The organism is Novosphingobium sp. BL-S-24, assembly GCF_055521575.1.
This window is the reverse complement of record NZ_CM145487.1, coordinates 1,032,501-1,147,843: the sequence shown is the minus strand read 5'-3', so window position 1 is coordinate 1,147,843 and position 115,343 is coordinate 1,032,501. Positions and strand designations below refer to the sequence as shown.

Annotated in this window: 96 protein-coding genes (1 of these 96 only partly in view); 52 read left to right on the top strand and 44 right to left on the bottom strand. The window is 59.2% G+C overall.

Annotated elements, in window-relative coordinates; all coding sequences use genetic code 11:
- Positions 1–559: the beginning of a hypothetical protein gene (locus tag ACZ1JM_RS05080; RefSeq protein ID WP_465132036.1), read on the bottom strand. 677 nt of this gene lie to the left of the window's left edge; 559 of the gene's 1,236 nt are visible here — the first part of the coding sequence; it begins with the start codon at positions 557–559; its stop codon lies off the left edge, out of view.
- Complete coding sequence (locus ACZ1JM_RS05075; protein ID WP_465132035.1) at positions 540–1,184, bottom strand: polysaccharide biosynthesis/export family protein; 645 nt, start codon at positions 1,182–1,184, stop codon at positions 540–542. Before ACZ1JM_RS05075 ends, ACZ1JM_RS05080 begins: the two co-directional genes overlap by 20 nt.
- 280 nt (positions 1,185–1,464) lie before the next feature.
- Between ACZ1JM_RS05075 and ACZ1JM_RS05070 the strand changes: the two genes are divergently transcribed.
- Complete coding sequence (locus ACZ1JM_RS05070; protein WP_465132034.1) at positions 1,465–2,265, top strand: WecB/TagA/CpsF family glycosyltransferase; 801 nt, start codon at positions 1,465–1,467, stop codon at positions 2,263–2,265.
- On the opposite strand, the gene ACZ1JM_RS05065 is transcribed toward ACZ1JM_RS05070, so the two are convergent.
- Positions 2,262–4,244, bottom strand: coding sequence for a hypothetical protein (locus tag ACZ1JM_RS05065; protein WP_465132033.1), 1,983 nt, complete (start codon positions 4,242–4,244; stop codon positions 2,262–2,264). The genes ACZ1JM_RS05070 and ACZ1JM_RS05065 overlap by 4 nt on opposite strands.
- 322 nt (positions 4,245–4,566) lie before the next feature.
- Here ACZ1JM_RS05065 and ACZ1JM_RS05060 point away from each other — a divergent pair, with 322 nt between their 5' ends.
- On the top strand, positions 4,567–5,904 hold the full coding sequence (locus ACZ1JM_RS05060) for a glycosyltransferase family 4 protein (protein WP_465132032.1): 1,338 nt from the start codon (positions 4,567–4,569) through the stop codon (positions 5,902–5,904).
- Positions 5,905–5,906: 2 nt separating this feature from the next.
- On the top strand, positions 5,907–7,430 hold the full coding sequence (locus tag ACZ1JM_RS05055; RefSeq protein WP_465132031.1) for an O-antigen ligase family protein: 1,524 nt from the start codon (positions 5,907–5,909) through the stop codon (positions 7,428–7,430).
- Here the strand turns inward: ACZ1JM_RS05055 and ACZ1JM_RS05050 are convergent.
- The 3 genes from ACZ1JM_RS05050 to ACZ1JM_RS05040 are packed head-to-tail and all read right to left on the bottom strand — an operon-like array spanning position 7,403 to position 11,238.
- Positions 7,403–8,752 carry an oligosaccharide flippase family protein gene (locus ACZ1JM_RS05050; protein ID WP_465132030.1) on the bottom strand — a complete coding sequence of 450 codons (1,350 nt, stop codon included), beginning with the start codon at positions 8,750–8,752 and terminating at the stop codon, positions 7,403–7,405. The two genes, ACZ1JM_RS05055 and ACZ1JM_RS05050, sit on opposite strands and share 28 nt — an antisense overlap.
- A gap of 25 nt (positions 8,753–8,777) precedes the next feature.
- Positions 8,778–9,911, bottom strand: coding sequence for a glycosyltransferase (locus ACZ1JM_RS05045; protein WP_465132029.1), 1,134 nt, complete (start codon positions 9,909–9,911; stop codon positions 8,778–8,780).
- A 7-nt stretch (positions 9,912–9,918) separates the two neighbouring features.
- The gene (locus ACZ1JM_RS05040) at positions 9,919–11,238 is read right to left on the bottom strand and encodes a glycosyltransferase family 4 protein (RefSeq protein WP_465132028.1); all 1,320 of its coding nucleotides are present in this window, start codon (positions 11,236–11,238) and stop codon (positions 9,919–9,921) included.
- 309 nt (positions 11,239–11,547) lie between these two features.
- Here ACZ1JM_RS05040 and ACZ1JM_RS05035 point away from each other — a divergent pair, with 309 nt between their 5' ends.
- The 6 genes from ACZ1JM_RS05035 to ACZ1JM_RS05010 all read left to right on the top strand — a co-directional run bounded on the left by ACZ1JM_RS05035 (position 11,548) and on the right by ACZ1JM_RS05010 (position 27,111).
- On the top strand, positions 11,548–12,816 hold the full coding sequence (locus ACZ1JM_RS05035) for a glycosyltransferase (protein WP_465132027.1): 1,269 nt from the start codon (positions 11,548–11,550) through the stop codon (positions 12,814–12,816).
- A 5-nt stretch (positions 12,817–12,821) separates the two neighbouring features.
- Positions 12,822–13,982 carry a glycosyltransferase family 2 protein gene (locus ACZ1JM_RS05030; protein ID WP_465132026.1) on the top strand — a complete coding sequence of 387 codons (1,161 nt, stop codon included), beginning with the start codon at positions 12,822–12,824 and terminating at the stop codon, positions 13,980–13,982.
- Between the two features lie 199 nt (positions 13,983–14,181).
- Positions 14,182–18,870: a MupA/Atu3671 family FMN-dependent luciferase-like monooxygenase gene (locus ACZ1JM_RS05025; protein ID WP_465132025.1), complete on the top strand. Its 4,689-nt coding sequence runs from the start codon at positions 14,182–14,184 to the stop codon at positions 18,868–18,870.
- A gap of 15 nt (positions 18,871–18,885) precedes the next feature.
- Entirely contained in the window at positions 18,886–25,395 is a 6,510-nt protein-coding gene (locus ACZ1JM_RS05020; protein ID WP_465132024.1) for a type I polyketide synthase, read from the top strand.
- A 29-nt stretch (positions 25,396–25,424) separates the two neighbouring features.
- Complete coding sequence (locus tag ACZ1JM_RS05015) at positions 25,425–26,402, top strand: glycosyltransferase family 2 protein (RefSeq protein ID WP_465132023.1); 978 nt, start codon at positions 25,425–25,427, stop codon at positions 26,400–26,402.
- A 1-nt stretch (position 26,403) separates the two neighbouring features.
- Positions 26,404–27,111 (top strand): 4'-phosphopantetheinyl transferase family protein, encoded by a 708-nt coding sequence (locus ACZ1JM_RS05010; protein ID WP_465132022.1) that lies wholly within the window; start codon positions 26,404–26,406, stop codon positions 27,109–27,111.
- Positions 27,112–27,135: 24 nt separating this feature from the next.
- On the opposite strand, the gene ACZ1JM_RS05005 is transcribed toward ACZ1JM_RS05010, so the two are convergent.
- Together ACZ1JM_RS05005 and ACZ1JM_RS05000 are read right to left on the bottom strand one after the other, a co-directional pair.
- On the bottom strand, positions 27,136–27,429 hold the full coding sequence (locus ACZ1JM_RS05005) for a hypothetical protein (protein ID WP_465132021.1): 294 nt from the start codon (positions 27,427–27,429) through the stop codon (positions 27,136–27,138).
- On the bottom strand, positions 27,426–28,619 hold the full coding sequence (locus ACZ1JM_RS05000) for a class I SAM-dependent methyltransferase (RefSeq protein WP_465132020.1): 1,194 nt from the start codon (positions 28,617–28,619) through the stop codon (positions 27,426–27,428). The genes ACZ1JM_RS05005 and ACZ1JM_RS05000 overlap by 4 nt, the downstream gene beginning before the upstream one ends.
- Before the next feature lie 117 nt (positions 28,620–28,736).
- Here ACZ1JM_RS05000 and ACZ1JM_RS04995 point away from each other — a divergent pair, with 117 nt between their 5' ends.
- From ACZ1JM_RS04995 to ACZ1JM_RS04975, 5 genes are all read left to right on the top strand, one after another.
- Positions 28,737–29,690: a LysR family transcriptional regulator gene (locus tag ACZ1JM_RS04995; RefSeq protein WP_465132019.1), complete on the top strand. Its 954-nt coding sequence runs from the start codon at positions 28,737–28,739 to the stop codon at positions 29,688–29,690.
- A 20-nt stretch (positions 29,691–29,710) separates the two neighbouring features.
- A complete protein-coding gene (locus ACZ1JM_RS04990; RefSeq protein ID WP_465132018.1) occupies positions 29,711–30,547 on the top strand; it encodes a hypothetical protein in 837 nt (278 codons plus the stop codon).
- A gap of 103 nt (positions 30,548–30,650) precedes the next feature.
- The gene (locus ACZ1JM_RS04985) at positions 30,651–32,921 is read left to right on the top strand and encodes a TonB-dependent receptor (RefSeq protein WP_465132017.1); all 2,271 of its coding nucleotides are present in this window, start codon (positions 30,651–30,653) and stop codon (positions 32,919–32,921) included.
- 134 nt (positions 32,922–33,055) lie between these two features.
- Positions 33,056–35,104: a hydantoinase/oxoprolinase family protein gene (locus ACZ1JM_RS04980; RefSeq protein ID WP_465132016.1), complete on the top strand. Its 2,049-nt coding sequence runs from the start codon at positions 33,056–33,058 to the stop codon at positions 35,102–35,104.
- A gap of 17 nt (positions 35,105–35,121) precedes the next feature.
- Positions 35,122–37,008 carry a hydantoinase B/oxoprolinase family protein gene (locus ACZ1JM_RS04975; protein ID WP_465132015.1) on the top strand — a complete coding sequence of 629 codons (1,887 nt, stop codon included), beginning with the start codon at positions 35,122–35,124 and terminating at the stop codon, positions 37,006–37,008.
- Positions 37,009–37,020: 12 nt separating this feature from the next.
- Here the strand turns inward: ACZ1JM_RS04975 and ACZ1JM_RS04970 are convergent, their stop codons facing one another.
- The 8 genes from ACZ1JM_RS04970 to ACZ1JM_RS04935 all read right to left on the bottom strand — a co-directional run bounded on the left by ACZ1JM_RS04970 (position 37,021) and on the right by ACZ1JM_RS04935 (position 42,774).
- Positions 37,021–37,377, bottom strand: coding sequence for a hypothetical protein (locus ACZ1JM_RS04970; protein WP_465132014.1), 357 nt, complete (start codon positions 37,375–37,377; stop codon positions 37,021–37,023).
- A gap of 71 nt (positions 37,378–37,448) precedes the next feature.
- Entirely contained in the window at positions 37,449–37,805 is a 357-nt protein-coding gene (locus tag ACZ1JM_RS04965; protein ID WP_465132013.1) for a DUF2322 family protein, read from the bottom strand.
- A 76-nt stretch (positions 37,806–37,881) separates the two neighbouring features.
- A complete protein-coding gene (locus ACZ1JM_RS04960; protein ID WP_465132012.1) occupies positions 37,882–38,505 on the bottom strand; it encodes a YbhB/YbcL family Raf kinase inhibitor-like protein in 624 nt (207 codons plus the stop codon).
- A gap of 75 nt (positions 38,506–38,580) precedes the next feature.
- On the bottom strand, positions 38,581–39,144 hold the full coding sequence (ssb, locus tag ACZ1JM_RS04955; RefSeq protein ID WP_465132011.1) for a single-stranded DNA-binding protein: 564 nt from the start codon (positions 39,142–39,144) through the stop codon (positions 38,581–38,583).
- A 117-nt stretch (positions 39,145–39,261) separates the two neighbouring features.
- Positions 39,262–41,106, bottom strand: a complete 1,845-nt coding sequence (gene feoB, locus ACZ1JM_RS04950; RefSeq protein ID WP_465132010.1) for a ferrous iron transporter B — start codon at positions 41,104–41,106, stop codon at positions 39,262–39,264.
- Positions 41,103–41,357, bottom strand: a complete 255-nt coding sequence (locus ACZ1JM_RS04945) for a FeoA family protein (RefSeq protein WP_465132009.1) — start codon at positions 41,355–41,357, stop codon at positions 41,103–41,105. Before ACZ1JM_RS04945 ends, feoB begins: the two co-directional genes overlap by 4 nt.
- Before the next feature lie 120 nt (positions 41,358–41,477).
- Complete coding sequence (locus ACZ1JM_RS04940) at positions 41,478–42,131, bottom strand: COQ9 family protein (protein ID WP_465132008.1); 654 nt, start codon at positions 42,129–42,131, stop codon at positions 41,478–41,480.
- A gap of 10 nt (positions 42,132–42,141) precedes the next feature.
- Positions 42,142–42,774 (bottom strand): ankyrin repeat domain-containing protein, encoded by a 633-nt coding sequence (locus ACZ1JM_RS04935; protein WP_465132587.1) that lies wholly within the window; start codon positions 42,772–42,774, stop codon positions 42,142–42,144.
- 102 nt (positions 42,775–42,876) lie between these two features.
- Here ACZ1JM_RS04935 and ACZ1JM_RS04930 point away from each other — a divergent pair, with 102 nt between their 5' ends.
- From ACZ1JM_RS04930 to ACZ1JM_RS04905, 6 genes are read left to right on the top strand one after another with little or no spacing between them, the layout of a single operon-like run.
- On the top strand, positions 42,877–43,503 hold the full coding sequence (locus tag ACZ1JM_RS04930) for an SCO family protein (protein ID WP_465132007.1): 627 nt from the start codon (positions 42,877–42,879) through the stop codon (positions 43,501–43,503).
- Positions 43,491–44,018: a YcgN family cysteine cluster protein gene (locus ACZ1JM_RS04925; protein WP_465132006.1), complete on the top strand. Its 528-nt coding sequence runs from the start codon at positions 43,491–43,493 to the stop codon at positions 44,016–44,018. The genes ACZ1JM_RS04930 and ACZ1JM_RS04925 overlap by 13 nt, the downstream gene beginning before the upstream one ends.
- A gap of 5 nt (positions 44,019–44,023) precedes the next feature.
- Positions 44,024–44,749, top strand: coding sequence for a M48 family metallopeptidase (locus tag ACZ1JM_RS04920; RefSeq protein ID WP_465132005.1), 726 nt, complete (start codon positions 44,024–44,026; stop codon positions 44,747–44,749).
- A gap of 38 nt (positions 44,750–44,787) precedes the next feature.
- Complete coding sequence (locus tag ACZ1JM_RS04915; RefSeq protein WP_465132004.1) at positions 44,788–45,273, top strand: hypothetical protein; 486 nt, start codon at positions 44,788–44,790, stop codon at positions 45,271–45,273.
- Positions 45,274–45,281: 8 nt separating this feature from the next.
- Positions 45,282–46,253, top strand: coding sequence for a bifunctional diaminohydroxyphosphoribosylaminopyrimidine deaminase/5-amino-6-(5-phosphoribosylamino)uracil reductase RibD (gene ribD, locus ACZ1JM_RS04910; protein WP_465132586.1), 972 nt, complete (start codon positions 45,282–45,284; stop codon positions 46,251–46,253).
- Between the two features lie 4 nt (positions 46,254–46,257).
- A complete protein-coding gene (locus ACZ1JM_RS04905) occupies positions 46,258–46,875 on the top strand; it encodes a riboflavin synthase (RefSeq protein ID WP_465132003.1) in 618 nt (205 codons plus the stop codon).
- An 18-nt stretch (positions 46,876–46,893) separates the two neighbouring features.
- Here ACZ1JM_RS04905 and ACZ1JM_RS04900 read toward each other — a convergent pair whose 3' ends face one another.
- The 3 genes from ACZ1JM_RS04900 to fdhD form a co-directional block, all read right to left on the bottom strand.
- A complete protein-coding gene (locus ACZ1JM_RS04900; RefSeq protein ID WP_465132002.1) occupies positions 46,894–47,607 on the bottom strand; it encodes a hypothetical protein in 714 nt (237 codons plus the stop codon).
- 6 nt (positions 47,608–47,613) lie between these two features.
- Positions 47,614–48,837, bottom strand: a complete 1,224-nt coding sequence (locus ACZ1JM_RS04895; protein WP_465132001.1) for a toxic anion resistance protein — start codon at positions 48,835–48,837, stop codon at positions 47,614–47,616.
- Between the two features lie 91 nt (positions 48,838–48,928).
- A complete protein-coding gene (fdhD, locus tag ACZ1JM_RS04890; RefSeq protein ID WP_465132000.1) occupies positions 48,929–49,765 on the bottom strand; it encodes a formate dehydrogenase accessory sulfurtransferase FdhD in 837 nt (278 codons plus the stop codon).
- Between the two features lie 222 nt (positions 49,766–49,987).
- On the opposite strand from fdhD, the gene ACZ1JM_RS04885 reads away from it, so the two are divergent.
- The 13 genes from ACZ1JM_RS04885 to ACZ1JM_RS04825 all read left to right on the top strand — a co-directional run bounded on the left by ACZ1JM_RS04885 (position 49,988) and on the right by ACZ1JM_RS04825 (position 65,075).
- Positions 49,988–50,425, top strand: a complete 438-nt coding sequence (locus tag ACZ1JM_RS04885; protein ID WP_465131999.1) for a glycine zipper 2TM domain-containing protein — start codon at positions 49,988–49,990, stop codon at positions 50,423–50,425.
- A 190-nt stretch (positions 50,426–50,615) separates the two neighbouring features.
- Complete coding sequence (locus tag ACZ1JM_RS04880) at positions 50,616–50,945, top strand: glycine zipper 2TM domain-containing protein (RefSeq protein WP_465131998.1); 330 nt, start codon at positions 50,616–50,618, stop codon at positions 50,943–50,945.
- 138 nt (positions 50,946–51,083) lie between these two features.
- Positions 51,084–51,845, top strand: coding sequence for an SDR family oxidoreductase (locus tag ACZ1JM_RS04875; protein WP_465131997.1), 762 nt, complete (start codon positions 51,084–51,086; stop codon positions 51,843–51,845).
- 82 nt (positions 51,846–51,927) lie between these two features.
- Positions 51,928–53,175, top strand: coding sequence for a class I SAM-dependent methyltransferase (locus tag ACZ1JM_RS04870; RefSeq protein ID WP_465131996.1), 1,248 nt, complete (start codon positions 51,928–51,930; stop codon positions 53,173–53,175).
- A 94-nt stretch (positions 53,176–53,269) separates the two neighbouring features.
- The gene (locus tag ACZ1JM_RS04865) at positions 53,270–54,487 is read left to right on the top strand and encodes an argininosuccinate synthase (protein ID WP_465131995.1); all 1,218 of its coding nucleotides are present in this window, start codon (positions 53,270–53,272) and stop codon (positions 54,485–54,487) included.
- Between the two features lie 36 nt (positions 54,488–54,523).
- Positions 54,524–55,093, top strand: coding sequence for a septal ring lytic transglycosylase RlpA family protein (locus ACZ1JM_RS04860; RefSeq protein ID WP_465131994.1), 570 nt, complete (start codon positions 54,524–54,526; stop codon positions 55,091–55,093).
- A gap of 361 nt (positions 55,094–55,454) precedes the next feature.
- Positions 55,455–56,585 (top strand): glycoside hydrolase family 130 protein, encoded by a 1,131-nt coding sequence (locus ACZ1JM_RS04855; RefSeq protein WP_465131993.1) that lies wholly within the window; start codon positions 55,455–55,457, stop codon positions 56,583–56,585.
- 68 nt (positions 56,586–56,653) lie between these two features.
- Entirely contained in the window at positions 56,654–57,091 is a 438-nt protein-coding gene (locus ACZ1JM_RS04850) for a pyridoxamine 5'-phosphate oxidase family protein (RefSeq protein ID WP_465131992.1), read from the top strand.
- Between the two features lie 81 nt (positions 57,092–57,172).
- Complete coding sequence (locus ACZ1JM_RS04845) at positions 57,173–58,249, top strand: catalase family protein (RefSeq protein ID WP_465131991.1); 1,077 nt, start codon at positions 57,173–57,175, stop codon at positions 58,247–58,249.
- Positions 58,250–58,258: 9 nt separating this feature from the next.
- Complete coding sequence (locus ACZ1JM_RS04840) at positions 58,259–60,538, top strand: FdhF/YdeP family oxidoreductase (protein WP_465131990.1); 2,280 nt, start codon at positions 58,259–58,261, stop codon at positions 60,536–60,538.
- Between the two features lie 99 nt (positions 60,539–60,637).
- Entirely contained in the window at positions 60,638–62,206 is a 1,569-nt protein-coding gene (locus ACZ1JM_RS04835; RefSeq protein ID WP_465131989.1) for a phospholipase D-like domain-containing protein, read from the top strand.
- A gap of 2 nt (positions 62,207–62,208) precedes the next feature.
- Positions 62,209–64,341, top strand: a complete 2,133-nt coding sequence (locus ACZ1JM_RS04830; RefSeq protein ID WP_465131988.1) for a PA5441 family protein — start codon at positions 62,209–62,211, stop codon at positions 64,339–64,341.
- 224 nt (positions 64,342–64,565) lie between these two features.
- Positions 64,566–65,075 carry a DUF3142 domain-containing protein gene (locus ACZ1JM_RS04825; RefSeq protein WP_465131987.1) on the top strand — a complete coding sequence of 170 codons (510 nt, stop codon included), beginning with the start codon at positions 64,566–64,568 and terminating at the stop codon, positions 65,073–65,075.
- Here the strand turns inward: ACZ1JM_RS04825 and ACZ1JM_RS04820 are convergent.
- The 7 genes from ACZ1JM_RS04820 to ACZ1JM_RS04790 all read right to left on the bottom strand — a co-directional run bounded on the left by ACZ1JM_RS04820 (position 65,072) and on the right by ACZ1JM_RS04790 (position 73,291).
- Positions 65,072–65,365 carry a hypothetical protein gene (locus ACZ1JM_RS04820; protein ID WP_465131986.1) on the bottom strand — a complete coding sequence of 98 codons (294 nt, stop codon included), beginning with the start codon at positions 65,363–65,365 and terminating at the stop codon, positions 65,072–65,074. The two genes, ACZ1JM_RS04825 and ACZ1JM_RS04820, sit on opposite strands and share 4 nt — an antisense overlap.
- A gap of 111 nt (positions 65,366–65,476) precedes the next feature.
- Positions 65,477–66,922, bottom strand: a complete 1,446-nt coding sequence (locus ACZ1JM_RS04815) for a L,D-transpeptidase family protein (protein ID WP_465131985.1) — start codon at positions 66,920–66,922, stop codon at positions 65,477–65,479.
- A gap of 62 nt (positions 66,923–66,984) precedes the next feature.
- Complete coding sequence (locus ACZ1JM_RS04810; protein ID WP_465131984.1) at positions 66,985–67,689, bottom strand: murein L,D-transpeptidase catalytic domain family protein; 705 nt, start codon at positions 67,687–67,689, stop codon at positions 66,985–66,987.
- 164 nt (positions 67,690–67,853) lie between these two features.
- Positions 67,854–68,567: a DUF1838 family protein gene (locus ACZ1JM_RS04805; RefSeq protein WP_465131983.1), complete on the bottom strand. Its 714-nt coding sequence runs from the start codon at positions 68,565–68,567 to the stop codon at positions 67,854–67,856.
- A gap of 173 nt (positions 68,568–68,740) precedes the next feature.
- A complete protein-coding gene (locus ACZ1JM_RS04800) occupies positions 68,741–69,802 on the bottom strand; it encodes a DUF1838 family protein (RefSeq protein ID WP_465131982.1) in 1,062 nt (353 codons plus the stop codon).
- Positions 69,803–69,833: 31 nt separating this feature from the next.
- Entirely contained in the window at positions 69,834–72,524 is a 2,691-nt protein-coding gene (locus ACZ1JM_RS04795) for a TonB-dependent receptor (RefSeq protein WP_465131981.1), read from the bottom strand.
- 137 nt (positions 72,525–72,661) lie between these two features.
- Positions 72,662–73,291, bottom strand: coding sequence for a GntR family transcriptional regulator (locus ACZ1JM_RS04790; protein WP_465132585.1), 630 nt, complete (start codon positions 73,289–73,291; stop codon positions 72,662–72,664).
- Between the two features lie 373 nt (positions 73,292–73,664).
- Between ACZ1JM_RS04790 and ACZ1JM_RS04785 the strand changes: the two genes are divergently transcribed.
- The 3 genes from ACZ1JM_RS04785 to ACZ1JM_RS04775 are packed head-to-tail and all read left to right on the top strand — an operon-like array spanning position 73,665 to position 77,015.
- The gene (locus ACZ1JM_RS04785; protein WP_465131980.1) at positions 73,665–74,906 is read left to right on the top strand and encodes a serine hydrolase domain-containing protein; all 1,242 of its coding nucleotides are present in this window, start codon (positions 73,665–73,667) and stop codon (positions 74,904–74,906) included.
- A gap of 55 nt (positions 74,907–74,961) precedes the next feature.
- Positions 74,962–75,879 (top strand): DUF1838 family protein, encoded by a 918-nt coding sequence (locus ACZ1JM_RS04780; RefSeq protein WP_465131979.1) that lies wholly within the window; start codon positions 74,962–74,964, stop codon positions 75,877–75,879.
- A complete protein-coding gene (locus ACZ1JM_RS04775; protein ID WP_465131978.1) occupies positions 75,879–77,015 on the top strand; it encodes a DUF3089 domain-containing protein in 1,137 nt (378 codons plus the stop codon). Before ACZ1JM_RS04780 ends, ACZ1JM_RS04775 begins: the two co-directional genes overlap by 1 nt.
- Before the next feature lie 15 nt (positions 77,016–77,030).
- On the opposite strand, the gene ACZ1JM_RS04770 is transcribed toward ACZ1JM_RS04775, so the two are convergent.
- The gene (locus tag ACZ1JM_RS04770) at positions 77,031–79,280 is read right to left on the bottom strand and encodes a putative bifunctional diguanylate cyclase/phosphodiesterase (RefSeq protein ID WP_465131977.1); all 2,250 of its coding nucleotides are present in this window, start codon (positions 79,278–79,280) and stop codon (positions 77,031–77,033) included.
- A 71-nt stretch (positions 79,281–79,351) separates the two neighbouring features.
- A complete protein-coding gene (locus ACZ1JM_RS04765) occupies positions 79,352–79,975 on the bottom strand; it encodes a cupredoxin domain-containing protein (RefSeq protein WP_465131976.1) in 624 nt (207 codons plus the stop codon).
- A gap of 105 nt (positions 79,976–80,080) precedes the next feature.
- On the opposite strand from ACZ1JM_RS04765, the gene ACZ1JM_RS04760 reads away from it, so the two are divergent.
- Together ACZ1JM_RS04760 and ACZ1JM_RS04755 are read left to right on the top strand one after the other, a co-directional pair.
- Entirely contained in the window at positions 80,081–80,953 is an 873-nt protein-coding gene (locus ACZ1JM_RS04760; protein WP_465131975.1) for a DUF3034 family protein, read from the top strand.
- A 20-nt stretch (positions 80,954–80,973) separates the two neighbouring features.
- Positions 80,974–81,447, top strand: coding sequence for a group I truncated hemoglobin (locus tag ACZ1JM_RS04755; protein WP_465131974.1), 474 nt, complete (start codon positions 80,974–80,976; stop codon positions 81,445–81,447).
- Positions 81,448–81,458: 11 nt separating this feature from the next.
- Here ACZ1JM_RS04755 and ACZ1JM_RS04750 read toward each other — a convergent pair whose 3' ends face one another.
- Entirely contained in the window at positions 81,459–81,881 is a 423-nt protein-coding gene (locus ACZ1JM_RS04750; protein ID WP_465131973.1) for a MarR family winged helix-turn-helix transcriptional regulator, read from the bottom strand.
- Between the two features lie 167 nt (positions 81,882–82,048).
- Here ACZ1JM_RS04750 and hmgA point away from each other — a divergent pair, with 167 nt between their 5' ends.
- Positions 82,049–83,359, top strand: coding sequence for a homogentisate 1,2-dioxygenase (gene hmgA / locus ACZ1JM_RS04745; RefSeq protein ID WP_465131972.1), 1,311 nt, complete (start codon positions 82,049–82,051; stop codon positions 83,357–83,359).
- 1,436 nt (positions 83,360–84,795) lie between these two features.
- The gene (locus ACZ1JM_RS04740) at positions 84,796–85,797 is read left to right on the top strand and encodes a GlxA family transcriptional regulator (protein ID WP_465131971.1); all 1,002 of its coding nucleotides are present in this window, start codon (positions 84,796–84,798) and stop codon (positions 85,795–85,797) included.
- Positions 85,798–85,870: 73 nt separating this feature from the next.
- Here ACZ1JM_RS04740 and ACZ1JM_RS04735 read toward each other — a convergent pair whose 3' ends face one another.
- On the bottom strand, positions 85,871–86,440 hold the full coding sequence (locus ACZ1JM_RS04735; RefSeq protein ID WP_465131970.1) for a membrane dipeptidase: 570 nt from the start codon (positions 86,438–86,440) through the stop codon (positions 85,871–85,873).
- Between the two features lie 246 nt (positions 86,441–86,686).
- Here ACZ1JM_RS04735 and glyA point away from each other — a divergent pair, with 246 nt between their 5' ends.
- Genes glyA through ACZ1JM_RS04700 form a run of 7 tightly spaced genes read left to right on the top strand, consistent with a single transcriptional unit; the run spans position 86,687 to position 94,940 of the window.
- Positions 86,687–87,994 carry a serine hydroxymethyltransferase gene (glyA, locus tag ACZ1JM_RS04730; protein WP_465131969.1) on the top strand — a complete coding sequence of 436 codons (1,308 nt, stop codon included), beginning with the start codon at positions 86,687–86,689 and terminating at the stop codon, positions 87,992–87,994.
- 27 nt (positions 87,995–88,021) lie between these two features.
- Positions 88,022–89,275, top strand: a complete 1,254-nt coding sequence (locus ACZ1JM_RS04725) for a sarcosine oxidase subunit beta family protein (protein WP_465131968.1) — start codon at positions 88,022–88,024, stop codon at positions 89,273–89,275.
- An 11-nt stretch (positions 89,276–89,286) separates the two neighbouring features.
- On the top strand, positions 89,287–89,571 hold the full coding sequence (locus ACZ1JM_RS04720) for a sarcosine oxidase subunit delta (protein WP_465131967.1): 285 nt from the start codon (positions 89,287–89,289) through the stop codon (positions 89,569–89,571).
- Positions 89,568–92,546 carry a sarcosine oxidase subunit alpha family protein gene (locus ACZ1JM_RS04715; RefSeq protein WP_465131966.1) on the top strand — a complete coding sequence of 993 codons (2,979 nt, stop codon included), beginning with the start codon at positions 89,568–89,570 and terminating at the stop codon, positions 92,544–92,546. Before ACZ1JM_RS04720 ends, ACZ1JM_RS04715 begins: the two co-directional genes overlap by 4 nt.
- A gap of 28 nt (positions 92,547–92,574) precedes the next feature.
- Positions 92,575–93,081 (top strand): sarcosine oxidase subunit gamma, encoded by a 507-nt coding sequence (locus ACZ1JM_RS04710; protein ID WP_465132584.1) that lies wholly within the window; start codon positions 92,575–92,577, stop codon positions 93,079–93,081.
- 6 nt (positions 93,082–93,087) lie between these two features.
- Positions 93,088–94,446: an L-serine ammonia-lyase gene (locus tag ACZ1JM_RS04705; protein ID WP_465131965.1), complete on the top strand. Its 1,359-nt coding sequence runs from the start codon at positions 93,088–93,090 to the stop codon at positions 94,444–94,446.
- An 11-nt stretch (positions 94,447–94,457) separates the two neighbouring features.
- The gene (locus tag ACZ1JM_RS04700; protein WP_465131964.1) at positions 94,458–94,940 is read left to right on the top strand and encodes a prolyl-tRNA synthetase associated domain-containing protein; all 483 of its coding nucleotides are present in this window, start codon (positions 94,458–94,460) and stop codon (positions 94,938–94,940) included.
- 55 nt (positions 94,941–94,995) lie between these two features.
- On the opposite strand, the gene ACZ1JM_RS04695 is transcribed toward ACZ1JM_RS04700, so the two are convergent.
- The 5 genes from ACZ1JM_RS04695 to ACZ1JM_RS04675 form a co-directional block, all read right to left on the bottom strand.
- A complete protein-coding gene (locus ACZ1JM_RS04695; RefSeq protein ID WP_465132583.1) occupies positions 94,996–95,919 on the bottom strand; it encodes a histone deacetylase family protein in 924 nt (307 codons plus the stop codon).
- Positions 95,920–96,248: 329 nt separating this feature from the next.
- Entirely contained in the window at positions 96,249–96,431 is a 183-nt protein-coding gene (locus ACZ1JM_RS04690) for a hypothetical protein (protein ID WP_465131963.1), read from the bottom strand.
- A 140-nt stretch (positions 96,432–96,571) separates the two neighbouring features.
- Positions 96,572–97,027, bottom strand: coding sequence for a DUF4142 domain-containing protein (locus tag ACZ1JM_RS04685; RefSeq protein WP_465131962.1), 456 nt, complete (start codon positions 97,025–97,027; stop codon positions 96,572–96,574).
- A gap of 60 nt (positions 97,028–97,087) precedes the next feature.
- A complete protein-coding gene (locus ACZ1JM_RS04680) occupies positions 97,088–98,176 on the bottom strand; it encodes an alpha/beta hydrolase (protein WP_465131961.1) in 1,089 nt (362 codons plus the stop codon).
- A 768-nt stretch (positions 98,177–98,944) separates the two neighbouring features.
- Positions 98,945–99,343, bottom strand: a complete 399-nt coding sequence (locus tag ACZ1JM_RS04675; protein ID WP_465131960.1) for a VOC family protein — start codon at positions 99,341–99,343, stop codon at positions 98,945–98,947.
- A 444-nt stretch (positions 99,344–99,787) separates the two neighbouring features.
- Here ACZ1JM_RS04675 and ACZ1JM_RS04670 point away from each other — a divergent pair, with 444 nt between their 5' ends.
- Complete coding sequence (locus ACZ1JM_RS04670; RefSeq protein ID WP_465131959.1) at positions 99,788–100,702, top strand: hypothetical protein; 915 nt, start codon at positions 99,788–99,790, stop codon at positions 100,700–100,702.
- A gap of 680 nt (positions 100,703–101,382) precedes the next feature.
- Here the strand turns inward: ACZ1JM_RS04670 and ACZ1JM_RS04665 are convergent.
- Positions 101,383–101,676 (bottom strand): hypothetical protein, encoded by a 294-nt coding sequence (locus ACZ1JM_RS04665; protein ID WP_465131958.1) that lies wholly within the window; start codon positions 101,674–101,676, stop codon positions 101,383–101,385.
- A 334-nt stretch (positions 101,677–102,010) separates the two neighbouring features.
- Between ACZ1JM_RS04665 and ACZ1JM_RS04660 the strand changes: the two genes are divergently transcribed.
- Positions 102,011–102,307, top strand: a complete 297-nt coding sequence (locus tag ACZ1JM_RS04660) for a hypothetical protein (protein ID WP_465131957.1) — start codon at positions 102,011–102,013, stop codon at positions 102,305–102,307.
- Positions 102,308–102,798: 491 nt separating this feature from the next.
- On the opposite strand, the gene ACZ1JM_RS04655 is transcribed toward ACZ1JM_RS04660, so the two are convergent.
- The 5 genes from ACZ1JM_RS04655 to ACZ1JM_RS04635 all read right to left on the bottom strand — a co-directional run bounded on the left by ACZ1JM_RS04655 (position 102,799) and on the right by ACZ1JM_RS04635 (position 108,931).
- Positions 102,799–103,602 (bottom strand): SDR family NAD(P)-dependent oxidoreductase, encoded by an 804-nt coding sequence (locus tag ACZ1JM_RS04655; RefSeq protein WP_465131956.1) that lies wholly within the window; start codon positions 103,600–103,602, stop codon positions 102,799–102,801.
- 10 nt (positions 103,603–103,612) lie between these two features.
- Positions 103,613–104,812 carry a zinc-dependent alcohol dehydrogenase gene (locus tag ACZ1JM_RS04650; protein ID WP_465131955.1) on the bottom strand — a complete coding sequence of 400 codons (1,200 nt, stop codon included), beginning with the start codon at positions 104,810–104,812 and terminating at the stop codon, positions 103,613–103,615.
- Positions 104,812–105,387: an SRPBCC family protein gene (locus tag ACZ1JM_RS04645; RefSeq protein WP_465131954.1), complete on the bottom strand. Its 576-nt coding sequence runs from the start codon at positions 105,385–105,387 to the stop codon at positions 104,812–104,814. Before ACZ1JM_RS04645 ends, ACZ1JM_RS04650 begins: the two co-directional genes overlap by 1 nt.
- 994 nt (positions 105,388–106,381) lie before the next feature.
- Positions 106,382–107,326 (bottom strand): alpha/beta fold hydrolase, encoded by a 945-nt coding sequence (locus ACZ1JM_RS04640; RefSeq protein ID WP_465131953.1) that lies wholly within the window; start codon positions 107,324–107,326, stop codon positions 106,382–106,384.
- Positions 107,327–108,550: 1,224 nt separating this feature from the next.
- Complete coding sequence (locus ACZ1JM_RS04635; protein WP_465131952.1) at positions 108,551–108,931, bottom strand: winged helix-turn-helix transcriptional regulator; 381 nt, start codon at positions 108,929–108,931, stop codon at positions 108,551–108,553.
- Between the two features lie 104 nt (positions 108,932–109,035).
- Between ACZ1JM_RS04635 and ACZ1JM_RS04630 the strand changes: the two genes are divergently transcribed.
- A complete protein-coding gene (locus tag ACZ1JM_RS04630; RefSeq protein ID WP_465132582.1) occupies positions 109,036–110,097 on the top strand; it encodes an SDR family oxidoreductase in 1,062 nt (353 codons plus the stop codon).
- A gap of 134 nt (positions 110,098–110,231) precedes the next feature.
- Here the strand turns inward: ACZ1JM_RS04630 and ACZ1JM_RS04625 are convergent, their stop codons facing one another.
- Positions 110,232–110,465, bottom strand: coding sequence for a PepSY domain-containing protein (locus ACZ1JM_RS04625; protein ID WP_465131951.1), 234 nt, complete (start codon positions 110,463–110,465; stop codon positions 110,232–110,234).
- Positions 110,466–110,793: 328 nt separating this feature from the next.
- Between ACZ1JM_RS04625 and ACZ1JM_RS04620 the strand changes: the two genes are divergently transcribed.
- Both ACZ1JM_RS04620 and ACZ1JM_RS04615 read left to right on the top strand, forming a co-directional pair.
- Positions 110,794–111,240, top strand: a complete 447-nt coding sequence (locus ACZ1JM_RS04620) for a ferritin-like domain-containing protein (protein WP_465131950.1) — start codon at positions 110,794–110,796, stop codon at positions 111,238–111,240.
- A 347-nt stretch (positions 111,241–111,587) separates the two neighbouring features.
- Complete coding sequence (locus tag ACZ1JM_RS04615; RefSeq protein ID WP_465131949.1) at positions 111,588–112,808, top strand: multidrug effflux MFS transporter; 1,221 nt, start codon at positions 111,588–111,590, stop codon at positions 112,806–112,808.
- A 355-nt stretch (positions 112,809–113,163) separates the two neighbouring features.
- Here ACZ1JM_RS04615 and glsA read toward each other — a convergent pair whose 3' ends face one another.
- Positions 113,164–114,129 (bottom strand): glutaminase A, encoded by a 966-nt coding sequence (gene glsA, locus ACZ1JM_RS04610; RefSeq protein ID WP_465131948.1) that lies wholly within the window; start codon positions 114,127–114,129, stop codon positions 113,164–113,166.
- Between the two features lie 59 nt (positions 114,130–114,188).
- Positions 114,189–114,755 carry a peptidase S14 gene (locus ACZ1JM_RS04605; RefSeq protein WP_465131947.1) on the bottom strand — a complete coding sequence of 189 codons (567 nt, stop codon included), beginning with the start codon at positions 114,753–114,755 and terminating at the stop codon, positions 114,189–114,191.
- Between the last annotated feature and the right edge of the window lie 588 nt (positions 114,756–115,343).

The following is a 115,343-nucleotide window of genomic DNA, read 5'->3' as shown; positions in this document are numbered from 1 at the left end:
ACGGGCTTTTGGAATAGTTGGTCTGGTTGAACCGGGCCTCGGCCGTAAAAGTCTGGAAGGCATCGGGTCGCCATTCGGCATCCACCCCGCCATACCAGTCGTTCCGGATCGCCCGAGGGTCTACCGACACGTCCGCGGTGGAGGACATGAGATCGATAGCGAGCGAACGATCGTAACCAACGCCGGCGCCGATGTTGAAATACTCGCTGTCGCGATACCGCCCCTGAATGCGCCCGTTGCCGAGAAGAAAGCCGCCATACCTGCGGGAGTATTCGCGCCGCTTGATCGTGCCGCTTATGTCCAAACTGGAACCGGTATCGGTGGTGATCTGAAGGCTTGGCGAAGCGGCTATTTCGAACATCACGGCTTGCCGATTATCGCCTGTCAGCAGGAACGGATTGGGCGATTCGTACACTGCCGCGTCTACGGCCAAAGTGGGATCGGTGCGCCCTTCCACCGGGGTGGCGGCCAGGGCCGGGACAGCCAGCGTGCAGACTACGACGGAAAGCTGACGACGACGGTGAGAGGTGCGGTGACCCTCAAGGAATGACGAGGACATCGCCGGCTCCCAGGACGGGAAGAGGCGTGGCGAGACGCCCTGCATCCATGGCGCGGCCGCCTTTCAGGATGCGGGAGAGACGTAGGCGTTCCACCGTCTGGCCTTGCGCGGTCTGGCGCAGGATCACGGCGTTCTTGACGTCGGCGAAATCCGCGAGCCCCCCGGCCATGCTCAAGGCTTGAAGCACGTTGACGGACCGGCCCGAATTAAAGCCACCGGGCGTCCTGACTTTGCCCATCACGTAGAATTTCATGCCGGTTGCATCGCGCACGGAAACCGTCACGTCTGGCGGCGCCTCCCGGTAATTGGGCGCCAGGTTCTCACGAATCTCGCCGGCAATTTCGCGGACCGTCCGGTTCGCGGCGGTGATCCGCCCGACAAGCGGAAAGCTGAGCGTACCGTCCGGCTGCACCCTGACGGCGCGTTGCAGCCGCTCGTCACCCCACACCGAGATGTCCAGTTCATCCCCGGCATTGACCCGATAGTCCAGCTCGGTCGGACTGGCATGGACAACGGCCGTCACTTCCTGCGCGGCAGCAGCCAGCGCAGGCGGTCCCATCAGTGCCGATATAAACAAAGCGGCCAGCGCCTTGAAGACGATCTTTCCATCTCGCGCGATACGCATATCGACATCCCCGCTGTTGATGCCACCAGTGTACGCCCAAGCGCCATACGGGGGCATTCGTTCAAGGATGGTCCTGAATTTCACCACAGGTCACGCGGGATCGCCCGTGCATCCAATACCCTGGGCAAATACCCCCGGATGATACCCTGTCCCGTCTAAGACTGAACGACCGGGCCGGCGACCTCGCTATAAAGGATTTGTTCACCAATTGCGGTTGGCGGGCAAACGTCAGCGGACTTGGTCGGGATTTGCCCGTCCGGGCCATGAGCGGGGGATATGTATGGCTTCGTTGCCGATGCCGAATGGTGTCGATGGTCTGTCGTTCCGGGCGCCCCGGCGCGAACGTACATCCCGGTTCATCGATCTGGACTTTGCCTGGCGCGATCAGACGCAGGTGCTGCATGATGTGGAAAGACGTCCGGCCGATGCTCCCTTCGCGTATATCGTCACGCCCAATGTCGATCACGTCGTGCGCATACAGCACGCACGGTCCGATCTATGGCCGATCTACCGCAACGCTTGGATCACCTTGTGCGATAGCCGCATTCTGGCGCGATTGGCAGGATATGATGACATGGCCCTTCCCATCGTGCCGGGAAGCGACCTGACAGTAGCACTGTTCGATGAGGTGATCAGCCCGGACGACAGGATCGCGGTCATTGGCGGCAGCACTTCCGCTATCGAAAACCTGCGCCAGCTCTATGGCCTGACAAACCTCATGCACCATAATCCGCCGATGGGGTTCATCCAGGACGAGGTGGCGACCCGGCAGGCTGTCGATTTCGCGATCGCCGCACGGGCGCGGTACGTGTTCCTTGCGGTTGGATCACCGCAGCAGGAAATCCTCGCCTATCGCATCGCTCGCACTGGTCGCGCCACGGGTGTTGGCCTGTGCATCGGGGCAAGCCTGCAGTTCCTGACGGACGAGCAGGCTCGCGCGCCGAAGTTCATTCAGCAGCTGAGTCTGGAATGGCTGTTTCGCCTGATGAGCAACCCGCGTCGCCTGTGGCGCAGATACCTTGTGGATGGCCCGCTGATTTTCGAGATCGTCCGCAGCTGGCGCGCCCGGCAGGCGGCCTAGCGCTTTGGCGCAGGTGGCTCCCACGCCACCTTCGCCGTGCCTTTCGATACCAGCTGCGCCAAGGGGATCGGCGCACTTCCCGAGAAGCTCGCACGGGCAATACGGGACACGATCCGTGTCCCGCCCGGTCCCGTTACTTGAGTCTGCCCGGACTGCGGACCGTCGACAAAGCGCCAGTCACCCTGCTTTCCGGGGAGAACCAGCATATCCGTCCCGCCACCGCCATCAATGCGGCCCCCGTTGCCGCTCCCGATCACAAAACGATCGTCGCCTGGACCGCCGACGAGCACGTCGTAACCGTGCGCAGTTTCCTCCAACGTCTCACCTTTTGTCGATCCCATGGCGATCCGCGCGTCAGCAAAGGCGATCGCCGGCCCGCGTGATACTGCCGGCGGGTGCGCGCGCAGCCAGGCGGTCAAAGCATCGTAGCGTGGCGAATGGGCATCGTTGACCGACTCCAACGCCGACCAGCTGCCCCATTTGGACGGTGCGCCGATAATGCCGAAATTCATGAACAACTGCCCCCCCGCCGCAGCAAAGGCGTTGTAATTGAGCGTTTCCAGCCGCGTCAGTTCCGGGCGGCGCTGCAGCTTGATCAGGAACTGGGTGTACGCTTCGTTCTGGTGTTGCGAGATGGGGGTATATTCTCCGAACCCGCTTTCGTAGCTTACCAGGCGCAGTCCGTGCGTTTTCGCCTGCTCGGCATGGTATCGGTAGAGCGGTGCGTTAAAGTCGGTGATGCGCTTTTCCAGGGCGGCGACGGCCCGTTGATATCCGCCATCCTGATCCTTCCACCAACCTTCTACCGTTTTCACATTATCATCAGTGTTCATCGCACCATCGTAGTAACCGGTGATCGCGTATTCATCGAAATAGTCGGCCGCGGCTATGTGATTGCCGGAAGCATCACGCCAGTGCGCCGTTTCAAGCCCATTCGATTCCAGCCCTTTCCATGCGAATTGCGTACCGAACACCATCGACACGCGGCCCCGCCCCTGCGATCCCTTTTCAGGTTGGTTGAACACCTGCTTCCAGATCTTGCCGACCTGCGCCGCACGCATCCCGTACCATTCCAGCCAGTGCCCATCCGGCCCGAACGTCTTTCGCGCCTGCGCCTGGGCGTAGCGGGCCTGGGGAAATATCCAGTTCCACACTTCGTTCGAAAGTTCGACATGGATCTTGAGATCTGGCCGCAGATGGTCGCGGACGTACTGCGCAAAGCCGCGCACGTAATCGTCGGTGGCGTTAACCGGCATGGTGAACCATGGCTCGGCCCCCGTGCGATTGGCGATTTCCACCAACGCTTCCACCGGCACGCCTCGCCCGCCGTCTCCCCATTTCATCATTTGAGGTCGCGGGCGATGCGCCCAGTCAAGCTGCGGGGCCGCCTCGATCGCCGCGTCTTCGGTGATCGGACCACCGGTGGGGCCGAACAACGCGTTCGTATTCATCCAGTCCATAAAACGCAGGACCTGGAACGGATTGATCCTCTGGAGAAATTCCGGGTTGAACGTCAGGCCTGCCAGGTAAAGCGGCAGATAGTCCTTTTGCACGATCCGAATGTTGCGAACCGGATCATTGTTTGCCCCCGCACTTGCCGCATCAATCCGCAAATAGAGGCCGCCCGACGTCTGCCCCGATCGCACGTGTATTTCACCGGGAACACGCGAGAGAACCTGCGCGCCGTCAATTTCCAGCGGCTCCAGTTTGCCCGTGCCGTCGTACATCACAACGTATTCGGCGCCGGGCTTTGCGGCGGAATTGTCGTGGATGACGTTCAACAGCATGGATCGGTACCGCCGGGTCGAAGGATCGGGTGGGGCCAGCGGCCATCCGTCACGGTCCAGCGCCAGTTTTTCTCCGGTATCGTAAGCGCCATCCGTCTGTGGAAGCCATGTTCCGGCCGATTTCATCACATCGAGCGTGGGCAGCGCCGTGCTCCAGTAAGCCAACCCGTCCAGGTTCGTGCCCAGCGCCATGTTGTCTGTGGCCGTGACAGCGGTTGTGTCCGCATCCCCGGACGCTGCAAAGCCGCCTTCCCCGCATGCCCCTAGCAAGCCGATGGCGCAGACAGATGCGATTTTCCATCGTCGGTTGCGCCGAATTGGTCGGTTTCGCGGTTCCAGAAATACACCCACGCGCTTCTCCCCTCTCAATGGCCATGATCGGATGTTGCGAGCCGCAGCCATATAGTGCGGCCAGATCAGGAGAATTCCGGTCAGAACCGATCTTCCGCTCGGGCAGGACATTCTTCGGACGCGATTCTAGCGGGTTGCTCCAAGCGGAACAGGTATCCGAAATATGCTGGTTGAAACGACTTCAGAGAAATCGGCACAAGGCATAGCGAGGGCGCCGCGCATCCTTCTTCTTGCCGAAATCGCCAACCCGGACATGGTCAGCGTGCCGCTGATCGGTTGGTGCATATCAGAAGCCTTGGCGCGGCAGGCGCAAGTCCATCTGGTGACTCACATCCGCAATCGACCCGCAATCCTGGCGATGGGCTGGAGCGAGGGAAGCGATTTCTCGATCATCGATACCGAACCGATGGTTCGCAACATCATACGGTTCGCCAAGTTCCTTGGCGCCAGCGACAACCGTGGCTGGACTATCTACCAGGCATTGGCGCCGCTTGGCTGCTTCGCTTTTGAAAAGGCCGTCTGGGATCGTTTCAAGGGCGATCTCAAAGCCGGAAAGTACGATATCGTCCACCGACTGACGCCCATGAGTCCGACGACGCCCTCGTTTCTCGCCGGACGATTGAAGCGCATTGGCGTGCCACTGGTTGTAGGCCCCCTGAACGGCGGCCTTCCTTGGCCCGAAGGATTTGCGGATCGCATGCTGCGTGAGCGCGAATGGCTTTCCCGTTTACGCGGTGCCTATAAATTTCTGCCCGGCTACACCTCCACGCGAAGGGATGCTGCCGCCATCCTGGCAGGATCCCTTCACACCTTGTCCGAACTGCCAAGACAGGCACGGCCCCGCAGTTTCCATTTGCCGGAAAACGGCATAGATCCAACCCGCTTCGCGCTCCGTCGGACGCGGCGGGCAACCAAGCCACTGCGCGGGGCGTTCGTTGGCCGGCTTGTTCCCTACAAATGCTGCGACGCCTTGATCCTGGCCGCTTGCGAGATGCTGCGCAGCAATGAACTGCATCTCGACGTTATTGGCGATGGACCCGAGCGGGAGGAAATTGCTCGGTTGGTGCAAAAGCTCGGCCTGGAACACGCGGTCACGCTGCATGGCGAAGTGGATCACCGGCAAGTTCAGAACCTGTTGGTCGATTGCGATTTCCTCGCCTGCCCCAGCATTCGCGAATTTGGCGGCGGCGTGGTGCTTGAGGCGATGGCGCTGGGTGTCGCTCCGATCGTGGCCGACTATGGCGGACCGATCGAACTGATGGACGATGACACCGGCATCCGCGTGCCATTCGCCTGTTCCGATAGCCTGATCCGGGGATTCCGATCTGCACTGGAGCGCGTGATGGCCCAACCCGAAATTCTTGACCGGCTGGGAGACGCCGCCGTGAAGCGTGTGCAGGACATTTTTACCTGGGACCGCAAGGCGGATCAGATCATGCAGGTTTACGACTGGGTTCGCGACGGCGGCCCCCGTCCCACACTCGCGCCTTCGGCCGCCTGAGCGTGGCATTCATCGCTATCATCGGGCTGACGGTGATCGTAATCCTGGGCTTGCGCTATCTGCCCGGCCGAATGCGCTATATCGCTGGCCCGCGCGAGCTGACTATCGCCGTCGCCCTGCCATTGCTCGGCACGTTTGGTATGACGTACCCGGTTTTTGTCTTAGGCATGATGGTGCTGGTTCTTCTTGCCCCCGCCGTCAGCGGCGCTGGGATCGCTTTACTGCCGCCAAGCGCGATCGAGCAGCGAGCGCGGATATACCTGATGTGCCTGCCGCTGATGCCACTGATGGTCTACACTATCGTATTCGGCGGCCTGACGTACGCACAGTTCAATTACGCGCATCTCCTTAGCGTAGCGTTTCTGCTGGCTCTGTTTCTGTCTGGAGAGCGCATGGCGGATGCGCGGTTGCAGAGCTGGGACATCCTGTTCGCATTGATGATGCTGGTTCAGGCCTACATGGACTGCCGTGGCAATAACGCGACGTACTCGATCCGTGCCTGCAATCAGGTCCTGCTCAACCTTGCCCTGCCGTACTTTTTGATCAGCCGCATTTTCCTTCGCGCGAAGTCGCCGAACGACCTGATGCTGGCAGTGATCCTCGGCGGGTGCATCCTTGCACTCATCGCCTCGTTCGAGGCGCCGCGCCACTGGCTGTTGTATGACAACATGCCCAAGGGTCTGGGCACCGATCCGGAAGTGAGTTCGGGCTATGCAAAGCAGCGCGGCGGATTGCTGCGTGCCCGGGCAAGTTTCCCGGAATCGACGGGTCTGTCGCTGTTTCTCGGCATGCAGGTGGTCCTGGTGGTCGCGATGCGTCGCCATGTGAAATCGACCGTCACGTTTCTTGCCATGCTCGCGCTGTTGGCATCAGGCGTGTTCTTCACGCTGGCCCGGATCGGGTACATCGTCGTCATCGCGGGACTGCTGGCGTGCATGATCCATGAACGGCGTTGGCTGGTCCTGTTCCAGTTGCTGATTGCCATTCCCATCCTTGGCGGCATGTTGCTGGTGATGTCGAAATTCATCCCGACCCTCGCCGCATCCATGGGCACGAGCCAAGACGCAGCAGGGTCGGTCGATTATCGATCCGACCTGCTGTCTTCAGGCCTAGAATTGGTTCGGGAAAACTGGGCGACCGGCATGACGATGGACAATATCTATATGCGGCTGGAGCACCTGCGTCAGGGTGAAGGCATCATCGATCTGGTCGATCAGCCCCTGACCATCCTCATGCGTGGCGGGATCTTCTGCGCGGCGATGTATTATGCTGTGCTGGTGGGCGTGCTAGGCTCGCTGTTTGCACGCTATCGGCAATTCGGCAAGGAGTCTGCGGCAACATCGACCGCCTGCTTCGCTGGACTGGTGGGACTGATGGCAAGCCTGACGACCACCAGCTACGGACGCAACGAGACCACGTATGTCATGCTTATCGCCATCGGTGCGGGACTGCTCGGTCGGGTGACGGTGAAAGCCGCCGTTCCCGCCGCAAGGGTTCGCTACCAGGCGGCGGTGATGGCGAAGTAGAGGTCGTTGCCGACCAGGCCCAGCGCCAATCCGACAAACAGCGAGCCAACGATCAGCGCTTCCTGCCGCGGGCGGAAGATGCCGGCCCGGTGCAATTCGTACCAGCAGTATATCTGCACGGGCAGTTCGATGAAGCCCACCGCGCCTACCAGACCCATCGGGCCGAAGCTGATAAATCCCGCCGTACCGACCACGGCCAGCCAGATCAGCCGCGCAATGTTGGCGTAGAGCAGGGACCGGACCTGCCCGACCACGATCAGAACTTCGCGCGCGGCGTAGTTGTTCATGGCCATCGCCGGCGCAATCGCCAGCAAGCGCAAATACGTCGCCGCAGACTGATAGCGGGGATCATAGAGCAGATCCACGACCGCCGGCGCCATGGCGATGAAGCCGCCCATCGCAACCATGTACAGCAGCGTCAGCGTCCGGCGGCGTGCATAATAAACATCGGAGAGCTTCTCGGGCTCCTCGCGATGGGCGCGGGCGTATGCAGGAAGCAGGATGCGGTGCGGGTACAGGGTCGTGAACCCCGATGCGACGGCGGACAGATTTGACGCCAGCGAATAGAGGCCGAACAGCGAAAGCGGAAACAACCGGGAAAGCACGATCTTGTCGACGTTGGACAGAAGTACCTGGATCGTATTTGCGCTCGCGATCGTGCGGCCAAAGCGCCACAATTCGCGCATCTCCGGCCCATCGAACGCAAAGCGGCGGGCGGAACCGGGGAACATGGCGAAGCTCAGCACCGCACGGATCGACGCCCCGATAAGCCCTGCGAAAATGATTGCCCAGTAACTGCGCAGAATGATCGCCAGGACGATACCGGTGAGGGTCTGGATCACCGCCCCGGTAACGTCGAGCACGCTCAGCATGGCGAGCCGTTCCTGACGCACGGTCGTGAATTGTGCCAGTGATGAACATCCATCCAACAGGAAATTGATGCCCGTCACCGCGATCGCCAAGGCAAGTGCCGGCTTGCCCAGCAAGGCTGCCAAGGGTCCGGCGAAAGCCGCCATCAGCAGCGTCAGGACAAGGCCGCGAGCTAGTCGCACCGTCCAGATGACATCAAGCAGGCGCGGATCATCGCCGCGCGCGTGTCGCACAACGTAGACGCCGAACCCCACGTCAGAGATCATCAACAGGATGTTCAATATGGCGCCGGTCAACCCCGCCACGCCGAAATCCTCCGGCGACAAGACGCGAGTGAGGATCAGCGTGCTGGCGATACGCAGCACGTTGGAGGCGACGATCGTGATCGCAACCAGGCTGACGCCGCTGGTAATGGCTCGGCGCCATGGCGGACTGATGGGAACGGTTGCCATGGGCTTCAGGTCTTTCTGCCGGTAATCAGGACCGCGCGTCCGAACCGAGCATGTCGAGATAACGATCGGCAACGGTCTTGGCGGTGAACTGGTCCAGCCATGCCCGGTCGATCGGAGGGCGTCGTTGTTGAAGGTTGCCTATGATCGCCGCTTCCATCGCGTCGGCATCGCCAACCGGGACCAGCGTGCCGTATTCTCCGTGGTTGAGGGCTTCAGCCGGGCCGGAGGGGCAGTCCGTAGCGACGACGGGAGTGCCGACCGCGAGCGCCTCTATAACTACATTGGCGAGACTTTCGAAGTCGGACGAGAGAACCATCAGATCGGCCTTCGCGACATAGGCATGTGGGTTCGGAACGAAGCCCGGCAGCGCGACGTCATCTTCAAGCCCCAGCTCTGTGATCAGATCCTGAAGCATCTGTCGTTCGGAGCCATTGCCCAGGATCACCAGCCGCGCGGACATGCGGGCACGTACTTTGGCAAAGGCTCGAATGAGCAGGCTGAAGTTTTTCTGCGGTTCCAACCGCCCCACGCCGATGATCACGGGCGGACCTTCTCCCACGAACCAAGGATGATCGACGGCCTCCTGCGATTGTTCGACAAGCGCGTCGCTGACGAGGGGGTTGTAGATGCACGATATGCTGGCGGGATCGATGCGGATCACTTTCGCAAGATCAAGGGCAGTACCTTTCGATACGGCAACGATACGATCCGCGTGGGGATAAAGATGATGCGCCAACGGGAAGAACCAGAACCGCGCCTCCCAGGGTTTGGGGCCAGCGTGATCGACCGACGGGAAACAGTGCTCGGTAAGCATCAAGCGAAACTTCACTCCGGCGATCCATCGTACCACGACCGCGTAAAGGTTCGGAAAACCGAAACTGGCGCACATGACCGACGATGGCCGCGCCTCGCGAAGATAGCTGCGCAATTTCAGCAGCCGCGCGATCGGGCCGCGCGCTTCCAGCACTTCATAGCCAACCCCGTCCGGGATCAGGTTGCGAAAGGGGGAGTGCGGGTTATCCACGTCAACCACAATGGTGGAGCGGATGCCCCGACGCAGAAACTCTTCGGCCAGGTTGAAGACCACGCGGTCCACACCGCCATTGTGGAGTTGCCGGGTGTAGAACATCACATCTACCGTGCGGCTTTGCGGGAACATCAGCATGTCAGTGTACTGCCTGAAGTGATGGCTTAAGGATTGCAGCCTCTCTGGGCCGTCGCGCGGAGGTGCGGGTTCGCCCGGACTGTTGGGATGAAGCGACAGTGTCTTCCAGAACGGTGAGAACCTGTTGCGCCTTGTCCGCCCATCCATGCCCGGCATCTTCCAGATGACGCCGCGCAGCTGCACCCATCGTGCGTCGCAGCAAGGGTGACCGGGCCATGCGACGCATCGCATCCGTCAGTCCGGCAATGACGGCCTCTTCCGATGAAGCGTCGACCAGCATCGCGCAATCAGTCGAGGCATATTGCGCGGCGCCGCCCCAGTTGATTCCGATGACGGGCAGTCCCACGGCCATCGCCTCCATCATCGCCATCCCGCCGCATTCCCGCAGCGACGGCGTCACATAGACATCGGTTTCGCGCAGCAGTTCCTGATAGAGGTCGCGGCTGAGGCGCCCATGCAGATAGACCTGCCGTGTCAGCCCCTCTCGCCGCAGTTGATCCCTGATCTCCTCGAACAGCTCGCCATCGCCCACAAGATGCAGAACGGTGCCTCCCTCTCGCGCTAACGGAGCGAAAGCGCTGACCAGCAGACGGATGCCTTTCCAGTCCACGAAGCGGCTGCAGAAGATGAACGAAACCGGCGCTTCTGCGGGCTTGGACAACGGCGGCCGAGCGACGAAGCGCTGCAGGTCCACCGCGCTTTCCATGACTTCGTACACCTCTCCGCGAATGCCTGGAGGCAACGCATCACGGGTTTGCGCGTTGGCGACAATCACCGCTTCCGCCCGCAGTTTTCCGGGCAGCAAACGGTGCAGCAAAGCGGCTCCCTTTCGCGCGGCAGTCACGCACCAGCGGGTCATCGGTCCATCCATGCTCCGGAACGCCGGGGGAAGGTCCATGCCACCGCTCATCGGCCCGATGACTACCGGAGCGCCAAGATCGTACATCGTGCTCACTGCCTTGGCGGCAATCGGCGCCGGCTGGAAAACCACCTCTATTCCAAAGCGCGAAACCATTTCCCGCGCGATCCGCCGCATGCGTATCTGCGTGACGATCTGGATCAACTGATTGAAGACCAGATCCTCCACCCGGTACGGCAGCAATCGACCGATCCGGAACAGCATCTTCTGCACCCAACTATCGGTAACGAACCGAACACGGGCGAATTGATCCGGCGTAAGGTCCTCGCGAAGGTGATCGCGCACCCGCTCGTGACAAAGCAATCGTACATCCTGCCCGCTCGCCACGAACTGCTCGAAATAGCAGCACGGCAGGAGCGTTTCACCACTCAGCCGCAATGAGATGTTTTCGGCAACCAGCAATATCCGCATGAACGCTCACCCCGAGCCAGCCCGGCGAGATCCCCCCGCAACAATGGCACTGACAGGGTATCCCCCCTGCCCGGGCGGCCACAGTCTACGATCTACGTTGGCCAATATCATAAGGGGCGGGTCACCACTGGCTTTACGGGGGCGAGAAGGTTGGATGCCCATTGCGCGCCATCCGGGCCAGAGTGCGACGTCATTCCCACCCATCGCGTCATGCGAGAGGAAGAGCATGTTGCTATGCCGTCATTCCCGTCACTCGGTCGCCGCAGCGCCCATTGCCGATTACAACGGCACCCGCAGAGCATGAGGGCGGTCCAGCGAAAGGGCCAGGGCCGATCGACGCCCGCTGTCTCCAATGCAGCGCTTCCCAAAGTGGCGTATCTGACCAACGTCTACCCCAAGATCAGCCACAGCTTCATCCGTAACGAAATACTTGCTCTGGAGCGCATGGATTTTGCCGTCACCCGGCTGACCATACGGCCCACCCCCGACGTTTTTTCGGACGAGACCGACCGAGACGAAAAGGAAAACACGACCCCGCTGCTGGATGGCGATTTCGCCGCCCTGGCCCGGTCCGCGCTGGGCAGGATGGTCCGGCAGCCGGGGCCGTTCTGGGAAGGAGTCAAAGTCGCCGCTTCAAGCTATCGCCGCGGCGAACAGGGCATTGTGCGATGCACCGCCTACTTTTTGGAAGCATGTCGTCTTGCCGACAGGATGGAGCGCGACGGCATCCGTCATGTCCATGTCCACTTCGGTACCAACCCCGCCACCGTAGCGCGCATCGCCAGCCGGCTTGGCCAGCTCAGCTACAGCCTCACCATGCACGGCCCGGACGAGTTCGACGCGCCGGAACGTCTGCAGCTAGGTCACAAAGTGGCAGACGCCGAATTTGTCGTCGCGATCAGCGCGTTTGGACGCAGCCAGATCATGCGGTGGTCCGATCCTGCCGACTGGTCCAAGATCGCGGTCGTGCGTTGCGGCAGCGACCCGCTGTTCATGCACCATGTGACCCCGATCGTCGACACCGGGCTGACCGGGAACAACCTGATCTGCGTTGCCCGGCTCAGCCCGCAAAAGGGCATCATGCTGTTGATAGAGGCTGCCGCGCTGGTCGCCCAGACGCACGCGTTCCACCTCAACATCGTCGGCGACGGCCCGATGCGTGAAGAGATCGAGGCCATGATCGAGGAGCGTGGTCTTGAAGAACACATCACGCTGTGCGGTTGGCTCGATCCTCGAAGCGTGTGGCGGGAGCTTCTGGCATCGCGCGCGCTGGTACTGCCCAGCTTTGCAGAGGGATTGCCGGTCGTCATCATGGAAGCACTGGCGATGGGGCGCCCCGTCATCGCCACCGCCATCAGCGGCATACCCGAACTGGTCGATCGCGGAACTGGCTGGGTGATCCCGGCGGGGTCCGTGACCGCACTGGCCGATGCAATGGTGGCGGCCCTGAACGCATCGACCGAAGAACTGCGCGCGATGGGAGAACTGGGACGCCAACGCGTGAGGGCCGGGCATGATATAGAGGAAAACGTCCTCGACCTTGCCGACCTCCTGCGACCGTTGATCTGACCCTTATGATCATCATTTCATGGGCACTGGCGCTCCTGATCTCGGTCCCTTTGCTGATGCTCGCGGTCGAGTGCCTGCTCGGCGCGGCGCCTGTCATCAAGAAGGCATATCTTCCGCCGCCGCCTTTCGTCGTGCTGGTTCCGGCCCATGATGAAGCAGATGGCATCGGTGCGGTCTTGCGCGCCGTACGTCTGCAGTTGCGCCCTTGCGACCGAGTTCTGGTGGTCGCGGACAATTGCTCTGACGATACAGCAGCCATTGCCCGCTCGTTCGGGGCGGAAGTGGTCGAACGGGTCGATGCCGATCGCCGGGGGAAGGCCTATGCTCTCGCGCATGGCCGCGAGGTGCTGCGGCATGCTCCTTCCCCCATCGTCATCGTGCTGGATGCGGACTGCCTTCCTGCACGCGGCGCTCTTCCCCGCCTGGCTTCCCGGGCGGCGGCGTGTGAGGGCGCGGTGCAAGGCTGTTACCTGCTGACCAGTGGCGCGGATGCGACGCCGTTGGTGCGCATCTCGGTATTTGCCTTCCTCATCAAGAATCGCGTCCGCCAGAATGGCCTGCAACGCATGGGCGGAGGAGCGCTGCTGCAAGGGACCGGCATGGCTTTCCCATGGTCGATGTTCGATGCCGCCCCACTGGAAACGTCGTCCCTGGTCGAGGATCTGAAGCTCGGGCTCGATCTGCGTCTGGCCGGAAAGCCGGTCGTCTTCGATCCATGCTGTGTTTTCACGAGCGGCGCCAGCGCTCAAGGGGCAACTGAAGGGCAGCGGACAAGGTGGGAACATGGCTCCATTGCGACCGCCCTCCGCTATGCACCCAAACTGGCGTTCAGCGGCATTCTGGGCAGGCCCGGCCTGCTGCTGCTGGCCGCCGACCTTGCCGTTCCTCCGGTGTCACTGCTGGCGGTCGCACTGATACCTTTGGGCATCGCGCAGATGGCATTTTCGCTGGCTTCCGGCGCGTACGCAGCGATGGTTATCGTTGTTGGATCGGGTTTGACGGCGGCGTTCTCTCTGGTTCGCGCCTGGATGCACCATGGACGGGATATTCTGCCCGCCAGCATGATCGCGCAGCTGCCGCATTACCTCAAATGGAAGCTGCCGATCTATCGGCGGCTGGGGGGTGATCGCCAGGTTCATTGGGTCCGAACCAGCCGCGTCCCATGACTGTTTTTTAGATACTTAAACCAATCGCCTAATTCTTAGTGGTGATAAACAATACCGCAATTCGGCAAGTTACGACGCGCCCGCAGGCACTCTATCGTGCAGGTCACACCACAAGGTTTTCGGACACTTTTGCCATCGCATCCCGGTGCGACAGGGGGGAACAAATGCGTCACATCCTTTCAATTTCGGCTACCTTCTCATGAGTATCGTTCCAATTGGATCGAGCCTGCGGGACGGAGCGCCCGTTTCCTGGAAATGCGTACTCATCGGCTCCGAGCGACTGCTGATCGAATGCGCGACCAGGTTGCGCGATCGTGGCCATGAAATCGTGGCCGTCGTATCCGATCAGGCCGCCATTCAGGACTGGTGCGGAAAGCAAAAGATCACCGTTCTGGATCGACCATCCGGGCTGCTCGATACAGACCTTCCCCCGTTTGACTATCTGTTCAGCATCACGAACTTGCGTCGTCTGGCACCCGAAGTGCTCAGCCTTCCGCGCCGCGCCGCGATCAATTTCCATGACGGCGTCCTGCCTGCCTATGCGGGCCTCAACACGCCGGTCTGGGCACTGTTGAACGGTGAAACCACGCACGGCATCAGCTGGCACCTGATGACCGCAGAGCTTGACGCCGGTGACCTTCTGGTGACCCGTCCTGTCGATCTTGATGCTGACGACAGCGCCTTTTCGGTGAATACCAAATGCTTCGTGGCCGCCCTGGATGGCTTCGATATGCTGGTCGCCGGGCTGGAGAGCGAAACACTGGCGGCCCGTCCGCAAGACAATGTGCCCGGCCATCTGTATGGACTGTCGGCCCGTCCCGCCAATGCCGGGATGATCGACTGGAGCGCCGATGCCCCATCCATCGCCCGGCTGATACGCGCGTTGGACCATGGCGACTACGCCAACCCTCTCGGATCGCCCAAGCTTTCTTTCCACGGCAAATTGATGATCGTCGGCCAATACGCGCTGCAGGCTTCTCGATCAGGACTGCCGGCTGGAACAATTGTTGCGGTGCAGGCCGATGGACTGATCGTGGCGACGGGATCGCAAGACATCTGGGTTGGTGCGCTGAGGACATGCGGAGGGATGGTGATCCCCGCGCATCGCATCCGCAGTGTAGCGCCGGGCACGATGCTCGATGTTCCGACGCTGCAGCAATGTGAAGAGCTATCGACGCTCAATGCCGCCGTTGGGAGCTTTGAGCCTTGGTGGCGGCGCAGGCTCGCCCGCCGCCAGCCCCTGCTGCTGCCGCAGGTCGATCGCACGAGCATCGTGGCCGCGCCTCGAATGGAAGCGGTCGATCTTGCGGTGCCGCAAGGCGGTAATGGCACCGCCCGTGAGCGCGTAGTGATGGCGGCGCTCGTAGCTTGTCTGGCGCGCATTGCGGACAAGGCGCAGTTCGATATCGGCTACACCGACCCGATCCTGCTCAGCCAGTACGGCGGGATGGAGGCGTGGTTTTCGCCGCAGATCCCGCTCGGCATTTCCATCGACTTTGCCAACGGCCTATCCGCCGTACGCGAAAGCCTGTGTGCCGAAATCCGGCAGGTCCGCCGCAAGATCGGCCATGCCGCCGATCTTTTCGCTCGCAGCCCTGAATTGCGCAGCACGGAAGATGACCCCTCCACCCTGCCGGTCGCAATCGTGCTGGCGGACGACCTCGACCATGCAACAGCCCGGCAGGATGCAGACCTTACCATCGCGCTATCGACGGATGGCAGCAGCACCCGCTGGTTCCACGACCGGCAGCGGCTTGATGCAGCTTCGATCGAAACCCTGCAGTCGTCGTTCCTGACGCTTCTTGCCGCTGCTGATGTTGCGCCGGACCGTCCGGTGGGTGAACTGCCATTGCTCGCGCCAGATCTTTTTCATCGAGTAGTAGATGAATGGAACGATACGACCAGTACCGTTCGCACGGATGCGTGCATCCACGATCTTTTCGCCGAACAGGCCGCCCAGACGCCCGAAGCGCCCGCCGTCACGTGCCGGGGCAAGACGCTAACGTACAGTCAGCTCGATACCCGTTCCAACCAGTTTGCGCATTACCTGAAAGGTTTGGGCGTTGGCCCCGATATGCTGGTGGGCCTGCATGCATCGCGCTCGGTCGATCTGCTGGTTGCACTGATCGCGATACATAAGGCGGGCGGCGCTTACGTTCCGCTGGACCCCACCTACCCGCGCGACCGGATCGCCTACATGATCGAGGACTCGCGCGCCGCGATCGTCATCACGGACAGTGCGTCTCAGGGTGTCTTGCCTGCCACCGGGGCGACAGTCATCAAGCTGGACGCAGATTGGCCGCAGATCGCGACTTGTCCCGACACCCCCGTATCTCCAGCGGCCGTAGCAGCCAACCTCGCCTATGTGATCTACACTTCCGGATCGACCGGAAAGCCCAAGGGCGTGATGGTCGAACACCGCAACGCGGTGAACTTCTTCGCGGGCATGGATGCCAAATTGGAGGCGCCGGGAACATGGCTGGCGGTGACCAGCCTCAGCTTCGACATCTCCGTCCTCGAACTGTGCTGGACCCTGACGCGTGGGTTCCACGTCATCCTTGCGACGAACGACGACATCAAGGCCGCGCCGGAAACACAGGCATCGTCAACCCCGGTGGATTTCAGCCTGTTCTACTTCCCGATCGCCGACAGCAGCAGCGCGGCCGATCAATACCGCCTGCTGCTGGAGGGTGCCCGGTTTGCCGATACGCACGGCTTTACGGCGGTCTGGACGCCCGAACGCCATTTTCACGCCTTCGGTGGCCTGTATCCAAACCCGTCGGTCGCGAGTGCCGCAATTGCGGCCATTACGAAAAACGTGCAGATCCGCGGCGGCAGCGTCGTGCTACCATTGCATCATCCTGCCCGCGTCGCTGAGGAATGGTCGCTGGTGGACAACCTGTCCAACGGCCGGGTCGGAATCTCGTTCGCGGCAGGCTGGCAGCCCAACGATTTCATCCTCAAGCCCGAGAATTTCGCCGATCGCAACGGCGCGATGATGCGCGGCATTGAGACCGTACGCGCGTTGTGGAGAGGAGAGGCGTGTTCCTTCCCCGGACCGCTTGGCAATGATGTTGAAACGCGGATCTACCCCCGCCCGGTGCAGGCCGAACTGCCCACCTGGATCACCTCGGCGGGCAATGCCGACACGTTCGCTGCGGCAGGCACAGCAGGCACATACCTGCTGACCCACCTGCTCGGCCAGACCGTTGACGAGCTGGCATCCAAGATCGCGCATTATCGGGCCGCCTGGAAAGCAGCGGGTCATCCCGGCGAAGGTCACGTCACGCTGATGCTGCACAGCTTCGTCGGGAGCGATGCACAGGCGGTGAAGGAAGCGGTTCGCGAACCGATGATCGCCTACCTTCGGACTTCCACGGATCTCGTCAAGAAATTTGCCTGGTCCTTCCCGGCCTTCAAGCGCCGCCCCGGCATGGAGCAATCCAGCGCGCACGATGACTTGTCCGGCGTAACCGATACCGAGATGGACGCGCTGCTCGACTACGCGTTCGATCGCTATTACGAAACGAGCGGCTTGTTCGGAACCCCCGAGGATTGCCTGGCGATGGTGGCGCGCGTGCGGGCGGCGGGCGTCAACGAGATTGGCTGCCTGATCGATTTCGGCATTCCCGTTCAGCAGGTTCTGGACCACTTGCCGCATCTGGATGCGCTGCGCCAACTGGCCAACCCGGCATCGAACGATTCCGCAACGCTGGCGACCCTGATGGAACGGCATGCAGTCACCCATCTGCAGTGCACGCCCTCAATGGCGCATATGCTGGTCGCGGATGACGCATCACGCGCAAGGCTGGCGCAGCTGACGCGCCTGATGATCGGCGGGGAAGCATTTCCGCCTGTGTTGGCAAGCGATCTCCATGCCCTGGTCGGCGATGCCGTCATGAACATGTACGGGCCGACGGAGACGACGATCTGGTCCGCAGTCCACAAGCTGGACGGAGCGCCGGGCGCCTTGCCGCTGGGCCGACCGCTGGCCAATCAGCAGATCTACATACTCGACACCCGTGGCCAGCCCTGCCCACCCGGCATACCGGGCGAACTCGTGATTGGCGGCGCAGGCGTGGTCCGTGGGTATCTGTTCCGCCCGGAACTGACGGCGGAAAGGTTCGTAGCCCATCCCTTCCGGCCGGGCGAGCGCGCCTATCGCACCGGCGACCTGGCCCGGCAACGCGCGGACGGCACGCTCGAATTCCTCGGCCGGCTGGACCATCAGATCAAGATACGGGGATACCGCATCGAACTCGGCGAGATCGAGGCGGTCCTCAGCAGTCACCCCGACGTGGAGCAGGCGATTGTCTCTGCACGGGAAGACACTCCGGGGGATGTACGCCTGGTTGGTTACTTTGTACCAGCGAACGTTGTCACACCCCCTGTTGACTCGCTGCGTAACCATCTGCGCGAGCATCTCCCGGAGTTCATGGTCCCTTCCATCCTGATGGAGATGCGGACCCTGCCGCGGACCCCCAACGGCAAGGTGGATCGCAGCGCCCTGCCAGCCCCAGAGGGTGACGTGGTCTCTCCCGGTGTCGATTACGTCGCACCGGGGGACGCTATGGAGGAACGCGTGGCGGCCATCTGGTGCGAGGTACTGAAGCTCGACAAGGTCGGGATGCGGGACAACTTCTTTGACATCGGCGGCCATTCGCTGCTGGCGGTCCAGGTGCACCGCTCGCTGCGCACGGCGCTGGGCCAGACCTTTCCGCTGACTGACATCTTCCGTTTCCCGACGGTGCAGACCCTCAGTGCGCATCTTGCCGGCAGCGGCAATGGCGACGCCGCCGTCCAGCAAGGCGAAGCGCGCGCTGCGGAACGCCGTGCAGCACTGGAGCGACGCCGGGGCATCCGCCAGCCGATCGCAGCTCAGGAATAGACCGGGACCCACACCATGTATCGCACAGACGAGCAGTTCGACGGCGGCCTCCCATCCGAAGGACCGGAGATCGAGAACGGCATCGCGATCGTCGGCATGTCCTGCCGGTTCGCAGGCGCGCGCGGGTTGGACCAATATTGGCAATCTCTGCGGGACGGTGTCGAAGGAATAGCGCGGCTTTCGGAAGAAGCGCTGCTGGCCGCCGGGGTCGATGCCCGGTTGCTTGCCGATCCCAACTACATCCGCGCGGGCGCACCATTGGAAGACATGGAGTGCTTCGATGCGGGGCTGTTCGGCCTCAGCCCTCGCGACGCCGCGATCATGGATCCTCAGCATCGCCATTTCCTGGAATGCGCGTGGGAAGCAATGGAAGACGCGGGGCACGTGGCAGACCGGGTTCCCGGCGCGATCGGCGTGTTCGGCGGCACCGGTCATAACGCCTACTTCGCCCGGAACCTGCTGACCAACGCCAAGCTCGTCCGCGACGTTGGCCCGTTCCTGTTGCGGCATACCGGCAACGACAAGGATTTCCTGTCCACCCGCGTTTCCTATCTGCTCAACCTCAAAGGGCCGAGCGTCAACGTGCAGACGGCATGTTCGACCTCGCTTGTCGCGATTCACAGCGCGGTACAGAGCCTGCTCAATGGCGAATGCGACATGGCGCTGGCGGGCGCCGCGTCGATCGACCTGCCCCATGGCCAAGGGTATCTCTACGAAGAAGGCGAGATCACCAGCGCCGACGGGCATTGCCGCCCGTTCGACGCGGACTCCACCGGCGCGGTGTTCGGCAGCGGCGTGGGCGTGGTGGTGCTGCGCCGCCTTGAAGATGCGATCGATGACAACGATCACATCTATGCCGTCATCCGGGGTTCGGCCGTCAACAACGACGGGTCGGGCAAAGTAAGCTATCTCAGCCCCAGCGTGGACGGGCATGCCAGCGTCGTCAGCGAGGCGCTTGATGTGGCGCAGGTCAACGCGCGCAGCATCGACTATGTCGAAGCGCACGGCACCGGGACGCGCGTAGGCGATCCCATCGAAGTCGCCGCGCTCGGCCAGGCCTATAGACGCCACACCGCTGACCTTGGTTATTGCGGTATCGGGTCGGTCAAAGGCAACATCGGGCATACCGACACCGCCGCTGGCGCGGCGAGCGTCATCAAGGTCAGCCTCGCGATGCACCACGGGGCTATTCCACCGACCCTTCATTACCGCCAGCCAAACCCCGCCTGCGATTTCGAGGCCAGCCCCTTCGAGGTTGCCGGACAACTGCGGCCCTGGCCTTCCATTACCGGAAAGCCCCGACGCGCGGGCGTAAGCTCTCTGGGCGTCGGTGGCACTAACGCGCACATTGTCATGGAAGAAGCGCCAAAGCGCCTGCCGGGAAGTGCCAGCAGGCCGTGGCAGGTGCTAGCTTTAAGCGCGCAGTCAGTGACCGCGTTGGAAGCGAACGTGGCCGCCCTGGCCGAGTATCTGGGCACCCATCCGCACATTGCGCTCGCCGACGTAAGCTATACCCTGAGCACGGGACGCAAGGCGCTATCACATCGGCGGATTATCGTCGCACGTGACGGTGCCGAAGCATGTGCTGCTCTCAAGGAAACTGCCCATCCCAGCCAGTCACGACCTGTCCCCAGCGCCGCCAGCCGTCCAGTGGCGTTCATGTTCTGCGGCGCTGGCGCGCAGTACGCCGGAATGGGCGCGGACCTCTACGCGACCGAGCCCGTCTTCCGTTCGGTGATCGACGAATGCCTCACATTTCTCGATCGCGACGAAAGCGAGACCCTGCGCCAGTGGCTGCACCCGGACCCGACGCAATTCGCTGCGGCGGAAGCGGCGATGCAGCGGACGTCCATCGCCCTCCCCCTGTTGTTCGCGGTACAGGTGGCGCTGGCGCGGCAATGGATGGCCTGGGGTATCGCTCCCACCGCGATGATCGGCCACAGTTCCGGTGAATACGCCGCCGCCCACCTTGCAGGCGTATTGAGCCTGACCGATGCGCTGACCATCGTCCGCGCCCGCGGTCGCCTGTTCGAGACGCTGCCATCGGGCAGCATGCTGAGCGTGCCAATGGCCGAAGCAGACCTGCTTGCCATTCTGCCGCCTGAACTATCGATCGCAGCGGTGAACGCCCCCCGACTGGTGGTCGTCTCCGGGCCAACACCGCAGATCGATATGCTTGCCGATACGCTGGCCGCTCTCGACGTGGAAACGCAGCGCGTCGGCATTTCCGTCGCGGCCCACTCGGCTATGCTGGAACCGATCCTTGAGCCTTTCCGGCGGGTGCTCACTTCCATCCGTTTCAACGCGCCTAACCTTGCTTTCGTATCCAACCTTACCGGCGACTGGATCACCCCGGCGCAGGCCACCGATCCGGAGTATTGGGTGCGCCACTTGCGCCAGACGGTCCGCTTCACCGATGGTCTGGCGAAGATTCTGGAAGAGCAGGATCGCGTCCTGCTGGAAGTCGGACCGGGCCGCGTGATGTCCAGTCTTGCACGGCAACATCCTGACCGCGCGGCGGATCAGCCGGTCCTCAACTCGATGCGTCACAAGGATGAGCACAAGACTTCCGATCTCGCGCATCTCCTCGACACGTTCGGCTGCCTGTGGGCCTCTGGTGTCTCCCCCGATTGGGATGCCTTCTGGAAAGGCGAGCGCCGGTTGCGCATGCCGCTCCCGACCTACCGCTTCGATCGCCAGCGCCACTGGTTCGATCCTGTCGCACCAACGAGCGCGGCTTCAGAGGCGAACATAGCGCCCGATCAGCCTCTTCCACGCGAACGTGATCTGGCGAACTGGCTGTATGAGCCGGTGTGGCGTCGTGCCGATACCGCTCCAGCAAATACGCCTGACGGATCGACCCTTATATTCGAAGACAAATTCGGACTGGGGCAATCCTTGGCCGATCGCCTCCGTGTGCTGGGCGGGGTCGTTGTCACCGTGCGGGCCGGGCGACGCTTTCGTCAGCTTTCGAACGATGCTTTCGAGATCAATCCACGCGCCGCCGAGGACTACAGCCGGTTGCTGTCCATCCTTGCCGAACGCGGTGAGATGCCATCGCGGATCTGCCATCTCTGGCTGGTGACGGGAGCCAAGGCTCAGGTCGCCAACGCCATTCAGGATCTGGGGCTGCACAGTCTGACGTTCCTCACTCAGGCACTGGGAGAACGTGACGCCGGGCCTGTGTTCCTGACCACGGTAATGGATGGCGTGCAGCGCATTTCGGACGAAACCGTACCGTGCCCTGCCAAGGCGACGGTGTTGGGCGCGACGCAGGTGATCGGGCGCGAATACCTCGAGATCAGCACGCGGACCGTCGATATCCGGTTGCCAGCGCGAGAAACACCGGCGTGGAACGTGCTGGGCGACATGCTGTCGGCCGAACTTTCAAGCGCGGATGACGCCAGCGTCATAGCCTATCGCTCGTCAGAACGCTGGGTTGCCGATCATGCGCCTGCCCGGCCAACCGCTAATCCATTGGCAGACTGCCAGCTGAAGCAGGAAGGTGTGTATCTCATCACCGGCGGTCTGGGCGGCCTTGGCTTGGAACTGGCCGAACATCTGGCCCACACGCGCAACGCCCGCCTTGGCCTGATTGTCCGCAAGGCGCTTTCTCCGCGCGAACAATGGGAAGATATTGCGGCGAGGGGCGGCGCCGATCCTGCGGCCCGTAAAATCCGTCGTATCCGCGCTATCGAGGCATCGGGCGGTGAGGTCAGGATACTGGCTGCCGACGTTTGCGATACCCGCGCGCTAAAGCATGTCGTGCGACAGCTGCGCAAGGAATGGGGCCCGATCGACGGCGTCTTCCACACCGCCGGTGTCCTCGATGATGGACTACTTCAGCTGAAGACCCGCGCTTCGATCGACAAGGTACTCACGCCGAAACTGCATGGCACCCTTGCGCTGGAACAGGCGTTGCGCGGACAGGACCCCGATTTCCTGATGCTGTTCTCGTCGATCAGTTCGTTCGCTGGAATACCGGGGCAGCTGGACTACGCGGCTGCGAATTCGTTTCTCGATGCCTATGCGCAAAGCCGTCGCAACGATCGCACGAACGTGATCTCGGTTGGATGGAGCCGCTGGCAGGATGTCGGCATGGCAGCCAATCCATCCGATAGAGCCAGCAGTGCAACCGATCCCCTGCCGATTGAAGGCGGTGCATTGATCGATCACCCGTTCCTGCGGAAGTTGCATCGCATTGCCAGCGACGAAGTGATCGTGGAAGGCGTTCTTTCGCCAGATCGCGACTGGCTGCTGGACGAGCATCGCGTTGCCGATGGCGGCGCCCTCATCCCGGGGACCGGCTTCCTGGAACTGGCGCGTGCTGCGTTCGGTGCCATCGAGACTGGCCCCATCGAGTTGCGCGACATCCTGTTCCTCGCGCCTTTTGCCGTCCCAGACGGTAAAAGCCACGCGGTCCGCATCCACTTGCAACAGCGCGATGATGGACAGTGGCAATTCGTGATGCTGGGAAGGCCGTGTGAAAGCTCGTCCAACGCGGATTGGACCGAGCACGTTCGCGGGACAATGCTGGCGTTAACGCCAGCACGCCCGGCCCCTGTTGACCTTGCCACGCTTCGGCTGCGTTGTCCTGCAACGGGCGATGCTGAATCGCTGATCGACGCAACGTCCCAAATGCGGTTCGGCCCCCGCTGGCGTAATGTCGGCCGTATCAGCGTCGGAGAAGTTGAAGCGTTGCTGGAATTGGAACTCGATCAGGCGTTCCGGCGCGATCTGGATCACATAGCGCTCCACCCAGCGCTGCTGGATTTTGCGACGGCGGGCGCCCAGTGCCTCATCCCGGGTCGGGAGGTGGGCCGCGACTTCTTTGCCCCCGCATCGTATGGATCGATCAAGCTGCATGCACCGCTGCCCGCCCGCTTCGTAAGCCACGTACGCTGTCGTCCAGCGCCCGGCCCCGACCTTGCGGTGTTCGATGTGACTCTGGCGGACGAGAATGGTCAGGTCATCGCCACGATCGCCGAATTCACGATGATGCGGATCGCCGACAATGCTCGGCTGGCATCTTCGGGTGCGAATACGTCGGCCAAGGCATCGAATAGGCCGGAAGCATCGGAGCAACCCACCGATGGCCTCGTTTCCGCTGAGGGGCTGCAGGTTATCGAGCGTCTTCTGGCGTCAGGACGATCCAGCCATGTCATCGTTTCCCCTACTGATCTGAGGCAAACGATCGCCAGACTGCGCGGGCCCTATCAACCCGAAACCGCCATCGAGCGAGGGCCAGATGAAGCGGGCGACAACCCGCCCGCGACGCGTACGGAGAGCATCATCGCCGAGATCTGGAGCGAAATGCTGGGCGTTCGCCACATCCAGCGCAGCGACGACTTCTTCGACCTGGGCGGACACTCCTTGCTGGGTGTCCAGTTCGTCAATCGCCTGCGCAAGCGTACCGGCAAACAGCTTCCACTCGCGGCCCTGCTGGAGTCGGCAACGGTCGAAAACCTCGCACGCGTGATCGATCCCGAAGGCTCTGCAGACGCTATGGGTACAGATGTCCCCGCCATCGAGGAAACCGGGGACATCGACACCAATCGCAAGCTCATCACTATCCGACCGGGAACGGGCAAGACGCCTCTTTTCCTGATCCATGACGGCTTGGGACAGACGCTTCTGTACCGGGCCTTGGCGATGCGTATGGACCCTGATCGCCCGGTCATCGGTATCGAACCGGACGTGTACGCAGGCGGCACCTACCTGCACACCGGCATTACCGAGATGGCCCGCGCTTACATTGCGCGCATGCAGGCAGCCCAACCGCATGGACCTTATCTCATCGCGGGCCTGTGCGCGGGCGGCGTCATCGCTTTCGAGATGGCACGCCAACTTCAGGACCTGGGCGAAACCACCGCGTTCGTCGGCATCATAGACGCCGCCGACGTGGAGGCGCACAAGCGTTCGTTCTACATCACCCGGACTCGTATCCAGCGCGTGCGTGCGCTGTTACGCGGCGATGGGTCAGGGTTCGGGCCGACGATGGCGCTATTGGTGCAACGGGCAGTCAACGCAGTGGCCTACGACATCTCGACCCGAGTGGAATGGATGCGCCGAACGCGTACCGTCTCAAAAATGGCCGATGCTCCTGTAGCCGAGACTGCGCCGACCGAAGGCAACCTGTCGTTCCTTCACCTGTACGAGGTCGCACACCGCGCCCATCGTCCCGCAGGTCTGTTCGACGGTGGCGAGGTGGTGCTGTTCAAGGCGAGCAAGGGGACCGGGGCGGACGATGATGTGCCATACATCGACATCTATACCGACTGCATCTTTGGTTGGGGCAAACGCGTCGCCAACGATGTGACAGTCGTGTCGATCCCCGGCGGGCATGTCAGCGTCCTGCAGGAACCCAATGTCGATGAACTGGCGGTCGCCATGCGCGAGGCGATAGTGCGCGCCGTTCCTCAGGAGTTCGCCACGCCCGCCCGGCTTCCGCTGCCAGCCAGTTCTGCCCCGGTCGACGCCGCCGTTTTCCAGAACGAAAGGATAGCGGCAGCGACCCACCCATGATGATGGCACCATTCCAGATGGAGGAGTCCATGGCGCGCGATGAAGCGTCGACCGTGATGATCGTAATCGTCAACTATCGCACCGGCGGCCTTGTCGTCGATTGCCTTCGCAGTCTGGCCACCGAAGTTGCCGCCTATCCATCATCACGAGTCGTGGTGGTGGACAACGCATCGGGTGACGGGTCGGCAGACGTCATCGCCGCCGCTATCGAAGATCACGGCTGGCAGGATTGGGCAAGGCTGCTCCGCTCCCCGACCAACGGAGGGTTTGCGACTGGCAATAACCTTGCCATCAGATCCGCCTTGCACGAAGAAACTCCACCCGACCTGTTCTGGCTGCTCAACCCCGATACTCGTGTGCAGCCGGGAGCATTGGGCGCATTCATCGATTTCTTCGACAGCAATCCGGGGGCAGGCATCGCCGGTTGTCAGTTGTTGCAAGGGGACGAGGCGCCATGGCCCTTTGCCTTTCGCTTTCCGTCGGCTTTGAGCGAACTGGAACGCGGAGCTTGCATCGGCACGGTGACAAAGCTGCTGCGCAATTATCGAGTGCCCATCGAGATGGGTGACATGCCCCGACGAGTGGATTGGGTATCCGGCGCCAGCATGGTCCTCCGCCGGTCGATGCTGGAATCCATCGGCCTAATGGACGAAGGATATTTCCTCTACTTTGAAGAGACAGACCTTTCCCGCAAGGCTGCGCTTAACGGCTGGTCGTGCTGGTACTTGCCGGACGCTGTCGTAATGCATATCGCCGGCCAAAGCACGGGGCTGACCGACAAGCAATCATCCCGCATACCCCGCTACTGGTTCGATTCCCGGCGTCGGTACTTCATCGCCAATCACGGTCAGGCCTACGCGATCATGACCGACCTTTCTTGGCTGGCGGGACATCTGATGTGGCGGACGCTGCGGCCGTTCCGATCCCGACAGGATACCGCCACATCGCATCTGATGCGTGATTTCATCGCCCGGTCCGCCCTGTTCCACGGCCCGCGGGCCCGCTGACATGGCATCCGCATACTGGAACCTGACGAGGCAACCGATCTCCGTGTCTTCCATCGCGCGTCCGGTCATGGCGGATATGCCACTCGAATTATGGCTGCTAGATCTATCGGGACCGCCGCCTGCCGCGCCCTTGGCATGGCTGTCTTTCGAGGAGCAGGCTCGCGCGGCTAGGTTCCACTTCACACGGCACCGCGAACGCTATCAACGCGCGCACATCGGCATGCGGATGGTCCTGGAAAAATACTGTGACATTCGCGCGCCATGGCAAACGTTCGACATCGGGCCTAACGGCAAACCATGTCTGACAGGTGCCCCCGGCCTGCACTTCAGCCTCAGCTATGCCGGCGATCTCGCGCTAATGGCGGTGGACTGCGATGCGCCGGTGGGCGTCGATATCGAATGCGACCGAATGATCCCCGAGGCCGATGATCTCGGTGCGCTGCACTTTCATCCGCTCGAACGACAGGCGCTGGCACGACAGACTATGGCATCCCGGCACGGGCGGGGTTTTCTGCTGGGATGGACCCGCAAGGAAGCCTGTCTGAAAGCCATCGGCTGCGGACTGAGCATGCCCGCTGCCGAGTTCCATTCAGGGTTCAACGGCCGACAATCGGTAATGGTGAGCGGGCAATCGCCGCTGGAAGTCGGCGAATGTCCCCCCATCCCCGGATTCACCGCCGCCTGGGCGCGTGCGGCAGCGCCGGCCTGACGCCGCCGCAAGTGGATTCCACGTCTAGCGTCCGCCCTCACGCAACGGTGCAAGGATGCGGGTGACGAAATCCTGCAACTTGCTCTCCAGCGGATCGTCGTCACGTTTCACTACATCGATCAGATCGGCATCCGTGGCGACGCCCTTTGCCACTAACAGGTTCGTGAGCGTTTCCACTTTCTCGGTCTGCACCCATAGTTCCGACGTGAGGTTCAGCAGAACCGCCGCGAACCGGTCCATGGCCGGGTCTGCGAAAAACCGTGGTTCACCATCGTCACCATACAACGAGGGCGGCGCGTCTTCGGGAATCAATGTCACGCCGGTCGGTCCTCTTTCCATGCGCCGAAGCCGAACCATTGCACTCCATCCGCAAGGCGCCCGGTGGTTTCCCTGTTCACTTCATGATGATCGGCCTGCGCTGCAGTTCTGACCGCATCCTCGCCATAAATGCCGACGCTCGGAACCACGAACTGCAGAAAGTTGTCGGGCTTGAACCCACCGTTTTCACACAGGTCACGCGGCTCTTCATCACGAAAGCCTTTGTAGTATGGCTCCTTGTTATAATAGCAGTCCCAGTCGAGATAAAATCCCTCGAAAGCGCCCATCTGGCTGTTGGGCGGAAGCTCCATGTTCAACAGCAACCCACCTGGCCGCAATAACCTGTGCGCTTCATTGAAAAACGCGGCGCGTGTTTTCTTCGACAGTTCATGAAGGAACATCGACGTAAAAATAAGGTCGAACGAGCCATCCGGATATTCGAGCGCTTCGGCGTTCATCTGCTGGAATTTGACGTCCGCTCCCTGCATCGTGGCCCGTGCAGCGCCGTAGATCAGCCCCGGTGCGGAAACGTCGACCGCATGGACCTGCGCATCGGGATACGTCTTTTTCCATGGCAGCGTGTTGTGGCCGATCGTGCAGCCAACATCCAGAATCGCCTGAGGATTGAAATCGGGAAAGGCATGGCGGATATAGCCCGACATCGACAGCCCGATGTCATCCAGGTTCTGACCCATCAGACCCATGGAAAAAATCGCCAGACCCTGATCGTACACCGCACCGGCTTCGAGTGGATACTCAGGATCGCCGCCATACCCGCCGGGCATCAGATGCACATCGATAGCGGTGACGTTCCGGGGCATATCCATCTCAGGAGAAAGCGATACCGTGCCATTACCATGAGCCTGCGCCGTCGCCTCGATCGCCGCTCGCTCGCGGTGAACCACGGGTTTTACTGCGCTCCACACCATCTTCTGGGCGTGGACGCGGCAAGCGCTGTACACGTTGAACGCGTTGTCCCCGCGCATCGCCATATGCACTTCCGAACTCGACTGTGGCGGGCGTCCGTTAGCTTTCTGAAAGGCGGGGGCGATCCGTTCGTCGTAGGCGGTGCGCATATCGTGAGCCAAATCATTGAGAATGAACCGGCGCAGTGCGGACACGAAACGTCCGCGCGCCACGTCTTCCGGCATCAGGCTAGGTTGCATCGCATGCTGAAGGGCTAGCGCCATTTTCGATCTCCTCTCGATGCACGCGGTACCATCCGCTTGACCGGATCAAATGCATCATCCAGAAACAAGGCTACCAAAGGCCATTCATCCAAAGAAACAAAATTGGCTATATTTTGAATGCATGACATCGAACTAACCCAGCTGCGAAGGTTCATCGCCGTAGTGGACGCTGGCAGCTTCATGGAAGCTGCGCAGCGTCTGAACATCACGCAGCAGGCGCTCAGTGCCTCCATCGCGCGCATGGAGGAAGTCGCGGGCGTCCGCTTCCTGGATCGTAAGCGCGGCGGTCGGTTGAATCTGACGGTTTTTGGCCGCTTGCTGCTTGCCCGTGGCCGCGCGCAAATCATGATGGCCGAGCGGATGCTGGGCGAGATCGAGCTTTTACGCGATGCCCGTGGTGGCAGCGTCACTCTGGGTATCGGCGAAACCATGATGGGTCGCCATGTCGCGACGGCGATCCGCCGCTATCACCGCCAGCAGCCTGACGTTCAGATCCGCCTGATCGAGGGTTACACCGAGATGATGATCGAGAAACTTGTCTCTGGTGAGGTCGATTTCGTCGCCGGTGGCCCCAGCCATGATCCTGCGCATGGCGTCGATCTTGAATATCGTCATCTTTTCGAGATCCGTGATGTGCTTGCCGTCCGCAAAAACCATCCGCTGGCCGGTGCACGCGAATTATCGTTGCGCGATCTGGCCGATTTCACCTGGATGATGCCTGCTTTCAGAGGCGACATCTACGAGGCGATCCAGATCGCCCATATGCGCGCCAAATTGCCCCCGCCCAAGCGGATCATCCGCAGCGATGCCACCGCGGTGGGATCGTGGCTATGCATGGACGACGATTACATCGTCACCGTATCACCCGACATGGTGGCGCCGCTGCTCGAAATGGGCGCGCTGTCCACCCTCGACCTAACGGAGACGACCATCGTCCGCCATGCCTGCTTGATCACGCGACGTGACCATCGGCTGAGCCCTTCCGCGCAGCGCTTGATGGAAGAAATCGTCTTCGAAGCCGAACGTACGTACGGAAAACCGCCGGGTGGCGGTACTCTTACCTTTTCCTGATCCTGCCAACAGGGGGCCACATGATACATTCTTTGATGGGCGCGACCGTCGTCACACCCGACCTTGACGCCGCGCATGCCGCGTACCGTGATTTCCTTGGTTACGACGGAGAGAAGGACACGGTCAGCGCCGAACTGGCAGAGCAATGGGGTGTACCGCAGGCGGTGGGTGCGCGCATGGTCGTCCTGCGCCCGGAAAGCGGCAACCCCCGCTTCATCCGACTGGTCGAAGGAGCGCCCGATCCTGATTTTCGGCCGCTGGAATCGTATGGATGGACTGCGATCGAAATGGTCGTCGAGGACGTGGAAGCGCTGGCGCTCAAACTCGCCGAGAGCCCTTTTCAGATTGTCGGTGCGCCGGCGGTCCTGGAATTCGACTTCACCGACAAGCTGAAGGCGATGCAAGTGGTTGGTCCGGGCGGAGAAATCCTCTATCTCACGGAGATCGGCGGTGAAATCCCGGGATTTGACCTTCCATCCGCTCAATCGTTCGTGGATCATCCGTTCATCATGGTCCTGGCCAGCGCTGATATCGCGTCAACGGGCGAATTCTATGCGCAGCTGGGAAGGCTGTGCGGCCCCGTGCTTACCGCCCCAATCCCATACCTGTCGGCCGCATTGGGAATGCCTCGAAACCACAAACACGCCCTAGCAACAATCGCGATGGATGATCGCAGCCTGGTGGAAGTGGACGCTTTTCCGGCTACCACCCGGGATCGTGCCATGTCATCGATCGGACTGCCATGTGGCATTGCGATGATCACCGTTTCAACGAAGGGCCAAATCAGGACAGCAACGAAACTGCTGAAGGGCCAGGCAGCCGAATGGCTTGAACTGTGCGAGAACCCTTGCAGTTAAAACAACATCTTTTTGTAGGACGTTACAAATAAACTTTGACAGCTTGTATCCACGCTAAGGCAATAACGTTCTGGCGATTCCGACAAAAACAAAGGGGGGTCCGATGAAAACTCGTTTCGATGGGATTTTGCAGACGTCAACAGCGGTATGCCTGGTGCTTTTCGCCAATACCGCTCTGGCACAAGACAACGCTGCCACCCCTGCCGACAGTGCGCCCCAATCCGGCCTCGGGGAAATCGTGGTGACGGCTCAACGCCGCGACCAGAATTTGCAGAACGTGCCGATCGCCATTTCAGCCTTCTCGCAGGCGGACTTGCAAGCAAAGCAAATCCAATCGACGAGTGACATTCCCCGCCTTGTTCCCAACATGGTAGGATCGACCAATGTCGGCATTGGTTCTGCCAATAGCTACTTCATCCGTGGCTTGGGCAATACGGAATCCATCGCTACTTTCGATCCAGCCGTCGGAACTTATGTAGACGACGTTTATATTAGCCGACAGAACGCTAACAACTTCGCATTCTTCGATGTGGACAGGATCGAAACCCTTCGCGGCCCGCAAGGTACGCTGTTCGGTCGGAACACAACGGGCGGCGCCATCAACGTCATTCTGAAAAAGCCGTCCGACACCCTGGGCGGCTACGCGGAAGTCAGCTATGGCAAGTTCGATACATGGCGCGGCCGGGCATCGATCGATCTGCCGATCAGCGAGAAGATCCTCACAAAGTTCTCCGCTTTTGGGGTGCGCTCGGATGGTTATGTTCGCAACCTGACCACTGGCGAACGCAACAACGGGGACAAAAGCTACGGCCTGCGCGCTGCCGTGCGACTGCTACCTACCGACTCCATAACCTGGGATCTGTCAGCAGACTACATCCGCGCCGATCAGGTAAACGTTCCCGCTACGGAGCGCGACGGCAAGCTATACAGCATGACCGGGTTGAGTTCGAAGTCGGCCGGTCTTGCAGGACTGGTCGCGGGTGACAAGGCGAACTACCACCTGCAGAACGTCACCAAAAGCAAGTCATTCAGCTCCAACCTCCAGTTCGAGCTTGGCGAGATGAACCTCTCGCTGATCACCGGTTATCGCGATCTGGATCAGGCGTATCTCAGTGACATCTTCGACGGCAAGTATTCAACCGGTGGGTTCGCTCTTTCCAATCATGGCCGTTTCAAACAGTTCAGCCAGGAAATCAAAGCCAACGGCAAGCTGTTGAATGACAGCCTGGAATATGTCGTCGGCGCGTTCTACATCCACGAAAAGAACCGTACCGACTTCGCCGACGTCTTCACCGTCGATGCCGGTACATTCGGCATTCCGCTGGTGCTTGCAGACCGTGTCCTGAACAACAAGACGTCCGCGCCCGCAGTCTACGCTCAGTTCGACTATCGGCCGACGGACCAACTCACACTAACCGTCGGCGCCCGCTACACCAGCGAGAAAAAGACGGTCGGCGTGACACCCAATGCCAACCCGCTGCTTTTCGGGGTGCCATACGGAACGGCGGACATCATAGCCGCCGGCGTCCCGACAAAGCTGCGCACCAAAGTCTTCACTCCCCGCTTTGCGATCGAATACAAGGTCGATCCAGACCTGATGTTCTTCGCATCCGCCACCCGTGGCTTCCGTTCGGGTGGCTGGAACGCCCGGGCGCTGACGGCGGAAACCTTCCAAGTGTTCGGTGCGGAAAAGGTCTGGTCGTATGAAGGCGGCGTGCGTTCGGAATTGTTCGGCCGCACACTTCGACTTAACGCAACCGGCTTCTACACTTCGGTAAAGGGCTTCCAGGTTCCGCTCGGTTTCATCGACAGTACCGGGGCAATCAACTTCGTCACCCAGAACGGCTCCGATTTCCGCAACTACGGTCTTGAAGCCGAAGCCGTTCTGGCCCCGGCGAAAGGCTTGTCACTCTTCGCGAATCTGGGCCTGCAGCGTGCCAAGTACCTTAATCCCGATGCCACCATCCAAGCCCAGCAGGCAGCGTGTCGCGCGGGTACTGCCGCCAGCTGCGGACAAGGTATCGTCGCACCGGACGGCAGCCTTGCCCCACCGCAGCGCACGCCGAAACTCAGCCTGGCCTTTGGCGGCAGCTACAACATCGATCTTGGCGACTTCACGGTGACGCCCTCGGCCAATGCGACGTACCAATCGCGCAACATCGTCGGCACCGCCGGAGTCCCCGGGGATTACGTGGATGGTGAATGGGTGGCCAACGCAAGCCTGTTCCTGCGCCCTGCCAGCGAGGGCTGGAAGCTGGGTGTCGAATGCGCCAACTGCTTCAATAATTTGTTCGTCGCCAGCAATTTCCCTCCGGGTTTCAAGTTCTACAACATGCCAATGACGTGGAGAGTGACGGCCGGCGTCAACTTCTGATCCGCAGCAGCCAACGCTCGAGCGCTTGGCACTTGTGCAACGGTGGCAAAGTCTGCCGCACTGATCGCGTTTCAACGGCTCGCGCATGAACGGTGCGCGGGCCGACGCGGCGTATGATTACAGGAAGAATGATCATGACCTATCGCTTGGGAGTGGACGTTGGAGGGACGTTCACGGATTTGTTGTTGTTCAATCAGGTGACGGGAGAGTTTTGGCGGAACAAGACGCCGTCGACGCCGCATGACAGTTCGGAGGGGATTCTGAACGGGGTGACGGCGATCTGCGACAAGGCGGGTGTGAGCCCTTCGGATGTCGAGTTCTTTCTGCACGGGACGACGGTTGCGACCAACGCGGTGCTGGAAGGCAAGGGCGCGCGGGTCGGGTTGATCACGACCGACGGCTATCGCCAGGTGATGCAGATCGCGCGTTCGTTCGTGCCCGGTGGCCTCGCGGGCTGGATCGTGTGGCCCAAGCCCGAGCCGCTGGCGGCGCTGGAAGACACCTTCGAGGTCAAGGGCCGCATGGACGCGCGCGGCAACGAGATCGCCCCGATCGACGAGGCCGAGGTGCGCGCCGCGCTGGAAGCGCTCAAGGCATCGGGCGTCGAGGCGCTGACCGTCAGCCTGATCAACGCCTATCTCAACGGCGCGCACGAAGCGCGCATCGCCGAGCTCGCCGCCGAGATCATGCCCGACGTGCCGATCTCGCTCAGCCACCTCGTCCTGCCCGAGATGCAGGAATACGAACGCACCCTGACCACCGTCGCCAATGCCGCGGTGCGCCCGGTCGTGGGCAAGTACGTGCGCAACCTGCGCGCCTCGCTGCGCGGTGCGGGCATGGCCGGATCGCTCTCGCTGCTGCGCTCGGACGGCGGCCTGATGTCGTCCGAGAAGTCGGAAGAGCATCCCGTCTCGCTGCTGATGTCGGGTCCCGCTGGCGGCGTCACCGGCGCCATCTGGGTCGGCCGCAACGCGGGCATCCGTAACATCCTGACGCTGGACGTGGGCGGCACCTCCACCGACGTCGCGCTGATCGAGGATCTGGAAGCGCGCCGCCAGCGCACCACCGAAGTCGGCCACCTCTCGGTCCGCGCCTCGGCGCTCGACGTCAAGACCGTGGGCGCGGGCGGCGGCTCGATCGCCTATGTTCCCGAACTGACCAAAGCTCTTCGTGTGGGCCCGCAGTCGGCCGGCGCGGTGCCCGGCCCTGTCGCCTACGGCAAGGGCGGCACCCTGCCCACCGTGACCGATGCCAACGTGGTGCTCGGCTACCTGCCCGAGAACCTGCTGGGCGGAACCTTCAAGCTCGATCGCGAAGGCGCCAAGAAATCGGTCCAGACGATCGCCGATGCGCTGGGCATCGGCCTCATGGAAGCGGCCCGCGGCATCATCGACATCGTCAACGAGAACATGTTCGGCGCGCTGCGCATGATCTCGGTCCAGCAGGGCTACGATCCGCGCGACTTCGCGGTGATGGGCTTTGGCGGCGCCGGGCCGCTCCACGTCAACGCGGTCGCCAGGCTGATGGGCTCCTGGCCTGCCGTCTCCCCCGTCTCGCCGGGCGTGCTGTGCGCGCTGGGCGATGCCACCACCCGCATGCGCACCGAGACGGCCCGCTCGTTCTCGCAGCGCGTGGCCGAGACCAGCGAGGCGGACGTGCTCGCCCTCCTCGACGAGATGGCCGCGCAGACCCGCGCCGAACTCGCCGCCGAAGGCATTGCCGATGCCGACATCACCAGCCAGTTCGAACTCGATGTGCGCTATGAAGGCCAGGCCTTCGAAGTGCCGCTCGCGATCGATCCGGCAACGCTCAAGGCCGATGGCCTGGCCGGCGTCACCGCCCGCTTCGATGCCGAGCACCTGCGCCTGTTCACCTTCAACATGGACAGCGCCCACGAACTGGTGAACCTGCGCGCCGTCGCCATGGGGCCTGCCCTCGAACTGCCCAGCGCCCCGCTGGAGCAGGGCGATGGCGATCCCTCGCGCGCCAAGGTGCGCGACCACGAGCTGTGGTTCGACGGCGCGATGGCGCCCGCTGCCATCTACGACCGCGCGTTGCTGCGCGCCGGCGATGTCATCAAGGGCCCGGCGATCGTCACCGAGATGGACTCCACCACCCTCATCGAAGGCGACTGCTTGGGCACCGTCGACCATGTCGGCAACATCCTGATCAACCTGGCCTGAGCGAGAGGAACGAACCAATGTCTGCACGTATCATCCAGGCCAACCAAACCCCCTTCCAGACCGTCGCCGTCGATCCGGTGACGCTCGACATCATCGAGAACGCGCTGCGCAACGCGCGCATCGAGATGGACGCCACGCTGGTGCGCACCGCGATGTCGCCCGGCATCCGCGAACAGGGCGACGCCTTCCCGCTCATCGCCGACCATAACGGCAAGATGATCGTCGGCCAGTTCGGCTCGTACATCGGCCCGTTCCTCGACGGCTTCGACGGCACCGTGGAAGACGGCGACCTGATCTTCCTGTCCGACCCCTACTCGGTCGGCGGCGCGATCAGCCACTGCAACGACTGGCTGGTGCTGCTGCCGGTGTTCAAGAGCGGCCGCCTGATCGCCTATACCTCGATGTTCGGCCACCAGAGCGACATCGGCGGCATGGTGCCGGGATCGATGCCGATCCACGCCACCGAGATCTTCCAGGAAGGCGTGCGCATCCCGCCCGTCAAGATCTGGAAGAAGGGCGAATACAACGAGGACCTGATCAAGCTGGTCATGCACCAGTCGCGCACCCCTGACTGGTGCAAGGCCGACCTCAACGCGCTCATCGCCTCGTGCCGCGTCGCCGCGCACCGCGTGGTGGAAATGGCCACCCGCTTTGGCGACGACGTGTTCGTCTCGGCCACCGACATGCTGCTGGAGCGCAACCACCGCGCCATGAAGCACCTCATCGAAACCTCGATCGGCGAGGAGAAGGTGAGCTTCGAGGACTACATCTGCGATGACGGCATGGGCTATGGCCCCTACCGCATCAAGTGCACCATGTGGCGCGAGAACGGCCCCAACGGCACCCGCGTCGTACTCGACTTCGACGGCACCGATCCGCAGTCCAAGGCATCGATCAACATGTTCCTCAACGAGAACATGATGCGCATGTTCTTCGGCATCTACATGATCATGATCTTCGATCCGCAGATCCTGTTCAACGATGGCTACTACGACCTGATCGACGTGCGCATCCCGGAAGGCTCGCTGCTCAAGCCGAAGTTCCCCGCCGCGCTGTCGGGCCGCACCCACGTGCTGGGCCGCCTGTTCGATATCCTGGGCGGCCTGCTCGGCCAGAAGACGCCCGAGTTCCTCAACGCCGCCGGCTTCTCGTCCAGCCCGCACCTGTTCTATGCCGGCCACGACAAGGCGGGCAAATGGTTCCAGCTGTTCCAGATCGGCTTTGGCGGCATCCCCGGCCGGCCGCTGGGCGACGGGCCGGACGGCCACTCGCTGTTCCCCGGCTTCACCAACGTGCCCAACGAGTTCCTCGAACGCTACTTCCCGCTCGAGATCGTGCGCTATGAAACGGTGGCCGATTCCGGCGGCGCGGGCCTGCACCGCGGCGGCAACGGCATCAACATGGTCTACCGCTTCCTGGAACCCGGCGTCATCGCCATCCACGACGACCGCTGGTTCGTGCCGCCCTGGGGCGTCAACGGCGGCCTTCCCGGCAAGCGCGCCCGCAAGATCCTCACCAAGGCGGACGGAACCCAAATCGTCGTCGGCAACAAGCTGGAGGACTATCCCGTCGAAGCCGGCGACGAACTGCAGTTCATCACCTGGGGCGGTGGTGGCTGGGGCGACCCGCTCGAGCGCGATCCCGCCCTCCTCGTCAAGGAACTGAAGCAGGGCCTGGTCACCGAGCAGGGCGCCCGCGACTACGGCGTCGTCCTCGTCAACGGCCAGGTCGATGCCGCCACCCAAACCCTGCGCACCAAACTGCGCAGCGAACGCGGCGACACCACCGTCTTCAACTTCGGACCCGACATCGAAACCCTGCGCCAGAACTGCCTCGAAGAAACAGGCCTCCCCGCACCCAAAGCACCCCAATGGACCACACCACTCGCCATAGCCGCCGAGTAAACACGACAACCGCTAATCCGCACCCTGCGTCAGACTGGCATACCAGTCTGCGTAGGGGCCGGTATGGGCCATATGGCGGTTCAGGTCTGGCGCGCCATCGTTCCACCAGACCGGTCCACGCTCGCCAAGATCGCGCTTGGCTTTGTCGATCTGATCACGGGCGGCCAGTCTCGCGTCGTCGTCTCGCGCCTTTCGAGCATGGCCCAAAGCACTTCGGGCGCGCATCAAGTCGGCCACAAGCCCTTCCCGCCGCTTGGCTGGAAGCGCCGGATCTGACATCCGCCATAGCCGGCCACGCACGACGAAGTATCGCCCATCGGGCGTAATGGGATATGCGGCAGAGCCGGCTGTCTGTTTGTCCTTAGTCATATCACACAAAGATCAAGGCGAGGTGCGCCGTGGCTCACTTGGCAGGCTACTCCGCGACGGGGCGGAATACGTTACTTTGCCTCGGCTGAGGCGACGGAAATAACGTGCATGGTCAACGGTGGGCTGCCATCGGCGATCTGAAGCAGACGATCGATGTTCGGATGTGCCCCGGGGCGCTGACGAGCGTCTGCCGTGTGTTCAGCGAAGACATCCAGGCCATGCCGGGCCGCCGAGGCGTCCAGACTGTCGAAATGCTGGCCCAGATACTGGTAAACGGCCAACGAGCCTTGCTTGCCCGGTTGGTTTTCGATGCTGGCCAAAAGCTGGCCGTTGTCATCCATCAGTTCGATGCGGGCGACACCATCCACGGACGGCAATTTCGCAAGGTTGTCTTTGAAGGTCGCGTTTGCGTCAACGTTTGCTAGCACAGTGCATGTTCCATCCAGTTGAAGTGCGGCTCATACACACTCGACCGAGATCCTCCATAGGGCATTATCCATGGAATTACGCGCCAGCAGGCCGGAGCCCTTCGAATGCGGGACCGGACGGAGCTTGTTCTCCCCTCGAGTACGTTCCCACTAAGAGTCCAGCCGACAGGACCCTGCCTTCGATCGCTTTCAAAAATTCCGTTCGACCCGGATTGGCACTGAGTTCGGGCGTTTCAGACAGGGCGAATAGCTGGAAGACATAGTCGTGGGCGCCATGACCGGTCGGCGGATCAGGCGGCAGCCAACCCTCGGCGAAATAGCTGTTGCGGCCCACGTCGCGGCCGTCCTCTCCGCCACGGCCATCGGCCGCGATGGCTCCTTCGGGAAGGCCAGCGGCATCGGGCGGCAGGTTCCAGACGAGAGCATGAACCAGCGGATTGGGTGCGGGCGCATCAGGGTCTTCAACCAGCAAGGCCAAGCTTGCGGTTCCGGGCGGCAAGGCACCCCAGACCAGGGGCGGGGAAACGCCTTCCCCATCCGCCGTGAACCTGACCGGCAGACGCTGACCGTCGGCGAATGCCGGACTGGACAACGGTATCAGATCCTGACCGATATCTTCGCGGCCGATCGCCAACTTCGCATGACCGGCGCGTACGTTTTTAAGAAGGCCGCCAAGCCAGGCCGGCACATGTTCAAGCATATGGTCATCCTGCTGATAATGACCAACAACTCTCAGACCGCCCGTCCGGCTCCCGCCCCGTCTATCTGCGTGCGATCAGAACGGAATGTCGTCGTCCAGATCGTCGCCGAAGCCGCCGGATGAACCCGACGAACCGCCCGAACGACCCCAATCGCCGCCGCCAGACGATGCTCCGCCGGAAGACCCACCGGAACGGCCCCAGTCGTCCCCACCGGAACGCCCGCCGCCGGATGAGCCACCCTCATTGAAACCGCCGCCGCGCTGGCCGCCACCGCCGCCTCCGCCCTGCGCGCCGTCGAGCATGGTCAATACGCCGCCGATACCACCCACGGATACCTCGGTGGTGTACCGGTCATTGCCGTTCTGGTCCTGCCACTTGCGCGTGCGCAGCTGACCTTCGATGTAGACTTTCGAACCCTTGCGCAGGAACCGCTCGGCGACCCCGACCAGACCGTCGGACTGGAGCACGACGGAGTGCCACTCGGTCCGCTCCTTTTTCTCGCCGGTGGCGCGATCTTTCCAGCTTTCGGAGGTCGCGATGCGCAGATTGGCGATGCGCCCACCGTTCTGGAACGACTTGACCTCTGGATCGGCACCCAGGTTGCCGACGATGATCACCTTATTGACGCTGCCTGCCATTGTGGGAATCGCTTTCGTATCTCAAATAGACGGCAACGGTAGCGCAGGCAGTGCGATGGAGGCCAGCCTTGGCCCCGTCTTTTTAACAACCGCGATGCAAAGCCCGGCCATCCACCGCTACAACCCCGCGCTCACCGCTGCCCAATAAGTGGCTCCCGCCGCTATGTACGCCAGGCCGAAAAGGTAGACGAGCATGAACGTCGGCCATTTCCATCCGTTCGTTTCCCTGCGGGTCACGGCGATCGTGGACATGCATTGCGGAGCAAAGACGAACCAGGCGAGGAACGCCAGCGCCATCGGCAAAGTCCAGCTGGCTTTCAGCTGATCACCCAGCTCGCGCGCCTCTTGATCCTCGTTGTCTCCTGCGTCCACGGCATACGTCGTCGCCAGTGAGGATACCGCCACCTCGCGCGCGGCCATGGCCGGGATAAGGGCCAACGCCATGTCGCGATTGAAGCCGATCGGCTCGACCACGACCGCCAGTCCATTGGCGATCTTACCGGCGATCGAAGCATCGACCTGGCTTTCACCGGGGGCCGCCTTCGGAAAGTTGAGCAGGATCCACAGGACGACCGTCACCATGAAGATGATCGTGCCGGCCCGACGCAGGAAGATCCACGCGCGTTGCCACAGGCCGATGGCCATGTCCTTCAGCCGGGGCATCTGATATTTCGGCAGCTCCATGATGAAGCCGGACGCCGCGCCCTTTGTCACCGACATGCGCAGGATCAGCGCCACCACGATCGCCCCGATGATCCCCGCGAGGAAGAGGGCAAAGAGGACAACGCCCTGAAGGCCGATTCCCAGCCCGATCGCACGGTTGGGGATGAAGGCGCCGATGATCACCGTATAGACCGGCAGCCGTGCGGAGCACGTCATCATCGGCGCGATCAGGATCGTGGTCAGCCGGTCCTTGGGGTCGGTGATCGACCGGGTGGCCATGATGCCGGGGATCGCACACGCAAAACTGGAGAGCAGTGGAATGAAGCTGCGCCCGGACAGTCCGACCAACGCCATCAGGCGATCCATCAGGAACGCGGCCCGGGCCATGTATCCCGACGCCTCCAGCGCAAGAATGAAGGCAAAGAGGATTACGATCTGCGGCAGGAACACCAGCACGGAGCCGACGCCCGCGATTACACCCTCGGTCAACAGATCCCGCAGCAGGCTTGCCGGCAAGGTAGCCTGCACGCCATCATGAAGCGCGCCGATGCCTGCCTCGATGCCATCCTGGAACGGCGCGGCCCATGCGAACACCGCCTGGAACACGACGAACAGGATCGCCAGCATGATCGCAAAGCCCAGCCACGGATGCAGCAGCATCTGGTCCAGACTGGCGTGCATCCGCCGTTGCTTGGATTCCGACAGTATCGCCGCGTTGGCCATCGCATGCGCCGCCACGCGTCGCTCGGTCGGTCCAATGTCGGTCAGCCCCGGGCCTGCGAAGCGCTCTCCGGCAGAAGCGATCGCTTCGCCCAGTTCCGAAAGGCCGCGGCGGCGGACCGCCACCGTCGGGATGACCGGGACGCCCAGTTCCTCGGCCAGCACCGCAGGATCGAGCACCAGTCCGTCGCGTTCGGCCAGGTCAACCATATTAAGCGCGACGACCGTCGGCTTGCCCAAAGCCAGCACTTCCTGCGCAAAGACGAGGTGCTGTTCCAGGTTCGATGCGTCGAGCACCAGCACGAGGACGTCAGGAATGGCTTCTCCGGTGAAATCCCCTCGGATGACCTTGGACGTCACTTCCTCATCCGGGCTGGTTGCGTGCAGGCCGTACGCGCCGGGCAGATCGGTCATCTCTACCGGTTCACCAGTGGGAAGCACGAAGCGTCCCGACTTTCTCTCAACCGTCACCCCGGGATAGTTGGCGATCTTCTGGCGCGCGCCGGTGAGCGCGTTGAACAGCGCGCTCTTGCCCGCGTTGGGATTGCCGACCAAAGCAACTTTGCGTTGACGGCTCATGCGGAAAGTCCCTCAAGCGCTTCGACCTGCATGGCGGCGGCGTGAACCCGCCGGACCGCGACCGTCATCCGGCCAACGGTGACGGCAATAGGATCGCGCCACATCAGGATGCCGCGATGGGCTACGCTCACCCTGGCGCCCTCTTCAAGTCCGAGCGCGCGCAAACGCTGCGCCTCTTCATCGACAAGAGCGGACCAGTCCACGGCAACGATACGTGCGCCCTGGCCAATAGGAAGCAGGTCTAAAGTCATGCGAATCCGCTGCCAGATAACAGACCCAGATGCAACTGGCTCGCAATAACTACAGGCCGTTATCGGCGCGCACGAAAGGATTCGTTACAATGTGGCGGTTGGTTCGCCCAACTCAACCGATCAGCGCGCTGGATAACGGATACGCCCCATCAGTCGCGACAGGCTGAAACGCTCGTCCGGTGTGCGGAGAAGCTGAGCCTTGGCTTTCTCAAAGCGCATGATTCCCTCGATCCTTCGGTCTAGAAACGCGCGAGTGTCTGCCTTGCCTTCACTCTGGTCCCGAGCAAAGACCTGCAAGGTCGCCGCATAGATCGCGCCAAGGATCGCGCGCTTCGTGTAGTGATTGTAATCGGTCGCGGTATCCCCCGCCATGCGCCACATGGCATCGGCACTGTGCCAACCCAGCCGCGTGGTGGCCGCCAGGTTCTGCGGCATCGCCATGATCGACAGCGCGCGATTGAGCGCCTCTTCGCGACCGGCTACCGCTTCCAGCCGTGCCCAAACGAGACGACGGATGCGCTCCCGGATCGGCAGGTTGGACAGTACCCCGCCAACAGCCTCGCCCATCTCCTGATCGACATGGGCGATCCACGCGGCGATCATCGCCATTGCGCCATCGCGAAAGGCATAGTCGGCGAGCGATGGATCGACGCCCGTCACCAAGGCTGCCTGGCGAACCGCCTCTGTGGACCAGCCATCGAATACTGCGGCGTCGGCAATGGCGGGCGCCAGCCGTACGCGCAGTTCATCAAGGGAAGCGGCTTCGTCCGTCATGCGAATGTCCTCAGAACGTGGGGCCATAGACCGGCTTGGCAGACTTGATGGCGCCCTTCTTTGTGTTGGCTTCGATGACGGCCAGCAGGTTCTGTCCCCCGCCCTCGATCTTGGCGTAATCGCGAGCCGTCCTGCCGGAATTGTCGGCGCGATCGGGGTTGGCCCCGGCTTCCAGCAGCGCCTTCATCATCTGCGCGTCCTTGCGGTGAACAGCGAAGATGAGCGGTGTTTCGCCCGCATCATTCGGGGTGTCCGGTGTCGCTCCCACGGCAAGCAACTGCGCCGCTCCTTCGCGCCAGCCGAGATTCACGGCTAATTCCAGCGCGGTGCGCCCGCGATCATCCGCCGCGTTTACGTTGGCGCCCTTCGCAGCGAGGAAGGTCAACCAGGTGATGTCCCGGCGAGCGGTGACGATGTGCAGCGCGGTTTCACCAGTCGTCACATCTTTCGAGTTGACGATCTGGGAGGACTTCATGAGCGCCTGCTCAACCTTCTCGCCTTCCTTTTTCTTGACCGCTTCAAGAAACTTGTAGCCGTCCGAGAAATCGGCATAAGCGGGGCTTGCAAGCAACAAACTGACGGCAAAAGCGGGGATCGTCAGTTTCCAGATCGCATTTACGATGCCCGTTGCCCGATGCGCCATTGTGCCACCGACCGAGATTTTCGACACTACCAATCCTTTCAAAGCACAGGTCTTTTGCGCGGCCCCGCCATCCGCGCCTTGCATGCCAGCGCTTAGCAGGTCATGAACCGGCGCGCTATGACCTACCTGCTTCGCCGTCCCGCTCACCTTCTGGCTTCACTCCTTCTTGGCCTGGCACTGATGCTGCCGTTGGCCGCCTGCCAGCAATCGGCGAAGGAAGCGCCGCCGTTGGAAGGCGCGGCCATCGGCGGCCCGTTCACGCTGGTGGACAAGGCGGGCAAGACCGTAACCTGGGATCAGTTCAAGGGTCGCTGGCGGATCGTCTATTTCGGGTATACATTCTGCCCGGATGCCTGCCCGCTGGATGTGCAATCGCTGATGAAGGGATTTGCCAAGTTCGAAAGTGACGATGCCGCCGCTGCCGCCAAAGTGCAGCCGATCTTCATTTCGATCGACCCGGCCCGCGATACGCCGCAGATCGTCGGCGAATGGACTGCCGCTTTCGGTCCGCGCCTGCTTGGCCTGACCGGCACACCCCAGCAGGTTGAACAGGCATCCAAGGCGTTCGCGTCCTACTACAAGAAGGGTGAGGACACCCCCGGCGGCTATCTGATGGATCATAGCCGCATCGCGTATCTGATGGACCCGGACGGAAAACCGATTTCCATGCTCCCGATAGACAAGGGGCCTGATGCCGTTGCCGCCGAACTCGCCAAGTGGGTGAAGTGACCCCGACCAGACCCAAACCGTTTTGGGAGCGCCCGCTCGACCAGCTGAACCGGGAAGAGTGGGAAGCGCTATGTGACGGATGCGGCCAGTGCTGCCTTCACAAGGTTGAGGACGAGGACACCGGCGAAATCTACCACACCAACGTCGCCTGCAAGCTGCTCAATCTCAAGACTGCGCAGTGTTCCGACTACGCCAATCGCCGCAAGTTTGTGCCTGACTGCATGAAGCTCACGCCAGAGACGGCCGGTCGCCTGTCATGGCTGCCACCCAGCTGCGCCTATCGGTTGCGGGCTGACGGCGACCCTCTGCCCGAATGGCACTACCTGGTGTGCGGCGATCGCGATGCGGTTCATCGCGCCGGGATCTCCATCGCCGGGAAAGTGATTTCCGAAACCGTGGCCGGGCCACTCGAAAACCACATTGTGTGGCCATACGGCGATGATGACGATTTCGAAGACGACGAGGATGGATCGGGCAAGCCCTGGGACGTACTTCCGCCGGAACGGAAAGGCTGACCGCCGTGCTCGACTGGTTGCGGCGTGATCCCAAGGAAGAGCCAGTGGTTGAGATCGCCGGCCGACACCTGCCCGTCGTGATCAGGCGGCTCGAGCGGGCAAGGCGGATGACGATGCGTCTAGCGCCAGACGGCAGCGAAGTGCGGATTTCGATCCCGCGCTGGACACGCACCGCAGAAGCGCTGGCCTTTGCACAAAGCCGCCGCGACTGGCTTGCCCGTCAGGTCAATGCGCTGCCGGCAGGCGCGCCCATCGGAGACGGCGCTACCCTGCATTTTCGCGGCGAGCCGCTCGAAATCCTGCACGATCCGCTGGCCCCGCGCCGTCCTGGCGTGGAAGCCGGTGCGCTGCGTCTCGGAGGACCCATCGATTCGCTCAGCCCCCGCCTGCTGCGCTGGTTGCAGGGTGAAGCGCGAGAACTGCTCACCGCCGACCTCAGCGAATATTGTGAGCGGGCGGAGCAGCCTTGCCCGACGCTTGGCCTGTCCAGCGCGCAACGGCGATGGGGTTCATGCGCGCACGACGGGTCGATACGCATCAACTGGCGCTTGGTGATGGCGCCGGACATGGTCCGCCGGTCAGTGGTCGCACATGAGGTCGCACACCTTCTTCACTTCGATCATTCACCGGCGTTCCATCATTGCCTCAAGACAATCTTCGAAGGATCGATCCACGAGGCCAATCGCTGGCTGAAAGCCAATGGCCGGACGCTCTATGTACCCTTTGGGTAGCGCTAGGTGCCGTTAAGGACTAAATAGGTGCCATGTCGATGTTCAAGCGTTCAGGTTACTGGAAAGACGTCAGCCCGACCGGAATGGTCGCGGATTTCAAGCAGGTATGGAAAGAGGCCGGGTCCAACCGCTGGCGCATCGCCGCGATTTCGGCCGCCTGCACGTTCGGCGTCTTTTACCTGATGAGCACGCAGGAAGGCAGCGCCCCTCACCCGCCGCCGAAGATCACGTACATCTCGGTTCTCAAGCAGCATCGCACCGATGCGCAGATCATGGAAGAAAACCTTGCCAATCAAGCCAATAAAGAGGCTTGGGCGCGCGAGCAGGCGCGGCGCGACAAGGATGTGCGCGAAATGTACAAGACCATCGGTCGCATGTCCGGGATGGACGTCGACAAGATCGCCCGCGAAGCCGACGCGGAAGACGCTGCGCGTGAAAAGGCTGAACGCGAAAAGATTGAGGCTACCCTGCGCCGCTCCGGCGTCGCCAACCCCAGGCTTGCCCCGGACCCCGCCGAGCAGTGAGCGACCTGATGCAGGACCGGCGGTGGCTGGCGGCGGCGGCCTCGGTCGCCTCCCGCGCCCATCCTCTCAGCCGACCCAATCCCGGCGTTGGCGCGATCATCGTAAAGCACGATCGCGTCGTATCTCGCGGATGGACCCAGCCCGGTGGACGCCCTCATGCTGAGGCGGTTGCGCTCGCCGCAGCCGGTGATGGTGCGCGGGGGGCGACGATGTACGTTACGCTGGAACCATGCGCGCATCAGTCCGAACGGGGGCCAGCGTGTGCAGACCTTACAGCGGCGTCCGGCCTTTCCCGTGTAGTTATAGGTTGCGCCGACCCCGACCCGCGCACCGCAGGAAAGGGCATAGATCGCATACGCTCAGCCGGGATCGAGGCTGAATTGCTCGCCTCTGCTCCCTGTACTCGCAGCCTATCAAGCTATTTGCTGCGCAAGCACCTTGGTCGCCCCGAAGTCACGCTGAAGCTGGCGATGTCGCTGGACGGATGCATTGCTTTAGGCAACGGCGACAGCCAGTGGATCACGGGTGCCGAAGCCCGCGCCCATACCCACGCCATGCGCGCAAAGGCCGACGCGATCCTCGTCGGCGGCGGCACGTTGCGGGCAGACGCCCCACGCCTCGATGTGCGCCTGCCCGGGCTGGAAATGCGCAGCGCGCAGCGTTGGGTGCTTACGCGCGGTGCGGCGCCCGAGGGCTGGAATGCGCTGTCGACACCGGAGCAAATCGCCGGGATGGACGGCGTATCATCCCTATTCATCGAAGGGGGCGCAAGTGCGGCTAGCGCGTTCTTGCGCGCTGGGCTGGTTGACCGACTGCTCATCTATCGTGCACCAATCCTGCTGGGTGGTCGGCCCGGACTTGGCGATTTCGGCCTAGAAGCACTTGCCGGAGCGCACGGAAAATGGCGCATGACTGAACGTCGGAAGCTTGGCAGCGACACGCTGGAAGTCTACGACGCCTGCGATTTTACAGAGAGCTAAGACCATGTTCACCGGAATCGTCACCGCCGTCGGCACTATTAAGGAAGCGCACCAGACCGGCGACCTGCGTGCCGTCATAACGTGCCCTTTCGATCCGGCAGGCATTGCGATGGGCGCTTCTATCGCGTGTTCGGGCGTATGCCTGACGGTGGTGGACAAGGGTGGTGTCGAAGGAGACGCCTGGTTCGCAGTAGATATCTCAGCTGAGTCCATCGCTTGCACCGTGCCTGGACGGTGGGAAGAGGGGCGCGCACTCAACCTCGAAGGAGCCCTCAAGCTGGGTGATGAACTGGGCGGGCACATCGTCACCGGCCACGTCGATGGGGTAGGCAAAATTGTCAGCATCGACCCGGTGGGCGATTCGCACCGTTTCGTCATCGCCGCGCCGCACGAACTGGCGCCTTACCTTGCACCCAAGGGGTCAATCACGGTCGACGGCATTTCCCTGACTGTGAACGACGTCACCGACCAGACCGATGGGACCTGCCATTTCACGCTTAACATCATCCCGCATACCGCCGACGTCACGACCATCGGTGCGATGAAGGCGGGAGACGGGGTCAACCTGGAGATCGACGTTCTGGCGCGCTATCTCCAGCGCATGCAATCGCTTCGCAACTGAACGCCGATCTGGCTACCCTCATTCGCGATCGAGGTATTTGACCTCAAGGAATCTGCCCCGCGTTGCGAGAGCGTCGATGTCGTTACGAGAAAGGTCCTCGCTCATCGCGTCGATCTGGTCGGCAATGACTGACAGGCCATCAACGAGCTGATCGGATGGCGTGGTTCCTCCCGCGCCCGCCTTACCGCGAAGCGAAGCTGGGATACGGGTGTAGCTGTTCACCATTTCCGGCAAATGCTCGGTCAGCAGCTTGCGCACTTCCCGCGCCGCTGGGCCTCGCTCGTCGAGCACCGCCAATTGCGGAGCGATCTGTTCAAGGCGGACACCGATCAGGTCGACGGTATCGACTGCCGCGTTTGGCAAGGCACGCCGCTTACCTTCCAGCCAAAGCTCAGTCGAACCAGCGAGTTCCGGCAGGCTCGCCGTACCAAGGTCTTCGACATGGGTGCGCGGTGTGGCGGGATAGATGGAAAGCACCACGAACACCGCCGCGCCCAACAGAAGTGTCAGCAACGTCGCGGTGAATGATATCCCGCCAAGCGCGAGAGCCGCCACCAGGCCAGCGATGTAAATTGCGGCCAGCGCCAGAAACGCACGGCGCAGGCGGCGCATCCGAAAGCGCCATTGCTCCTTGCGCGCGTTATAGATGCGGACAGAGCGCTGGCGACGCGCAGCCCTGACGAGTTCCTTCGATACGCGCGACGACGCAGCTTTCGCAGGGGGCGGGGCCATCGCGGGTTAGTCCAACGCCTCCAGCAGAGACTTCGCCGCAGCGCCATCCCCCGCCACAAGCCCTTCCGACTGCCCTTGAGCACGGGCGATGTATGCTTTGGACTTGCCCACTTCGCCCTCCAGCGCGGTGACCGTCTGCTTCATGGAATCAAGCGCCTTCATCTTGAATGTGTCGATCGAGTCCATCGTATCGTAGATGTTCTGGAACGCACGGCTAAGCGTTTCCAATGGGATAGTGGAGTTGGATGCCTGCTCGTGAATGCGGGCCGTGTTATCCTTCAGCATCTGCCCGGTCGCATCGATGATGCTGGCGGTGGTGGTGTTCAGCGCGGTGATCTGTTCCAGGACCAGCTTCTGGTTCGCCATGGCCTGGGCCACGGTCACCGCCGTCCGCAACGCGCCGACTGTCGTCGTAGAAGCGCGATCGACGCCCTTCACCAGTTCGACGTTGTTCTTCTTCACCAGATCAAGCGCAAGGTACCCCTGCACCGACACGGCGAGCTGGGTCAGCAGATCCTGCGTCCGCTGACGGACGTAGAATAGGGCAGACTCGCGAAGAGCCTTGGCCTTTGCGGGATCGGTGTGATCCAGATCGGCCGCCTTCTCCTCCAATGCTTCATCCAGAGCGCGAGACATGTAGATCATCTGCTCAAGCTTGCCGAGCGCTGCCCACAGGTTCTGCCGTTCCACATCGATGGCGGCGTTGTCCATCAGCAGCTCGTCCTTGCCTCCTTGCAGGCGGGCAAGAATTGCGCTGATGTGGCTTTGCGCGCTGGTATAGCTGTCGAAGTAATTGCGCAGCTTGTTGCCGAACGGGATGACGCCAAACAGCTTGCGCGGCGCCATCAGGTTACCTTTGCGCGACGGGTCCAGCTCTTCAACAGTGCGACGCAATTCGGCCAGATCGGCGCCAACCCCCTCGTCCTTGCCCATCGCCCGCACCGGGCGATCGAGAAAGCGGTTGGAATGGCCAGCAGCTTCGCTGATTTCGCGACGACCCATGTTGGTAATCTGGTCCACTCGCCTTCCAAATTCCGGCGAAGCAGCATCCTGCGACACGAGATCGTTGACGAACTCCTCCACCCGAATCTGAAGCTTTGACTTCTGCTCATCGCCCACCGGGACCAATCCTGCCGCGCGTTCCGGCTGAACGGCCGGAACCGGATCGGGCGGCGTAAGCTTGAGGTCGCCCGGCTGAGTGGCGAGAGTGTCAGTGGCTGTCGTCGCCATCGTAATACCTATTCCTCGTCAAAACCCGGTAAAGTGCGGAATTTATGTGCGGGCCGCGCAGACTACAAGGAAAACCGCTCAGTCCTTCGGTTCATTCCTCGACCAACGACGCATCCGGATCGATCATCGACATGCAATCATCGCGCGCGATGACGCCAAGGGTGAGTCCCGCCGCACGCGCCCGGCGCACCGCAAGATCGGTCGGCGCGGAGATCGTGATGAGCATCGAACAACCGGCCCGGACGGTTTTCTCGACCAGTTCGTAGGAGCACCGCGACGTCATGGCGATGAAGCCCGCTCCGGGATCCACCTCTCCGCGCGCCATCGCGCCTATCAACTTGTCGAGAGCATTGTGGCGGCCGACATCCTCACGCACGAACCGCATTTCGCCCTGGGTATCGCAGAAGGCAGCCGCGTGCGTAGCTCTTGTCCGCCGACCGAGCACCTGGGCCTGTCGCATGGCGTCCAGCCCCTTTTTGACCGCTGCGGGCGAGATCGCGGTGCGGGTCGGCAGGCGAGGTAGTGGGCGCAGGGCCGCGTCGATCCCCTCGATCCCGCAGATACCGCAGGAACTGTCTCCCACTCGCCGCCGCGCCCGCTCCACGATCGGGCCAAGGCGTTCGATCGGAAGATTGACCCGAGCGACATACCCCGCGCCCCATTCGTGATGATCGCTCTCACAAACAACGATGTCGGTGATTTCGTGGGCATCCGCCAGCCCTTCGGACAGCAGGAAGCCGGTTACGAAATCCTCTATCTGCAGGGGCGTAGCCATCATGACGGCATAGGCGATGCCATTGGTTTCGATGGCGATGGGAGCCTCGGCAGCGATCGAGAGGGCTGCCGGAATTCGCGGCCCATCAGCATAATCGCTCCGCATGATGCCGATGGAAGAACTTCCTTCGATGTCATCGGGGATGGGCTTCATCGTATTTCCTGGTGGCGACTGTGAACCGGTTGGGTAGCGAGGAACACGCCGTGCGCATAGGCCGCTGACCTGCGGCATCAATTTTCACGATCAAGCGTTTTGCCGCTGGGAATTCTTAGCCGACCTCCTAGCGTGTGATTAAAAACACACGTTAATCCGCCGTTCGGGTGTTGCGGTAGAGAAAGGAACCTGATCGCGAATGATTTTTCAGGAGTACGGCAAATGAAAAAAGCCATTATCGCACTCACCGCACTGGTGATGACCGGCACCGCTATTCCCATGACTTCGGCACTGGCCGACCCGCCGCCTTGGGCGCGCGCACGTGGCCAGGATCGTGATCGAGACTGGCGCGGTGATCGCTGGGATCGACGGGACGATCGTCGAGGGTACCGCAACGACCGCGTTTACGATTCTCGAGGCCGCTATCTCCAACCGCGTCGGATTGATCGAAATTCCCGCGTCTGGCGGGGAAACGACGGTCGATATTATTGCCGCCGGGATAACGGTACGACCGGGTTGATTATCGGCGCAGGTGTCGGTGCGTTGGCAGGCCACCAAATCGCTGGACGCGGGGACCGGACTATAGGGGCCATCCTAGGCGGCGTTCTCGGCGGCGCGCTGGGGCGCGAAATCGACAGAGGTGATATCCAGTGCCGCTGAAAGTAGCGATTTGACGTAATTCTAACGCGCAAACACCTATTTTCAGCAACCATTCTTCAATTCGTCGCTTCAGTGCGTCGCCTCATCACACAAATGCACATACAACAATCCGTTCATCTGAGGTTGTGGATCAATGAACGAAAAGCGGCGTTACCAGATCATCACATCACTTTTCACGAGGGCAAACACAATGCGTAAAGTCATTCTAGCCGCCACCATGATGGCTCTTTCGGTCCCGGCAGTGATGTCGGTCAGCGCTCCAGCCGAAGCCCGCGATCACCGTCGTTATCACCGTACCGACGATGGCGTGCGCTACTGGCGCGGCAACGATGGTCGCTACCGCTGCAAGCGGTCGAACGGCACGACCGGCCTGCTTGTTGGCGGTGTTGCCGGTGCCCTCGCAGGCCGCGCCATTGATACCCGCGGTGATCGCACGGTAGGTACGCTGCTTGGCGCTGCAGGCGGTGCAGTTCTGGGCCGCGAAATCGATCGTGGCGGCTCACGCTCGCGCTGCCGTTAATCGATAGAACAGATAATTCGAAAAGGCGCGTCGTGAAAGCGGCGCGCTTTTTTCATGGCTTTGAGAGTGCATTCGACCTTTCATCCGCACGGGTGCTATGCTCAAAACATCCCATGCAAATTCGGTATCACGTAAATCATGGCCGCACCTGACCTGCCCACAGTTCTCGTGACCGGTGGCGCCAAACGAATAGGGGCAGCGATAGCCGAAGCCTATGGCTCCAAAGGCTGGCATGTCATCATACACTACGGAAATTCTCGCGATCAGGCGGAGGACTTGGCCGCGCGATTGCCTTCGGCTGAAACGGTTTCCTGCCAATTGGATGACTGGCATCAGGGCGCAGAGATGGTTGTTCAGCTCTCGCGGCGACTGCCCAATTGGCGAGTGCTCATAAACTGCGCAGGCGTTTTTGACATCGACACTACGGACCGACTTGAACCAGAGACGTTCCAGGACGCGATGCAGGTCAACGCTGCCGTCCCGGCTATCCTGGCGCAGCATTATTTCGCAAACGCAACGTCCGTTGACGGGCGTCGGCTTATTCACGTCACCGATCAGAAGCTACTCAACCCCAACCCGGATTTCTTCTCGTACACGATGAGCAAGCACGCACTCGCTGCGACCATACCCATGCTGTCGATGGCAAGAACCGATCCGCGTGACCGCGTTTATGGGATTGCTCCAGGCGCGATCCTCGCTAGCCATGACCAAACGGAGGCGGAAACAGAAGTTTCGCATCGCATGAACCTGTTGCGCCGACGGGCTACAGCCAATGACGTGGCCGATGCTGCCCTGTTCTTGGCGGAGGGCTGGTTGGCGAGTGGATCGACAATTTTTGTCGATTCCGGTCAGCATCTTGTGCCGCAAGAGCGGGACGTCCTGTTTCTCGCCCGTCAATGAAATATTTCCATTCGAAAAACTATGCAGACTATTGCTCATTCGCCCCCTTGCACCCGGGGCAAAGCGATCCCAAAAGCGGCGAATGGCATTAGGTATATTAGACCGTTTTCTAAAGCGTGGCGTTCGCGACGGAATTTTGGAAGTTTGCAGGCCGGACGGATCTGTACGCCGCTTCGGAACACCCAATCCCGATTTTCCCGAGATCCGCATCCGCTTGACCGATCCGGCGGCGGAGCGCCGCATTCTGAGTGATCCTCGCCTTGGTGCGGCCGAAGCTTTCATGGACGGCCAATTAGTCATTGAGCATGGCGACATTATGCAACTTGTCGAGTTGCTGCGCGCCAACGCGAAATGGGATCGGGGCGGGGAGTTAAAAGAACAGTCCCATCTTAAAAAACTGGCTGGAAAGGCCATCACGCTGATTGACGGGGTCAACCGGGCGGCAAAAGCGAAAGCTAACATCGCTCATCATTATGACGTAGGGAACGACCTGTATCGCCTGTTTCTCGACAGCGAACACATGCAATATTCCTGTGCTTACTGGCCTAGGGATGACATGACGCTGGAAGAAGCCCAGACTGCCAAATTAGCGCACATCGCGGCGAAACTGGCGATCCAACCGGGCCAGCGGGTGCTGGACATTGGCTGTGGCTGGGGCGGAATGGCGATCTATCTCGCCAAGCACTTCGATGTGAGGGTCAAGGGCATCACGCTGAGTGCCGAGCAATTGGCGCTCGCAGAGAAACGCGCGACAGAAGCCGGCGTTGCCGATCGCATCGATTTTGAATTGGTCGACTACCGCGATCTGGCTGCTCGCGGAGACAAGTTCGAGCGGATCGTGTCGGTTGGCATGTTCGAGCATGTCGGGCAAGCGCAGTTCGCCCGCTACTTCCGCGATTGCGCCACCATGCTGGTCGACGACGGCGTCATGCTGATGCACACCATCGGCCGGATGGGTGGCCCCGGGTCCACCGATGCATTTACCCGAAAATACATATTTCCCGGAGGATACATCCCGGCGCTCAGTGAAACGGTGGCGGCCAGCGAAAAAGTGCGCCTGATTGCCGCCGACGTCGAAACGCTGCGCCTCCACTATGCCAAGACGTTGCGGGAATGGTATAAACGCTGTGTCGCCAACAAGGACGCCATCGTGGCGTTGTACGACGAACGCTTTTATCGGATGTGGATATTCTACCTGGCCGGCGCGACAGCCGCGTTCGAAAGCGGCGGAATGTGCAATTACCAGATCCAATACACCCGCAATCGGCATGCTTTGCCGTTGACGCGCGACTATCTGATGGAAACAGAGAAACACCTTATCGGCACCTAACCTGCCCTTAAGCTGCACAAGCGTTGCGTCGCGGGAGCGCACCTGCTAGCCGCCCGCCCGAACCATCACCGCCTTTTTCCGCGGAGCCATGCCCATGTCCGACACCATCAAGAAGGTCGTCCTCGCTTATTCCGGCGGCCTTGACACCAGCGTCATCCTCAAGTGGCTTCAGGTCACCTATGGCTGCGAGGTCGTAACCTTCACCGCCGATCTTGGTCAGGGCGAGGAGCTTGAGCCTGCGCGCGCCAAGGCGAAGCTGATGGGCCTGCCTGACGAAAACATTTACATCGACGATCTGCGCGAGGAATTCGTGCGCGACTTCGTGTTCCCGATGATGCGCGCCAATGCTCGTTATGAAGGCGACTATCTGCTGGGCACTTCCATTGCACGCCCACTGATCTCCAAGCGTCTTATCGAGATCGCACGCGAAACCGGCGCCGACGCAGTCGCTCACGGCGCGACGGGCAAGGGCAACGATCAGGTGCGTTTCGAACTGTCCGCATACGCGCTGGACCCCGGCATCAAGGTCATCGCACCTTGGCGCGAGTGGGACCTGACGAGCCGCACGGCGCTGATAGCTTGGGCCGAAAAGCACCAGATTCCGGTACCGAAGGACAAGCGCGGCGAAAGCCCGTTTTCCACTGACGCCAACCTTCTCCACACATCTTCCGAAGGCAAGGTTCTGGAAGATCCATGGGAGGAAACGCCGGATTACGTGTACTCGCGCACGGTGAACCCGGAGGATGCGCCGGACCAACCGGAATACATTACTGTCGATTTTGAAAAAGGCGATGGCGTTGCATTGAACGGCGTTGCTCTCAGCCCCGCGACCCTTCTGGCCCAGCTGAACGAACTTGGTCGCAAGCATGGCATCGGCCGTCTGGACCTGGTGGAAAATAGGTTCGTTGGGATGAAATCGCGCGGGATGTACGAGACGCCGGGCGGCGAAATCTACGCTCGTGCCCATCGCGGTATCGAACAGATCACCCTGGATCGTGGCGCGGCTCACCTGAAGGATGAGCTGATGCCGAAGTATGCCGAACTCATCTACAATGGGTTCTGGTTTGCCCCGGAGCGGGAAATGCTTCAGGCGGCGATCGACCATAGCCAGGCTCGGGTAAATGGCACCGTTAGGCTGAAACTGTACAAAGGATCGGTTTCAGTCGTCGGCCGCAAAAGCCCTGATTCGCTCTATTCCGAACGCCATGTCACGTTCGAGGACGATGCTGGTGCCTATGATCAGAAGGACGCCGCAGGGTTCATCAAGCTTAACGCGCTTCGCCTGCGCCTTCTTGCCCAGCAAGGACGCTGAACCCTTTCTGATAGCTTAACGTCATCGGGCGGTCCGTTGCCAAAAAGCGACGGGCCGCTTTCGCACGGGTGGCCACCGAAGACCGACGCCGCTAGGAGTCCCGCCATCGTCAACGACGAAGCGGGGTTTTGCTTGAGTTACCGTCAAATCGGCCGGTTGGCCGCGCTTGCCGCTGCCATCACCTTCTCTATTGCAGGTCCCGTACAGGCTGATTCCGGCATTCTCGCTGTCAATGCAGCGGTAGCTCCCGAGGTCCCCCTCTCCATGCTCCCCAACCCTGCACCTGGGAACATTGGCGCGCCAGACGCAATGCCGATCGACGGCGGCGTGGCCAGCTACTATGGCCGCCACTTGGCAGGTGCCCGCACGGCCAGTGGCCAGCGGTTCAACCCAGACGCATTAACGGCAGCTCATCGTACATTGCCCTTCGGCACTCACGTACAAGTCACGAACCCTGTCAACGGCGAGTCGGTCGTTGTAACGATAAACGATCGCGGGCCGTTCCATGGCAATCGCGTAATTGATCTGTCAGATGCTGCCGCCAAAGAAATCGGCATTCTCGGACGAGGAAGCGGCCGAGTTCAGCTTGCAGTTCTTACACGCTAATCTGCCAGTCCAGTACCGCCACATATCAAGTGTCGGCCGGCGCAGCTTGGGAGGGGTGGGGGAAGAGCCGCGCCGGCCTTCACCACCGATAACAGCGAACCCCGCAATCCGTTCCCGACCGTATCGCCGTTTAGACGACTCGATGTTCCTCATCGACCAAACGAGTCAATAAATAGCTGATCCTTCCAATAGGATATTGGGAACGCTATAGAATTTCATCTAGTCCACATGTCGAAGTTCGTGCCGCCGACATGGCATGGCTAGTGCGATACTGCCTTTCGGGCTTTCATTTTCTCCTGACACAACCACGTCGCGCGATCGTTGAAGAACTGACAATCGTTTCGCGCAGTCAGGATGGCGAATGCAACTCACCGTAGATAGCCTCATCATCACACCCAACGATATCGATCTCAGCCGTTCTCCTCTGGCCGGGCATCTGGACGTCGAGACATATGCTCTGGGGGCATTCAATCCCGGGCTGAACAGGTTACCCAATGGGAACCTCCTGGCGATGGTCCGAGTGGCGGAGGCGCTGCGGCATCCGATAAAGGATGGCCATGTCCATGCCATACGGTGGGAAGCCAGCCCCGATGGCGGACGCTACGCTCTTGATGCGTGGCCACTCGAACATGCCGACACGGCAGACCCCCGAAAGTTCATGCTGCCGGGCGGGGGCTGGCGTATCATGGCCTTGACTTCGTTATCGTGGCTTCTCCCGGTCGAGCTGTCGGGCGATGGTCTAACGGTGGTGAAAATCCATTACGACCGTGCGATTGCACCTACCCATGATTTCCAATGTTACGGGGTCGAGGATGCGCGGATCAGCCGCGTCGAAGGGAGCTATCTGATGACCACATGCTCGGTGAGTCCCGAGCGTCAGTCAACTACGCTGTATAAGTCTGCGAACGGTCTGGATTGGACATTCGAAGCCATCGTTCTGGACCATCAAAACAAGGACATGTTGATCTTCGAAGGCTTGGTGAATGACCAGTACTGGGCGCAGACTCGCCCTCTTGGAGACCTGTATTTTGCGTACCCGCCAGAAAGCGAATGGCGGGCGGGGCCATCCATCAACCTTGCCCATTCTCCGGACGGCATATTCTGGAAACCATGGCATAAGCCCGGAATTCGTCCGCATGCCGCAACGGCAGCCACCGCGCGGATGGGCGGCGGGGCCCCTCCGATCCTCACTGACGAAGGATGGCTGACGCTGTGGCATGGGGTAGAACCCAAGGAGATCGTGGGCATCTATCGCACCTACTGGTCTCTGCTCGATCGAAACGATCCCAGCATTGTCATTCGCACACAGCACGAACCGCTGCTTGAAGCCAACCCCAACCTGACGAAACCCATCGAAGATTTGATGTACCTGCGAGACGTCGTCTTTACGACAGGGATAGTCGATGGCGGAGATCACTATATCGTCGCCTCAGGCGAAGCCGACTTGGCGTGTCGAATTACGCACATACCTAAATCGACATTCAGCCCGTAGAATAAGCTGAAGATCGGGAGCCTTCCAATCGCGCGAAGCGTTTGCAAGCTGAAGAGGAGCCTGCCGACATGAAGACTCTCGCCGAACTATCCGAAAAAATGCGCGATATCGACTTCGCGATGCTGTCTACCAAGACAAACGGTGGCGCTATCGCCTCCCGACCGATGAGCAACAACCGCGAAGTCGATTATGATGGCGAGGCCTGGTTCTTTGCAGATGAAGCTACCCGCATGGTGGACGACATCGCCACCGACGCCAAAATCGGACTAACGTATCAAGGGTCGTCGGGCGTACTGGGTATGCGACCGTTCTTCATCGCCGTCGAGGGAGATGCCTCCATCGTCAAGGACCGCGCCTTGTTCGAAGAGCACTGGACTAAAGGGCTCGAGCGGTGGTGGCCTGACGGCATCGATACGCCGGGATTGGTTCTCATCCGTGTGACCGGTGAACGCCTGCATTATTGGGATGGCGAGGATGATGGCGAACTCACCTTGACGGCGACGTAACTCCATAATTCTCATCGTCCCGTGATTTTTTTCACGCCGGACGAACCACCAATTCCAGTGATTCTTGCAACGAGAACTTTTATGACTTTGCAGCCTCCCGTCAAATACACGCCCAGCTTAGAGACGCTTCGTGAAAATGAAGCGGCCACGATCTCAGAACTTAACGAGGCATTCGACCATATCTTGGAACGCACCCATCAAGATTACGGACATGCCGTGCGCGCCGTGCACGCGAAGGCTCACGCGATTCTGACAGGGACGTTCAGCATCCATGACGGATTGCCGCCTGAACTGGCGCAAGGGGCATTCGCAACCCCGGGTCAACATCGCGCCTACTTACGCATATCAACAAATCCTGGCGATATTCTGGATGACGCGATTGCGCTTCCGAGAGGGGTTTCCCTTAAGATTCTCGATGTCGAAGGTGAGCGCATTCCAGGTGCCGAAGGTAACACCCAAGACTTTATCATGATCAACGGACCGGTTTTTACCGCTCCCAACGCCGACAAATTTGTCGGCAATCTTAAGTTGCTGGCCAAGACGACTGACCGCGCCGAAGGCGCCAAGGTTGCAGCATCCAAAGTGTTCCAAGTCCTCAACGCTGCTTTGGGTGCAGTGGGGTTGGAAAGCACTACGCTCGCCAGTTTGGGGGGCGCTCCGCAGGTGGATCCGTTGGGAGAGACATACTTCAGCGTCACGCCATTCCGCTTCGGTGATTACGTGGCCAAATTTCGACTACGGCCCGTGAGCTCGGCATTGCTGAACCTTACCGGCAACAAAGTAGACCTGAACGGCAATCCGAATGGCATTCGGGCTACATTGCAGCAGGAAATAGCTGGCTTGGACGGAGAATGGGCATTCGAAGTGCAGTTGCAACGAGATGTGGAGAAGCAGCCGATCGAAGACGCATCTGTTGAATGGAAAGAGGATGAAGCTCCCTTTACTCCAGTGGCTACCCTGATCGTGAAGAGCCAGAACAGTTGGGACGACGAGCAAGTGAAGGCAGTGGACGAAGGAATGCGATTCTCCGTGTGGACGGGAATTGCCGCTCACCAGCCGTTGGGTAACATCAACAGGGCGCGTCGCGATACATACAAGCACTCTGCAGACTTCCGCGCTGCCGCCAATCGCTGTCCCATTCACGAACCTTCGGCGTAAGGCATTTAGATGACCGACCAGCCCAAACCAAAAGAGTACCATCGCGCAACTGGCGGGTGGGGGTCTCTCGAGGGAATAACGAAGGTAGAGCTTACGGCCAAAGCTCCACCCGGAACGCTGGAGGTTTTGAAAGCGCAAAACAAGCCGGATGGGTACATGTGCAGCTCATGCGCTTGGGCCAAGCCACCAAATCCGCATCCCGTGGAATTCTGCGAAAATGGTGCGAAGGCAACGATCTGGGACCTGACATCGAAACGATGCACCCCCCAATTCTTTGCCCGACATACCGTGAGCGAGCTTTCGAGCTGGAGCGATTTTGAGCTAGAGAACGTTGGGCGCCTCACCGAACCCCTGAAGTACGATGCATCGACGGACAAGTATATCCCTGTCGACTGGGATGAGGCATTCTCGGCGATTGGGTCGTCGCTCAAAGCACTCGACCCCAATTCAGTCACATTTTATGCTTCGGGTAAGGCGGCTTTGGAACCCTCTTATCTTTATGGCGTGCTGGCCAGGATGTACGGCAACAACAATCTGCCCGACAGTTCCAACATGTGTCACGAGACAACCTCGGTCGGACTGAAAAAAGTCATCGGATCATCGGTTGGTACTTGTACGTTTGATGACCTCGACCATTGCGATGCTATTTTCTATTTGGGCCAGAATCCCGGGACCAATAGTCCGCGAATACTGCATCCGTTGAAAGCTGCGGTGAAACGCGGGTGCAAGATAATCGCGTTCAATCCTTTGCGTGAAAAGGGTCTGCTCGAATTCACCGATCCCCAAAACCCATGGCAGATGACCGTGGGGAGCCCTACCAAGATCGCACACCAATACCTTCAAGTTAAACCAGGCGGCGACATCGCGGCGATCATCGGTGTCTGCAAGCGAGTTCTCGAACTTGATGATACGCAAGGCGACATTCTGGATCGCGCCTTTCTGGGGGACCATTGCAAGGACTTCGAAGAATTCATCAGCTACGCCAGGCAATGCTCATGGACTGATCTTGAACATCACTCAGGCTTATCTCGTAGCGAGATGGAGCAGGCCGGAACGACCTATGCCCGAGCGAAGAACGTGATCGGCATCTATGGCATGGGTCTGACACAACAAGTGCATGGCTCTCAGGCGATCGGTGTTCTGGTCAACCTGCTCCTGCTTCGTGGTAACATTGGGCGCAAAGGTGCGGGGTGCCAGCCGATCCGTGGCCATTCCAATGTCCAAGGCCAGCGGACCGTTGGAATCTCTGAAAAACCCGAACTCGTTCCGCTCGACAAATTGCGGGACATATTCGGCTTCGACCCGCCGACGGAGAAAGGGCACACGACCGTCGAGTTTCTTGAAGCGGTGCTTGATGGCAGCGCCAAGGGCTTCATAGGACTGGGCGGTAATCTCGCACGCGCGGTGCCGGACCAATCGGTGGTTCATCCGGCGTGGCGAAATTTGGATATTACCGTCCACGTCGCCACTCGCTTGAACTGCACCCATCTGCTCCCCGGAAAAGAAGCTTACCTCCTGCCCTGCCTTGTCCGCGCGGAAGCTGACATGCAGGCCGGCGGTCCACAGACAGTCACGATTGAGGATAGCTTCAGCCATATCTATGGGTCGGTGGGGAGGCGCAATCCAGCGAGCCACAACCTGAAGTCCGAATTGGCGATTGTCGCCGGGATCGCCAAGGCAACGCTGCCGGAAAATCCGCGCTGGAAGTGGGATGAGTGGACGGCTGACTATGGCAAAGTACGCGAGCTGATTGCCCAGACTTATCCCGATCAGTTCCATGACATGAGTCGACGGATGAACCTGCCGGGAGGATTTTATCGAGGCAACCCGGCTCACGAGCGCGAATGGAAGACAGAAAGCGGAAAGGCAGAGTTCACTCTTCCGACCGTGCTCAACTCGAACGGGCTTGCCGACGCAGTGGGAAGATTCACCCTGATCACGTTGCGTTCGAACGACCAATTTAATACCACCATTTACGGTCATTCGGATCGTCTGCGCGGACTGGAAGGCAGCCGTCAGATCGTGATGATGAGCCCGGCCGATATGGTGGAGGCCGGTTTCTCCGAGGGGGAAAAGATAACATTGGTTACAGATTGCGATGATGGCGTCCACCGCGCTGTCGGCGATCTCGCGGTGACGCCCTATAATCTCCCGCGAGGCTGTTTGGCCGGCTATTTCCCCGAACTAAATCCACTTATACCTTTGTCTCATCACGATCAAGAATCAAAAACGCCAGCAGCCAAGGGCTTACCTGTTCGGATTGTCAAAACGGCCATGACAGCTGCCTGAGCAGTCGATCGGGAATGTGAAGCGGAGACTTGATCGTTCGCGTTTCGAGCACGAACGCTTTGCTTGGCAGATGGCCCTAACCCTGCGATGGCAGCAGGTATGAACGATGATGCAAACATGCTCGAACCGGATCGCAACTGCTGGCGGATTGAACCCGCCAGCCGGGCGACGGTGATCGTAGACGCAGATGATTATTTCAAGGCCGCACGCGCTGCCATGATGAAAGCCCGTAAGCAGATCATGTTGGTCGGCTGGGATTTTGACGCGAGGATACGTTTTGGTGGCGACATCGACGATGGTGGTCCAATTGAGGTCGGCGCTTTCCTGAGTTGGCTGGTCAGACGCAATCCCGGTCTACAGGTTCATATCCTGCGTTGGGATACCGGCGCGATCAAGACGCTTTTCCATGCTCAAACGCTGCTTCGCATCGCCAAATGGATCCGGGATCCACAGATCCACTTGCGATTGGATGGCCATCACCCCCCCGCTGGCTCGCATCACCAAAAGGTCGTCGTAATCGACGACGACGTTGCATTCTGCGGCGGCATAGACATGACTGTCGATCGTTGGGACACCCGCGATCACGCCGATGACGAACCGCGACGGGTTGAGCCCGATGGCACTCCTTACGGCCCATGGCATGACGCAACCACATTGTTGCAAGGAAGAATAGCACGCGCTTTGGGCGATATGTGCCGCGACCGATGGGAGGTTTCGGGCGGAAAACACATTGAGCCGGTGGAGGATGCCGGTGACTGCTGGCCCGACGAAGTGGAGTCTGACTTCACGGACATCGAGGTAGGCATAGCCCTGACTGTGCCGGAAATGGCCGAGCAGGAGCCGCGATATGAAATCGAAGCGCTGTATGTCGATCTGGTCAACCGGACAAAACGATGGTTCTACGCTGAAAGCCAGTACTTCGCTTCGCGAAAGGTGGCCGAGGCGATCGCTCGCCGCCTTGCCGAGCCGGATGGGCCGGAATTCGTCATCGTGCATCCAACCTCGGCGCAAGGATGGCTAGAACCGCTCGCAATGGACACAGCGCGCGCAAGGCTTGTCGAAGCGCTGAAGGAGCAAGATCCGTTCAATCGGTTGCGATTATACCATCCGTTTACGCTCGGCGGTGAACCGATATACGTTCATGCCAAAGTTACAGTCGTTGATGATGAGGTGTTGAGGGTCGGTTCATCTAACTTCAACAACAGATCACTCCGCCTTGATACAGAGTGTGACGTCGTTATCGATGCCGCAATGCACAAGAATGCCAATGAACGTAAGACTATCGCGGGAATTCGCAACTCCTTGATAGCCGAACATCTGGGGTCAGATTGTGAAACCATCGAAGCGACGATCGCAGAGACGGGATCGATAATCGAGACAATCGAAAGGCTACGTAATGATGGCCGATCCTTGCGTCCCTACGAAATTCCTGACCTCGATGCAGTTCAGACCTGGTTGGCCGACAACAAGGTACTCGACCCGGAGGGGCCGGGGGAAATGTTCGAGGCGTTTTCTGCGAGAACACCACTACTCAAACGCCTTCGGCCTCATCTTCATAAGGATGATGGGAAGATTTCACCGATCAGCGCCGCAGTGATCGCGGGAGGCGTTGCCGTCGGCGCTGGAGTACTTGGAGTGATGGTATCGAAGTTTCGTTCCCGGAACTGAATATGAACCGTCACATCCTCGTTTGTGCAGCTCTTCTTGGCACTGCCGCATGGTCCAGTTCTGCAGGAGCCAGTGGGGATTACGGTTGTACGCCTACGTGGTCCCTGGGTGTTTCATCCTATGAATGCGCCGGAAGTGCCATTATTGGCCCACGCAATGATACGCGTGCGAACCTTGCTTTTCTCCTGCGCGATCAAGCCGGTATCAGCACTCCGGGTCGTCTTAGTTACCCCACCTGGGACTGGGACAACAGCGATTTCGGACATGTCTTCATCAGTTGGGATGTGTTGCAACACGCATTCTGGCCGACTTCGGCGGTAAAATCAGACCTTTCGGTAGACGACGCCCAACAGTATGCAGGCTCGCGTTGCCAGACATTGGTAAGCGGAGGTGATGCATTTCGCGCGGCGCTGGCGTTGGCCACGGGGCTCAAGCCTTCCGAACGCGACACCCTCAATGCGGCTCGCGACCTGGTGAAACCGGCCTGCGAAGGAGATAAGAATGCCGTTGCCTGGCCTAGCGTAACCGGCACGTCGGCGTCGCGCTGGCTGGCGTATCTGCAAGGCGCGCATGCGTTCTATGCGGACGACTTTGCTACCGCCCGAGCTCGCTTCACAGATCTAGCGCAAGCCGACGATCCGTGGCTAGCGGAAACCGCGCGGTACATGATCGCACGAAACGAATTGGCCGCAGCGCAGGCTGGTGCATTTGACGAGTGGGGTGGTTATGCCGGCGGCGATAAAGTGGATCGCCCTTCCGCCCAACGCGCCAAAGCTGCGCTAAGCGACTATCTTGCTGCCTACCCCAACGGTATTTACACCACGTCCGCATCGGGCCTGACCCGACGCGCCGCCTGGTTGCTTGGGGATAGCCCTGCCCTTATGCGCGCTTATTCGCGCACTCTGACTGCCCCGCTGCAAAGTCCGGCCATGCTTGAAGAAGTGGAGAGCAAAGTGTTCTTTGGGGCTGGTCTGACGAATGGATCCGATGCCCCTCTGCTCCTCGCGACCTGGGACCTTTTGCGAATGAGGCAGCGCGAACCGCAAATCGATCTGCTGAACGAAGCGCCCCCTGCCTTGACCGCTCAGGAACTGGCTAGTCAGAGAGATGCGTTCTCGGCGCGTCCTGATCTTTACGCGTTTCTTCGGGCGAGCTTCGCTTTTCACGTCGCGAAGGATTATCGCAGCATTCTTATACTGATCCCTGACCATGCACGGGACGCCAGCTTCACGCCCCTAACCTTTAGTGGTCAGATGTTACGCGCGATGGCGTTGGCAAAGGTGGGGGACACTAACACCGAAGGATTTTTGCAGCAGATGCTGGTCGGATCCAAGGATTTGTACCAGAAACCCACGGTCCAGCTGTCTTTGGCACAACACTGGGAAAAGTCTGGCCAACTTGGAAAAGTGTTTGCCGCCGACAGTCCCATCACCGAACCTGAAATCCGCACCATGCTGCTAGCCCGAATTGCCGGGAGCGATCTGCTGCGGCGGCAATCCACCGCCGGCATCGAGCGCACGGAAAAAGATGTCGCGACATTCATCCTGTTAACGAAAGCGCTCTCGCGGGGGCAGTATAGTGAATTCGTGCGCGATCTGACCCTGGTGCCGAACGATGCCTCAACCTCTGGATGGGTTGGTGATGGCTGGTCGAGCAGTTGGATGGGCCCTACCCATGAAGGTGCCCCGCCAGTAGGGTTGTTCACGAAGGGGAAGATGCAGGAAGCCTTCCCCTGCCCGGCGGTGGGTCGCACAGCAACGACGCTGGCACAATCCCCAGCCAACCCCTCGGCATTGCTTTGCCTTGCAGAATTCTGGCGCCTGAATGGGTTCGACGATTATCTCAGTGCCAAACCATCAATCAATTCAGGACAACTGGGCGGCTCGACTGATCGTTTCACTGGCATCATTATGCCGCGATCCGCTCTTTATGCCAGAGTGCTCAGCAACAAGCAGGCGGGGCGGGAGAATATCGCCTATGCATTGTACCGTTCGGTGCAGTGTTATGCGCCTACAGGTAATAATGCGTGCGGCGGGAACGACGTACCCAAAGCAATCAGAAAAGCTTGGTTCCAGCAGTTGAAGTATGAGTTTCCGGAAAGCAGATGGGCGATCGATCTCCGCTATTACTGGTAAGCCGCCGTTCTTTCATCTGCAGCACTTCGTCTGCGCTAATCCTCTCGGGTTGTCGCCAGCGACCATCCCGCAGAGTGGAAGCGCAGGATTACGACGCCTTTTTCGTCTGGCCAAACATAGCCCCTTCTCCCAAAGTCGCTCACGCAAGTGCGCTGTATCTGCTCGCGGGTGAGATCAGCCACCGCGAAGAAAGCCAATTTCTACCGTTACGTGCAACGCCGAGAATGGCCAGGAGCGCATTGTGGCTAGTCGTCCGCACCGAGCGACTGGACTGGCAGGAGCCTGTCTACCGCGCCATCATGCGATTGCTTGTGCTATGGCAAGCAAACGGCAGCAACGTGGTTGGCTTGCAGGTCGACTTCGATTCAGCGACCCGCGGGCTGGAGCGGTATGCCCAGTTTCTCAGAGATCTGCGCATCCGGCTGCCTGACCGATGGAAGCTATCGATCACTGGCCTACTGGATTGGAGCGCGGGCGGTGATCCGGCTGCGCTCCAGTCTATCGGTGGGTTGGTAGACGAGATAGTGGTACAGACTTATCAGGGAGACACGACCATCGTCGGCTACGAGGGGTACTTTAATAGCCTCCGCAGACTCAAATTTCCCTATCGCATCGGGATTGTGGAGGGCGGCGAATGGGTTCCACCGAGTGGGTTGCGGGCCGATCCCTATTTTCGAGGATACGTTGTATTCCTGCTTCCCACTCGCGCATCTGGTCGTGACCAAGCCGCTTAGATCTGCGCGCCGGCTTCCCGCATAACATCGCGGATTTTCTCGTCATTTTGGCCGTTGACGTCAACCGACACCTGAATCGCGCCTTCCAAGGCAGGTTCTGAGTCCGTCTCTACGCCGGGATGGCCGCTTTCCGCATCGGCGCCATCCACCACTTCGCCAGACGTGTTGTCAGCCGACGCCGACTGGATGAAAATGTCAGTTCGCTCCACCCCATGCTCTTGGACCAGATGCTCCACGGCCAGTTCGGCATCCCGGCGGCTTTCGAATGTACCGATGATGGTATCGCTCATGTCGGCTTCCTTCTGGTAGCGGTGCCGATTGTCGCACCTTGATGCACGCTCAACGCCCGACATTGTCGCATTGCTGCATTCAGATGGATTTTTGACCGCAAAAACAGTCCGTCACGGCCCTACATCATTACCTGTTTTTTGCACCCGATAGCCTTGGCCTTGAGCGAAACCAAGAGCAGCGGCGACCCGATCGTCCCAGCCATAGGGATCCGCACGGATCACCGGCTCGCCTTTTTCATCAAAGACAACGGTGTGATACAGCAACCTGACCGGTATTTCGCGCGGCAACTTTACGAAAGTCTCCTTGCCAGTGGCGCGGGCGCGGTGCCATTCGTCAATCACTCCCTCGTCCTTTGCGATCATCTCCGCAAATCCCAGTGCATCGTCAACCCGCACACATCCATGACTACGCTGGCGCTGCACTTCCTGGAACAGTTGCTTTGCCGGCGTATCATGGAGATAAATCTGATGATCGTTGCGCATGTCAAACTTCACAAGCCCGAGCGAGTTCTTGGGGCCGGGTTGCTGGACGATCCAGCCGTCCTTCCATGCCATATTGTTGCGTCTGAGATAAGCAGCGCCCTTGCCCGCAATCTCCTTGTTCTGGATCGACCGAGGAATAGTCCACGTAGGGTTTGCTACCAGCCGGTAGATCGGAGATCCGAGTTGCGGCGTTTCGTTCTCGGGCTCTCCGACGACGACCTTCCGGCTGTCTGCTACTTTTCCATCCCGCCAGTACATGAGCCGGCCGGCAGCGACGTTCACGTCTATCCGCGTGGGCGCCGCTTGTCGTTCGAGCCATCGCATCCGCTCCATCGCAACAGCCATTTCGCGTGCCTTGTCGCCATTGGAGAGGTTCAGGATTTCCAATGCATCGCTACCGATCACGCCATCAGGCTTGATCCCATAATCGACCTGCATCTTCTGGACAGCTTTGACCATAGCTGGACTATACTCGTTCCCTTGCGCGGCCGATTGGACGAGATAGTCCGATGCTACCAGTTGGCGGGCAATCAAAGGAACGCGCGCATCGGTGGCGCCGGGCTTCAACGGCGCCCCCTCGTCAGGGATGTCGGAAGCCGGTGCGGCTTTCTCCTTGCGCAGGCTTAGGTAGACCTGAGACAGCTTGCCATAGCTATCGTCCTTAGGGGCAAGACTGTTAAGCCAATCTGAAACCTTACCGTCCGCTACCGCTGCACCCAGACCATTCAGGAGATTGGGATTCGGCCTTGGCAAAGTGTATACGTCGTACAACTTCGCAGGATCAGACGCGCCCTTGGCCAAAGCGGACGCGTAGCGGAGCGCGCTTTCCGTTAAGGCGCGATCTCCTTGCGCACTTCCAGGTTGCCCAGCGACGGGAAACGTAATGTGATCAAGGCCATGCTCAGCCCTGCGGTCAATAGCATCGCGAAGCTGCCGGGCAGATGCGTCGCTCCACCGAACCTGATCGATGTTTGCGGTAACTTTCGGTTGCTTGGGCTCAGCCTCCTTGGAATTACACCCGGACAGAGCGATCGCCAGAGCAAGAAAAGAGCATGCGACCACACGTTTATACACCAGGGTCTCCTTGATGATCCCTTGTGTGTAATCATCGGTAATTACTTAAGTTTCACACATCCTCAGGCACGGGCGGCAAATACCATGCGCCCTTCACCAAGGAAGCTGAAGACGTCATTCAGCTTTGTCTCACCCACTGCAAAACAACCTTGGCTGCGACCGAGCTTGCCATGTGCGCCGATCATGTCGTCATTCGCGTACCAGGCGCTATGGATAACGATGGCACGATCGAGCGCATTGTTGTTAGTAGGATCGAGACCAAGCAACCGCTGGGAACGCCCGTGCTTGCCGACATAATAATCCGCAGTCAAAAAAGCGCCTTCGCTTGATGCGTTAGACCCGAAGGCGTTCGAGAAACGCTCCAGGTATCCGGTGTGACCCGGATCGGAACCTGACCCATGAGCGACCAGCAGTCGCGAAGCCTTACCGCTCGTCACGTCGAGGAAGTGCAACCGTGGATTGGAGGATGGGGCGTTGAAATCGACAATGGCCATTCTGTCGCGCGCGTTGACTTTGTCGGAGTGACGATCAAGTGCCGCGAGTGCTCTTGTCAGAAGTTTCGGATCAACGGAGAATCGCTCGGCATCAAGCGTCGTGCTCGGCATACGAGCCGCGACGCGTGGCGCAGCTGGCACCTGCACGCGTGAGGGCAATGCTTCTGGCTTGCTGAAAGAAAGCGAAGCAGAGCGAGCCAAAGTTGCGATTGCAGCGCCCGCTCCCGCAATTACAAGAGCGCGACGGCCAGTTGATAAAGTCGGTTCAGCCATCCGCCGGAAAATGGTCTCTATCGCCGTGATGTAAAGTCCATAACGCGCCCAAACTAAGTGCACTAATGCAAACGAGCGGCCAACCGCCCTTTTTGTGCGGCAAGTTACTACTAAATCGGGATCTTTTTTCGCCCGAGGCGCCAGTCCACGCCTGCGCTGGATAGTCAGGCTTTCCAAACTGGGTCTAGCAATGATGCCGGATTATCGAGTATTTGCGGGAATTGCTTGCGTGTCGCCGAGGTCCATCTTTCCGGCAGTTCAGACATCGCCACACCAAACCTGCCAGTACCGATCGCGGTCAGGTGGCCGGGATGCCCGTCCATTTCCATCCACGGACGCCAGTCAACCACGTTGGTGAAATTGGCATCGCATGGAACGCGGGCAACGTCGGTCCGTGCCAGATCCGCCATGCTGGCGTGCATGGTGATCATCTCGTTATAATGGAACGCTGGCTTTCCGGCCGGAGCGGGAATTTCCACCCGGCTGACTTCCGCAATCCAGACGTCGCCACCGCGAACTTCCGGATTCCTGATACCGTGATCGAACTTCGTGCCGGGCAACAGCTTGGGCACTTCCAATTCAAGAGTTGGCAGCAACGTAATGCGATTGGGTGGGAGATTCTTCTGCGGGTCCGTCACCCATTTGCCGGTATAGGGATTGAGGAAACGCCCGGGCGCTTCGCCTGTCTTCGGGTCGAGAAAATGTGCGATTTCACCCGTCACACCGTCATATCCGCCATCAGGGCGTTTCCGGTAGCGTGAGAATGTCACCCCGACTACATCCCATAACGAGGTCATTTCGGCTCCAACAATACCGAAATAGCTGCCGCTTACATAAGAGACCACCAACCGATCATCGAGTGCGCCGCGCATCATCATATAAGCGCGAAACCTGCTTTCGGGCGTGTCGAGCGTCAGCTTACGAGCACGCTTTGTTGCGGAGCCAGCCCTTCCGCTGGCTCCGGCCAAAGCAACACCCCCCAGCAAACCAAGCGCACCGCGCCGACCCACGTTTCCGAGTAACGAACGTTTATCTCGGTCGGTTTCCATGCTCACTTACCACCGTCCTTCATCATCTTGCGCCGCTTTTCCGCAGACGGAGAAACATATCCGCTTACTTCAGGCGTTACTTCTTCTGCATAGGCTTCGAGCGTTCCGCGTACGCCCTCTTCAGGTCCATCGGTCGGCTCTTCCAGAAGGTCCGGACGATCGCGTTCGATCCTCTTAAGGACAGCCTTGGGAATGTCTTCTTCCGTCCCCGTAATCTTGTAGCTATGCATCCGACCCATCAGAACGCCATCCACACCACTCTGCCCCATCTTCATCCACGGCCACCATGGGCCTTGTCGAGTGAAGCCAGCATGATAGCGTGCGGACGGCAGCGATCGATCGTCAATCTCGCCTACCGGCGTGCAGATGCAGAAATGCTCGGAAGGATTGGCGATCGGACCGGTTGAAGCCTTTGGCCAGCCTTCCGGTGTCACCGGGTTGGCATATTCATGAGCATAGTCCCACGACAGAAGATACTGGTCACCAACGCGGTTCCATGGCAGCCGAAACGGCTCCCCTTTCCGGCTTGCGGCTTGCCCCATGTCATTGTTCAGCGTCTCGCTATCGCCGACCTTGAAAACGGTCTTCTCCAGACCAAGAGTGCCCCGCCAGCGATCATTGAGGAACGGGAAAACATCGACTTTTTCACTGGTCCAGGGGTTTTCCCATACGTCGATAATCTCGCCCGTCGCGAGATCAGTGAAATAGCCGCACTCCTTGCCGAGAACTTTTACCGAGCCATCGGGCAAGATCGCATTGCGAGTGTTTCCAAACCCGTAGTAACCGAAAAGTGGCCTGGCGCGATGCGAACCGACGATGGCATACTGAACACCATAGTAGCCAGACTTCACCGCCTTTGGCCCCAAGGTGCCCCACATCTTTGCGAAGCCGTACAGGTTCTCGCGAGGGTCTTCTATATCTAGCGGCCGGATCGTTCCCCCGATGGTCGATCTAGCGCCCTTTGCCGCGAAGGCGGGGGCAGCTGCAAGCGCTGCACCCCCGCCCATCAGCCCACCCAGAATGCTGCGCCTCGATACTGCAGTAAGTACGCTATCCAATAGCATCGGCGTTCTCCTTCGGGGAGGGTGTTCGAGATCAGAACTTGTAACCAGCCGTCACGCCCATACGGCGGCTTTCTCCGAGATAGACTTCGAAGGGCCGGTAAGAGAATGGCAAGCCAGCTCGCGGCTGCGCGATCGCATTCGCTGCGTAGGAAACATCGAACAGATTGTTCGCCCAGAATGCGATGCTGTAGCGATCGTTCTCCACCGCCAAGCGCACATTAGTCAACGTACGCTCTCCGAAGGTAGCGAGGTTTGTCCCATCAGCGTACGCCTGACCGGAGTGTGACACATCAACACGCGCAGCTAGGTTCCAGTCAACGCCCAAAGGAATGTCGGCAGAAGCGTGAACGTTCCATTGCAACTTTACCGAGCGTGTTGGCCTGCGACCTTCGAGCGACGTTGCTGCACGGCGCCCACTGGGCGTATCGACTATAATGACAGGCGGACATCCCGGCCCAGCCGTGGCGGTAACGCCCGTACCGACAAGGCAGGTGGTGGCGGCCTCGTAAGTACCAGCTTGATACTTGGGATCCGAATAGACCACGCTTCCGCCAACGGAAAACATATCGGTCATCCGCCAGTCAGCCTGAACTTCGAAACCGTTGGTTTTGATGTTACCAGCGTTGCGAACGATGGCGTTCGCACCTTGAGACGTCGGGTTCTCGGTGAACGCGGTAATCTGTGCGTTGGACCAGTCGATATGGAAGTAGCTAGCGTTCAATTGCAGGCGGCGATTGAACAAGGAGGACTTAAATCCTGCTTCGTACGTCCAGTTGCTTTCTTCCTCGTAAGCCACCTCTTCGCGCAGAATTCCGGTCGGGCTCACCGGATTGCTGGTGTTGAAACCGCCTGAGCGAACACCTTTGGCAGCCGAAGCATACAGGAAAATGTCCGGAGTTGCCTGGAAGTCCACCGTAAAGCGCGGCGTGAAGCTTTCGAACGTGCGTGCAAATTGAGGTCCGACCACCGGGAAGATGCCCGCAGCCGGCACTTTGGCACCGTCGATAGGCTGAAGGACCCCAGGCTGCGAAAGCGGGTTCGATATCGAAAGTACCTGAGCGCGCTTGCGATCGATGTTGTAGCGGCCTTCCGCGCTCACCCGCAGGTCGCCAAAACGATAGCCCAGCGATCCAAACCCTGACATCGTAGTGGTGCTGGCACGACTATAGCTGGCAAATACTTGGGTGTTGATCCAGTCCGTGCTGAGGAACGGATTGGCACTGAAGTCATAGGCACCGAACCCTGTGGGCGTAGGGTTGAGCGGAGTGGGAATCTGAACGAGGCGCTCATTAGCGGCAAGCCCCGACCGATCTGCCCCCAGTCCAAGCGCGGCAAGCGGAACTCGTGAACTGAAGTAACTCGTGCCGACCAGCCACTCGAACGGGCCGGTACCATCGGACTGGAGGCGAATTTCCTGACTAAACGTCCGCACTCTTTCGCGGTTGGATGTTGCAAAGTTGATGCGAGCGGTACGCGTGTAAGAGCCAGCCGGGAAACAAGCCGCGCCTGCGCCGCAGACGCCCAAGAGGGTGCCGCCGGATGTTCCGTCGTAGTCATTGTAAGTAATGTTATTAGCGGCCGTGAAAGCCGTGATGCTAGTGGCGGATACGCCATCGCGGCGCCAGTTCAAATTCAGCGATACCTGCCGGGTTTTGGCGACGGTGTCGCGCATTTGTGGCGAAATGTCGCTGACCTCAGGCGCGTCCAGCTTTCCACAATAACGGATACGAATGCCGCCGCTAGTTGGGCCGCAGTTAAACTGCGAAATCGGCAGAACTGATGAAGGAGTAAGTTCGGTTTTCGAATGCGTGAAGAAGCCCGATAGAACAGCGGTCAGTTCCGACGTCGGTTTGAATTCCAGCGATCCGTTCACAGCATACTTGCGTGTTCCACCCAAGTTGTCATCACGGTTTGCCGCATTCTTACCATATCCATCATACGTCAGATAACCACCGCCGACACGGAAGGCCAATGTATCCGATATAGGCGCCGAAATAGATCCTCTTACGCGGTAGTCTTCGTTGGTACCGACAGTGGCTTGCACATTTCCCTCAAAATGATCTGAAGGCAGCCTGTTGGTAATCGACAAGGCACCGGCGAAGGTTGAACGACCGAACAAAGCGCTTTGCGGACCGCGAGCTACTTCGATGCGACCCACATCCATGACTGAGATGATATCGATCGTGTTTCGGCTGGTCTGGTAAATGCCATCGATGAATACACCGACGTTGGCTTCCACGTTCAAATCGTTCGTCACGTTCGCAGGCGCCTGGCCACGAATGTACACCATCTGCATCGTGCCACCGGAGATCGACGTAATCGAAACGCCGGGTGTCGTGTTGGTCAAGTCGTTAAGATTGCTTATATTGCGCTTCTCAAGCTCAGCGGCTGACAGTGAAGTGATGGCAATCGGGACCGTCTGAACGCTTTCTTGGCGGAGACGTGCGCCGGTAACGACGATATCAGGACCAGGCCCTTCGCTACCAGCCGATTCCTGCGCATACGCCGGAGTAGCGGCCCAGATTCCGGCCGCCAAGGCAATGACCGAAATAAAACCTTTGGAATTTATGCCACGAGCCATTGTTATCCCCCTCATACCGCCACCCCGCGAACCCCTCATAGGCCGGATCTCCCTAGCGGTAACTTCCACATTGGAATGGAATAACGTACACAATCTTGGATAAAAAAATGCAAACAATCCGATAGGCGGACAGAGGAACACTCAAATGGATTTGGCTAAATAATATTGAATTTATTGAATTATTTTTATATTTTCGGTATTTTCCGCTTACAAATAGCGCGCGAAAAGATATCCAGATTAGCATGAAACGAACACAATCAATCCATAAATGAATACATTTAGGCAGCGAAGAATGCTCGACGGGCACGATGGATGTGTTCGGTCATGATGGAATGAGCCCATGCGGGGTCGCGGGCATCAAAAGCCGCAATCATCTCATTATGATCTTGGAGAGATCTTCGAAGCTGCGGCTTGCTATATCGACGCAACGTCTGCGGGACAATCGGAACCGCGACCAACCGCTCCACCATCATTTCTAGAACGTCTGACTCCGTAATATCCAGTAGCGTTTGATGGAACCGATTATTTTGATCCACCAAGTTCGAGATATCCATGATTTCTCGGCTGATCTCCCATGAGTAAATCGCACTGGTTTCGCGAAGAACTTCCAGCCGGGCACCATCGATCATCGCCGCCACGCGCTGCGCGATGTAGGGCTCCAACATCAGCCGAAGCGCGAACACATCCCTCATCGCGTCTTCCGACCAGACTCTTACGTAAGAACGCTGGCGGTCCCTTTCTATCAGCTTTTCACCTTCAAGACGACGTATCGCTTCGCGCACGGGCGTTCGCGATATGCCGCATGACGAAGCGATTTCTTCCTCAATAACCTGTGAGCCAGGTTCGAGAGTGCCGTCCAGTATCTTGCCTCGGACTTCGTTGTACGCACGATCGCTTGCGTTTGACATCATATTGCCTTGTTACGTAGGTGAAATTGGCAGGGCATGTGCCTTCTGTGTAAAGTATGCGTCCAAATCAATCCCGCTCCACGCAGGCTTTCTATCCCAATGTGGCGAACCCGCTCCATAGGCACTTTATGCGAGAACTCGCCCGCACTATATCCGACAGTCGGATGAGCATACCCAAGTCTTTTGCCTAGCAACTTCCTTGAGCCAGTCTCTGAGGCCAAGAACATCACACGCTGCTCAAATGCTAAGTCTCGCTATGTTGTGGCAGCAGTTAGCATCGCATCTTACAGTATACACATTGATACCAGGCTTGCCGTCATGGCTTCGATCACCAGTCAAACTGCTTTCATCGTACCTAACGAGAGGTCACTGCATGCCCGCATTCCCAGCAAAGCGCCTGTCGTTTGTTTTTATGACATGGGCACTGGCCACTTCATCGGTACATGCTGAAAACCCAGTTGCCCCCCCCACCGCTGGCTCGAAACCATCCTCCAGCGAGGACGTCTATCGCCAAAGACTTGCTGCATTTATCGCGGATCCCGGCAATTTCCCCTACGCTCCCATGGAGCCGTTGCGCGGCGCCCCCAACTGGCGGGCGCTGCCTGTCTTAGCGAAGCCAACCGTCAAAACGGAAGCCTTGAACAGGGCGACAGACTACGCCCGGTCCATGCGCTCGACCGCGTTCATGGTATGGCGAAACGGGAAACTGGAAAGCGCGTGGTACGCCCCGGGCAGCAACGCGACTACTCTACTGGTCTCAAAGTCCTTGTCGAAACCTCTTGCCGCCATTGCGGTCGGCCGTGCCATAGCGCTGGGGAATATCCGTTCGCTCGATCAGCCGATCAGTAAGTTTCTTCCTGAACTCCGAGGCACACAAAAGGGCCGCATCCTGATCCGCCATCTGCTCGACATGCGATCGGGGATGCTTCATCAGGGCTTCAGCACCGATCCCGATCACCCTTACAATCGTGCCTTTTTAGACGAAGACTTTGGGCAGCGGATTATTGATAGCTATCCCATGATCGCTGAACCGGGCACGCTGTATTCCTATGCCAACGCGCCCGCAGACCTGCTGGGACTTGTGCTGGAGCGCGCTACGGGTCGTCGATACGTTGAATTTATTTCGAACGAGGTACTGAAACCGCTTGGTGCTCATGGCGGCGAGATCTGGGTAGGCAAGCCGGGAGGGCTGGCTCATTCCGGATGTTGTGCAAAACTTCCTGCGGAAACCTTCCTGCGCATGGCAATCCTCCTGCTGGACGACGGCAAGTGGAAGGGAAAACGCCTGCTCCCGAAAGGCTATGTAACACAGATGCGGACGGGCACACCGCAGAATCCAAACTTCGGATTAGGCGTATGGCTTGGTGAGCCGTACAAGGAACGTCGTGGCTTTGGCGCCCCAGGGCAGGCCGGCCCGAAGGTCCTTCACTCTGAGCCGTATCTCGATAAAGACATGTTTCTGTTCGACGGCAATTCAAACCAGACCGTTCATATTTCGCCCAAGCATCGCCTCATCGTTTTGCGCATGGGTGCCAATCCACCAGCGCCGAGCACCTCAGGATCGGGAGAGTGGGACAATAGCTTCCTACCCAATACTATCCTTCGCGGTCTTTGAACGGCGCCTCGATGATTGACAAACCCGCCTTCAGTCCTCCTGCCGGAGCATATACATGACAAATTTGACCAGGCGCAGCATCATCGCCGCCGCGCCGATCGTGGCGGCCGCCAGTTCCGCCAGCGTGCTGGCTGCTACGGCGGCGTCACGCACACGCCGCTCCATCTCGGACGCCGAAGTAGTTGCAATGCTGGCCGATCCTGCCACCCGCGCAAAAGTACAGGCCCGGGTACGCGGCTCGTCCCTGCGAGAGACGATACCGATCTTTTACCGTCTCGATCTGTACGGGTACACAGGCGACGGCAACCTTGTACCCTATTTCACGCTCAACCATCTAAGCATCAACGAATGGTCGCCGATGGCCAACAATCTGTATCAGGCACGAACGTTCGAATGCGGCGTGTATTGCCGGTTCGGTACGGACGAGCCACTGGATGAATGGACCAATCCCCTTACTGGTGAGACGCGAAAGGTGTGGCAATTCCTTGGCGGGCCATTCACGGTGACGACCGGCCCGGACGGCATGCAGGCATCTGGAGCCGAACTGACCCCACATCCGGCTCGGATGGAAGTATTTGGAGGCACATTCTTCCTGACATCTTCCGCCACCATGGAACGCCCGAATCCCACTGATCCCAAAGATCATCCCGAACTCTACGGCGGGTCGATGTCCTATTGGGATACCATTTCCAGCGTGATGTGCAGCGCCACCGACGCCTTTGACGAAACCCTCGCGAGTGCTCCTGCCGTTTGCCATTTTCAGAACATGGGCTCGTGGCATCCCTGGATGGGCATGGGGCAACGGCCAGGTCGCACCTACGGTAGAGCAATCGGCACCAAGCTAACGTCGCTCGATCAAATTCCGAGTGCTGCACGTGCGGCTTTGGAGGCGAAGACTCCGGAAATCTTCGATCGTAAAGGATGGACAGCACCGCGCTTCGACATCCCTGAATACATAAAAGCCCAGCAATAATGTCAGTCACGAACACTTTTGCCGCATTCCCGCGTCGTCATTGGCGAGCACGCTCAACCCGTCTGCTTTTGCTCACGATCGTCTTGTCGTTTTCGACGGTACACGGAACCGCGAGCATTGCGGCAACGGCGAACCAGGATATCGAGAGCCTCGCACCGCCTGCGCCCGACTATGCCCAAGCCGCAAGCTGGGCCTCCGGGCCTGCTGGCCCGGGTGCCGCTAGTGCACTTCCTAAAGGCGCAAGTCCTGCCGCTAAAAGACCTGCGGTAGACGTATTCTACGTTCATCCCACCACTTTCCGCAGCGACACCCAATGGAACCAGAATATCGGAGATTCCAAGGCGAACGGATGGGTCGATGCAAGCGTCATCGCGCGCCAGGCAAGCGTGTTCAGCGCCTGCTGCCGCATTTGGGCACCACGTTACCGGGCTGCCAGCTACAAATCGTTTTCGGATACCGGCCATCGTGAAGCCGCATTCGCAGGGGCCTATGCAGACGTCGAACGAGCGTTTGACTGGTTTTTAGCCAACGAAAGCCATGGCCGCCCGTTCATTATCGCCGGGCATAGCCAAGGCGCAAAGCATGTCGCCGATCTGCTGGCCAAGCGCATTGATGGCACGCCATTGCAGAAACGAATGGTGGCCGCTTACATCATCGGCATCAATCTGGCGGAAGGCGAATTCGGCCTGCGTTACAAGCACGTCCCGTTGTGTGACAAGCCTGCTCAAACCGGCTGCGCCCTGCAATGGAATGCGGTGAAGGCAGGATCGAATCTCAATCCGGTAGTGTCTGCCTATGAGAAAATATTCACCGACCAGTATGGCGATGTTCCGGGACGTACCACCGTTTGTATAAACCCCGTCACATTCGACCGCAGCCGCCCATCGTCCGCCTTATCTGAAGCGAAGGGCGCGATACCCGGTGATCCTGGAGCCGAACCAATCAAACCCCTGATCCCAAAGGCGGTCAAAGTGACATGCGAGAAAGGCTTCGCCGTGACCGAGATGGACCCTCGCCTGGGCCTCGAACCGCTACCCGGGGGGGGCCTTCACTACCATGACTTCGGCTTGTTCTATGGCGATATCAGGGCCAATGCCGTCTTACGCACCAAGGCATGGTTACGCAGCCACAAGTGATGGGTGAACGGATGATCAGGCAGCTTCGCGTTGCCCGTCCAGCTTGGTCAGCAGAACAGCCACCTCCTGTGCCGGAATTGGTCTGCTGAAGAGGTAACCTTGGATTTGCCCACACCCTTCTGCGCGCAGGATATCAAGCTGATCGCTGCTTTCCACGCCCTCGGCCGTAGTTTCGATTCCCAGTGCATCGGCAAGGGTCGTGATTGCGCGAATGATGGCAGTCGCGCCTTTGTGAGCCAGAAGGTCCACTATAAAGCTACGGTCGATCTTAAGTTTGTCGAAAGGAAAACTGCGAAGATAGCTCAGTGAAGAATATCCGGTACCAAAGTCATCGAGCGCCACTCGCACCCCCAGCGCACGCAAGGAATGCAGCGAGGCGAGCGTCGCTTCGACGTTATCGATAAACAGGCTTTCAGTGATCTCGAGTTCAAGGCGCCCTGGTTGCAGTCCGGATCGGGACAAGGCTTGCAGCACGATGCTGTTTAGCGTCGAACTTCGAAACTGGACCGGCGATACGTTCACCGCAACGCGAATATGCGATGGCCATTCCGCCGCCACCCGGCACGCTTCATGGATCACCCACTCCCCAATCGGGATGATAAGGCCAGTTTCCTCTGCCAGCGGAATGAACTCTATGGGTGATATCATGCCCCGCGACGGATGATGCCAGCGTAACAGGGCCTCGAACGCAGTCACCCGGTTCTGCGACAGTCCGAACAACGGTTGGAAATGCAATTCCAGCTCACCGTTGCGCAAAGCATCATGCAGATCGACCTCCATCGCGCGACGGGCCTGAGCTTCTGCGTCCATGGCGCTTTCGAAGAATCGATGGCTCGCCTTTCCGTCCTGCTTTGCCCGGTAGAGCGCCAAATCGGCATTCTTGAGCAAGGCGGTGGCGTCTGATCCATCCTGCGGCGCCAACGTGATGCCGACGCTAGCACCAGCTAGAATGCGTTGTCCGTCAACATCGAATGGCCGTGCCATCGCGTTCACGATTGCACGGCCGATTTGATCCGCGCTGCCCGCTGCATTGTCAATTATGATTGCAAACTCATCGCCCCCCAGCCTCGCGATAAAGGCAGCCGGACATGTCTGCGCCAACCGCGCGCCTACCTCTCGAAGTAGCGCATCGCCTGCGGGGTGACCTAGCGTGTCGTTGACGGCCTTGAAATTGTCCAGGTCCAGACAAAACAGCGCAAATCCATCGGTGTCCGGTCGCTGGAGCGCCAACGCGATCTGCTCACGAAGCAACGTTCGGTTCGCAAGTCCCGTCAAATCATCATGAAACGCCATATGCGCGATCTGTCTTTCGCGCTCTTCAACGGCATTGACCATGCGATTGAAACTTGTGGCAAGCCGGCCGATTTCGTCCTGCGTTTCGACCTTCACTTCCGCATGTTCGCCATGACTGACCTTGCGGGCGGCGCTTTCAAGCGCAACGATCGGCCGGGTCAGGTTACGCGCCATCACGAATGCGCCCCAGATCGCTAACAGCGTGCCCACCACTCCAAACGTCATCAATGCGGTCAGAATAGGTGTGTATGCGGCCATGGCTTCGCTAAGGCTGTATTCCAGTACCAGCATTTGAGGCGAGGACGGAACGAGATCCTTGATCGGCCGAGACTGGACAAGCATACGTTCGTCCCCGCGATCCCATTCGCGAGTGGTTATGCTGGCCCCTGTCGCCTTTTGAAGCGTTTCAGGCAGGTCAGCGACCGGTACTATCTTGGGATCCAGGTTCATGGCGGAAATCCGCACGACCTGCCGTAGGTCAGCAATATCCATGTTCTTGGTGAAGACCACCCAACCCGCCAGCATTGGAAGACGGACGGGAACTGCGGCCACCATGTGGCTGCGATTTTTCCACCGAACGATTCCCTGCATTCGCCCGGAATCCAACGCGTCATATAGGTGCCTGGAATCCGCTGCCGACAACTCCGCTGTGTCGCCGCTCAGCGTACTGTCCATCGCAACGTAGATAGCATGGTCGGCATCAAACCGCCTTTTCAGGCTTTCCAGCGCAGAACTTATAGTCGGCGCGTCCGCTGTCCCGACTGCTTCGCGGAACCCGAAATCGCTTGCCAAGACGGTGGCCGCCTGAGTGAGCTGACGGAACTGCATGGCAGTCATCCGATCGAACACCGTACTGCCGGTAGTCATCTCCTGACGAATGGCTTCGTCTGCGTACCGTTCTATCGCATTACGAGTTCCATAGAGCGACAGCGCCATCACGGCGACGAACATGGCGCCGTATAGCAGCGTCATGCGTGCGGTCAGTCGTGACCGCAAAGCCCGCGCTGCCCGTCCCCATGCATGTCGAACGAAGGCGCGGTCCATCACCCGCTCGTGCGAAGAGCGACGGTGACATTCCTGACGGTGGACCCGCGTGCCGGAATAGGCACTTGCATCGCCAGCTCATTGTCCTTGGATTTCATCAGCGGGTGCCAGATCGTCACTTGCCCCTGCCCTGCCGCGATGCCCGGAATATGGACTTTCCCACCCGCATCGGTCTTGGCGGCAAAAGGAGTGTCGACCACCTTTATGAATCCACTCATTTGATCATGGATATTACAACCCAACGCGACGGCGCCGGTCGATTTGAAGGTATAGCTGCGCGTCTCATCTCGGCTGAACAACTTGATCTCAAATCGCGCAGGCTTGGAAAACGAGTAGATGTGATGCCGGACCTTGTCGTGGTTGGGAAACCGCACCGTCGCACCTACCGGTACGACCAGGACGTGGGGTTGAAAGGCGATGTTTTCCTGCACCATCGTCGTGCCCCAGGGGAAGCGGATCGCTCCTGCCGGTATCCCGCCGGAAGGGCGCACCGTGACGACCGCATCGCTCACCGGCTTCCCGGCCGCATCGACAATCCGCAGATCAAGGTCGCCCGCGTACGCATAGGACGCGGTGCCAGCCAGAGCGATTATGGTCAGGAAGACGTTTCGGATCATGCGCATGCCGACGCAATATCAAGCTATAATAAACAAATGCTTATAGATTCTCGTCGTTTATGCATCATGGGCAATAACCGACCTTTAACCCGGGCTTGGTAAGCGGCAGGAATGAATTACCGTCTTTTCACCTGCACCGTCATTTTCGCCGGAATGATCAGCACCCTACCCACAGCTTCGGCAAAGCCCCTACGCAACGGCGGCAAACTGCTGCTGACCAATGGCATCGGATCGCTCGAAGGGGCAAGCGGCGGCGGACTGACGCCGTGGGCTGTGATTGCCGGCAATGAAACGAGCGACGGCATGGGCATATCCGCTCACGGCACGATCGCTGAAGTCAAAAACTATGACTACCAGAGCGCGGGCATCGCCATTGGCCTTCGTGATCGGATCGAGCTGAGTTACGCTCATCAGGATTTCAACACCAATGAGATCGGCCTCGCCCTTGGACTGGGCAAGGACTACGCCTTCTCTCAGGACGTGTTTGGCGCCAAAGTCAGGCTCGTCGGCGATCTGGTTTATGACGGTGTCCCAGCGATAGCCCTCGGCGTGCAGTACAAGAAGAACAACAACGGTCGCATCGTCCGCGCCATCGGCGCAAAGCATGCCGAAGGCGTGGATTATTACGCCTCAGCCAGCCGACTGTTTCTGTCGCGCTCCGTACTAGTCTCCGGGACGGCTCGACTGACCAAGGCCAATCAGCTGGGCATCCTTGGGTTTGGCGGGGACAGGAATGGCGGATACAGCCTGCAGTTCGAAGGGTCCGCCGCATGGCAGCTTTCAAGGCGCCTGGCGATTGGCGGTGAATACCGCTCGAAGCCGAACAATCTGGCCATTGCGCGTGAAGATGACTGGTTCGATGCGTTCGCCGCCTATGCGGTCAACAAAAACCTCACCACAACTGTCGCCTATACGGATCTCGGTGCGGTCGCCACGGTACCGGGGCAACGCGGCGTGCTGTTCCAGTTGCAAGCCGCCTTCTGAACTTTTCCAGGACGACCATCATGACAGTTCTCCTCTCTCTCCTGCTGCTCCAGGCCGCTCCTTATGCAATGCCCGGCGAAGAACCGGTCGACCCATATACAGCCGACAGCCACAATGCAGGCGCCAAACCATTCGATGGCGATGGCATGGCTGATGCTTTCCATGGACAAGCCGGCATAAAGCGTATCGTCGAGCGGATGGTCGAAACAAATTTTGCAGACCCCGTGATTGGCGAGATTTTCGCCAACCAGGACAAGGCGCGTATCAAGCGTACGATCTTCGAACAGTTCTGCTACATCCTAAATGCGGGATGCACTTATACCGGTCGCGACATGGCGACTGCTCATAAGGACATGGGTGTTCAGAAAGCGGACATGAACCGGCTGGTCGAAGTGCTGCAAAAGTCGATGACAGCCGAGGGTGTGGACTTTCAGGCACAGAACCGTTTCCTGTCGAAACTCGCTCCAATGCGATCCAGCATAGTCCAGAAGTAATCGCTCTTCGCCTATCTGCGGCGGACATTGTCCTTTGACAACGACAATACTGAATCCTCGACTTTGCCGAGTAACGCCATCAGCGCCCTGATCTCGCTTGAATTGAGAGTGCCGAATATGGCTCGCTCAAGTTCTTTGGCTTGCGGCGCCACCTCCGCGTAAAGATCCAGCCCAGATCCGGTCAGGTGAAGCTGATGCGACCGAGCATCATTCGGATTTGGCCGACGCTCGACTAGGCCACGACGTTCCAAGTTGATTGCAGCCCGGCTTACCGACACCTTTTCCATGCGGGTCCGATGCCCTATCGCCTGCTGACTTAGACCATCAGTCTCTGCCACTACCGCGATGACTCGCCACTCCGGCACCGATAGATCGAACTTGGATTGATAAACCGAGGCAATGGCACCGCTCACCAAATTGGTGACGACCGACAAGCGGAAAGGAATGAATCGGTCCAGGACCAGAAGATCGTCGCGCATCCGATATAGTAACAATTGACACTAAATTGGCAATACTCCATCCCTGTAAGGGAGTGGAAGAATTGGAGAGCCTAGATGCAAGCCAGGACATTTGAACTGACGTTTGGGCAGGATCTTTCGATATGAGCACGCGGCAAGAACCGCCCCAAGACGGCTATTTCACCGGGTTTGGCAATCATGTCGCCTCCGACGCAGTAGCAGGCGCTTTGCCGATTGGCCGCAATTCACCGCAGCACGTGCCTTTCGGCCTCTATGCCGAGCAGTTGTCGGGGACCGCCTTCACGGCCCCACGCAGCGAGAACCGACGCTCCTGGCTCTATCGCCTGCGGCCGACCGCGCAACACCCTGCCTTCTCAAGATATGAGGGCAGTCCGCATCTACTCACAGCTCCGTTCGACGCTGTCCCTCCATCGCCGAACAGGCTGCGCTGGGATCCGTTGCCTTATCCGACAACGCCGACAGATTGGGTAGACGGCCTGATCACTTATGGCGGGAACGGAAATGTTGCAGACCAGTCGGGCGTCGGAATCCATTGCTACGCCGCGACCGCAGACATGGACCGCGCGTTCTTTTCAGCAGACGGCGAACTTCTTATCGTTCCCCAAGACGGCGCGTTGGCGATCACGACCGAACTTGGGCGTTTGGATGTTGCTCCTCTATCGATCGCAGTCATTCCACGCGGTGTCCGCTTCCGCATAGCCTTGCCCGAAGGGAAAGCGCGAGGCTATGTTTGTGAAAATTACGGCGCTCTGTTCAGGTTACCCGATCTGGGGCCGATCGGCGCCAACGGGCTTGCCAATTCGCGAGATTTCGAAACTCCCGCAGCCTGGTTTGAAGACAGTGATGAACCCTGCGCCGTTATCCAGAAGTTTCAGGGCAGTCTTTGGCAGACTTCACTCATGCATTCACCGTTCGATGTGGTGGCGTGGCACGGCAACCTCGCTCCATACCGGTACGATCTGACGAACTTCAACACTATCAATACGGTCAGCTTCGATCACCCTGATCCCTCGATATTTACGGTGCTAACCAGCCCAACCGATACTGCCGGCACCGCAAACTGCGACTTTGTGATCTTTCCTCCTCGATGGATGGTTGCCGAAGACACGTTCAGGCCTCCTTGGTTCCATCGCAACGTGATGAGCGAATTCATGGGATTGATCGCTGGCGAGTATGACGCGAAGGAAGGCGGCGGTTTCACGCCCGGGGGAGCATCGCTACACAATCAGATGAACGGCCACGGCCCTGACCGTGCAACGTTCGACAAAGCCACCGTCTCACCTCTGCTTCCTCAGAAGATCCAGAATACGATGGCATTCATGTTTGAAACCCGCCACGTTATCCGCCTCACGCGGTGGTCGGAAACCGCACCTACGAAACAGCTTGATTATGACGATGTTTGGGAAGGCTTTGTGAAAGCGAACATCGATTGATTAGGCAAAGTCCGCGCAAACCCGGTCGTCGTGCTTACGACGATCCTCAGTGCGGATCCACTTTAATGTACACTTAAAGTAGTGTATTTTTATCGGCGGCAATCTAATCAGCCCAGGTTCGTGCAACGATGAAAGTACGCAGTAAGAGGTTCATCATTTTGTATAGCATGGCCCTCAAGGAACGCTCTACGGCGCTAGTAGCCTCGGCGGACTTGTGAACTTCGTTAACATAGATCCTTCCATCTCGGATGGTCAGCGAACAGGCCGAGGCAGGCAAACTAATGGTATAATCGACACGGGCCGGACAATCAAAACTATCCAGGCCTACAGTGCTACGGTCCATGCCGAGTTGACTGGGATCGATGTGACCTCGGTCACCGGTTACAGCAAGTTCAAGGCCACCGCGATTCAGGAATACACCAACATCTCACCGTGGCGCGCGCTCGCAATATTCAAATAGCTATCGTCGCGATGCGTACGGCGGCTCAATCTGTTGACGGATTACCGTCACCGAGAAGCCTGCAGCGCACGGCGCTTGAATAAACTGCCAAGATCGAATGGCTCGCACCGGTCAGGCCCTAGGCCGCAGCGCGGGTTCGAACTCGGCGTTGGGTTGATGAAACTGCTAACGAGCACAGTCATCCGCTCCTTCAACCTGCGCATTATGGTCCCGCCGCACATTCAGGCTCATCAAACTAGGGCTTCGCGGAAGTGTCGAGAAAAAGATGCTTGATGACGCCTTGCTGATTCCGCGCGGGGTATGGCCGCTTCGATAGTTCAGGTTTCACACATCACTCTCTCTGATACCCGATCTACGCCGGTTCGTTGTTCGGGTGCGGCCTGTCAGCTGTTTGGGCCCAGATACTGACATTTGAGCCGCACCGTCTGACGTAAACATCTTGTCGGGCGACAGCTCAACCGGATAGAAGCGAAATGGCACTAATTTGAACATGTGCGACCTCCGTATTGTCCTCCCCATACTGGAAACCTAAGATTGCGTGGGGTTAAATATGGCAGCCGGGCGATCAAGGCCGCGAGGTTGATAACCTGTGGTAGGTGCCTCTCACCGAGTGGCCACGATAGGCTTTCGCCCAAAAATGCGCATGTAGACAAGTTTGGGTTATGCTTGCTCACGCGTTGGCGGCAACGAACGATGTGAAAGCGACAGGCGTGGGCCTATGCGTCAGAATGACAAGCGGGGAGCAGACTTGTTCGTCTTGATCGAACGGTTCTATTTTGACTGCGTAGCGCGCACCAAGTCGTTGGTGGCGCCGCCATCACATCACGAAACGCTTTTGCGTGCGTATATTCGAAAGCGGGTCGGCTTAATGCAGGTCCATTCCGCCTTTCCATGCGAATGGACCGTGCCTTTGCGCTTGAACTTTTTCGCTTCCGGACAGTATATCTTGGCTATTGTATCCAGTCCGGGAGGCGGCATGGCAGATGCGAAGGCTTTATCGGGCAGTGGTCCCAAGCTGAAGGTCGGCTTTGTCCTAGCGCCCCGTTTCACACTGGCCGCGTTTGCCAATTTCGTCGACGCCATCAGGCTTGCTGCTGACCAACGGGATCATAGCCGACAAATCGATTGCGAATGGGCGGTACTCGGCGAACCGGGGGAAATCGTCGAGGCAAGTTGCGGCTTGCTCGTTCAAACCGGGGACACGCTCGAAAGTCCGGAGCGCTTCGACTATATCGTCGTTGTCGGTGGGCTGCTGTATGGACAGTCGCGCGTTTCGTCGAACGTGAACGCTTTCCTCAAGTCTGCCGCAGCGGCCAATATCCCGCTTGTCGCGCTTTGCACTGGGTCCTTTATCCTCGCCCGGGCTGGCTTGCTCGATGGCTATCATGTGTGCGTAAGCTGGCTTCATATCGCCGAGTTCAAGGAAGAATTTCCCAACCTTAACGCAGACTCGAGCCGCCAATTTGTAGTCGACCGCGACCGACTGACCTGCGCCGGCGGGACGAGCGGTGCTCGGTTAGCCGGGCACTTGATCGAAAAGCATGTCGGCCGTGGGCGAGCGCTGAAAAGCCTCCGCATCATGATCGAGGAAGCCGCGCTTCCGGCCAACGCATGGCAGCCAGAGGAAGTCGTCAGTCGTGTCGCGCATGACAATCTGGTCAAGAAGGCGATGCTCAATATCGAGCAAAATATAGGGGAAAACACGCATTTGCCGGTGCTGGCCCGCTCGCTAGGGATCAGCATCCGGCAGTTACAGCGGCGCTTCGAAAGCGACATCGGTATTAGTGTACGAGAATATCGTCGCGGTCTTCAACTCTCGCGCGCCAAATGGCTGGTGGAGCATAGCGATTGGCCGATGACCAAAATTGCACTGGACTGCGGATTCTCGGATTCCGCGCATTTCACGAGAACGTTCAAACAGCACTTTCATGTCCTTCCATCGACGGACCGAAAGGAAGCGAGCGCGCGCCGCGAATGACCGCTCTCTGTGTTTAGACCAGAAACCGGATGTGGCCCTCGCGCATATTTCGTTTGCAAGCGCGGGAGCGTGTTCAGTCGATCTCCTGGCTGGGAAGCGGAGAAAAACAGTTTCGCTGGCGACAACTTTGGTACCAGCAAGATGGTCCTGACCGATTCGGCGCCGCCGGACCGGTCAGGTCACCACTATTTCCAGACCTGAGCCGCAACCCGCCGGAAATTTTTACCTGACACGCCCCGCACCTGTTCGTCCGTATAGCCATGGCGGAGCATGTGCTCGCAGACCTCAGCTCCTCCGGCTGCACAAAATCGGTTTCCAGGTGCGGCTTGCCCTCGATAAGGGGCCAAAGGTAGGTGCCTGCTTTCACATATTGCCAGAACACATCGCGTTCACCTACGTAATCAAGACCGAAGCCAATATGCTCGACGCCAATGAGTTGTGCGATGTGGTCGACGTGACGGAACATGGTCTGCGTGCTAGCCCTTGTGTCGTGCCACAGCCCGCATATCCCGATAATGCCGCCGGTCTTCGCGCAGGCGAGGATCTGATCGTCCCTGATGTTACGGTTAGTAAGGAAAGACGGCATAGGCGCTGAGTGAGAGAAGATGAACGGCGCCTCCGCCACCTCCATTGCATCCGTCATCGTGACCGCCGCGCCGAAATTTTGAACCTATGCGCCTTGCCTTTGCCTATGTAACGCACTGTGCCGTTATTTTTCTAAACATTTGGCTAGGCCAACCAAACCGACTGTAAAGACGCATCTTTAATATCTCGATGTCCGGAATGTGATATTATACGACACATAAATTCAAGCTATCACAGAGGCGCTGCAGCGATACAATTTCTCGACCCAGGTCGCATCACGACGTGAAATTCGAGAGGATCATCAATGGCAACTTCAACTTCGGCGGCGGTATCGCATGTGCCGTTCTTTGGGGGCGAGTTGTGGGAAGCAGATCCGATCGTCAATGATGCCATCACAGCGGAATTTCAGCGGCAGCGTGACAAACTGGAACTCATAGCATCGGAAAATATCGTTTCGACCGCGGTTCTGCAGGCACAAGGCTCGGTTCTGACGAACAAATATGCCGAAGGCTATCCCGGGAAGCGCTATTATGGTGGCTGTGAGCATGTCGACGTAACCGAGCAGATCGCAATCGATCGGGCGTGTCAGCTCTTTGGCGCGCAGTTCGCCAACGTGCAGCCGCATTCGGGAGCTCAGGCAAACATGGCCGTAGCCTATGGGCTGCTGCAGCCCGGCGACACAATCATGGGCATGAGCCTGGCCCATGGCGGCCATCTGACCCATGGCGCTGCTCCAACCTTCTCTGGCAAATGGCTGAATCCCGTTCAATATGGCGTTCGTGAGGACGACCATCTTATAGACTATGATGCGGTTGGCGAGTTGGCGAAAGATTACCATCCCAAGCTCATCATCGCTGGGGGATCGGCGTATCCCCGCCAGATCGACTTCGCCCGTTTCCGTGAGATTGCGGATTCCGTTGACGCCAAGCTCATGGTCGACATGGCCCATTTCGCAGGGCTTGTGGCAGGGGGCGCTCACCCCAATCCACTGGAGTATGCACATGTTGTGACTTCGACGACCCACAAAACGCTGCGTGGACCGCGTGGCGGCCTGATCCTCACCAATGACGAGGCTCTTTCCAAAAAGTTCAATTCCGCGATCTTTCCCGGCATACAAGGTGGACCGCTTGAACATGTGATCGCGGCGAAGGCGGTTGCATTCGGCGAGGCGTTGCGCCCTGAATTTCAGGGTTATGCCCGCCGTGTAATTGAAAATGCCAAAACCCTTGCGTCGGTCCTTCAACAGAACGGCTGCACCATCGTCTCGGGCGGGACTGACACCCATGTTGTCCTTGTCGATCTACGGGCCAAGGGTCTGACCGGCAAGCGGGCCGAGCGCCTGCTCGATGACGCGGGCATCACCTGCAACAAAAATGGCATCCCCTTCGACCCTGAGAAGCCTTTCGTGACGTCTGGCATACGTCTTGGTTCGGCTGCGTTGACGACGCGAGGCTTCGATGGGGATGCTTTCGAAGAGGTCGGCCGCCTGATTGTTCAGATCCTGGACGCAGCCGCGCAAGGCGACGTAGCCGAAAATGTAACCAATCAGGTACGGTCACAGGTGATCGCTCTGTGCGAACGCTTTCCGATTTACGCATCAGAGCGAGGCTAAGCGCTGCCGGTCCGGGGGAACAATTTCATGCAACGCTTTTCTGCCTTTTCACTTTTCCGTCATGGTCTTGGGCGCCATCAGGGGTGGAAGCCTCAATGGCGACAGGCCAGTCCCAAGACGAGCTACGACGCGATCATCGTGGGCGGTGGCGGCCATGGCCTGGGAGCTGCCTATTATCTTGCCAAAGTCCATGCCATCCACAACGTCGCCGTGTTGGAAAAAGGGTGGATCGGTGGCGGCAATACTGGTCGAAATACGACGATCATCCGTTCAAATTACCTTTTCGACGAAAGCGCGGCTCTATACGACCATGCTCTCAAGCTTTGGGAAGGTTTGAGTCAGGAGCTGAATTATAACGTCATGTTCTCTCAACGAGGCGTGATGATGTTGGCGCATAATATTCACGACATCCAATCGTTCAAAAGACATGTCCATGCCAATCGAATAAACGGCGTCGACAATGAGTGGCTTACCCCTGAACAAGCCAAGGAATATTGTCCGCCGCTCAATATAGACCCCAGCGCCCGCTATCCTGTATTAGGCGCGGCGCTTCAAAGGCGCGGGGGCACGGCGCGCCATGATGCAGTCGCATGGGGCTATGCTCGTGCCGCCGACGCGCTGGGTGTGGACATCATAGAAAACTGCGAAGTAACGGGCATCCAGCGTGATGCGTCCGGCGCGGTCAACGGTGTTGATACGACACGCGGCTTCATCGGCACAAAGCGCATCGGCGTGTCGGCCGCAGGCCATACCAGCGTCGTGATGGACATGGCGGGGGTTCGGCTGCCGCTGGAGAGCTACCCGCTTCAGGCGCTGGTGTCGGAGCCGATCAAGCCGATCTTTCCGTGCGTAGTGATGTCGAACACGATCCATGCCTATATGAGCCAGTCCGACAAAGGCGAACTCGTCATCGGTGCAGGTACCGACGCCTACACAAGCTACACCCAGCGCGGCGGCCTACATATCGCAACGCATACCTTGGAAGCGATCTGCGAGCTTTTCCCGCAATTCCGCCGGATGCGGATGCTCCGCAACTGGGGCGGTATCGTGGACGTGACGCCTGATCGCTCACCGATCATTGCCAAGACGCCCGTTTCCGGTCTTTATGTCAATTGCGGTTGGGGGACCGGTGGTTTCAAGGCTACGCCCGGCGCGGCGCATCTTTTCGCGCACACGATCGCACGTGATGAACCTCACCCCATCAACGCTCCTTTTACCATCGAGCGTTTCCGCGATGGCTTCATGATCGACGAGGCCGCAGCAGCGGCCGTCGCGCACTGAGAGGCGATACCATGCTTATCATCGATTGCCCTTACTGCGGCGCGCGACCCGAGTTGGAATTCAGTTATGGCGGTCAGGCACATATCGACCGCCCGATTAAGCCCGCCGACCTCAGCGATGAGGACTGGAACGCCTATCTCTACGTACGCACTAATCCGAAAGGCGTGCATGCGGAGCGGTGGCGTCACATTCATGGCTGCGCCCGCTTCTTCAATGCCCTGCGCGATACGCGTACGGATCATTTCCTGGCGACCTACAAGGTCGGCGAGTCCACCCCAGAGGTGTCACAAGCATGACAGAAAGTTTTCGTAGCGTTTCGGGTGGACGTGTCGATCGCCACCGCAAACTGAAGTTCACCTTCGATGGCAAATCCTACACCGGGGTGCAGGGCGACACCTTGGCGTCGGCCTTGCTCGCAAATGGAATCCATCTTGTCGGCCGTTCGTTCAAATATCATCGGCCGCGCGGTATTCTTGGAATCGGCGCCGATGAACCCAATGCGCTTGTCGGCATTCGGCGTGACGCCGCTCGCTACACACCCAATCTACTGGCCACGCAGATCGAACTCTATGACGGGTTGAATGCGGTCAGCCAGAACCGGCATCCCAGTCTCGAACACGATCGCATGGCGATCAATGACACACTGCTCAGCCGTTTCATCCCGGCAGGGTTCTACTACAAGACCTTCATGTGGCCTAAGGGCGCATGGGACAAGCTGTATGAACCCCGCATCCGCGAAGCGGCTGGCCTGGGCATAGCGCCAACCTTGGATGACCCTGACGTCTACACGCAGCGTTATGCTCATGCGGATGTTCTGGTGATCGGCGCCGGCCCAGCGGGGATTGCTGCCGCACAACAGGCTGCTGCCACCGGCGCCCGCGTCATCCTGGCCGACGATCGGCCGACAATGGGAGGCTCGCTTCTCTCGGCAGTCGATACGAGCATCGGGGGGCGGGACGCTCGTACCTGGACACAGGACGCTCTCGCAGCGTTAAAAGCCCTTCCCAATGTCACGTTGCTTCCACGTACCATCGCCTTTGGGTACTATCCCCACAATTGGATAGGCCTCGCCGAGAAGCTTACCGACCATCTGCCGCAGCTAACCGAGGGCATGCCCCGCGAACGGCTATGGCAGGTTCGGGCCAAACAAGTGGTGATTGCAGCCGGTGCCATCGAGCGCCCTCTGGTCTTCGCAGACAATGACCGTCCCGGGATCATGCTGGCGGATGCGGCGCGCGTCTATTTACAGGAATACGGTGTGGTCGTAGGCCGCAAGGTGGTGATCCTTGCTGCGCATGACAGCGGTTATCGCACGGCGCATGAACTGCAGGCGGCAGGCGTCGAAGTAGTCGCCATCGTTGATATCAGGCACCAGCCAACTGTGTCACTTCGCGCGCGAGCGGCCGGCCTTCGTGTCCTTGATGGAGCCAGCATCGATGGCACCAAAGGTCGACTTCGTGTTTCGGCTATAACCGTCTCCGTCAATGGGAAGCGCGAAACGCTGGCCTGCGACACAGTGCTTATGGCCGGCGGCTTCACGCCGAGCGTACACCTCTTCTCTCAATCCCGCGGCGAGCTCATATGGGACCCTGCGTTGCAGGCTTATATACCAGGCGAATCCGCGGAGGCCGAGCGCTCGGCAGGCGCATGTCGCGGCCGGTTCGGTCTGGCCGAGGCCCTTAACGATGGGGCCGAAGCGGGCCGATCGGCAGCGGCTGCGGCAGGCTTTTCTCTAAAGGACGATCCCCTGCCCTCGGTCCAGACGCGGTACGCCATAGGTGAAGGCGGGCACATCGGCGCAGCACCCACAACCGCAGACCATAGCAAAGCCAAGGCATTTGTGGATTGGCAGAATGACGTAACGGTCAAAGACATCAAGCTGGCGGCCCGTGAAGGCTTCCTATCGATCGAGCACGTGAAGCGATACACCACCACCGGCATGGCGACCGATCAGGGCAAGCTGTCAAACATCAATGCGCTTGGCATCGTTTCGGATGCCACCGGGCGCACTGTACCGCAGATAGGGCTTACCACCTTTCGCGCTCCCTACACGCCGATCACGTTCGGCACACTAGCCGGCAAAGCTCGAGGAATTTTGTTCGATCCGGCGCGTGTCACCGCCATAAACGATTGGGCGGCGGAGCATGGCGCGGTCTTCGAAGACGTCGGCAACTGGAAGCGTGCGCATTATTTCCCGCAACGCGGTGAAGACATGCACACTGCGGTCGATCGCGAATGCGTGCAGGTGCGCAACAATGTAGGCATATTCGACGCCTCCACACTCGGCAAGATCGAAGTTGTCGGGCCGGATGCGGCGATCTTCATGAACCGCTTCTACGTCAACGCCTGGCTTAAACTCGGCATTGGCAAATGTCGCTACGGAGTTCTGTTGCGCGAAGACGGCTTCGTTCTTGACGACGGCGTGGTGGGGCGTGTCGCGCAGGATCGATTTCACGTCACTACCACGACTGGCGGCGCAGCCCGAGTGCTAAACATGATGGAGGACTATCTTCAGACGGAATGGTCCGACCTCAATGTCTGGTTGACCTCCACTACCGAGCAATGGTCGGTTATCGCGGTTCAAGGGCCCATGGCTCGCGAAGTGCTGGCCCCCCTCATCACGGGTTTGGACGTCTCAGCGGAAGGGTTCCCCCATATGAGCATCGCGGACGCGCAGATCTGCGGCGTTCCGATGCGCCTGATGAGGGTGAGCTTTACAGGCGAACTGGGTTTCGAAGTGAACGTACCCAGTGGCTATGGCAGGATGGTCTGGGAAGCTATCTGGGAACGTGGCAAAATGTACAACATGGTCCCTTACGGAACGGAGACCATGCATGTCCTGCGTGCGGAAAAAGGCTTTATCATCATTGGGCAGGAAACAGACGGTACGGTGACCCCGGACGATGCCGGCCTCAGCTGGGCGATCGGCAAAACAAAGCCGGACTTCGTGGGCAAGCGCTCCCTGGAACGACCCGCCATGTCTGCACCTGATCGCAAGCAGCTGGTTGGTTTGCTAACTCAGAACCCGAAGATTGTTCTTGAGGAAGGCGCGCAGATCATCGCACCGTCCGACAGCCGCACAGCGATCGGCCATGTCACATCCTCGTACAACAGCGCCGTGTTGGGCAAGTCGATCGCTTTGGCACTGGTGAAGGGCGGGCGGGCGAGAATGGGTGAAATGCTTCAGGTGCCGATGCCTGACGGTGTAATCGACGTCGAGGTTGTAAAGCCCATATTCTTCGACCCGGAAGGACAGCGCGTCAATGTCTGACATTTCCATTGCATCACCCTTTTTGGGCATGAGCGACGCCATTAGACCTCTCGCCCATTTCGGCCGTGCCGTCCTGCGCGTTGGTGGCTCGCATGTGACGCAGATGTCCGAGCGGCTGGGGTTGGAGTTGCCCACCACAGCCTGCCGGGCAGCCAGCGGATCGGAAATCAATGCTTTATGGCTCGGTCCAGATGAATGGCTGATCATGAGCGAGAATAGTCTGGCTTCCAGCACCGGCTGGTCCAATGGCATTGCCGATAGGATCTCCGACATTCCTTGCTCCCTGGTCGATGTCAGCCATCGGCAGGTCGCCTTGGAGATAACTGGTCCCCGCGCAGAAGACATCCTTTACCACGGGTGCGCGCTGGACTTGGCAATTTCTGCCTTTCCAGTCGGGATGTGCACCCGGACCATGTATGACAAGGCAGAAATCATTTTATGGCGCACGGCATCGGACCGATTCCATGTGGAAGTCTGGCGCTCATTCGCGCGTTATATTGAAGCGCTTCTTCGCGAGGCCGAGAACGAGGCGTAACGTGCTATGATCGGGGTTCGTGATTTATTTCGGATTGGTATTGGTCCATCCTCGTCTCACACTGTTGGCCCCATGAAAGCAGCTGCAAGCTTCTCCGCCGCGCTGAGGGGTGCAGCGTTTTCGCGGGTTCGCTGCGAATTGCTCGGATCACTTGCCTGGACGGGCCAGGGACATGGTACGGATAAGGCCGTCATATTGGGGCTGGCCGGCTTCCTTCCCGATAAGATCGAACCGGACCAGATAAACGCATTCGTCGAAACGGCCTTGGCGCAAAAGCAGCTAATGATCGCCGATATCGACATTGCCTTCGACCCTGCGAGCGATGTCATTTTTGATCGTGCAGGCGAAACGCCCGTCCACCCCAATACGCTTTGTTTCACTGCCTGGGACGATGAAAACGCCGTGGTGCTTACCCAACGCTGGTGTTCGATCGGCGGTGGCTTCATCGCGCCCGAGGGTTTGGTAGGCAACCCAGTGCTCGATGACGAGAGCGCCCCCCCCTTTCCGTTCCGTACGGCCGCGGAACTTTTGCTATTATGCGACCGGAACGGTCTCAGCATAGCGCAAGTCGTGGGCGCCAACGAGCGGTCCCGAACGTCGGACAGCGACCTTCGTGATTATCTTGATCGCATCATCGACGCCATGATGGACTGTATTGAGCGTGGTATGGAAGCCGAAGGCATTCTTCCGGGACGGCTCCAGGTGCCGCGGCGTGCCAAGGGCATCCGCCGAAAGCTCGACGCGGACCAGTTTCGCAATCAACAGGCACCCCATGCCATCATGGATCACGTTAGCCTTTTCGCCATCGCAGTGAACGAGGAAAACGCAGCGGGCGGGCGCGTGGTAACCTCGCCGACCAATGGGGCAGCAGGCGTAGTCCCTGCAGTTCTGCGCTATTATCGCGACTTTTGGCCGGGGGCCGATCGCAAGGGCATGCATGATTTTCTGCTTACGGCCAGCGCCATCGGCACATTGACCAAGCTGAACGCCTCCATTTCCGGCGCCGAGGTAGGTTGTCAGGGGGAGGTCGGCACGGCGAGTGCGATGGCTGCAGCTGGCCTCGCTGCAGCTATGGGCGCTACCGATCAACAAGTGGAGAATGCCGCCGAAATCGCGATGGAGCATCATCTGGGCATGACGTGCGACCCCATTGGCGGACTGGTCCAGGTCCCTTGCATCGAACGCAATGCCTTTGGCGCGATCAAGGCAATCAACGCCGCGTCGCTCGCCCTGCGCGGCAATGGCCGTCATATCGTCTCGCTCGATCAGGTCATTGAAACGATGATGCGGACCGGACGGGACATGCATGTAAAGTATAAGGAAACCTCGCAGGGCGGCCTTGCGGTAAGCTTTCCTGAATGTTGATGGAAACGAAAATGACCGAACAAGATATTTATGCCGATTTCGCCAGCAAGGGCGTGATCCTTGAGCGGCACGAGCATGCGGCTGTCTTCACCGTCGAGGAAAGCGCATCTGTCCATCAGGCTCTACCGGCAGCGCATACCAAGAACCTGTTCCTGAAAGACAAGAAAGGTCACTTCTGGCTGATAACGCTTCCACACGATCGCCGCGCCGACCTGAAAGCTTTCGCCGAACTATTAGGGGCCGGAAAATTTTCTTTTGGCAAGCCCGAGGACATGGAAAGATTGCTTGGCGTCACCCCCGGCGCGGTCACGCCGCTGGGGGCGGCCCACGCATCAGCTGACGCTCTGACTATAGTATTCGATGAGAGCTTTGTATCAGACCGGATCGCTGTTCATCCACTGCGAAACACTGCGACCGTAGCGCTTCCTTTCTCCGCCCTGCTCGGCTGGCTCAAGGACCACGGTCATGCGGCGCGGATCGTGGCGTTACCGTGAATGACCTACACCGCAAAAGCGTGACCGGGCGCAAACAACGTGTTTGACTAAACCGTTATGCGCCACGGCTCGCAGCATCGTCCCCGTTGATCGTGGCAGAAAGGGTCAGGATCGTACGCGCGTGCCGCAAGGCCACCGCCTCGAGATCCGCGCCATAGCCACCGCCCAGCGTGCTCACCAACGGAATGCCGCGTCGCTTCGCCTCCGTCGCCACAAAGTAATCGCGTTCAGCGAGGCCTTTGTCTGTCAACGAAAGACGGCCAAGGGTGTCGGACATATGGGCATCGACGCCCGCCTGCAGCAGGATCAGTTCCGGCACAAAATGATCGAGCACCCAGGACAGCGGTCCCGCCAACGCTTTCAGATAGCCGGCGTCGTCCGTTAAATCGGGCAATCCGACGTCTAGCGACGAGCGCGCCTTGCGAGTGGGAAAGTTCTTCTCCGCATGAATGGAAAGCGTAAAAACATCACTGCGCCCCGCGGTTAGAGCTGCAGTGCCATCTCCCTGGTGCACGTCGAGATCAAGGATCAGGATCCTGGAAGCATCACCCTCCTGAATCAGCCTGTTCGCCGCGAGCGCCAGATCATTGAATACACAATATCCCGCGCCGGTATCGGCAAGGGCGTGGTGGCTGCCGCCAGCGGAGTTTGCAGCATATCCGTGCTGCAGCGCCAGCTTCGCCGCTAGCCATGTCCCGCCGGGAGATAACTGTGATCGCAACGAAATCTGCTCGTCGATTGCAAACCCGATCCGCCGCTGCTTGACGGCCGGCACCGAACAACCGATGACTTCGTTGACATAATTTGGCTCATGGATAGCCTCAAGCCATTCCCGCGGCATGACTTCGGGCGCATGGACAGTCATTGCTACGCCACTGTCTTCCAGCGCACGCATGACCAGTGCATACTTATCATGCTGAAAAGTGCCGGTGTGTCCGGTTCTGACCACATAACCGGGATGATGGACGACATGCAGCATGCCTTGCAGGTAGACCGATAAGGCACTTCGGTCGAGATGCATCGCTGGTCTTAAGACCTGAAGTCTGAACCAGATCCACACCGAAGGCGTCGACAGCGGAAGGAAAGAGTGGCTCGCCCCCATTTGCCCGCCCAACATTTAGAAAATCGCGTACGCGCGGTACATTTTCCACGAACTGATCACACACATAGGATTTCTGAAAAAGAAACCGCGATCCAGTTTAGCCGGTCGCCGGAGTTGGTGCTTTGCAAACGTAGTTCCTGCGTGAATGGTATGGTTATCCGTGAAGTAATTCGCATTTTCAATGCCCGGGAGGAAGGTCCCGGTTTCTACGGTGTTAATCCAATGTTCGACGTCGTATCGTCGCTTCGGCCGCTCGTCTTGCGATGGACGTAGAATGTGTCTGCCGTCAGAATCACAGCCCCAGGATCAAGCTCGATCTTCAACGCGGGCAGATAAAACCGATCGTAGAGCGGTTCGGGAATCGTGTTCAGGCCAAGGCGCAAGTTCACTGGTCGAGCGATCCGATGTCACCACTGGACCTGTAGCCAAAACAGATAGGAGGCAACCGAACGGGACGCGCATCATAAATTTTTTGTTTATAGTATGGCGAGGTGGCCGGGTACGTCCGATCGGGCGTCCCGGCACTACGTCACATCTTCATCAGTTCCTGGATGTGCTGTTGTACTACTGGCACGATTGCAGTGGCTGTCGTTTTGAGCGTTGCGGCCGTCCCATCCTTCGCGTAGGCCTGCTGCACGGCCAGTGCCTGGCCATGTGCAGCCTTCTGTTCAGCGATATAGCGCGCATCTCTAGCCAGGCCATTTTCAGCCTTCAACTGTGCCACCAATTCCAGCTGCAGCGGGGTGAGCGCTGGCGGCGGCACTGCCACTTTTGCCTTGGCTGCCGCCGCCTTCACATCGGCCGTGCTTTTTGTATGGTGCGCTATCATCATCGCCGCGAAGTCCCTGACCTTCGGGTCCTTGCTGGTTGCTAAAACGAGCGTGCTCGACTCTCGTTCATAAAGGTCGCTGGCGCCCGTGGTCTTCACATAATCGCCTGGCGTCATAACCTGAGCGCTGGCCGGCGCAGCAGCCAGAACCGCCAATCCTAGAAAAGCGTAAAAAACCTTCATTGATTTGCTCCTGGAAAAAGGACGGGGCAGTCGTTATTTCGACAGTGCTGGCTTCAGGCGCGACACCGCCCAAGCCTGCGCGTCGAAGGCGCCGCGTACGATTGGCGCCATTCCAAAAAATTCGTGAGTTACGCCTGCGAACGTCTTCTGCTCGACCGACACGCCGGCCGCCTTCAATGCCACGGCAAGCGTTTCTCCGTCCGAACGCAACGGATCGACCTGCGCGTTGACGATAGTGACCGGCGGCAAGCCCTTCAGATTAGCGGCAACCAGATTGATGCGCGGGTCCTGCTGATCCGTACTGCCGCGCGCATAATAATAGCCGAACCATTTGAGCATGGCGCTGTTGAGCGGCTTGGCATTTGCCGAGTCTTTCCGTGATGGCAGGTCCATGGCACTATTCGCGATCGGATATACCGACAGGATATGCTGCGGTGCGGTTAGGCCGTTTTCGCGGGCATAGATTGCCGTTGCAACAGCCAGGTTGCCGCCGGCGCTTTCACCCGCCAGAGCGATCCGCTTAGGATCGCCGCGCCAGTTTTTTGCGCTTTTGATCACCCAGGCATAGGCAGCGGCGGCATCATCGTGCTGGGCGGGAAATTTGGCTTCCGGCGCGTGGCGATATTCCACTGATACGACCATCGCATTAAGCTGCTTGGACAACGCGCGGGGCGTGGCGTCATAGGTGTTTACGTCGGCAATCACCCAGCCGCCGCCGTGATAGTAAATAATGATCGGGAGAATTGCATCAGCCGGTGCTGCTGATGGTCGATAAATGCGGGCATATTGCATCGGATCGGCGCCATACGGCACGTCTTTTGTCGTGACCGCTGCGTCAGGTGCAGTCGATATGCCCTTTTTCCGCATGACGGCGGTCGCTGCATCAGCGGCACTTGGCTGAATGCGCGCCTTTACGGGGGTGAGCGTCTCGATTGGCTTAGCGCCGAGTGCGGCGTGAGCGTCCAGAACGGCCTGCATATCTGCGGCAGGTACGGGAGGACGCATAGCCGTGGATGGCGCACGAGGTGGTGGCGCTGCGTTGGGTGAGATGATCGACTGCGCAAGCGCCGGGCCCGTCAGTGCGGTCCAGGCGAATAGCACGATAGCGAAGGAGGATTTCATAGGCAGTCCCTGTTTTGCTTGCCACCCCAGCACACCAACCGGTCATCGGCCCAACAGTTCCGCGAAAAACACCAATATTGCTTTAGGTTATCTCGAAATGCTTCTCATCACTACTTGCATATTTACAGTGAGTTCCAAATTTCTGGACCTAGGAAGTGAATGGTCAATATTTTGACTGGTGTGGCCTACCGGTTGGTCATCTAAGGTGCCAGTTTTCATGATTTTACGATGTTCTCGATCGCTACCAGATTGCTGGTCGAGATTGGGCAAGGGTCTTTTTCCAATCCATGTCATCGTGACGTCACAGGGAGTTTCAGCCTACTCCTTGCCCGTCGGTTGCCGGGTTTCGCCAAAAGACAGATGTTGGCGCGAACGGCAATGAAGTCCGAATCCTGCCCTCAACTCTCACCCCTTCCAAGTCATCAGCCAACGATTTCGATCCGTTAGGTGCGGATCGTCCGTTTCTATTCGCTGCATATATAAAATTACGGGATGAGCCGTTCCGCTTGAGGTCGAGCGAATAACGAAAAGGATTGTCGTCGGTGAACTGGTGTAACGTAACACCTAGCCACCGGGTTCAGCGTTTGATCCGGGCTTGAATGCGAGCCTGAGAAGCGCACGATGACAGCGAACCTAGAGTTGCTTTACTCAGATAGCCTGTAAAACAGGCGCCTTGATCGCTGCCCTGCTTTCTCTCAGCATTAGTTTCAGCTGCCCAGCCAGGGCGGGGCTGGACAGCCAACTCAAGCCAATATGTTGTCGGCTTGTTTATGCAGGGAAGTGTATTCCACACAGTTTGTTGCCATCAGGATCGCGGAAATAGGCAAGATCGATTGTACCCATCGTTGCCGTTGCACGAGGTCCGGGCGCTGCCTCGATCGACGTACCCCCACTAGCGATTGCCGCGTCATGGAACTGCCTTACCTGCGCCAAAGAGTTACAGGCAAAAGCGACGGTGCTGCCGTTTGCAACGGTTGCAGGCTCATCATTGATGGGCTGAGTAACGATAAAATTGGCGCCATCGCCGTTCCGATAAATCAGACGAGTGTGGCCACTATCGGCGACATTGATTATTGCCTCTCCAATTCCAAGAGTGCCAAGCACCGCGTCATAAAAGTGCTTTGCCTTTTCAATGTTGTTTGACCCAATCATGGTGTGAAAGAGCATGCATCGTCTCCTACCTGGGGCATTTCATAGTCGAAAAGCGCCCCCTCGCGACGCGCTAGCAGAATTGCCGACTTGGTCACGCTCAGACATCGTTTCGATGACGCCATCGCTTATCATTAATTTTCGGCGACATGCGCAACGGCTCACCGGTCCTGGCACGCCGTTGATCGGCTTATCTGTCTCCTAGCGCCAAAGATGAAAGCCATCTCGCGCGCAAACATAATCATGCGCGAATGGCTGAAGTGTATGCGGGACGTTTGGAGCTACCCGAGGCTCGTGCGCAGATGGCGCGCCGGCGTTCACTTAAGACAGGGTATGCCACGGCCTTGCCGCGTTTCGAGCGCGATCCCGCAGCAGAGTGCCATCGCTCAGTGTTGATCGAGTCTGCCGTCCCAGAAGCCGATGTTACGCATCTAATTGCTTGAATAGCGACCTGGGAGCCAGATGCCCAAAGATGGCGTTAGCGGCCATCTTCGCGATCGGTCTGGACGGCAGTATTTTGGAGGATATTCCCAGACCTCGTCCTGTGACGTATTACGGTTCCGATTTAAACGGGCAGCCGATCGGGGAAATAGCATGCAAACGAGGCTAACGTTGGAGCGTCCGTTGGTTTTGCCCGAGAACCGCTTTTACGTACTGATCGCCTGCTTGATGGGGCTCCTCAACATAGGCGCATTCTCGCTCTTCGCCATATTGGGCGTTTCGACATTCCACGCCCCTATTTACGTGCATATCCATGCCGTCTTGTTCATGGGTTGGGTGCTGCTGTTTTTGGCCCAAGTGCTACTTGCGGCGACCGGTTCATTGGCGATGCACCGCAAGCTGGGTTGGGTCGCGGTGGGATGGGCGATCGCGATGGTCGTGGTCGGCACCTTGACCACTGTATGGACCGTGCAAAAAGCGGCGGTTCCATTCTTTTTTCTTCCCGCTCAGTTTCTTTTAATGAACCCCCTAAGCGTGCTTCTTTTCGCGGCGCTATTGATTGGCGGGGTTTTCAAGCGGCGAGATCGCGACTGGCACCCGCGCCTTATCATATGCGGCATGGCTGCGATCATGGGTCCGGCATTCGGGCGTTTGCTGCCTGCTCCGCTGTTTATGTATTCGATGCTCACGGCGGTCTTCATCGGCATGGTCGCTTTCCCGCTAGCCGGTATCATGCGCGACAGACGGCGCTATGGCCGTGCCCACCCCGCCTGGTGGCTGGGACTGGCCGCAATCCTGGCGCTGCATTTGGCTACCGAGACGGTGGGGCGCAGTAGATTCGCTGCGTCCCTGTACGATCGCACCACGGCGGGGACACCCGGCGCACGGATATCCGCATTGGAATATCAACGGCCTCCCTTCCTCGTCGCACCGTAACCAAACGGCAAAGGTTCACTCCGGTTGGGGTGCATCAGGACTGGGCTTGGGGCCGGTTTGACCCTGGTCAGTGTAATCGTCATCACCGGGTGTTAGGGAATTAGCAGATTCCGGCCCGTTGTTGCCTGCTTGGTCGCTGCCATTATACCCTATATTGGTTTGGCCACCATTGCCCAGTAAGCCGCCCTGCGTGGGCTTTTCCCGGTGTGTGGATTGGGATAAGCAGCCCCCGGCTTTCGCCGCCGGACGTTCGTCCATGCAAGTCCACATCCGGATCTGGAGAAGCGGATACGCCATGCGGCTTGCCTTTGTTGCCCCCCTAGCCATCCAGCCAGTGGGCCTGCTGCTGTCCGGCTTTTCATACAGCATCATAGCCGGCGCTTCCGGTGCACGTCTGTCCAGATCGAAGGAGATCTCGTCGATCTGCTAACCAGTTTCCTGGAGCCGGCAGATTGCAGCGTGCAGGCGTTAGCCCATACAGAGGTTGCGATGATCCCCGTTGCAGCGATGCTCTCCGCCGCTGGTCAACACGCCAATATTGCTCGAGGGCGGTTCCGGGAAGCTTTGATTAAAAGGTCGATCCATCGCCAAAAGCTCCTAAGCAGCAGTCAGCACAATGTGCGTCAGCGCATCGCTCAAATCATTTGCGAGATTGAGAACCCTATTGAGATGGATCGGGGTCATTCCAAGCGAATCTGCCAGCAAAAACTGTGAGACGGGCATGTCCAGTTCGGGCTTGCTGGCCAGGCCGATGTTGCGGGCCCGCAGGTACGGTTCACACATAAGGTGAGCAACGCGCTCGATACTGGTTCTTCGCCCATGCCGTTAATCCAGGCGCGCATCGTGCCTTTTTCAACGACCTGCGCGGTATACAGCGCTTTGGTGATGCCACGATGCTTATCCATATGAGCTCTATCGATGGCCGCTAGCACCGCAGAGGCGATGGTCTGAATGCTGTGATCCATCTCGTCCAACAAGCCGCCATGATGATCGCACGAGGGGCAATCACCTTCGGATAAGATTCTTTCGTGCCGAAAATTTACGCGGCTTGGCGGTGACAGGTTTCAGGGCCTTGACGTCCGCTTTATCGAGCGGCCCGAAGCCCCGAAGCTTATCGATGAAGCGATTTTCCACACAACCGTGTCGCGCATCTTCTTACGCTATAACATTGTCCTATTATAATATCGAAAGTTGATTTGAATGATGGATTCCTTTGCTGACACTGCTATTCGTCTATGATCGTCGGCCCATTCTGCAGGCACCGGCGGCTAAGAGACTAAGTGCTCTTGCCTGACCGGAGTACGGTGCGTGACCGAGGATTTCTCGAAGGGTAACGATGGCGCTTGTCCATCTGCCAAGCCGGATCCATTGGCGTACGGGCAGGCCGCGGTGCTGCTGATTGAAAGCCTGATCCATAGTCTGATCGCGCGGTCGATCCTCAGTGTCGCCGAGGCCATCGAAGTAGTCGAAACGGCAGCCGAGGTTAATGAAGACATAAGTATCGAGCGTGGAGATCCCCCTGCTACGCTTCAAACGTCCCTCATGATCCTGAAGGCGATCAGCGCCAGCCTTTCGCTCGACCTTCCGCCTGATGATGAGCGGTAGGGCTCTGGCGAGCTTGGCAGCTTCGAAAAGCAGTTCGAGCACCCGCTCCGGCAAAGGAAGCGGCGGCAGATGGTGCGGCGTCGAGGACGGGCGGTTTTGGCCCGTTCAGTGAGCGCGTGACCGTCGCTCCTTTACAATGCCCTAACTCACACGCGAGCCTCTTCTTCACGGTGACCTTTTCGAACATGTGAGTGACGATTGAGGCGCGAGCGTCGTCGTTAACGTCCACTCAGACGGATCTAGCATCGGAAATCGGTACGTCCCAGCGCTCGAGGTACAGATGAGCCGCGAAGTCGCCGCCGCTGGGACGTATAGCCTAAGCTGTTTTTAATCGCCAGGTGATGATACGACCACGCCGGTGCACTCGAAGCATCACGCGCGGATCGGTCGCCCGACCGCCAACTCGGTACGGCGACGACTGTTGAATGTGCGCTCTATCGTGGCGTTCATGTCTCAATCGTTGGTTCGCACTGCCCAAAATCGGGGTTATTCTATTGACGACCGTCATCAGAACTCTCGCCCGATCCCGGCTGCGCCATCTTACGATGCTGCTCGGCAAGGATCGATGCAGGGGTGACGTGCGCCACCGCGGCCTGGATCTTGTTCTTCCAGCCCGACACGATGTGCGCTTCTCCCTTCATCATCGCATCCCAACCGTCGCGCGCGACATCGGCAGGATCGCTCTTGCTTTCGGATGCCCCTACGCTGGTGTCGAGCATGTCAGCGCGATCGAAGAACTCCGTCTCCACCGGCCCCGGCATTAGAGTAGTCACGGTGACACCCTTGGAATCCTTGATCTCGTTCCGCAGGGCGTCGGCGAAACTGTCCACGAACGCCTTGGTGCCGTTGTACACCGCCTGGAAGCTGCCAGGAATGAAGCCGGCGATCGAACCGGTGATCAAAATCTTGCCTTCGTTGCGCGCTACCATGTCCTGCGCCACCTTTTGCAGCAGGTAGAGCGTTCCAGTAATATTGGTATCTATGACCCGGCGCCAATCGGCGACATCCTGTTCCAGAAAGGCGTGACCCAAACCGCGCCCGGCGTTGGCGCAAAGCAGATCGACGCGTCGGCCGGCGGTAGCCTCCAGCATGGTGTCGACCCCTTCCAGCGTTGAGAGGTCTGCCTGCACCGCTTTGACGTTGACGCCATGGAGCTGGAAATCCCGGGCGGCAGCATCGATCAGCCCTTCGTCGGCGACGACGAGCAAATCGTAGCCGTTTTCAGCGGCGATGCTTGCCAATTCGAAGCCAATGCCGGTCGAAGCGCCGGTAATGATCGCAAATTTGTCTGTCATTATGCGTCTCCTATGCGGCCGCGATGGCGGTGCCTGTGAAGCCCGGCTTGAGCACCACCTTGGTCACTTCATCCTGATTGTCGTGGAACATCTTGTAGCCCTTAGGCGCGTCTTCCAGGCTCATCCGGTGCGAGATGAGGAAGGTCGTATCGATCTTGCCCTCGACGATCGCGTTGAGCAGGGCAGGCATGTAATGCTGAACACTGGTTTGCCCGGTCTTGAGGGTCAGGCCCTTTTCCATAAAGGCGCCCAGGGGAAACTTATCGACGATGCCGCCATAAACGGCCGGCATCGAAACGCGGCCGCCCTTGCGGCAAGCAACGATCGCCTGGCGGATCGAGTGGATGCGATCAGTGCCCAGGAACATCGACGCCTTGATCTGATCGACGACGTTGTCGACAAAGAAGCCGTGGGCTTCAAGGCCTACCGCATCGATCACCGCGTCCGGCCCGATGCCGCCAGTCATTTCCATCAACGCTTCGTACGTCTTCGATTCCTCGAAATTGATGGTCTCTGCGCCAAACTTACGGGCCAGTTCAAGCCGGTGCGGGAAATGGTCGATTGCGATCACCCGTGCCGCACCCATCAGAAATGCCGATTGCACCGCAAACAGTCCGACGGGGCCACATCCCCACACCGCGACCGTATCGCCGGGCTCGATGTCCGCGTTCTCGGCCGCTTGCCAGCCGGTGGGCAGGATATCGGACAAGAACAGAACTTCGTCGTCATCCATACCATCGGGAACGACGATCGGCCCCACGTCTGAGAACGGCACGCGTACGTATTCAGCCTGTCCGCCGGCATAGCCTCCGGTCAAATGGCTGTAGCCGAACAAGCCCGACATCGGCTGGCCGTACAGCTCCATGCCAATGTCTTGGTTGTCGGCCGGGTTCCCGTTGTCGCACGCAGAGTATTGGCGCTTGCCACAGTGATAGCAGTTGCCGCAAGCGATCGTGAAAGGAACGACGACCCGCTGGCCCTTTACCAGCGTTGATCCTGGCCCGGTCTCGACCACTTCACCCATGAATTCATGGCCAAGGATGTCGCCCGCCTTCATCGTGGGGATGTAACCATCGTAAAGGTGAAGGTCCGAGCCGCAGATCGCAGTGGAAGTGATCTTGATGATCGCGTCGCGCGGGTTGAGGATTTCGGGATCATCTACGGTATCGACGCGGACGTCATGCTTGCCGTGCCAGGTAAGCGCGCGCATCAGGCCTTCTCCTCTTGAAGCTGCGCGCGGGTGCGCGACGAGGTGGCGATTTCACCGGTTTCCATCAGTTGCTTGAAACGTCGCAGGTCGCGGCGAGCCTGGATCGCAGGTTCGCGCTGAAACATCTTGGCGATCAGCTTGCCGACCACGCCGGCGGGCGGATCGTAGACGATCGTCGCGGTAACCACGGTTCCACGATCACCCGCATCACGAAATTCTATTCGGCCGCTATTGGGCACCTCAGCTCCATCGGCGGAGGTCCAGGCGATCAGTTCGCCTTCCTTTTCCTCGGTGACGAGCGCGTCCCATTCTACGGTCTTTCCAGCAGGCGCCTTGACCACCCAATGCGAGCGAGTGAGCGATATGACGTCCACCCTTTCGACATTGTCCATGAACGAAGGCAGTTGCGCAAAGTCGCGCCAACAGGCGTAGAGTTCGGCGCGAGGCCGGTTGATTGTCACGGTCCTACCGATCAGGGCATCGCCTCGCGCTTCGGGAGACGCTTGCGCCGCTGCATCGCGCGTTTCGCTCGATTTCGACGTGGTGGGTGGCGCGTCGTCGCTCAGGTTTGCCATCTTGCTCTCCATGAATTCGGATATGCTGCCGGTCCAATCGAACGTGACCGCTTTCCCAACTGAACGATCGCCGCGCGGATAAGGACCCAGTACAGTCGAAAATTAATCTCGCCTCAGGCACGTTTTGCCACAACGGTCTGGTAGCATTTCAGTCCCTCGATCAGGCCCTACGACGCGCGATATGATCGGCCTCGGTCATCAGAACTTCAGCAAGGATCTCACACCGCTCGCTTTCCGAGAGTGCCGTGCCCACGACTTCGGTCTTGCAATTGTGCCGCAAAGCCTCGGTGTCAGGCGGATGAGGGCGGCAGCGGCGGCATCTTCACCCGCCCTTGCCGGGATGAGTCTGTCGAACTTTCATGACCATTTCCGCCACGCCACCGCCATGACCCCGGTGCAATATCAAAAGCTACTACGGTTGCAGGAAGCGCGGGCGAGATGCTGGCGGACCGGCGTGATGCGGCAGAGACCGGCTTCCGCGTCGGCTATCACAGTCCCTCTCGGTTCAGCAGCGAATATCGCCGCCTCTTCGGCGTTCCGCCCGTCCGTGATATGGGACGGTTAAGGCAACGCCGCAGATGACCATGGCTATTTGAAAGGGGCGAGCGTAGTTCGGTCCTATGTAGGGCGACGATACTTCCCCGTTTTGATCCGCTTCATAAACAGGGGCAGTGGCGCGATCGGAGGGAGAAAACGGGTTCGACAACACTATCTGGTCATCGTCGCTTGCAGCATAGCGTCCGCTGCCCCAGCACTGCGAACCGGACGCATTTCATGCCCCCCTCGGCACGATAATCCGGGTGCGACATAGAGACCGGCAAGAGAGTGTCGGATTCACACGCTAGAGAACAGGTTTCGCTTAACTCACAGGAGGGGCTTTTGCCGATGGCGCTATCCCACAGCTTTTAGCGACAACCGCCCGAAAAGCTGATGTTCCACAATTTGGAAGTTCAAACCAAAACCTAAGTGGCCCCAGAGGGTCGCCAACAGCTATTCACATCGAACAACAGGTGTTTGGCGCCGGTTGCCCGGCAAAACGTCCGTCGATCCAACTTAACGTTGTCTGTGCCTCGATGCGCGCGACAGTCGCATGCTCTCCGCCCTCGACCTGTTTGTAAGCTATGGTTTTGTGGGATGCACAGGCGCGGCGAGCGAAATCCCGAACCACGGCAGGCGATACAATGGTATCGCCGGTCCCCGTATAAATCATGGCAGGCACAGCTATCGCTGTGGGCGACGGGTTGTTTTGGGCCATCAGGCGAGCCCATGGCTGATGTTTGGAAAGGTCAATCTTGCTAACCGCGTTCTGAGTGATTGCGATGCCAAGGATCGTGCCAAGCCGGGGCTTGGCGTCGGGCTGGACGCAATTGTTGTTCGCCAGCCGAATCATCACATTCTGGACCTGCCGCGAACCGAACGTCGACATGGGTGCGCCATAATAGCGAGACCAGCTTGCGGCGGTGTATGACGTCAGCAACGCCCTGACGCGCAGATCCTTGCTCTCGTTGAAATTGCGCGCGAGTTCGGTGGGCGGGACGATAGCTGCGATGCCCACGAGTTGCAGGTCTGGCGCATAGCTGGCGACCATCTGCCCCGCCCACAAAACAGCGTGACCACCTTGGGACTCGCCCCAGAGAGCGAAGCGGGATCCTGCATTCGCCTGGGGTATCGCGCGCGCTGCCCGCACCGCGTCAAGCACCGAGCTGCCTTCGCTACGGCCGACTAGGACTGGGTGGACCATATCGGAGCCCAAGCCAGGATAGTCGGGGGCGACAACGCTGTATCCGCGACGGATCGCATCCTGGAGCGCCGGGATCATAGTGAAATTCGTTGCACCTATCGAAGGTGCGCAACGCTGGGCAATACCAATAAGGCCATGCGCCCAGGCGATAACGCGTGCCGGACGACTACCGGGTTTGGCGTTCGGCGCGATCACCATACCCGTGACAGCTATTGGCTTGCCGTTGTCCGAAGTCCAATATCGGATACGCCAAGCCCGCATCCCGGACGGCGCTTGGGCGACAGGTTGAGCGGTTATCAGCGACCCGATTTTCTGCGCAAAAACCGGTTCAGGGAATAGGGCGAGCGTCACCGCTAACAACGCGATCGGCTTAGTGAGAAATCGACACATCCTATCGCTCCCATGGCGTCTAAGGACGAGTATCACATCAACAAGCAGATCAGAAACCCGCTGAAAACACTGACGGCCAATCGACTGCCGGCAAACACGAAAGCGGCTGGTCTATTGATGGGCAATGAAAACTGCTAGATGGCTGGTAAGTGTCGGTATTCGTGTGTTTCGGAGCAAAATTTAGGCTCGCTTCCTTGACCGCCTGCCATGTCCCGGAAAGCTTGTTGGACTTTGTGGTTGTCGAGGCCAGCCCCATGAAAATAGAATTCCCGGGATCATATTGGGCAGAGGCTGTCAGTGCCGTTAGGCCTCATCAGCTAGTTACACTTGCCGGCCGCAGCTAGTTTCGCGCGATAGCGGCGGCCATGCTCTGCGCGCCAGGCATTTGCGTTTGCGGATCCCTCCGCGTTCAGCCGTCGTTTGTATTCAGCTTCCATCGCGCGCCGTTCGGGTCCCGGGCCAGAGTCAGCAAGGCATCGGCTCGATACTGACTTGGACCGGCCACTACCGCTTGCGATTTCACCCGACAGTTTGTTCGCCATTGTGCCTGTTGCGGTTTGCCCCATGGGAATGGGGTCTACAGGCGCGTATTGAGCCTGCGCCGCTTGATACGACAGGATGAAGATCGCGACTGACGTGACGGTCCTTAACAAATATTTCATTCGGATCTCCAACGTTCCTGATCGATGAGCAGACGAAAATCATTCCCATCCAGCGATATGCGATCGAGCGCATCGTAATTTAGCCCGATCGATCACCGGGTGCCTGGTAGAAATGTCGATCGTATCTTCGATAGCGTCCATCTTTCCAGGTGGGTTGAGCTAAGATAGCTCAGGCATAAATGCTTAGCGAAAAGCTGGGCTGGAACGACCCAGACAATCTGTACGATAGTCGAACAGGCAGCTACTTGCAGTGCACCGCAAAACTGCCCGGTGCTCCATGGCGAGGAAGTTAATTTGCCCTGCAATGATGAGGGGCGACTGACGGCTACAGTGACAACCGCAATCGGTATACCGATCGGCGGCTGAGGTATCAATTTCGCCTGCTAGTTGGTCTGTTGCCGAGCTGATCCAAGGCGTCGGGATTGTCGCGTCCCCATGCGTAGAGCAATTCAACCGGCTCAACAAAACGTATGCCGAGCTCGGTTAGACGGTATTCGACCGCCGGTGGAATATTGTTTTGGACATGACGGCTGAGCAACCCGATCTCTTCCATGTCTCGCAGCGTCTGCACCAGCATCTTTTTCGAAATGCCGGGAAGGGTTCGCTGCAACGCCCCGGTGCGGCAGGCCCCACCATGGCGGGCATGTAAGGTATGCAGCACCATGCTGGTCCATTTGGTGGCGAAAAGCGATAACACCCGGCGCGGGGCGCAATCCTCTCGCCATTCTTCTTCGACGGTACCGGGGAGCATGACTGGTTACCTTTCGGTGCCTAGTGACCTGTTTGGTGCCGTCTAGAACCAACCGCCCTCCGTGCCTAGCTCAGGTTTTCTTGAATGACACGAAGGTGACGATGATGTCGAAGACGGCTTTGGTAGTGGGTGCAACCGGCATCGTGGGGGGTGCGACTGCCGCATTGCTGGTCGAGAAGGGCTGGACAGTCTATGGGCTTTCCCGGCGCCCGGTCGAACAGAACGGCGTAGTGCCGATCGTTGCCGACCTGCAGGATAAACAGGCCACCTCTTCAGCGCTCGCGGATTTTGACCCTGAAGCGGTCTTCATCACCACGTGGCTACGCCAGGAAAGCGAAGCGGAAAACATCCGGGTGAACGCCGATATGGTTCGCAACCTGCTGGCCGGTTTGCCGATGCCTTCAGGATCGCGCCACGTCGCGCTGGTCACCGGGCTTAAGCATTATCTGGGCCCTTTCGAGGCATACGGTAAAGGACGCCTGCCCCAGACGCCCTTTCGCGAGGAGCAAGGCCGGCTTGATGTCGAAAACTTCTACTATGCTCAGGAAGATGAACTGTTCGCGGCAGCGCAGCGCGATGGTTTTACCTGGAGCGTTCATCGCCCCCATACGGTCATCGGCAAGGCGGTTGGCAACGCCATGAACATGGGAACGACCCTGGCGGTCTATGCCTCCTTATGCCGAGATACCGGTCGGCCATTCATCTTCCCCGGTTCGGCTGCGCAATGGAACGGCCTGACCGACATGACAGACGCCGGGCAGCTGGCGCAGCATCTATTATGGGCGACGGAAACCGAAGCTGCCCATAACGAAGACTTCAATGTGGTCGATGGCGATGTATTCCGCTGGCAGTGGATGTGGAGCCGAATAGCAGACTGGTTCGGCATCGACGCAGAACCGTTTGATGGAACTGTGCGGCCATTGGAAAAGCAGATGGCGGATGATGCCAAAACCTGGCGAATGATAGCTGAGCGCGAGGGTCTCACTGAGCCGGATTTGTCACGTCTCGCGTCTCCGTGGCACACCGATGCTGATCTTGGCCGACCAATCGAGGTTGTCACGGACATGTCAAAAAGTCGGCGACTCGGTTTTACGGCATATCAATCAACCGACGAGGCCTTTTACGCGCTGTTCGAACAGCTTCGCGCGGATAGGCTCATCCCGTAGTGTGCGCACGCGAGAGAGACACGCAGACGTTCCGTGCGAGGATGCCAAATTTTGTGCGAAAGTCACGGAGTAGGCCTACGCCCGACGGATGATGGCAATACAGCGTGCTCGACGTGTGACGGTCAATGCAAGGCTTACTTTGGATATGCCAAAGCGCCTAGCAGGTTATGCACGTCAATCCACATCCGCTTGACGTTCTTCCCGCTGCGCAGCGCGAAGAATCTCACTAGACTGAGCAAAAGGACAACTACCCCGGAAATAAGTGCGATGGCGTAGAGCAGCGAGATTGCCCCCATGACAGGCATAGCGATCTCTTGATGAATCATAAGACCAACCTGCTGGTGCAGGACATCTATGAATTGCGCCACCGGGGTGGGTCAACGCTCCTCGACCTGCAGCTTTCAATTGGCATCGGGCGCAGCGTAGAACGTCTTTCGCAGCCATGCTCGTCGCCGCTTCGGTCGCCGCCCTGCCAACTCACGCGCGCGGGCTGCGCACGCCCGGTACGAAGATTGACTTGATAGGACCTGGCAGCCTCCGGATGCGCCGCCAGGACTGCATCCACCAGTTCGGGAGTTCGTTCGATCCACACCGGTCCAGCCAGCGTGCTCGGGGGCGAGGCCCAACGCTTGTTTTGCTCAGAATGGATCAAGTTTGCTGGCAGATGGTTAGAGCAACTCCCATCAGGAGAACATCATGAACACGGATAGTACGATCTCAACGCTTAACGGCCTGATCAAAACGACTCTAGATAGCATGAAAGGCTACCAAGACGCCGCTAAGGATGCTGAGAGCACTCAGTTCGCTACGATGTTCGCGGAGTTCGCGCGGGACCGTAGTGCTGCGGCGACCGATCTTCAGGCCGAAGTTCGCCGATTGGGCGGAAACCCGGAGGACGACAGCAGCTTCCTGGCGGCGGCTCACCGGACCTTTATGGATTTGAAGCAGGCGATCACTGGCAAAGACGACAAAGCGATCATTCAAGAAGTTGAGCGTGGTGAAGATCACATCAAAGCCAAGTTCGAAGACGCGCTGCGCGACACAGACTTGGAGCCTTCATCACGTTCTGCTGTGGAAAAGGCTTTTGTATCGGTCAAAGAAGGCCACGATAAAATGAGCGCGCTAAAGCACAGCATACGATAATTTCTTGAGGCCGCCCCTTTGCGGGCGGCCTTATTCATATGAGCGACGGCTGATCGGCAGCTTCTCTGTCATCTGTAGCATTTCACAAATATGCATTAAGTCTTACACCAAAGCGATGAGCGAAGGGTCGAACTCAGGCATCCATTTTGGCTTGGGAGCGTCCGGGATCGGGGCAATCCTCAGTGTGATATGGAACCGGTAATCAATGCTTCGCTCAATCACCGCGCAGTGCGCGGCAGTGGAACGCGTTGGAAGTCACCCTCCTGCTGAGCGAAAGAGCGGGCCGGTCCCTCGCGGATGGCGCGTCTGGCTTGTAACGCTGGGGTATATCGCCGATAGCGCCGCCGATGACAGCCGAACCCGTCCCCGCCGCCATGCATCCTCGCGAATTCGTCGCCTTCGTCGCCGCAGTCATGGCCGTAAACGCACTGGGCGTCGACCTGATGCTGCCTGCCTTAGCTGACATAGGCCGTGAGCTTGCTATAAGCGATGCCAATCATCGACAGTGGATCGTCACCGTCTACATGGTCGGCTTCGGCGCAGGACAGCTGGTATATGGCCCTCTCGCGGACCGGTTTGGCCGGAGACCGGTCCTCGTCGGCACCCTGATCGGCTTCGTTGCCGCCAGTGTGTTTGCGGCAGGTTCGGCTACGTTCCCAGCGCTGCTCGGCGCGCGCTTGTTGCAGGGGCTGATGTCGGCATCTACCCGTGTACTCGCGGTAGCTATCGTCCGCGATGGCGCATCCGGACGGAAGATGGCTCGCACCATGTCTGTCGCGCAAATGATCTTCTTCGTCGTGCCGATCCTGGCGCCGACGCTGGGCCAGGCGCTGCTCGCGTTCGGGCCATGGCGGTTCATCTTCTATGCGCTTGGCGCTTTCGCCGCTTTCGTGCTCGCATGGACGCTTGTGCGCCTGCCAGAAACTCTGCCAGTTACAAGCCGGGTGCCGATCTCCTTGATTGCCTTGCGACGTAGTTACTGGCTTACGCTCACAAACCGATTCTCCATCGGCTACGCGGTGGCAGCCTCCCTTACGTTTGGCGGGATCATCGCCTTCGTCTCATCTTCACAGCAGATTTTCGTTGATGAGTTCGGCGCTGGGGCCCACTTTACATGGCTGTTCGCGATCTGCGCCGGCGCCATGGGACTGGCAGCCTTCGCCAACAGCCGGCTTGTGGAGAAGCTGGGAACGCGAATGATTTCGCAGACGGCATTGCTCGCGTTGATTGGGCTCTCCATACTGCATGTACTGATCATCTTTGCCGGGCTGGAAACCCTTACGAGCTTTACAATCCTCCAGGCACTTAGCATGACCTCGATCGGGCTGTGCAGCTCCAACTTCGGATCCATGGCGATGGAGCCGGTCGGCCACATCGCAGGAACGGCCTCGTCGGTACAGGGCTTCGTCACCAGCATCGGCGCAGTGATGGTGGGTTCGGCCATCGGCCAGGCTTATGCAGGCACGACGTTGCCGCTGGCAGTAGGCTATCTGAGCATCGGCGTGGCAGTGCTCGCCATTGTCTACTGCATCGAAGGCGGTCGGCTGTTCCGCGCCCGTGAGGCGTAAACGAAGAGTTAGGAGGTCAACGGCTGCGACCGATGACGATTTGGCCGCCTGTCCTCTTTCCTTCAGCGAAGTTACAGTCACCTTCAGAATAGCCGCTCCCGAGGCCGCCTCGTTCAGCCACGCGCAGCTCTACGCCATACGCCACCGATAATGCTGCCTGATGCTTCACAGAAGTGGTCTCACCGATGAGACGCGCGACCTCGTCAGGACTTAAAACGGTACGCAACGATCGAGGGTACTTGACGAAGTAAAGCCTGGGGGAGAAATCGGGTCGACCGATTGTAAGTGTGACGAAAGCGCTACTTGCCTGACGTAAGTTGCGAAATGCAGGAGGTTCACAACCCGGGCGACGCGGTTACTTTGACCGGGCCTTTCGCCGGTTCCCTGTTGTCGGCGGTCCATAAATTGACCAGCCCGTTTTCGCTGACAGCATTTCCAAGGCACGAATGCCTTGAATAGAATTCCCATTCTGGTCGAGATTAGTAGACCACACGGCAATAGACGCCACTTCCGGCATGATCGCCAGAATGCCCCCACCCACACCGCTTTTCCCTGGCAGACCAACTCGTAAGGCAAAATCGCCAGAACCGTCATAATGGCCACAAGTCGCCATTAACGCGAGTATCTTGCGCATACGATTAGCCGTGGCATTGTCTTGGCTAGTAGCAGATACGAGCCGGGTTCGGCAGAGAAACATGGAAGCCCTGGCAAGATCGGCGCAACTTAAAAGGACGGCGCACTGTTCGACATATTGCCGCATCACGTCGTCGGGATCCGAAAACAGATTGCCATGATGGCGCATGAAACTAATCATCGCGCGGTTCAGGTCGCCCCCCTTTTCCTCACTGGCCAAAACCGCTTCATCAAGATCGATTGCGTTAACAGCAAGCTCGCGCTTCAAAAGCTCGACAACCGATTTTGGCCTATCACCGTTGCCGTGTTGGCAAAGGATATCCGCGATGGCCAAGGCACCGGCATTTACGAATGGGTTCCGTGGAATGCCATGATTGCGTTCCAAATCGATAATGGAATTAAATGGATCACCTGAAGGCTCCCTCCCCACTCGGCTGAACACTTCGTCGGCAATGGCGCTCATAGCAATTTCCAGGGCAAACACCTTCGCCACGCTCTGCAACGGGAAAGCGGTAGACGAAGCCCCGCATTGAATTACTTCCCCATCGAGCAGTGCAATTGCTATGCCCAAGGGCTGGGGAGTGGCCTCTGGATCCTTTGCGTCGGCGGCCGCTTCAATGTTTTTCGCATTGCGCGCGATGTCTGCAACGATCTCGTCGAGCGTGGCCTGCAATTCATGATGATCCATCTAGTCGCATCCCCGGCAGCTTGTAGGTAATGTTTGTAAGGTCCTTTGGGGGGTGGTTGCTAAACGACCCCGGCTACCAGACCAAGCGACTGCGCCTTCTGGGCCTCGATATACCAGTTGGCCGGGGCGCGATGTTTGAGTTCATCAAGACTGACAGAAGAGCCTCGAATGAGGTTCTCGAAACCCTCATTCTGCATCTCAATCGATGCGACAAGTTCGTTCACGCTCGCCTGAGCGGTCGCGAGACAGCGGGTTAGCGGTCCACGCAGCTCTATGTCTTTTGTCATCGAGCGCTCATGGACCATTAGCCGGGCGCCACGGCATAAATAGCGGTTGGCATTCGTAAAATAGCTCATGAAGGTAACGCCGGCGGAGTAGACGACCGCCTTGCCCAGAAACACGAGGCGAAGCGTATCAACCATGAGATCGCTGTGAAAGCGGATGTCCTCGCCCATCATCCGAGCTATTTCGGGATCACCTCCCAGCGTTGACATCTCGCAGACCACCAAGCCAGTCTCCGGTGCCGACGACAGCTGCTCGCGGAACTTTTCATACATGTCCTCATCAACATTACCTGCCAGAAAAATAGCAGGATGTTTGAGATCAGCAGGCTGCAAAGTGGTCATCAATCGTTCTCCATCACCTTGATGTACAACGTGACCACCACGCCAATGATCCTAGATATTTCGATCGCTGGTCCGATCGTGCGAAGCAAGCCTAGCAGAGCTACCACTCGGAATTTCCGGGCAGAATAACTTCGCCTTGTAGTCGTCTATAAAATTGGGAGTCACTCGGATGTCACTTGAGCGTTTCCGCCGCCGCCGCGAGCGAATCTATCTAACGGGCGGCTCGCCTCAGCTGCAGCATCGCATCTTTCTATTGCTTCCCTTCCAGCGAACTGATCTGCCCGCACCGAGTGGACCGATTGGTCTGTTAGTGCATTAAGCTCATCGCCGCCATCCGGCAGAGGTGGAGCGAAGCGTGACGAAGAAATGATGGATCCACTGCCGGTCGCGTGCAGAATTCGTATAATCGGGCATGCGAATGCGTGACAGAATGATCGTTTCCTCGGTTCAGCGCATCGGCAGGCAACGGTTAACTTCACTTATGATAGGTGGCAGGATGGAAAGAAGAGCATCTAAGTCTGCCCAAACTTCGCGGGGCGGCCCCTTCAGTCGGGAAGCCCAGCGTCAGCTTCCTTAAGCCTTGTACCG

Excerpts from the sequence above, each read along its gene's own strand:
- ACZ1JM_RS05075 (WP_465132035.1), bottom strand. The coding sequence starts at position 1,184 with ATGCGTATCGCGCGAGATGGAAAGATCGTCTTCAAGGCGCTGGCCGCT.
- ACZ1JM_RS05070 (WP_465132034.1), top strand. The coding sequence starts at position 1,465 with ATGGCTTCGTTGCCGATGCCGAATGGTGTCGATGGTCTGTCGTTCCGG.
- ACZ1JM_RS05065 (WP_465132033.1), bottom strand. The coding sequence starts at position 4,244 with ATGGCGCTGGGCACGAACCTGGACGGGTTGGCTTACTGGAGCACGGCG.
- ACZ1JM_RS05060 (WP_465132032.1), top strand. The coding sequence starts at position 4,567 with ATGCTGGTTGAAACGACTTCAGAGAAATCGGCACAAGGCATAGCGAGG.
- ACZ1JM_RS05050 (WP_465132030.1), bottom strand. The coding sequence starts at position 8,752 with ATGGCAACCGTTCCCATCAGTCCGCCATGGCGCCGAGCCATTACCAGC.
- ACZ1JM_RS05045 (WP_465132029.1), bottom strand. The coding sequence starts at position 9,911 with ATGTTCCCGCAAAGCCGCACGGTAGATGTGATGTTCTACACCCGGCAA.
- ACZ1JM_RS05035 (WP_465132027.1), top strand. The coding sequence starts at position 11,548 with ATGAGGGCGGTCCAGCGAAAGGGCCAGGGCCGATCGACGCCCGCTGTC.
- ACZ1JM_RS05030 (WP_465132026.1), top strand. The coding sequence starts at position 12,822 with ATGATCATCATTTCATGGGCACTGGCGCTCCTGATCTCGGTCCCTTTG.
- ACZ1JM_RS05025 (WP_465132025.1), top strand. The coding sequence starts at position 14,182 with ATGAGTATCGTTCCAATTGGATCGAGCCTGCGGGACGGAGCGCCCGTT.
- ACZ1JM_RS05020 (WP_465132024.1), top strand. The coding sequence starts at position 18,886 with ATGTATCGCACAGACGAGCAGTTCGACGGCGGCCTCCCATCCGAAGGA.
- ACZ1JM_RS05015 (WP_465132023.1), top strand. The coding sequence starts at position 25,425 with ATGGCGCGCGATGAAGCGTCGACCGTGATGATCGTAATCGTCAACTAT.
- ACZ1JM_RS05010 (WP_465132022.1), top strand. The coding sequence starts at position 26,404 with ATGGCATCCGCATACTGGAACCTGACGAGGCAACCGATCTCCGTGTCT.
- ACZ1JM_RS05000 (WP_465132020.1), bottom strand. The coding sequence starts at position 28,619 with ATGGCGCTAGCCCTTCAGCATGCGATGCAACCTAGCCTGATGCCGGAA.
- ACZ1JM_RS04995 (WP_465132019.1), top strand. The coding sequence starts at position 28,737 with ATGCATGACATCGAACTAACCCAGCTGCGAAGGTTCATCGCCGTAGTG.
- ACZ1JM_RS04990 (WP_465132018.1), top strand. The coding sequence starts at position 29,711 with ATGATACATTCTTTGATGGGCGCGACCGTCGTCACACCCGACCTTGAC.
- ACZ1JM_RS04985 (WP_465132017.1), top strand. The coding sequence starts at position 30,651 with ATGAAAACTCGTTTCGATGGGATTTTGCAGACGTCAACAGCGGTATGC.
- ACZ1JM_RS04980 (WP_465132016.1), top strand. The coding sequence starts at position 33,056 with ATGACCTATCGCTTGGGAGTGGACGTTGGAGGGACGTTCACGGATTTG.
- ACZ1JM_RS04975 (WP_465132015.1), top strand. The coding sequence starts at position 35,122 with ATGTCTGCACGTATCATCCAGGCCAACCAAACCCCCTTCCAGACCGTC.
- ACZ1JM_RS04970 (WP_465132014.1), bottom strand. The coding sequence starts at position 37,377 with ATGACTAAGGACAAACAGACAGCCGGCTCTGCCGCATATCCCATTACG.
- ACZ1JM_RS04960 (WP_465132012.1), bottom strand. The coding sequence starts at position 38,505 with ATGCTTGAACATGTGCCGGCCTGGCTTGGCGGCCTTCTTAAAAACGTA.
- ssb (WP_465132011.1), bottom strand. The coding sequence starts at position 39,144 with ATGGCAGGCAGCGTCAATAAGGTGATCATCGTCGGCAACCTGGGTGCC.
- feoB (WP_465132010.1), bottom strand. The coding sequence starts at position 41,106 with ATGAGCCGTCAACGCAAAGTTGCTTTGGTCGGCAATCCCAACGCGGGC.
- ACZ1JM_RS04945 (WP_465132009.1), bottom strand. The coding sequence starts at position 41,357 with ATGACTTTAGACCTGCTTCCTATTGGCCAGGGCGCACGTATCGTTGCC.
- ACZ1JM_RS04940 (WP_465132008.1), bottom strand. The coding sequence starts at position 42,131 with ATGACGGACGAAGCCGCTTCCCTTGATGAACTGCGCGTACGGCTGGCG.
- ACZ1JM_RS04935 (WP_465132587.1), bottom strand. The coding sequence starts at position 42,774 with ATGGCGCATCGGGCAACGGGCATCGTAAATGCGATCTGGAAACTGACG.
- ACZ1JM_RS04930 (WP_465132007.1), top strand. The coding sequence starts at position 42,877 with ATGAACCGGCGCGCTATGACCTACCTGCTTCGCCGTCCCGCTCACCTT.
- ACZ1JM_RS04915 (WP_465132004.1), top strand. The coding sequence starts at position 44,788 with ATGTTCAAGCGTTCAGGTTACTGGAAAGACGTCAGCCCGACCGGAATG.
- ribD (WP_465132586.1), top strand. The coding sequence starts at position 45,282 with ATGCAGGACCGGCGGTGGCTGGCGGCGGCGGCCTCGGTCGCCTCCCGC.
- ACZ1JM_RS04905 (WP_465132003.1), top strand. The coding sequence starts at position 46,258 with ATGTTCACCGGAATCGTCACCGCCGTCGGCACTATTAAGGAAGCGCAC.
- ACZ1JM_RS04900 (WP_465132002.1), bottom strand. The coding sequence starts at position 47,607 with ATGGCCCCGCCCCCTGCGAAAGCTGCGTCGTCGCGCGTATCGAAGGAA.
- ACZ1JM_RS04895 (WP_465132001.1), bottom strand. The coding sequence starts at position 48,837 with ATGGCGACGACAGCCACTGACACTCTCGCCACTCAGCCGGGCGACCTC.
- fdhD (WP_465132000.1), bottom strand. The coding sequence starts at position 49,765 with ATGAAGCCCATCCCCGATGACATCGAAGGAAGTTCTTCCATCGGCATC.
- ACZ1JM_RS04885 (WP_465131999.1), top strand. The coding sequence starts at position 49,988 with ATGAAAAAAGCCATTATCGCACTCACCGCACTGGTGATGACCGGCACC.
- ACZ1JM_RS04880 (WP_465131998.1), top strand. The coding sequence starts at position 50,616 with ATGCGTAAAGTCATTCTAGCCGCCACCATGATGGCTCTTTCGGTCCCG.
- ACZ1JM_RS04875 (WP_465131997.1), top strand. The coding sequence starts at position 51,084 with ATGGCCGCACCTGACCTGCCCACAGTTCTCGTGACCGGTGGCGCCAAA.
- ACZ1JM_RS04870 (WP_465131996.1), top strand. The coding sequence starts at position 51,928 with ATGGCATTAGGTATATTAGACCGTTTTCTAAAGCGTGGCGTTCGCGAC.
- ACZ1JM_RS04865 (WP_465131995.1), top strand. The coding sequence starts at position 53,270 with ATGTCCGACACCATCAAGAAGGTCGTCCTCGCTTATTCCGGCGGCCTT.
- ACZ1JM_RS04855 (WP_465131993.1), top strand. The coding sequence starts at position 55,455 with ATGCAACTCACCGTAGATAGCCTCATCATCACACCCAACGATATCGAT.
- ACZ1JM_RS04850 (WP_465131992.1), top strand. The coding sequence starts at position 56,654 with ATGAAGACTCTCGCCGAACTATCCGAAAAAATGCGCGATATCGACTTC.
- ACZ1JM_RS04845 (WP_465131991.1), top strand. The coding sequence starts at position 57,173 with ATGACTTTGCAGCCTCCCGTCAAATACACGCCCAGCTTAGAGACGCTT.
- ACZ1JM_RS04840 (WP_465131990.1), top strand. The coding sequence starts at position 58,259 with ATGACCGACCAGCCCAAACCAAAAGAGTACCATCGCGCAACTGGCGGG.
- ACZ1JM_RS04835 (WP_465131989.1), top strand. The coding sequence starts at position 60,638 with ATGAACGATGATGCAAACATGCTCGAACCGGATCGCAACTGCTGGCGG.
- ACZ1JM_RS04830 (WP_465131988.1), top strand. The coding sequence starts at position 62,209 with ATGAACCGTCACATCCTCGTTTGTGCAGCTCTTCTTGGCACTGCCGCA.
- ACZ1JM_RS04825 (WP_465131987.1), top strand. The coding sequence starts at position 64,566 with ATGGCCAGGAGCGCATTGTGGCTAGTCGTCCGCACCGAGCGACTGGAC.
- ACZ1JM_RS04820 (WP_465131986.1), bottom strand. The coding sequence starts at position 65,365 with ATGAGCGATACCATCATCGGTACATTCGAAAGCCGCCGGGATGCCGAA.
- ACZ1JM_RS04810 (WP_465131984.1), bottom strand. The coding sequence starts at position 67,689 with ATGGCTGAACCGACTTTATCAACTGGCCGTCGCGCTCTTGTAATTGCG.
- ACZ1JM_RS04805 (WP_465131983.1), bottom strand. The coding sequence starts at position 68,567 with ATGATGATGCGCGGCGCACTCGATGATCGGTTGGTGGTCTCTTATGTA.
- ACZ1JM_RS04800 (WP_465131982.1), bottom strand. The coding sequence starts at position 69,802 with ATGCTATTGGATAGCGTACTTACTGCAGTATCGAGGCGCAGCATTCTG.
- ACZ1JM_RS04790 (WP_465132585.1), bottom strand. The coding sequence starts at position 73,291 with ATGTCAAACGCAAGCGATCGTGCGTACAACGAAGTCCGAGGCAAGATA.
- ACZ1JM_RS04785 (WP_465131980.1), top strand. The coding sequence starts at position 73,665 with ATGCCCGCATTCCCAGCAAAGCGCCTGTCGTTTGTTTTTATGACATGG.
- ACZ1JM_RS04780 (WP_465131979.1), top strand. The coding sequence starts at position 74,962 with ATGACAAATTTGACCAGGCGCAGCATCATCGCCGCCGCGCCGATCGTG.
- ACZ1JM_RS04775 (WP_465131978.1), top strand. The coding sequence starts at position 75,879 with ATGTCAGTCACGAACACTTTTGCCGCATTCCCGCGTCGTCATTGGCGA.
- ACZ1JM_RS04770 (WP_465131977.1), bottom strand. The coding sequence starts at position 79,280 with ATGACGCTGCTATACGGCGCCATGTTCGTCGCCGTGATGGCGCTGTCG.
- ACZ1JM_RS04765 (WP_465131976.1), bottom strand. The coding sequence starts at position 79,975 with ATGCGCATGATCCGAAACGTCTTCCTGACCATAATCGCTCTGGCTGGC.
- ACZ1JM_RS04760 (WP_465131975.1), top strand. The coding sequence starts at position 80,081 with ATGAATTACCGTCTTTTCACCTGCACCGTCATTTTCGCCGGAATGATC.
- ACZ1JM_RS04755 (WP_465131974.1), top strand. The coding sequence starts at position 80,974 with ATGACAGTTCTCCTCTCTCTCCTGCTGCTCCAGGCCGCTCCTTATGCA.
- hmgA (WP_465131972.1), top strand. The coding sequence starts at position 82,049 with ATGAGCACGCGGCAAGAACCGCCCCAAGACGGCTATTTCACCGGGTTT.
- ACZ1JM_RS04740 (WP_465131971.1), top strand. The coding sequence starts at position 84,796 with ATGGCAGATGCGAAGGCTTTATCGGGCAGTGGTCCCAAGCTGAAGGTC.
- ACZ1JM_RS04735 (WP_465131970.1), bottom strand. The coding sequence starts at position 86,440 with ATGACGGATGCAATGGAGGTGGCGGAGGCGCCGTTCATCTTCTCTCAC.
- glyA (WP_465131969.1), top strand. The coding sequence starts at position 86,687 with ATGGCAACTTCAACTTCGGCGGCGGTATCGCATGTGCCGTTCTTTGGG.
- ACZ1JM_RS04725 (WP_465131968.1), top strand. The coding sequence starts at position 88,022 with ATGCAACGCTTTTCTGCCTTTTCACTTTTCCGTCATGGTCTTGGGCGC.
- ACZ1JM_RS04720 (WP_465131967.1), top strand. The coding sequence starts at position 89,287 with ATGCTTATCATCGATTGCCCTTACTGCGGCGCGCGACCCGAGTTGGAA.
- ACZ1JM_RS04715 (WP_465131966.1), top strand. The coding sequence starts at position 89,568 with ATGACAGAAAGTTTTCGTAGCGTTTCGGGTGGACGTGTCGATCGCCAC.
- ACZ1JM_RS04710 (WP_465132584.1), top strand. The coding sequence starts at position 92,575 with ATGAGCGACGCCATTAGACCTCTCGCCCATTTCGGCCGTGCCGTCCTG.
- ACZ1JM_RS04705 (WP_465131965.1), top strand. The coding sequence starts at position 93,088 with ATGATCGGGGTTCGTGATTTATTTCGGATTGGTATTGGTCCATCCTCG.
- ACZ1JM_RS04700 (WP_465131964.1), top strand. The coding sequence starts at position 94,458 with ATGACCGAACAAGATATTTATGCCGATTTCGCCAGCAAGGGCGTGATC.
- ACZ1JM_RS04695 (WP_465132583.1), bottom strand. The coding sequence starts at position 95,919 with ATGCTGCATGTCGTCCATCATCCCGGTTATGTGGTCAGAACCGGACAC.
- ACZ1JM_RS04680 (WP_465131961.1), bottom strand. The coding sequence starts at position 98,176 with ATGAAATCCTCCTTCGCTATCGTGCTATTCGCCTGGACCGCACTGACG.
- ACZ1JM_RS04675 (WP_465131960.1), bottom strand. The coding sequence starts at position 99,343 with ATGCTCTTTCACACCATGATTGGGTCAAACAACATTGAAAAGGCAAAG.
- ACZ1JM_RS04670 (WP_465131959.1), top strand. The coding sequence starts at position 99,788 with ATGCCCAAAGATGGCGTTAGCGGCCATCTTCGCGATCGGTCTGGACGG.
- ACZ1JM_RS04655 (WP_465131956.1), bottom strand. The coding sequence starts at position 103,602 with ATGACAGACAAATTTGCGATCATTACCGGCGCTTCGACCGGCATTGGC.
- ACZ1JM_RS04650 (WP_465131955.1), bottom strand. The coding sequence starts at position 104,812 with ATGCGCGCGCTTACCTGGCACGGCAAGCATGACGTCCGCGTCGATACC.
- ACZ1JM_RS04645 (WP_465131954.1), bottom strand. The coding sequence starts at position 105,387 with ATGGCAAACCTGAGCGACGACGCGCCACCCACCACGTCGAAATCGAGC.
- ACZ1JM_RS04640 (WP_465131953.1), bottom strand. The coding sequence starts at position 107,326 with ATGGTGATCGCGCCGAACGCCAAACCCGGTAGTCGTCCGGCACGCGTT.
- ACZ1JM_RS04635 (WP_465131952.1), bottom strand. The coding sequence starts at position 108,931 with ATGCTCCCCGGTACCGTCGAAGAAGAATGGCGAGAGGATTGCGCCCCG.
- ACZ1JM_RS04630 (WP_465132582.1), top strand. The coding sequence starts at position 109,036 with ATGTCGAAGACGGCTTTGGTAGTGGGTGCAACCGGCATCGTGGGGGGT.
- ACZ1JM_RS04620 (WP_465131950.1), top strand. The coding sequence starts at position 110,794 with ATGAACACGGATAGTACGATCTCAACGCTTAACGGCCTGATCAAAACG.
- ACZ1JM_RS04615 (WP_465131949.1), top strand. The coding sequence starts at position 111,588 with ATGACAGCCGAACCCGTCCCCGCCGCCATGCATCCTCGCGAATTCGTC.
- glsA (WP_465131948.1), bottom strand. The coding sequence starts at position 114,129 with ATGGATCATCATGAATTGCAGGCCACGCTCGACGAGATCGTTGCAGAC.
- ACZ1JM_RS04605 (WP_465131947.1), bottom strand. The coding sequence starts at position 114,755 with ATGACCACTTTGCAGCCTGCTGATCTCAAACATCCTGCTATTTTTCTG.